The sequence below is a fragment of the Amycolatopsis sp. NPDC114505 genome (assembly GCF_055633615.1).
Window position 1 is genome coordinate 1293064 of the sequence record NZ_JBVKDV010000003.1, and the last position, 115343, is coordinate 1408406.

Sequence of the window (115343 nt, forward strand, 5' to 3'; positions counted from 1 at the left end):
CGCCGAGACCGGGGTGGTCCCGATCGACCACCGGCCGCGGTTCCTCACCGAGCTCGCCGCTCTGTACTCGGCCGAGCTGCCCGCGTACCGGCCGCTGGTCAAGCTGTTCTTCGCGATCGTCTCGGAAACCCTCATCACCGGCACTCTGACCAAGCTGCCGAAGGATCCGTCCGTGCAGCCGGCCGTGCGCGAGCTCGCGCGGGACCACGCCGCGGACGAGGGCCGGCACCACGCGTTCTTCCGCCAGCTGTTCGAACTGCTGTGGCCGCGGATGCCGCTGCCGCTGCGTCGCAAGATCGGCGAACTGCTGCCCCGGGTGATCTTCGCGTTCCTCTGGCCGGACGAACCCGCGCTGCTCGGCGTGCTCCGAAGCATGCCCGGCGAGTTCGACGACCCGGTGCGGATCGTCGCCGACCTGTCCGCGTCGCCCCGGACTCGCGACGCCGTGCTGCGCAACGCGACACCGACGCTGCGCATGCTCCGGGACAACGGGGTGTTCGAGGAACCGTCGGTGGCGAAGGCTTTTCTCGACGCGGGACTGCTCGCATGATCCGCGACTACGTGCTGGCGCTGCTGTCCGTCCCGCTGGCGGCCGAGACCGAGCTGGCCCGGTTCGCCCTCGGCTCGCGCTGGAGCGACACCCTGACGCGGTGGCTCACCAAGGCACGGGACCTGGACACGGGGCTGGACTTCGACCTTTCCCCGCATCCGGCGGGCCTGTCCCTGCGGATGCGGCTCCCGCTGGCGGCCACGGTGACGGTGGCACTGGTGACCGAGCCGGACGTCGTGCCGGAGGTCGACAGCGACCTGCTCGTCGTGCTGGCCTGCTGTCCGGAGTGGACGGTCGAGTGCGACGGCGACGTCCTGCTGGTCGAGCCGCGCTGGGCGGCGGGGCTGCTTCTCGACGACGCCACACCCCTGTTCTGGGGCGTGGCCGCCGCCGAGCGGCAACCCTCAGTCCTGGACGCTCGCTAACCGCTCCAGCTCCGCCACCACCTGCGCGGGCGCGGGGGTCTCCTCAACCTGCGCCCGCACCTTCTCCGCCGACACGGCGAACGACGGATCGTCCAGCAGCCTCAGCAACTGCGCCCGCAGCTGCTCGGCGGTGACCTGCTCGTGCTCCAGCACCAGACCGGCCCCCTGCTCCGCCAGCCGATCCGCCAGCCCGGCCTTGTCCCACATGTTGCCCGGGATCACCAGCTGCGGCACCCCGTGCGCCACGGCGTTGCCGGTCGTGCCCGCACCGCCGTGGTGGAGCACCGCCGCGCACGTCGGCAGCAGCGCGTCCAGCGGGACGAAGTCGAACAGCTTCACGTTGTCCGGGACCGCCGTGGCCGTCGAAGCCTGCTGGGCGGTCAGCGTCGCGACCACCTCGATGTCCAGGCCGGCCACCGCGGCGAACAGGTCGTCGACCGAGAAGCGGTCCTCGCCCCACAGGTCGCGCCGGGACATGCCGAGGGTGACGCAGACCCGGGGCCGGGCGGGCGGCTCGGACAGCCACGACGGCACCACCGACGGGCCGTTGTACGGCACGTGGCGCACCGGGAGGTAGTCGACGCCGGTCGGGAACCGGGTCCACGGCGGCAGCGGGTCGAGCGTGCGCTGCCCGAGTACTAGGTCCTCGTCGAACGTGCAGCCGTACCGCTCCAGCTTGGCCGACAGCCACTCCGCCATCGGGTCCGCTCCCCCGGCGCCGCCCAGTCCGGTGAACAGGCCGCGCATGCGGGCCCAGTGGTCGAGCCCGAACAGCATCCGGACGTGGGCCGCGCCGCTGGCCCGCGCGGCGATCGGGCCCAGGTACGTCAGCGCGTCCCAGACGACCAGGTCCGGCTGCCAGGACCGGGCGAACCCGACGACGTCGTCGAGCACGGCGTCCTGGGCGAGCCGTTCCAGCCCGAACGAGCACCACGTCGTGAACACGCCGCGGACGTAGTCCGGGGTGAGCCGGTCCGGGCGTGTCTCGGTGACGTCGAACTCCGACCCGAAGACAGTCTTGCTGGCCGGCCGTTCTTGAGCTTTCCGGCTCAGCCCGGCCAGGTCCAGCTCCGGACCCACCGCGACCGCCGGCAGTCCCGTGTGGACGATGGCGTCGGTCAGATCCGGCTGGGCGGCGATCCGGACGTCATGCCCGGCCGCGCGCAGCGCCCACGCCATCGGCACCAGGTTGTACAGGTGCGCGTTCGCCGCCAGCGTCGTGAACAGAACCTTCATCGAACTCTCCCAACCATTCCTCGATCGCGTTCGCGGTGTCGCCGGCGTGCTCCCGCACCATCGTGAAGTGGTCACCGGGCACGTCCAGCACCGTGGGCCAGCCCGGCCGCAGACCGGCCGAGCCCTCGGGCCGCACGAAGAGCACGGGCGCGGTGGTCTCCGGCGCGGGGTGGCCGCCGAGCAGCCGGAGGTACTGGCCCATCGCCGACAGCCGGGTGCCGGTGAACGGGCCGAACAGGGTTTCTCGTTCCAGCAGTCCGTGCAGCACGCGCTCGAAGAGCTCGTCGACCTCGCCGAGGTGCGTGTCGAGCAGGACGACGCCCGCGGGCCGGCGGCCCCGATGCTCCAGCGCCGCCGCGGTGGCCAGCGCGAGCACGCCGCCCCAGGAGTAGCCCACCAGCACCTGTCCGCCGGGATCACCCTGGCTCAGCGCGGACTCGGCGAGCACGCCGGCCAGAGCGTCCACTGTGGCCGGGAGCGGCTCGCCGTCGGCGAAGCCCGGCACCGGCACGGCCCGCACCTCGCGCACGTCACGCCAGTGCGCGGCGAGGCGGGCGTACTGCTGGACGCCGCCCATCACCATCGGGGACGGGAAGCAGAGCAGGCTGGTCGGGTTCGGCCCGGTGGACAGGGGCACCTGCCGCGGGGGCCGCGCCGCCGAGGTGAAGGTGGGCCGCAAGCCACCGGCCGCCTTGATCAGTTCGAGGCCTTCCGGGACGCGGCCGTCCGCGACGGCCCGGCGGAACAGGTCGCCGAGCAGGTCCGTCGTCGCGGGCGCTTCGGTGCCGAGCTCGGCCAGCAGGTGCCGGGCGAGCCCGGCCGGGGTGTGGTGGTCGAACACCGCGCTGGCGGGCAGCCGCAGGCCGGTCGCCGCGTTGAGGCTGTTGCGCAGCTCCATCGCGGTCAGCGAGTCGAACCCGACTTCCAGGAACGCCTGCTCCGGCGCCACGGCCTCGGGCCCGGCGTGGCCGAGCACGGCGGCCGCGTGGCCGCGCACCAGCTCCACCAGGGTCTTCTCCCGCTCGGCCGCGGGCAGGGCGGCGAGCCGGCGGGTGAGACCGTCCACATCGGACCGGACGGTCGGACGTGGAGCCCGGGCCCGCCGCTCCAGCTTCGCGGGGACCACCATCGGCAGCCCGGCCGCCAGTGCGGCGTCGAACAGCGCCAGCCCTTCCGCGGTGGACAGGCCCTTGAGCCCGGAGCGGGACAGCCGCGCGGTGTCGGCGGTGGCGGTCATCCCGCTTTCGTCCGCCCAGAGGCCCCAGGCCAGCGAGACGGCGGGCAGTCCGCGCGCCTGCCGGTGCGCCGCGAGCGCGTCGAGGGCGGTGTTCGCCGCGGCGTAGTTGCCTTGGCCGGCGGAGCCGAGGACGCCGGCGCTGGAGGAGAACAGCACGAACGCGGCCAGGTCCAGGTCGCGGGTGAGCTCGTGCAGGTGCCAGGCCGCGTCGGCTTTCGGCCGGGAGACCCGGTCCAGCCGGCTCGGCGTCAGCGACTCGATGACGCCGTCGTCGAGCACTCCGGCGGCGTGCACGATCGCGGTCAGCGGACGCTCGGCGGGGATCCGCGCCAGCAGCCGCTCGACGTCGGCTCGGTCGCCGACGTCGCAGACGACGACTTCGGCGTCCACGTCGACCGGCGGGTGGTCCTCGCGGCGCGCGGTCAGCAGCAGGTGCCGCACACCGTGTTCGGCCACCAGGTGCTCGGCGATCCGGCGTCCGAGGGTGCCGGTGCCGCCGGTGATCAGCACCGTGCCCTTCGGGTCGAGCGGCGGCGGCACGGTCAGCACGACCTTGCCCACGTGCCGGGCCTGGGCCATGAACCGGAACGCCTCCCGCGCCTGGCGGACGTCCCACAGCTTGGTGGGCAACGGACGCAGCCGGCCCGCCGCGAACATCGCCAGCACGTCGGTGAGCATCCGGCCGATCCGCTCCGGCCCGGCTTCGGCCAGGTCGAACGCCCGGTAGGCGACGCCGGCGGGTTCGCGGATGTCGGTCTTGCCCATCTCGAGGAACCGGCCGCCCGGGCGCAGCAGCCGGAGTGACGCGTCGACGAACTCGTTCGCCAGCGAGTTGAGCACGACGTCAACCTGGGCGAACCGGGTTTCGAACTCGAGGTCCCGGGACGAGGCGATGTGGTCGTCCGGCAGTCCCAGCGCCCGCAGGGTGTCCCACTTGGCCGGGCTCGCCGTCGCGTACACCTCCGCGCCCAGCTGCTTGGCGATCTGCACGGCGGCCATGCCGACACCGCCCGCCGCGGCGTGCACCAGCACCGACTGTCCGGATTGGACATCGGCCAGGTCGGTGAGCGCGTAGCAGGCGGTCAGGAACGCGACCGGGGTCGCGGCGGCGTCGGTGTAGGACCAGCCGTGCGGCATCCGCGCCAGCATCCGGTGGTCGGTGACCGCCACCGGGCCGAACGCGCCGGAGAACAGGCCCAGGACGGCGTCGCCCGGTGCGAGACCCGCGACGTCCGGGCCGATCTCGACGACCACGCCCGCGGCTTCCGCGCCGATCGCCCGGTCGCCCTCGGGCACGAGGCCCAGCGAGACCATGACGTCCCGGAAGTTCACCCCGGCGGCCCGGACCGCGACCCGCACCTGGCCAGTGGTCAGCGGCCGGTCGGCCTCGGGCGCGGGGGCCAACGCCAGGTCTCGCAGGGCTCCGCCGCCGCTGTGCAACCGCCAGGAGCCGTCCGGTGGGCGCACCTCGTCGACGAGCCGTTCCAGCCGGGGTGCCAGCAGGTCGCCGCCCCGGACCGCCAGCTGCGTCTCGCCGGCCCCGAAGGCCGCGGCGACGGCGCGTTCCGGCAGCTCCCCGTCCACATCCAGGAGGCCGAACCGGTCCGGGTGCTCCGACTGCGCGGACCTGACCAGCCCCCAGACGCCGGCCCTCGCCAAGTCGGTCACGTCGTCGCCCGGCCGGGCCGCCACCGCCGACCTGGTGACGAACACCAGCCGGTCGGCGGTGTCCCGGGTCAGCCAGTCCTGCATCAGGCCGAGCGCGTCCGCAGTCCCGGCGAAGTGCTCGGCGAACACGACTTCGGCCGCCGGCCCGGTGGCCCGCACCGGTGCCCAGTCGAGCCGGTACAGCGAGTCCGGTCGCACACCGGTGGCCGGCCGGAACGACAGCGACTCGACCGACGCCACCGGCGAGCCCGTGGCATCGGCCAGTTCGATCGAGAACGCGTCGGTGCCCGCCGGTGCCAGTCGCACCCGGAGCGTCGACGCGCCGGTGGCGTGCCACGACACGCCCGACCACTCGAACGGCAGCAGCATGCCCCGGCCGGCGATGCCCAGGACGTGCAGTGCGGCGTCCAAGACCGCCGGGTGCAGGCCGTAGCGGCCGGCGTCGCGGATCTCCGCGGGCAGGGACACCTCGGCGAACAGCTCGTCGCCGCGCTGCCAGGCCGCGCTCAGGCCCTGGAACGCGGGGCCGTACACCAGGCCGGCCTCGGCCAGCCGCTCGTAGAGCCCGGCCAGGTCCAGCGCGACCGCGCCGGCGGGCGGCCACCGGGTCAGCTCGAAGGACCGCGACGGCTCGGACGTCACCAGGCCGGTGGCGTGCCGGGTCCAGGAGCCGTCGTCCGACCGTCGCGAGTGGACGGTCACCGGCCGGGCCCCGGACGGGTCCGGGGCGCTCACCGTGACCTGCACCTGCGCGCTTTCCTCAGCGGACAAGGCGAGTGGGGTGGTCAGGGTCAGCTGGTCGAGCGTGCCGCAGCCGGCCTGGTCGCCCGCGTGCCGGGCCAGCTCGACGAAACCCGTGCCGGGGAACAGCACCGTGCCGTTCACCCCGTGGTCGGCCAGCCACGGCTGGGTTCCCGGGGACAGCCGTCCGGTGCACACCACGCTGTCGGACTCCGCCAGGGTCACGGTCGCGCCGAGCAAGGGGTGGTCCGCGGCGTCGAGGCCGGCCGACCGCACGTCGGCGGACCGGGCGCCGTCCGGCCAGTACCGGTCACGCTGGAAGGGGTACGTCGGCAGGTCGACGAGGTGCGCGTCGGCCGGGAACTCCCAGCCGACGTCGACGCCGTGGACGTGGGCCTCGGCCAGCGAGGTCAGGAACCGCCGCAGGTGCCCCTCGCCGCGGCGGAGCGACCCGATGGCGACGGCGCCGATGTCGGCGACGCTCATCGTGAGCACCGGGTGCGCGCTGGACTCGACGAACACGGCGTGCCCGTCGGCCATGGCCGCCCGGACGGCGCCTTCGAAGTCGACCGGCTCGCGGACGTTGCGGTACCAGTATCCGGCGTCCAGGACCATCGGGTCGAGCAGGGACGCCGTGACCGTCGAGTAGAACGGCACCTCGCCGGCTCGGGGCGTCACCTCGGCCAACCCGGCCAGCAGCCGGTCGCGGATCCCGTCCACCTGGGCCGAATGGGACGCGATCGTGCCCGGCACCAGCCGGGTCCGCACCCCGGTCGCCGCGCATTCCGCGGCGAACTCGGCCAACGCGTCGAGGTCACCGGCCACGGTCGAGGACGCGGGCCCGTTCCTCCCGGCCACCGACAGGCGGCCGTCCCACCGGGCCAGCGCGACCTGCTCGGCCGGCCGGGCCACCGCGAGCACGGCTCCCCTGCCCGCCATGGTCTCCGCGAACAACCGGCTGCGCGTCACGACGACCCGGGCGGCGTCGGCGAGCGACAAGGCACCGGCGACGCAGGCGGCCGCGACCTCGCCTTGGGAGTGGCCGATCACCGCGGCCGGCCGCACGCCGTAGGACTGCCACAGCGCGGCCAGCGACACCATGACCGCGAACAGGGTGGGCTGCACGACTTCGACGCGCTCCAGCGCCGATGCGTCCCGCAGCGCGGCGAGGACATCGACGTCCGAAAGGGACCCGATGGCCGTCGCGCACTCCCGCATCCGCTCGGCGAACACGGGCGAGGACTCCAGCAGCTCGGTCGCCATCCCGGTCCACTGCGAACCCTGTCCCGGGAACACGAAGACCGCCCCGGGGGACGTCGGCGCGTCGCCGGTCACCGCGCCGAGGTGTGCGAGCAGCTCCTCGCGGGTCTCGCCGATCGCCACCGACCGGTACCGCATCAGCGACCGGCCGGTCGCCAGGCTGAAGCCGACGTCGGCGGGACTCAGCTCGGGGTGCGCCAGCACGTGCGACCGCAGGTCGTCCAGCCGGGCCGTCAGCGCCCGCGCGCTGCGGGCCGACACCACCCACGGCACCAACGCGTCCGAAGTGGACGGTAACGCCGAGTCGGCCGGCGCCTGCTCCACCACGAGGTGCGCGTTGGTGCCGCTGATCCCGAAGGACGACACCCCGGCCCGGCGCGGCCGGCCGGTCTCCGGCCAGTCCTCCGCCTCGCTCAGCAGCCGCAGCTCCGCCAGCTCCGGCAGCGGCGTCTCGACGTGCAGGGTCTTCGGCAGCACGCCCGCGCGCAGCGCCTGCACCATCTTGATCAGCCCGGCCACGCCCGCGGCCGCCTGGGCGTGCCCGATGTTGGACTTGACCGAACCCACCCGGACCGGCCCGTAGGCGGCCGACAGGGCCTGCGCCTCGATCAGGTCACCGAGGCGGGTGCCCGTCCCGTGCGCCTCGACGACGTCCACATCGGACGGTCGCAGGCCCGCGTTCGCCAGCGCCTGGCCGATCACCCGCTGCTGGGCCGGCCCGCTCGGCGCGGTCAGCCCGTTGGAAGCGCCGTCCTGGTTGACGGCCGAGCCGCGCACCACGGCCAGCACCCGGTGGCCGTGGCGCCGGGCGTCGGAGAGCCGTTCGAGCAGCACCAGGCCGAGGCCGTCGGCCACCCCGAACCCGTCGGCGGCCGCCGAAAACGCCTTGCAGCGGCCGTCCGCGGACAGCGCCTGCTGCTTGCCGAACTCGACGAAGATGTCCGGGTTCGCCGAGATGGTCACGCCACCGGCCACGGCCAGCGAACACTCGCCCTGGCGGAGTGCCTGGGCCGCCAGGTGGACCGCCACCAGGGACGACGAGCACGCGGTGTCGACGGTGATCGCCGGGCCCTCGAACCCGTACGTGTAGGCCAGCCGGCCCGAGGCGACGCTGTTCATCGTGCCGGTCACCAGGTAGCCCTCGACGCTGTCGCGGGCGCTGCCCATGCTTTCGGCGTAGGCGTTGTTGATCGCACCGACGTAGACGCCGACCGGCGCACCGCGCAGCGACGCGGGGTCCAGCCCGGCCCGCTCGAACAGCGTCCACGACCCTTCCAGCAGCATCCGCTGCTGCGGGTCCATCGCGAGTGCCTCGCGCGGGGAGATCCCGAAGAAGCCCGCGTCGAACTCGGCGGCGTCGTACCGGAACCCGCCGCCGGCGGGGCCCAGCCCGCCGATGTCCCAGCCGCGGTCGGCGGGGAACGCCCCGATGGCGTCCCGGCCGGCGGCGACCAGGTTCCACAGGTCCTCGGGAGAGTCCGCCCCGCCGGGCAACCGGCAGCTCATCGACACGATGGCGATCGGCTCGTCGGCGGCCGCGGCCCGGACGGCGGGCGCGGTCTCCACCGGCCCGCCGGCCAGTTCCCGGTGCAGCAGGGCGGCCAGCGCGACCGGGGTCGGCTGGTCGAACACCAGCGTGGACGGCAGCCGCAGCCCGCTGGCGGCGCCCAGCCGGTTGCGCAGCTCGACCGAGGTGAGCGAGTCGAAGCCCAGCTCCCGGAAGGCCAGGCCGCGGTCGATCTCCGCCGCCGAGCCGAACCCGAGCACCATCGCCGCGTGCTCGCACACGAGGTCCAGCAGCGCGGGTTCCGAAGTGTCCACAGTGGATATAACGGCAGCTTCGGCCACCCGGCGGGTCCGGCCGCGCACCAGGCGTCGCAGCAACGGCGACTCCGAGCGCAGCGCGGCCGGGTCGAACCGGACCGGGACCAGCACCGCCTCCTCCGCGCCGAGCGCGGCGTCGAACAGCGCCAGCCCCTCCTCGTCGGACAGGGCCGCGATGCCCGACCCGGTGATGCGGGCGCGGTCTCGTTCGTCCAGCTGACCGGCCATACCGTGGTCCCAAGCGCCCCAGGCCAGGGAGACGCCGGGCAGGCCGTTCGCGCGGCGGTGCTGGGCGAGGGCGTCGAGGAAGGCGTTGCCGGCCGCGTAGTTGGCCTGGCCCGGCCCGCCGAGGATCCCGGCCGCCGACGAGAACAGCACGAACGCCGAGAGGTCCGCGGTCAGCTCGTGCAGGTGCCACGCGGCGTCCAGCTTGGGCCGCAGCACCTCGTCGAGCCGGTCCGGCGTCAAGGCGGAGACGGTGGCGTCGGCGACCACGCCGGCCGCGTGCACCACCGCCGTCAACCGGTGCGGGATCGCGGCCAGCATCCGCGCGACGGCCGCGCGGTCGGCCAGATCGCAGGCGACCGCGGTGACATCGGCGCCGAGGGCGGTCAGTTCCGCGCACAGCTCGGGGGCTTCGCCGCGACGGCTCGCGAGCACCAGGTGCCGGATGCCGTGCCGGGTCACCAGGTGCCGGGCGAGGAGGCCGCCCAGCGCGCCGGTGCCGCCGGTGATGAGGACCGTGCCGTCGGGGTCGAGGGGTTTCGGCACGGTCAGGACGACCTTGCCGACGTGCTTGGCCTGGACGAGGTGCCGGAACGCCTGTTCGGCCCGGCCGAGCGGCCAGGTGGTCACGGGCAGGTGGCCGAGCACGCCCCGCTCGAACAGGGTGACGATCTCGCTGAGCATCTCCCCGAGCCGGTCGGTACCGGCTTCGAACAGGTCGAACGCCCGATAGCCGACGTCGACAGGTTCGCGGATGTCGGTCTTGCCCATCTCGAGGAACCGGCCGCCGGATGCCAGCAGCCGCAGCGACGCGTCCACGAACTCCCGGGCCAGCGAGTTGAGCACGACGTCGACCTGCGGGAACTTCTCCTCGAAGCCCAGTTCCCGCGACGAGGCGAAGTGGTCGTCGTCCAAAGTGGACGCTGCCTGTTTGCCAGGGCCGGCGGTGCCGAACACCTCGGCACCGAAGTGCCGGGCCAGCTGAACCGCCGCCATCCCGACCCCGCCGGCCGCCGCGTGCACGAGCACCCGCTCGCCGGCCCGGACTCCGGCGAGGTCGTGCAGCCCGTAGTAGGCGGTGAGGAACACGAGCGGCACGGCTGCGGCCTGCTCGGCGGTCCAGCCGGCCGGGGTCGGCGCCAGCAGCCGCTGATCGGTCACGGTGAGCGTGCCGAACGCACTCCCGAACAGGCCGAACACCCGGTCACCGGGCCGGAACCGGGTCACGCCCGGACCGGCTTCGGTGACCACACCGGCCCCTTCGCAGCCGATCGCCGCCTTTCCGGGGTACAGGCCGAGGGTGACCATCACATCGCGGAAGTTCACCCCGGCGGCGCGCATTTCGACCCGCACCTCGCCGGGACCGAGGGGTCGTTCCGCCTCCGGCGCCGGGACCCACGCGAGGCCGTCGAGGGTGCCCGGCGTGGACACGTCCAGGCGCTTGCTGCCTGTGGTGAACCGGGTGAGCCGGGGTGCGTAGCCGATCCCGGCGCGGATCGCCAGCTGGGGTTCACCGGCGCCGAGCAGGTCCGGCAGGAGCCGCTCCGACTCCGGGTCATCGTCGAGGTCCACGAGCAGGAACCGGTCCGGGTGCTCGTTCTGCGCGGACCTCAGCAGGCCCCACACGGGGGCGTTCGCCAGGTCCGTGACGTCCTCGGCGCCGACGGTCACGGCACCCCGGGTGACGAAGGCGAGCCGTTCCGGTCGCTCTTCGGCGAGCCACCGCTGGACCTGCTCCAGGGCGCGGCGGGCCGCCTGCCCACCGCCTTCGGGGAGGTCAGCTGCGGTATCGAACCTGGCCAGGACCACGTCGTCGGCACCGACGGCCCCTGCGACGACCGCCAGCCGTCCCGGCCGCCCGTCCGCGAGCCACCCCCGCACCTCCTCCAGCGCACTGCGGGCCGCCTGCCCGCCGCCCTCGGGGAGGTCGGCCCCGGCGTCGAACCTGGCCAGCACCACGTCCCCAGCGGGCGAACCGCCTGGCACCGGGACCCACTCGACGCGGTACATGCTGTCGTGCTTCGAGTCCTTCGTAGCCGGTCGCAGCGTCAGCGAGCCGATCGAGGCGACCGGCAGCCCGGTGCCGTCGGCGATCTCGAGGGCGACGGCGGCAGGACCGGCCGGGGTGATCCGGACCCGGATCGTCGACGCGCCGGTGGCGTACAACTCGACGTCGTGCCAGGCGAACGGCAGCTGCGCGAGACCCGAGTCGCCGAGGGGTCCCAGCCCGATCGCGTGCAGGGCCGCGTCGAGCACCGCCGGGAGGTGGGCGTCCTGCAGCGCGACTTCGGCGAACACCTCGTCGCCGCGCCGCCAGGCTGCCCGCAACCCACGGAACGCCGGCCCGTAGCGGAGCCCCGCGTCGGCGAGCCGTTCGTAGTGATCGGCCACCTCGACGGCGACGGCCTCGGCCGGCGGCCACTCGGTGAGCCGGAAGGTCTCGGGCGCGCCCTCGGACAGCAGGCCGCTCGCGTTGTGCACCCACTCGCCGCCGTCGCGGGAGTGGATGGTCAGTGCCCGCTGCTCGTCCACCCGCAGCTGCAGGTCGATCTCGCCGGTGGCGGGCAGGACGATCGGGGCGTGCAGGGTGAGTTCGGAGACCCGGCCGCAGCCCACGCGGTCACCGGCCTGCACCGCCAGCTCCAGCAGCGCCGTGCCCGGCAGGAGCACCGAGCCCAGCACGGCGTGGTCGGCCAGCCAGGGGTGCGACCGCAGCGACAGCTTCTTGGTGAGCAGCAGGCCGTCGACTCCGGCCAGCTCGACCGACGTGACGTCGTCCGCCTCGCGGGGTGCGTCGAGCCAGAACCGCTTGCGCTGGAACGCATAGGTGGGCAGCTCCACCGCGCGCGCCCCGGTGTCCGCGAAGTACTTCGTCCAGTCGACCGGGACGCCCCGCCCGTGCAGCCGGGCCACCGCGGTGACGACCGAGTGCGGCTCCGGACGGTCCCGGCGCAAGGCGGGCACCAGGGCCGCGTCCGTCTCCCCCACGCAGTCCTGGCCCATCGCCGACAGCACGCCGTCCGGCCCGACCTCCACAAAGGACCGGACGCCGAGGTCGAGCAGCGTCCGCATCCCGTCGGCGAACCGGACCGGCTCCCGGACCTGGCGCATCCAGTACTCCGGGTCCGTGACGTCACCGGCCACGATCCGGGTTTCGGGCGGCCGAAAGGAGAGGCGCGAGACGACGCGGCGGAAGTCCGCGAGCATCGGCTCCATCCGCGCCGAGTGGAACGCGTGGCTCACCCGCAGCCGCTTCGACTCCTCGAACCGCGCGGCCACGGCCAGCACGGCGTCCTCGTCACCGGAGAGCACCACCGACGACGGGCCGTTGACCGCCGCGAGGTCGACGCCCGCGCCCAGCAACGGCCGGATCGCCTCCTCGGTGGCCCGGACCGCCACCATCGCGCCGCCCGCGGGGAGCTCCTGCATCAGACGTCCCCGCGCGGACACCAGCGTGCAAGCGTCCACAAGGGACAGCACGCCGGCCACGTGCGCCGCCGCGACCTCGCCGATCGAATGGCCCAACACCGCGTCCGGGCGCAGCCCCCAGGACTCCAGCAACCGGAACAGGGCGACTTCGAGCGCGAACAGGGCGGGCTGGGCGAACCCGGTCCGCTCCAGCGCCTCGGCGTCCGTCCGGAGGTCGAGGTGGGTGCCGATCTCGTCCCACGCGCGGGCGAATGCCGGGAAGGTCGCGGCCAGCTCACGCCCCATGCCCGCCCGCTGGGAACCCTGACCGGAGAACAGGAACGCGACACGTCCGTCCGCCGCCGCTTCGCTCCCGAGCCGGCCGAGGGCGGTGATCAAGGTGTCCCGGTCGTCGGCGACGACGAAGGCCCGCTCGCCGAGCATCGCCCGGCCGGCCAGGGTGTGCGCCACGTCCAGCACGTCGACGTCGGTCCCGGCCAGGTGCGCCGAGAGCCGTTCGGCCTGGGCGCGCAACGCCGTCGCGCTGTGGGCGGACAGCAGGCACGGCACCGGCCCGGCGAACCGCTCACCGGCTTCTTCTTCCAGTGCGGGTGCCTGTTCCAGGATCGCGTGCGCGTTGGTCCCGCTGGCGCCGAACGACGAGACAGCGGCCCGCCGGATCGGATCCGGCCACGGGCGCTGGTCGGTCAGCAGCTCCACCGCACCCGCCGACCAGTCGATCTGCGTCGACGGCGAGTCCACGTGCAGGGTCTTCGGCAGCGTGCCGTGCCGCATGGCCAGGACCATCTTGATCACGCCCGCCACCCCGGCGGCGGCCTGTGTGTGCCCGATGTTGGACTTGACCGAGCCCAGCCACAGCGGCTCGGCCCGGTCCTGCCCGTAGGTCGCCAGCAGGGCGTGCGCCTCGATGGGGTCGCCGAGGGTGGTGCCGGTCCCGTGCGCCTCGACGGCGTGGACGTCGGCGGGCGTGAGCCGCGCGTCGGCCAGGGCCTGCCGGATCACGCGTTGCTGCGCCGGCCCGCTCGGCGCGGTCAGCCGGCTGCTCGCGCCGTCCTGGTTGACGGCGCTCCCGCGCACCAGCGCGAGCACCGGGTGGCCGTGGCGCCGGGCGTCGGCCAGCCGTTCGAGCACCAGTACGCCGGCGCCTTCGGCGAACCCGGCGCCGTCGGCCGCGGCCGCGAACGCCTTGCACCGGCCGTCCGGGGCCAGCCCGCCCTGCCGGCTGAAGTCGATGAACGTGCCCGGCGTGGCCATCACCGCGACGCCCCCGGTCAGGGCCAGCGAGCACTCCCGGCGGCGCAGCGACTGGCTCGCCAGGTGCAGGGCGACCAGGGACGACGAGCACGCGGTGTCCACGGTGACCGCCGGGCCTTCGAGGCCGAACGTGTAGGACACCCGGCCGGAGACGACACTCGGCGAGCTGCCGATGCTGAGCTGTCCCTCGAACCCGTCCGGGATCCGGTGCAGGCGGCTGGCGTAGTCCTGGTACATCACGCCGGTGAAGACGCCGGTGTCGCTGCCCCGCACCGAAAGCGGGTCGATCCCGGCGTTTTCCAGGGCCTCCCAGGTGGTCTCCAGCATGATCCGCTGCTGCGGGTCCATCGCCAGCGCCTCGCGCGGGGACACGCCGAACAGGCCGGGGTCGAACAGTGCGGCGTCGTGCAGGAAGCCGCCGTGACGCGTGTAGCTCGTGCCGGTGCGACGGGGATCGGCGTCGTACAGGGCGTCGAGGTCCCAGCCGCGGTCAGCGGGGAACTCCGAGACGGCGTCCACGCCCTGGGAGACCAGCCTCCACAGGTCGGCCGGGCTCATCACCCCGCCGGGCAACCGGCAGCCCATGCCGACGATCGCGATCGGCTCGGCCGCCTCCGACCGGGCCTCGCGCAGCTGGCTCCGGGTCTGCTGCAGGTCGGCGATGGTCCGCTTGAGGTAGTCGCGCAGTTTCTGTTCGTTGTCCATCTAGAGGATCCCCAGATCGTCGTCGACCAGCTCGAACAGTTCGTCGTCGGTGGCGGAGTCGAGGCTCGTGGTGTCCGCGCCGCCGCCGAGGCCCGCCAGCAGCGACCGCAGGCGGCCCGCCACCGCCAGGCGCGTGTCGTCGTCGGCCGACTCCCGCAACCGGGCCTCCAAGCGGTCCAGTTCGTCGAGCGGCGACCACGGGCCGCCCACCAGCTCGCCGTGCAGGCACCGGGCCAGCGCGACCGGCGTCGGGTGGTCGAACAGCGCCGTGGTGGGCAGCCGCACGCCGGTCACCGCCGCCAGCCGGTTGCGCAGTTCCAACGCGGTCAGCGAGTCGAAACCCGCGTCCATGAACCCGCGGGTCGGCTCGACCAGGTCCGGCGCGGGATGGCCGAGCACCGCCGCCGCGTGTCCCCGCACCAGGTCCAGCAGCGCGCGGTGCTGACCGGCTTCCGGCAGCGACGCCAGACGCTGGGCGAGCCCGGCCTCGACCTGGACCGGTGCCTTCGCGGCGACCAGTCCCCGCAGCAGGCCGGGCACCTCCCCGACCGCGGTGACGTCCAGCCGGACCGGGACCAGCACCGGCTCGTCCCGGGCGCAGGCGGCGTCGAACAACGCGAGCCCTTCGGTCGCCGGCAGCGGGCGCACGCCCCACTGGGCCATGCGTGCCACGTCGGTGTCACCCAGCCCGCCGGTCAGCCCGCTGCGCTGCTCCCACATGCCCCACGCGAGGGACACCGCGGGCAGTCCGGCGGCCCGGCGGTGGCGCGCGAGCGCGTCCAGGAACCCGTTCGCCGCCGCGTAGTTGCCCTGCCCCGGCGTGCCGAACACGCCGGCCGCGGAGGAGAACAGCACGAACTGCGAGAGGTCCTTCGTCAGCTCGTGCAGGTGCCACGCGGCGTCGGCCTTGGGCGCCAGGACGGCGTCCATCCGTTGCGGGGTCAGGGAATCGATGATCCCGTCGGCCACGACGCCGGCGGCGTGCACCACCCCGCGCAGCGGGAACCCGGCCGGGACGTCGTCGAGGACGCGGGCGAGCGCGTCCCGGTCGGACACGTCGCAGGCGGCCACCGTCACCAGGGCACCGGCGGCTTCGAGGTCCGCCACCAGGCCGGGGGCGTGCCCCTGCCGGCTGACCAGGACCAGGCTGCGGACGCCGTGCTCGGCGACGAGGTGCCGGGCCACCAGCCCGCCCAGCACGCCGGTGCCGCCGGTGATCAGCACCGTGCCCGTGGTGTCCCAGACCGGGGTCCCGGGCTCGCCGGTCACCCGGGTCAGCCGCGGAACGCGGACGCTCCCGTCCCGGACGCCGCACTCCGTCTCCCCGGCGGCCAGCGCCGCCAGGACCGCGTGCACCGGGAGGTCGCCGTCGGGCAGGTCGACGAGGGCGAACCGGTCCGGGTTCTCCGAGCAGGCCGACCGCACCAGGCCCTGGACCGCCCCGCGGGCGAGGTCCGCGCCCTGGGTCACGACCGCCAGCCGCGACGCGCTGAACCGGCCGTCGTCCAGCCACTCCTGCACCACCGCGAGCATCCCGACGGTGGCTTCCCGCACGGTTTCGCCGGTGTACCGGGCGTTCAGGAAGACGGTCGCGGGGACGTCCCGCAGTTCGGCGAGGTCCGTGACGACCGTGTACGACCCCTCCGGCGCTCCTTCGGGGGCCGGGCTCCAGTCCACCCGGAACAGCCGGTCGTGCGGGGTGGCCGAGCGGAACGCCAGCGCGTCCACCGTCGCGATCTCGGTGCCGTGGTCGTCGGAGAGCCGCATCGAGACGACGTCGTGGTCGCGCAGGGAGATCCGGACCCGGAGCGCGGACGCCCCGGGCGCGGTGAGCGAGACCCCGCTCCACGAGAACGGCAGGGCGGGCTTGGTCCGGTCGGCCCCGATGACGTGCAGGGCCGCGTCGAGCAGCGCGGGGTGCAGCCGGAACCGGCGCGCCTCCGGCCGAAGCCGCTCGGGAAGCGCCACTTCGGCGTAGAGGTCCGTCCCCGCGCGGAACGCCGACCGCAGGCCGCCGAACGCGGGCCCGTAGCGGTAGCCGAGGTCGGCCAGCTTGTCGTAGAGGGCGGGCACGTCGATGGGTTCCGCGTCCGCGGGCGGCCACGGCACCGGTTCGCCGGACGTGTAGACGTCGGCGGCGAGGACGCCGGACGCGTGCCTGGTCCAGGACGCGTCCGCCGCCTGGGAGTACACCCGCACCGGCCGGTGGCCGGACTGGTCCGGGGCGTCGACCGTGAGCTGGACTGTGACCGGACCCGGCAGCGCCAACGGGGATTCGAGCGTCAGCTCGGCCACCCTCGGGGAGCCGACCTGGTCGCCGGCCCACAGCGCGAGGTCGAGGAAGGCCGTGCCGGGCAACAACACCGTGTCCCCGACGGCGTGTTCGGCGAGCCAGGGCATCCGGTCCGGGTCGAGCCGGCCGGTGAACACCGTCGTGGCCGAGTCCGCCAGTGTGGTCACCGTGGTGATGAACGGGTGGTCGTGCAGGGTCGCGTCCGTGTCGTCGGCGTTCAGCCAGTAACGCTGGCGCTGGAAGGGGTAGGTGGGCAGGTCCACCGACCGGCCGCCCTCGACCAGGGGCGTCCAGTCGACCTCGACGCCCTGGACGTACGCCTCGGCCAGCGACGTCAGGAACCGCTCGAGTCCGCCGTCCCCGCGACGCAGCGAGCCGATGGCGGTGCCCTCGATGTGCATGGTCAGCACGGGGTGCGGGCTCATCTCCAGGAAGACCGCATCGCCCAGGGACTGGACGGCCTTCTCGAACTGCACGGTCTGACGGAGGTTCTGGTACCAGTACTCCGCGTCGAAGGTCGCCTCGTCGGACACTGTCGAGCAGAACGGGATCGTCGGCGGTTTCGGGGTGATCTCACCCAGCGACGCCAGCAGTTCATCCCGCACCGACTCCACGTGCACCGAATGCGACGCGTAGTCCACCGCGATCCGCTTGCCCGGAACAGTCAGCAGAAGCTCATCGATTGCCTCGGGATCCCCGGACACCACCACAGAGTTCGGCCCGTTCACCACAGCTACTGACAGCCGGTCGTCTAACACGTGGCCTTCCGGAAGCGTCACCGACGCCATCGCGCCCAGGCCCGCCAGCCTCTCCGCGATGAGCCGGCTGCGCTCCACCACAACCTTCGCGCCGTCCTGAAGCGACAGTGCGCCCGCGACGCACGCCGCGGCTATCTCGCCCTGCGAATGCCCCACCACCGCATCGGGCTCGACACCGAACGACCGCCACAACCCGGCCAGCGACACCATCACCGCCCACAAAGCGGGCTGAACCACCTCAACCCGGTCGCTATTCAGAGCGTCCCGCAGGTCGAGAGGCGCCAGTGCGGCCGCACAGCGATCCATCCACTCCGCGAACACCGGCGACGACTCCCACAACTCCGTCGCCATTCCCATCCACTGCGAACCCTGGCCTGGGAAAACGAACACCGTCTTGGCCACCGGTCCGGCGACACCGTCGACCGTCCGATCCCCCAGGACCACCGCGCGATGGTCGAAGGCGGCACGACCGGTCACCAGCGAGTAGCCGACGTCGATCGCCGCCTCCGGGCACTCGGGCAGCCGTCGGACCTGCTCCCGCAACGCGTTCGCCGACTGAGCGGACACCACCCAAGGCACCAGACCGTCGTCCGGCCGGTCGGCGACCTCCGCCACCGGGACCTGCTCGATGATCACGTGCGCGTTGGTGCCGCCGACCCCGAACGACGAGACGCCGGCCCGTCGCGGCCGGTCGGCCTCGGGCCACCCCACCGACTCCTTGGCGAGCGCCACCGAGCCGGCCGTCCAGTCCACAAAGGACGACGGCTCGTCGATGTGCAGGCTCGCCGGCACCACGCCGTGCCGCATCGCCAGCACCATCTTCAGCACGCCGGCCACCCCCGCGGCCGCCTGTGTGTGCCCGATGTTGGACTTCACCGACCCCAGCAACACCGGCTCGGTCCGGTCCTGGCCGTAGGTCGCCAGCACCGCCTGCGCCTCGATCGGGTCACCCAGCCGCGTCCCGGTTCCGTGCGCCTCCACGACGTCCACATCGGACGGCGCCAGGCCCGCGTTGGCCAGGCTCTGCCGGATCACGCGCTGCTGCGCGGACCCGCTCGGCGCGGTCAGGCCGTTCGACGCACCGTCCTGGTTGACCGCGCTGCCGCGGATCACCGCGAGTACCGGGTGGCCGTTGCGGCGAGCCTCGGACAGCGGCTCGACGAGCAGCATGCCCGCGCCTTCGCTCCAGCCGGTGCCGTCGGCGGCGTCCGCGAACGGCTTGCAGCGGCCGTCGGCGGCGATCCCGCCCAGCCGTTCGAACTCCGCGAACGCACCGGGGCTGGACATCACGGTGACGCCGCCGACCAGCGCCATCGAGCACTCGCCCTGCCGCAGCGACTGGCACGCGTTGTGCAACGCCACCAGGGCCGACGAGCAGCCGGTGTCGATGGTGACGGCCTGGCCCTCCAGCCCGAAGGTGTAGGCGATCCGGCCCGAGAGCACGCTGCCGGTGCTGCCGGTGGCCAGGTAGCCCGCGAAGTCCGCCGGCGCCTGGTGCATCCGGGGGCCGTAGTCCTGGGCCAGCGCGCCGACGAACACGCCGGTCCGGCTGCCGCGCAGCGACGTGGGATCGATGCCCGCGCGTTCGAAGGCCTCCCACGAGCACTCCAGCATCAGCCGTTGCTGCGGGTCCATCGCGGTCGCCTCGCGCGGGGAGATCCCGAAGAAGCCCGCGTCGAACTCGGCGGCGTCGTAGAGGAACCCGCCGCTGCCGGAGACGGTCCAGCCGCGGTCGGCCGGGAACCCGGAGATGGCGTCGGCCTCGGCGGCGACCAGCCGCCACAGGTCCTCGGGCGAGGTGACCCCGCCGGGGAACCGGCAGCTCATCGCGACGATCGCGATCGGCTCGCCGACCGGCGTGGCGGCCACCACCGGCTCCGGCGCGGGCCCGGTCAGGGAGGCGGCGAGCGCGGCGCAGTTCGGGTGGTCGAACACGACGGTCGGCGGCAGGTTCGCGCCGGTGGCGCGGTTCAGCCGGTTGCGCAGTTCGACGGCGGTGACCGAGTCGAAGCCCAGCTCCCGGAACGCCCGCCGGACGTCGACGGCGTCCCCGGAGTCCATCCCCAGCACCGCGGCCACCTGCGCACGGACCAGCGGGAGGGCATCGCCGACGACCGGGCGCGGCCGTTCGGGCTCGTCGATGCCGGCGACGACCAGGCCGGGCTCGTCGAACACCTCGGCCAGCAACGGCCGCTCGCGCGCGACGGAGTAGGCGGGTCCGAACACCGTCCAGTCGATGTCGGCGACGACCAGGCCGGGCTCGTCCAGCTCCTGGAGCGCGCGCACCGCCAGCTGGGGGTCCATTTCGCGCAGTCCGAGCCGCCGGAACCGCTCGCCGACGCCGCCGCGTGCCATGCCGTCGCCCGCCCAGGTGCCCCAGGCGATCGAGGTCGCGTTGCCGCCCGCGGCGCGGCGTTGCTGGGCGAGCGCGTCCAGGTAGGCGTTCGCCGCCGCGTAGGCGCCTTGCCCGCCGCCGCCCCACACCCCCGCGCCGGACGAGAACAGTACGAACGCGTCCAAGGTGTCGTGGTCGAGCAGGGCGTCGAGGTTCGCCGCCCCGGCGACCTTCGCCCGCATCACCTCGGCGGCGTCGACGATCTCGGTCACCGGCGTGCTGTGCTGGCCTGCGCCGGCGGCGTGCACCACGGCCGTGAGATCCGGCAGCGACACGAGCAGCTCCCGGACCGCCTCGCGGTCGGCGACGTCGCAGGCGGCGAAGGTGACCTGGTCACCCAGCTCGGCCGCGAGTTCGGCCGCGCCGGGGGTGTCGGGCCCCCGGCGTCCGGCCAGTACCACGCGCTCGGCGTCGTTCCGGAGCAGCCACCGGGCGACGTGCGCGCCGAGTCCGCCGGTTCCCCCGGTGACCAGGACGGTTCCCCGCGGCCGCCAGACGCGCCCCGGCCGGGTTCGTGGTGCGCGCACGAGACGTCGCGCGTAGGTCCCGTCGGCCCGCACCGCGACCTGGTCTTCGTCGCCGGCGAGCGCGGCGGCCAGCCTGCCGAGCACCTGGTCGTCCACGTTCTCGGGCAGGTCGACCAGGCCACCCCAGCGTCGGGGGTGTTCGAGCCCGACGGTCAGTCCGAGGCCCCAGATCTGGGCCTGGTCCGGCCGGCGCACGACGTCCCCAGGAGCCGCCGCGACGGCGCCGGACGTCACCAGCCACAACGGCGCGTCACTCCCCGCGTCCTCCAACAGCCGGACCAGCGTCAGGGTGTCGTCCACCGCGAGCAACGACAGCACGCCGACGGCCTCGCCCAGACGCTCGGAAAGCCGGCTCAACGCGACGACTTCCACATTCGGGCCCAGGTCTGCGGCGCCGCCGTCGGGTACCACGGCGAGCCAGTGTCCGGTCAGCGCCTGCCGCGTCTCGGGCAGCTGCCGCCAGGCGATCCGGTACCGCCAGTCGTCCATTGTAGACGCTTCCGTACGGTGCCAGTACCGCTTGTGCTGGAAGGCGTAGGCGGGCAGGTCCACGAGACGTCCGCCAGCCATCAGAGGCATCCAGTCGACCTCGACGCCCTGCACGTACGCCTCGGCGAGAGAGGTCAGGAAACGCTCGAGCCCACCGTCGCCGCGACGCAGTGACCCGACGGCGATCCCCGGCAGGTGCATGGTCAGCACCGGATGCGGGCTCATTTCGAGGAACACCGCATCTCCCAGGGACTGAACGGCTTTCTCGAACTGCACGGTCTGACGGAGGTTCTGATACCAATACTCCGCATCGAAAGTCGCGTCATCGAACACCGTCGAGCAGAACGGAATGCTCGGCCGACTCGGCGTGATCTCACCCAACGCCGCCAGCAGCTCATCCCGCACCGACTCCACGTGCACCGAGTGCGACGCATAATCCACCGCTATCCGCTTCCCCGGAACAGTCAGCTCGTCGATGGCCTCGGGATCCCCGGACACCACCACGGACGTCGGGCTGTTCACCACAGCCACCGACAAGCGGTCATCCAGCACGTGGCCTTCGGGAAGCGTCACCGACGCCATCGCACCCCGACCGGACAGCTTCTCCGCGATCACTCGACTCCGGGCCACCACGACCCGAGCACCGTCCTCAAGCGACAGCGCACCCGCCACACAAGCAGCAGCGATCTCACCCTGCGAATGACCCACCACCGCGTCCGGCTCCACACCGAAAGACCGCCACAACCCAGCCAGCGACACCATCACCGCCCACAAAGCAGGCTGAACAACCTCAACCCGGTCACTGTCCAGCGCAGCCCGCAAATCGAGAGGCGCCAAGGCGGCAGCACACCGATCCATCCACTCCGCGAACACCGGCGACGACTCCCACAACTCCGCCGCCATACCGACCCACTGCGAACCCTGCCCCGGAAAGACGAACACCGTCTTCCCCAAGGGCCGAACAGCACCCTCGACGATCCGATCCCCCAGCAGCACCGCTCGATGCTCCAGAGCGGCACGACCACGCACCAGCGAATACCCGACATCGACGGCCGACCCGGGATGCATCCGCACCCGCGAAACCTGCTCCCGCAAAGCAACTTCCGACCGAGCGGACACCACCCACGGCACCAGGCCACCATCCGGCCGATCGACGACTTCGGGAGAAGGACCCTGCTCGATGATCACGTGCGCGTTCGTCCCACTGATCCCGAAGGACGACACCCCCGCGCGTCGCGGCCGGTCGGTCTCGGGCCACGCCACCGCCTCCCGCGCCAGCGAGACCGCACCCGACTCCCAGTCGACCACGGGCGACGGCTCGTCCACGTGCAAGGTCGACGGGACGACTCCGTGCCGCATCGCCAGCACCATCTTCATCAAGCCGGCCATCCCGGACGCGGCCTGCGTGTGCCCGATGTTGGACTTCACCGACCCCAGCCACAGCGGCTCGGTCCGGTCCTGGCCGTACGTCGCCAGCACCGCCTGCGCCTCGATCGGGTCACCCAGCCGCGTCCCGGTGCCGTGGCCTTCGACGACGTCCACGTCGGCCGGCCGGAGACCGGCGTCGGCCAGGGCCCGCCGGATCACCCACTGCTGGCTCGGTCCGTGCGGTGCCGTGAGCCCGTTGGACGCGCCGTCCTGGTTGACCGCGCTGCCGCGCAGGACCGCCAGCACGCGGTGCCCGTGGCGGGTGGCGTCCGACAGCCGTTCCACCACCACCAGGCCCACGCCCTCGGCCCACCCGGTGCCGTCGGCGGCCCCGGCGAACGACTTGCAGCGCCCGTCCGCGGCCAGGCCGCCCTGCCGGGCGAACTCCTCGAACAGCACCGGCGACGCCATCGCGGTCACCCCGCCGGCCAGCGCCATCGTGCTTTCGCCCCGCCGGACCGACTCGGCCGCCAGGTGCAGGGCCACCAGCGACGACGAGCACGCCGTGTCGACCGAGATCGCCGGGCCCTCGGTCCCGAGCGCGTACGCCACCCGGCCGGACACGACGCTCCCGGCGCCGCCGGTCAAGCCGTAGTCGCCGTCTATCCGGTAGTCGCCCCGCATCACGCCGATGAAGACGCCGAGATCGCTGCCCCGCACCGTCGACGGGTCGACCCCGGCCCGTTCCAGCGCCTCCCAGGAGCACTCCAGGACCAGCCGCTGCTGAGGATCCATGCCCAGTGCTTCCCGCGGCGAGATCCCGAAGAACTCCGCGTCGAACCCCGCCACGTCGTCGACGAACCCGCCGAAGCCGGTCCCCCAGCCGCGGTCCACCGGGAACGACGACACCGCGTCCCGCCCGCCGGCCACGACGTCCCACAGGTCCTCCGGCGAAGCCACGCCACCCGGGAACCGGCACGCCATCCCCACCAGCACCACCGGGTCCTCATCGGACACGCGGCGGACCGCGGGCTTCTCGGCCGGCGCCCGTTCCAGCAGCCGGTCGGCGATCGCCTCGGGCGTCGGGCAGTCGAAGACCAGCGTGCTGGGCAGCGCGACGCCGCAGGCCGCCGCGATGCGGTTCCGCAGCTCGACCGCGGTCAGCGAGTCGAAGCCCAGCTCCCGGAACGGACGTCCGGGCGCCAGCGCCGCCGCCGACGCGTGCCCGAGGACCGCGGCCGCGTGGGTGCGGACCAGGTCGAGCGCGGCCGGGTACCGGTCGGCCTCGGGGAGGTCCGCGAGCGCCCGGCGGCGGTCCACCGTCGCGGGCTGAGCCAGATCGCGCAGCAGGGTGGAGTCGGCCCGCACGGCGCGCGGATCGATCCTGGTCGCGACCACCACGGCCCGGTCGGCGCCCAGTGCGGCGTCGAACAGCTCCAGCGCCTGCGCGGTGGGCAGCGGCGCCATCCCGTCGCGCGCCAGCCTCCGGCGTTCGATGTCGCCGACGCCGCTGGTCATGTCGCTCCGCTCGTCCCACAGGCCCCACGCCATCGACACCGCGGGCAGGCCACGGGCCCGCCGGTGGGCCGCCAGTGCGTCGAGGAACGCGTTCGCCGCCGCGTAGTTGCCCTGTCCCGCCGTGCCGACGACGCCGGCCATCGACGAGAACAGCACGAACTGCGCCACGTCCTTCGTCAGGTCGTGCAGGTGCCAGGCGGCGTCGACCTTCGGTGCCAGCACCGCGTCCAGCCGCTCCGGCGTCATCGCCTCGACCAGGCCGTCGTCGAGGACGCCCGCCGCGTGGACGACGGCGTCGACCGGATGGTCCGCGAGCAACCGGCGCACCTGGTCGCGATCGGTGAGGTCGCAGGCGACTGCCTCGACCGTCGCCTCGAGTTCGGCGCCCAGCTCGGCCGTCGCGGTCCGGCTCACCAGCAGCAACCGCTTGACGCCGTGCGTGGTGACGAGGTGCCGGGCCAGCAGGCGACCCAGCGTCCCGGTCGTGCCGGTCACCAGCACCGTCCCGTGCAGCGACGGACCGGGCTCGGCGGTCAGCTTGCGGAGCCGCGGGACCAGGACTGCGCCCTCTCGGACGGCCAGCTGGGGTTCGTCCAGTCCCACGACGTCCGGCAGGGAGCCGTCCTCGTCCAGGTCGACGAGGACGAACCGGCCGGGGTGCTCGGCCTGCGCCGAGCGGACCAGCCCCCACACCGGGGCGTGGGCCAAGTTGGGGTCGGTGCCCGTCGCGTTCCGGGTCACCAGGACCAGCCGCTCGTCCGGCGCGTGCTCGTTCGCCAGCCAGTCCCGGGTCACGTCGAGGACCTGCGTCAGCACCTCGCGGACCGCCGAGCCGACGGCCTTGTCCGGTTGCGGGCAAACGAAAACGGTGGCCGTCGCCGGTTTCCCGGCCGGAGGGACGGGCTTCCAGTCCACTTCGTACAGAGTCCGGCGGACCTGGCCCACCGGGCGGAGCGTCAAGGATTCGATCGTGGCCACGGGCTTGCCGTCGACATCAGTCGCGGCCACGGCGAAGGCGCCTTCACCCGTCGGCGTCAGGCGGACCCGCAAGGTAGTCGCATCCGTTGGTGCGTAACGCACTCCGGCCCACGCGAACGGCACCCGCAGGCCGCCGCCGTCGAGCAGCAGCGGGTGGAGCGCCGCGTCGAGCAACGCCGGATGCAGGGCGAACCCGTCCGGCTCGGGGAGGAGGTCGACCTCGGCGAACAGCTCCTCACCGCGCCGCCAGGCCGAACGCAGGCTCTGGAACGCGGGCCCGTATTCGAAGCCGGCCTCGGCCAGCACGTCGTACCGGACGTCCAGCGGGACCGCGTCTGCCGGCGGCCACACCGCCTGGTCGAACCCGGTCGGCGGCTCGGTCGCGGCCAGCGATCCGCTGGCGTGCCTGCACCACTCGGAGCCGGCCGACCGTGCGTGCACGCTCACCGGCCGGCACCCCGTGTCGTCGACCGCGCCCACCAGCACCTGCACGTCCACGACGTCCTGAGTGGACAGTTCGAGCGGCGTCTCGACCGTGAGCTCCCGAACGAGCCCGGTGCTCGCGTGACCCACCAGTTCTAGGAAGCCGGTGCCGGGGAACAGGACCTTGCCCGCCACGACGTGGTCGGCGAGCCAGGGTTGCGCGCGCAGCGAGATCCGGCCGGTGGACAGCGATCCGGCGCCGTCGGCCCGCTCGACCGTGGCCGCCAGGATCGGGTGTGCCGAACCGGTCGTCGGCCGGGCATCGAGCCAGTACTGGCGGTGCTGGAAGGGGTAGGTCGGCAGATCCACCAGCCGTCCGCCGGCCACGAGGGGCATCCAGTCGACGTCGACGCCCTGCACGTACGCCTCGGCCAGCGAGGTCAGGAACCGCTCGAGTCCACCATCGTCGCGGCGCAGTGACCCGATGGCGGTGCCCGGGATGTGCATCGTGAGTACCGGATGCGGACTCATCTCCAGGAACACGCCGTCACCGAGCGACTCGACGGCCCGCTCGAACTGCACGGTCTGACGGAGGTTCTGGTACCAGTACTCAGCATCGAAGGTCGCTTCATCGAACACCGTCGAGCAGAACGGGATCGTCGGCCGACTCGGCGTGATCCCTTCCAGCGCCGCCAGCAACTCGTCCCGCAACGACTCGACGTGCACCGAATGCGACGCATAATCCACCGCGATGCGCTTACCGGGAACGATCCGCAGAAGCTCGTCGATGGCCTCGGGATCCCCGGACACCACCACCGACGTCGGGCTGTTCACCACTGCCACGGACAGCCGGTCGTCCAGCACATGGCCCTCGGGAAGCGTCACCGACGCCATCGCACCCCGGCCCGACAGCCTCTCCGCGATGATGCGGCTCCGAGCCATTACAATTCGAGCACCGTCCTCAAGCGACAGTGCACCCGCCACACAAGCCGCGGCGATCTCGCCCTGCGAGTGGCCCACCACCGCATCGGGCTCGACTCCGAACGACCGCCACAACCCGGCCAGCGAGACCATCACCGCCCACAACGCGGGCTGAACCACCTCAACCCGGTCGCTATTCAGAGCGTCACGCAAATCGAGGGGTGACAGCGCGGCCGCACACCGATCCATCCACCCTGCGAACACCGGCGACGACTCCCACAACTCCGCCGCCATCCCCACCCACTGCGAACCCTGCCCCGGGAAAACGAACACCGTCTTCCCCGAAGGCCGCACGACACCCTCGACGATCCGATCCCCCAGCACCACCGCGCGATGGTCGAAGGCAGCACGACCGGTCACCAGCGAGTAGCCGACATCGATCGCCGTCTCCGGACACTCGGGCAGCCGCCGGAGCTGGTCCCGCAAAGCGACATCCGACCGAGCGGACACCACCCACGGCACCAGACCACCCTCCGGCCGATCGCTCAACTCGGGAGAAGGACCCTGCTCGATGATCACATGCGCGTTCGTCCCGCTGATCCCGAAGGACGACACCCCCGCGCGTCGCGGCCGGCCCGCCTCGGGCCACGAACGCGACTCCCGCGCCAGCGACACCGCGCCCGACTCCCAGTCCACAAAGGACGACGGCTGGTCGACGTGCAGGCTCGCCGGCACCACACCGTGCCGCATGGCCAAGATCATCTTCACCACACCGGCCACCCCCGCGGCCGCCTGCGTGTGCCCGATGTTCGACTTCACCGACCCCAACAGCACCGGCTGGACGCGGTCCTGGCCGTAGGTCGCCAGCACCGCCTGCGCCTCGATCGGATCACCGAGGCGGGTCCCGGTCCCGTGCGCCTCCACGACATCCACATCGGCGGGCTGCAGACCGGCGTTGGCCAGCGCCTGCCGGATCACCCGCCGCTGCGCCCGACCACTCGGCGCGGTCAGCCCGTTCGACGCGCCGTCCTGGTTGACCGCGCTCCCCCGGAGCACCGCCAGCACCCGATGCCCCTGGCGGCGGGCATCGGACAGCCGCTCCACCACCACCAGACCCACGCCTTCGGCCCACCCGGTGCCGTTGGCGGCGTCCGCGAACGACTTGCACCGGCCGTCGGCCGCCAAGCCGCCGTTGCGCTCGAACTCCTCGAACACCTCCGGCGACGACACCACGGTCACCCCGCCGGCCAGCGCCATCGCACACTCGCCGTCGCGCACGGACCGGGCCGCGAGGTGCAGCGCCACCAGCGAGGACGAGCAGGCCGTGTCCACCGACAGCGCCGGGCCTTCGGACCCGAGCACGTACGCGACCCGCCCGGACACGACGCTCGCGGCCCGGCCGGTGACCCCGGTGCCCTCGCCGCCCATCACGCCGACGAAGACGCCGAGATCGCTGCCGCGCACCGTCGACGGGTCGACCCCGGCCCGTTCCAGCGCCTCCCAAGAGCACTCCAGGACCAGCCGCTGCTGCGGATCCATGCCCAGTGCCTCGCGCGGCGAAATCCCGAAGAAGTCCGCGTCGAACCCGGCGACGTCGTCGAGGAACCCGCCGGAGCCCGTGCCCCAGCCCCGGTCCGCCGGGAACGAGGACACCACGTCCCGGCCTTCCGCCACGACGTCCCACAGGTCCTCCGGCGAAGCGACGCCACCCGGGAAGCGGCACGCCATTCCCACCACGACCACCGGGTCGTCGTCCGACGCCGACCGGATCGCGGGCGCGTTGTCGCCGCGGACGCCGGTCAGGTGGGCCGCCAGATCGGCGCAGGTGGGGTGGTCGAACAGGATCGTGGCGGACAGGTCCTCGCCGGTGTCCGCGGCGAGCCGGTTGCGCAGCTCGACCGCGAGGTGGGAGTCGATCCCCAGGTCCCGGAACGCCGCGTCGGCCGCGACGGCGTCCGGCGTCGGGTGTCCCAGCACCGCCGCGGTGTGCGCCCGCACGAGCCCCAGGACGTCCCGCGGCGCCTCGCGCACCTCGGGTTCGGGCGCGGTCTCGCCGAACCAGTACCGCGCACGCTGGAACGGGTAGGTGGGCAGCCGGACCCGGCCGCCGTCGAACGCCCGTCCCCAGTCCGGGGCCCGCCCGCGCACGTGGAGCTGCGCGGCCGACGCCAGGACCTCCTCCAGCCCGCCCGCCTTCCGGCGAAGCGAGCCGACCACCAGCGCGCCCTCGGCGACCTGCTGGACCGGGGCGGTGAGCACGGGGTGCGGGCTGGATTCGACGAAGATGTCGCAGCCCAGCGCGGTCAGCGAGCGGGTCGCCCGCTCGAACTCGACGCGCTGCGAGAGGTTCCGGTACCAGTACGACGCGTCCAGCTCCGAGCCGGCCAGCACGCCGCCGGTCACCGTCGAGACGAACGTGACGTCCGTGGCCACCGGCCGGATGTCGTGCAGGGCCGTGAGCAGCGGTTCGCGCAGGGGCGCCATCATCGGTGAGTGCGACGCGTGCCGGACGTTCACCCGGCGGACCCGGACCCCGTCGCGTTCGCAGGCGGCGACGAACTCCGCCACCGCCGCGACGTCGCCGCCGACCACGGTCGAGTCCGGCCCGTTCACCGCGGAGATCCACACGCCCTCGGGCAACCGGGGTGTCACCTCCCGCTCCGGGAGGGTCACCGAGGCCATCGCCCCCTCGCCGAGCAGGTCGCGGAAGGCCTGGCTGCGCAGGGCCACGGTCTTCGCCGCGTCCTCGAGCGACAACGCGCCCGCCACGCACGCGGCCGCGATCTCCCCCTGGGAATGGCCCACGACGGCGTCCGGCTCGATGCCGAGGGACCGCCACAGCGCGGCCAGCGAGACCATCATGGCGAACAGCGTCGGCTGGATGACCTCGATGTCGTGCACTTCCCCGCGCACCGCGTCGAGGAGCGAGAAGTCCACGTGCGGCGCCAGCGCGTCGGCGCATTCGCGCATCCGGCCGGCGAAAACCGGCGACGACTCCAGCAACGCCGCGGCCATTCCGGGCCATTGCGTGCCTTGCCCGGGGAAGACGAAGGCGACCTTGCCCGTGCGCCGCGCAATTCCCGTGGTCAGACCGGGAAACGGCAGGCCGTCGGCCAGCGCGGTCAGCCCAGGCAGGACGCGTTCGCGGTCCGGCGCGATCAGCACCGCGCGGTGGTCGAAGGCCGACCGGGTCGTGGCCGAGGACCGCGCCGCGGCCGCCAGGTCCAGTTCCGGGTGCGTCTCGAGGTGCTCCCGCAGCCGCGAAGCCTGCTCCCGCAACGCCGGGCCGGTCTTGGCCGAAAGCACCCACGGCGCCACCCGCGACCCATGCGGCGCCGCGTCGCCGGTCCAACTCGCCAGCACGACGTGACAGTTGGTGCCACCCATGCCGAACGAGCTGACGCCGGCGAGCCCGTCCCCCGGCCAGGCACCGGTGTGGTCCTGGACGCGGATCTTCAGCGCGTCCAACGGGATTTCCGGGTTCGGGGTGCTGAAGTGCAGGCTCGCAGGCAGCTCGCCGTGCTTGAGGCTGAGGACGGTCTTGAGCAGACCGGCCACGCCCGCGGCGCCTTCCAGGTGGCCGATGTTGGTCTTGACCGAGCCCACCAGCAGCGGCCGGCCGACGTCGCGGCCTTCGCCGAGCACCGCGCCGAGGGCGGCGGCCTCGATCGGATCGCCGAGCTTGGTGCCGGTGCCGTGCAGCTCGACGTACCGCACGGCGGCCGGGTCGACGCCGGCTCGTTCGTAGGCCAGCCGCAGGCATTCCTCCTGCGCGGCCCGCTCCGGCGCGGTCAGGGTCTTGCCGCCGCCGTCGTTGGTCACGGCGCTGCCGCGGATCACGCAGTGGATCAGGTCGCCGTCGGCGATCGCATCGGCCAGCCGCTTGAGGACGACCAGCCCGCCGCCCTCACCGCGGACGTAACCGTTGGCGCGCGCGTCGAACACCTGACACCGGCCGTCCGGCGAAAGCCCCCCGAACCGCACGGCGGTCAGGGCGCTGTCCGCGCTCAGGTTGAGGGTGACGCCGCCCGCGAGAGCCACCGTGCACTCGCCCGCCAGCAGGTTCGCGCAGGCCGTGTGCACGGCGACCAGCGAGGAGGACTGAGCCGCGTCGATCACGAAGCTGGGCCCGCGCAGCCTCAAGGCGTAGGAGACGCGGTTGGCGATCATCCCGCGTTGCACGCCGGTCATCGAATGCGCGCTGATGTCCGGCGTTCGGCGTAGATCCGTGTAGTCCTCACGGATCGCGCCGACGAAGACGCCCACGTTCCCGCCCGGCGGCAGGCCCGCGTCTTCCAAGGCTTCCCAGCCGAGCTCCAGCATCAGCCGCTGCTGCGGGTCCATCGCCGCCGCCTCGCGGGGCGAGATGCCGAAGAACGCCGGATCGAAGTCCCCGACGCGGTCCAGGAACCCACCGCGGCCCAGGCCCGGATCCACCCGATCGGCGGGTACCGCGGTCACCGCGTCGGTGCCGGTCCGCAGCAACCGCCAGAACGCGTCCGGATCGGGCGCCCCCGGAAACCGGCAGGACATCCCGACCACCGCGACACCATCGGAAATCCCCATGCCCATACCCCCGGGTGGTGTAGTCCGAATCCGCCGGAAACATACCGATCGGTACGGTAAGAACTCCACCCCTAGCCGTCTCCTTAGGGGCGAGCACGGGCCCGGCGGCCGTCCGTCAGGGCGTGACGTCGAGCAGCGCGGCCTCGAGCGCGACCAGGATCTCCGCGGTGGCCTTCGGGTCGCCGAGGGAGCGGCCGGTGGCCGACTCGATCCGGCGCAGGCGGTGGCGAACCGTGTTGGGGTGGCAGAACAACACGCCCGCCGCGTCCGCCGCCGACCCGCCGCTGTCCCGCCACGCCGCCAGGGTCTCGAGCAGGATCTTGGACTGCTCGGCGGGCAGGTCGAGGATCGGCCCGAGGACGGCCTGCCGGACCCGCCGCATCGCGTCGGGCGCGCTGACCGCCGCGACGGCGAGGGGAAAGTCGTCGAACATCGTGACGTGCGGGACGCCGGCGACGGTGCTCGCCATGGCGATGCGCGCGAAACGCAGCGCGGCCGCCGTCTCCGTCAGCGCGGCGTACGGCGGGCTGATGCCGATCCGGCTGCGCGCCGACGCCGTCAGAGTCGACGTGAGCGGACCCAGGTCGGCGTCGTTCTCGAAGCGCACGATCCCGATCTGGGCGTCCGGCAGCAGCCGCCAGGCCGAGCCGATGCGGTGCACCCGCAAGCGGTTTTCGATACCGGGCAACGCTTCCTGGGCCAGCTGCACCGATTCGGCCGCGATCACGACGAAGGGCCCGCGCTTGGGCAGGCGCAGCACGTCCGCGACGTCCCAGACGGACGTCTCGTGCAGCGGCCGTCCCTCCAGGAGCGCACCGACCAGGGCCGACCGCTCACCCTCGTTCCGCAGCACCAGCGCCATGGTCGCCTCGCGGTGCGCGGCGGCCATCTCCTCGGCGAAGGTGTCGTGGGCGGACCAGAGGTCGGAGGCCGCGTCCACCAGCGCCTGGTCGGAAACCTGTTCCCGCGCACGGGAATGCAGCACGAGGCTGTGCCAGATCCGGCTGAACAGGACGCGGAACGCCGCCATGACGACCGACAGCGGCACCCCCTGCTCGGCCCGCAGGGCGCCGGTCGTCCGGGCGGCGGCGACGTCGGCGAACCGGTCGTCGCGCAACGACCGGAGGACGTACTCGAGGTTGCCGCGCACGGACAGCCTCAGGTCGTCGGCCGGCACGACGTCGTGGGTGGCGTAGAACGCGACGCGCGCCTCGATCGCGGACGCGATTTCGTCGGCGAACTCGTCGAGGGTGCCCAGCAGCCGCCCGGCGAGGGCCACGAGCTCCGGATCCGGCCCGCCCGTGGCCCCGCGTCGCGTCACCCGGACACCTTAGACCGCGTCAGCCACCCGCCGCGGCGACGATCAGCTCGATCGTCTCCGCCGGCTTGCTGATCATCGCGACGTGCGAGCCGGCGACCTCGACCGTGTGCGCCCCGGCGCGCTTCGCCATGGCCCGCTCCGCTTCCGGCGGGATCGTGGCGTCGTCGGCCGCCACGAGGTACCAGCTCGGGATGGCACGCCAGCCGGGCACCCCGGACGGCGTCGACAGGCAAGAGAGGGCGAACCCACGCTGGGCGACCGCCATGAAGGCGGCGAGCTCGGCGTCCAGGTCGGCGCAGAACAACCGGTGGAAGAACTCCAGGTCCAGGTAGCCGTCGAAGTCACCGTCGGGCGCGCCCGGATACGGACGCCGGACCAGGCGCTGGCCGAGTTCGGTCGTCCCGTCGCCGAGCGCGATGGACTCGAGCAACGTCTCGCCCTCGTCCGGTGCGAACGCGGCGACGTAGACCAGCGCCCGCACGTTCGGGGTGCCCGTGCTCGCGTTGGTGATCACGCAGCCGCCGTACGAGTGGCCGACGAGCACGACGTCGCCCTCGATCGTCGACACGAAGTCCCTGAGGTAGCCGGCGTCGGCGGCGACCCCGCGCAGCGGGTTGGCCGGGGCCAGGACCGGATATCCGCGGTCACGCAGGCCGGCGGCCACGGCCTGCCAGCCGGAGGCGTCGGCGAACGCGCCGTGGACCAGGACGACGGTGGGAGCGGTCATGACTGCCTCGTTTCCGTTGGGGGAGTTGCCGTCTCACGGTGCTGCAGGGTGCGCGCTCGCGCGATGTTCCCGGTCACCCGGAACGCGGCCTCGCGTTGTCCGCCCGGACAACAGCACCGTTCGCGAGACCCGTGGCCCTTTCCCGATTCAGTCCGCCCGGCTACAGTGCTGAACCATTGGGAGCGCTCCCAGCACTTTCGGTTCGGCGATGTTCGAAGGAGAAGGTGCATGCGAAGCAGGACAATGGCAGCCGGAGCGCTCGCCGCGCTGGCCGTGAGCGGGGTCGTCGCCGCGACCACGTGGACGGGCGCGCAGGCCGCGGAATCGGCGTTCTACACCGATCCCGGCACCAACGCGGCCAAGTGGGTCGCGGCGAACCCCGGCGACTCGCGCGCCGCGGTCATCCGCGACCGCGTCGCCGCGGTACCGCAGGCGAGGTGGTTCACCACCACGAACACCTCCACCGTGCGCGGCGAAGTGGACGCCTACACCGGGGCCGCAGCGGCCGCGGGGAAGATCCCGATCCTGGTCGTCTACGACATCCCCAACCGCGACTGCGGCGGCGCGAGCAGCGGCGGCGCGCCGTCCCACGACGCCTACCGGGCGTGGATCGACCAGGTGGCGGCCGGTCTGGCCGGCCGGCCCGCGGCCATCGTGCTCGAGCCCGACGTCCTCGCGCTCATGACCAACTGCCAGAGCGGCGACCAGCAGGGGCAGACCACCGCGTCGATCGCGTACGCGGGCAAACGGCTCAGGGCCGCCTCGTCCCAGGCGAAGGTGTACTTCGACATCGGCCACTCCGCGTGGCTCTCCCCCGGCGACGCCGCCTCGCGGCTACGGGCGGCGGACGTCTCGAACAGCGCCGACGGCATCTCCACCAACGTGTCCAACTACCGCGCGACCGGCGACGAAGTCGCCTACGACAAAGCGGTCCTCGGCCAGCTCGGCGACTCGCGGCTGAAGGCCGTGGTCGACACCAGCCGCAACGGCAACGGCCCGCAGGGCAGCGAGTGGTGCGATCCCGCCGGCCGCGCGATCGGCACCCCGAGCACCGACCAGACCGGGGACGACCGGATCGCCGCCTTCCTCTGGGTCAAACCGCCGGGCGAGGCGGACGGCTGCATCGCCGGCGCCGGCCAGTTCGTGCCGCAACGGGCCTACGACCTCGCCGTCGCGGCGGGCCCGGTGCCGACCACCACTCCGACGACGCCCACCACCAGCACGACCACGCAGCCCTCCGGCGGCTGCAAGGTCACGCACCGCGTGGTCAGCACCTGGTCGACCGGGTACACCGGCGAAGTCGTCATCGAGAACCGCGGAGCGCCGGTCGACCACTGGACGCTCGCCTTCTCGGCCCCCGGCGTGACCGTCACCCAGGGCTGGAACGGAAGCTGGACCGACACCGGTGACGTCGTCGAAGTCGGCAACGCGGCGTGGAACGGCACCCTCGGCACCGGCGCCACCGCCACGATCGGCTACAACGCGAACTACACCGGCGGCACACCACCCTTCCGGTCGGCGACCCTGAACGGAGCTTCCTGCGCCTGACCGACGCCGTATCGATCCGGGGCTGGACCGTGTCACGGCCGTGATCACCGCACCCCAGGCTGTACCGCATGCGAACTGGGGTGTTCCTGCGCTGGCTTGCGCATCCGCTGACCGTCGGGGCCACGGCGGTGCTGCTGCTCAACGACCACGTCCTCAAGCAGGCGTGGCCGGGACTCGTCACCGGCAAGCTCAGTGACGTGGCCGGCCTGGTGGCAGCCCCGCCGGCGCTCGGGCTGCTGCTCGGCCTGGTCCTGACCGGCCGGGTCGCCGCCGCGGCCGCGGTGGTGCTGACCGGCGCCGGGTTCGCGGTGGTCAAGCTGACCTCCGCGGGCGCCGGCATCGCGTCGTCCGCGTGGTCGGTGGTCAACGGGCCGTCGGTCATCCTGGCCGATCCGAGCGACCTGGTCGCCCTGCCCGCGCTGGGTCTCGCCTGGTGGACCTGGCGCCGGGTGGCGACGGCACCGCCGCTGCCGGACGGCCTGGCGTTCCGGCTGCGGGCGCTGGTGACGGTGCCGTTCGTGGTACTGGCGATCACCGCGACATCGGCGCCCGACGACAGCGTCCCGTCGGTCGACTCCGTGCGCGGCCCGGACGAGGGCGAGACCGGCGCGCAGGTGGTGATCGAGGTGGGCGGGCGGCTTTACGGCTCGCCGTCGGGCGTCGACGACTGGAAGATCCTGGCGGAGGTCCCGCAGTCCGGGCCGCTACCGGAGCGCCGGACCGAAGCCTGCGAGCCCGGCGCCGCCGCGCACTGCTACAAGGTGCGCGGCGGTGGTGCGCTCGACCCGGTCGAGACGCTGCCGCGCGGTGGCCGCCTGCTCGGCGTCGACGAAACGACCGACGCCGGCCGGACCTGGCGCACCGCTTGGGAAGTGCCGGCCGCCCGGTGGCCGTTCGTGGTGCGCCAGCACCCGTTCCCCGGCGGGGTGAAGCGCCTGTCCAAGGTGGCCAGTGTGGCGGTCCTGGTCCGCGCCGTCCCGGGTGGACACGAGGTGATCGTGGCCAACGGCGTGGAGGGGCTGGCGATCCGCGGTGCCGACGGGACGTGGCGGCGGGTGCCGGTCGTGGTCACCGCGACCGGGCTGGACATCCGGCCGGTCCCGCTCACCGGGTTCGGCCGGGCGATCGGCGACGACATCACCGACGCCACCCTGATCACCCTGTTCGCGCTGCTGATCGGGATGTCGGTGGCGGCGGGCCGGGCCCGCGTCCGGCGCGGGAACGGGCTCACGGCGGTGGCGCTGCTGGCCCTTCTCGTCGTGGTGGCCTTGCCGGTCATCGGCGTGGCGGCCTTCTTGTCGGACAGCTCGGGGTCGACCGGGCTCTGGCTGGCGATCGCGGTGTCCCTCGTCGGCACCGGTGCCGGTCTCGCGTTCACCCAGCAGGTACTGCGCCCGGCGCGCACGGCGGTGGTCGTGGCCGCGGCCGTGCTGGCCGGACTGGCGTTCGCCGGCCCCGTGCTGGGCTGGACGGTGGGCTATCCGCAGGACCGCGACTCTGCCGTCGACCTCGGCCTGATCCTCGCGGCCGGAAGCCTGCTGGCGGTCGTCGCGGCCGGCTGGTGGGCCGGCCGCGACCCGATCCCGCGGTTCGATCCCGCGGCGGAGCGCTGGCCGGGTGGGATTCCGGGACACTGGCGTTGAGTGCGGGGCGAGACCGTCCACCCGGGAGCCGCGCGCTCCCGGGTGGACGGAGCTCAGCCCACCTGCAGGTCGATGCAGGAGTAGAACGCGTTCGCCGTGTCGGCGATGTTCCACACCGCCAGCACCGTCTGGCGTCCGGTGTGGCCGCTCAGGTTCACCTGGTGTGAAACGGTTTCCGGCGGCTGCTCGTTGTTGCCGCCGATGTCCGCGACCTTGTCGCCGCCGATCCAGTACTCGTAGTTCGTCGTGCGGTGGCGGGCGGTGAAGGTCCACGTGAACGTCGCCGTCGTGCCGACCGGGGACGCCTGCCAGCCCTTGCCGTTGTCGTCGAGCTCGGCGTACTTCGCGTTGCCGCCGTCGCAGGACTTCAGGCCCTTCGGCCCCTCGACGCTCTGCGGTTCGTACTTGATGTCGCCGCAGGACACCGTGCCCTGCGCGCACTGCGCCTGGCGGCTCGCCGGGGCGTTGACGTAACCGTGCGCGCTCGCGATGCCGGCGGGGCTCACCACCACCAGGACCGGGGCCAGGAGTGCACCCGCCGCGGCCGCGGCCAGTTTGCGGTTCATACCAGCTCCTTCGGGGACAGGCTCGCTTCCCGCCGCCGGGTACGGCGAAGTCGCGGCGGGCACGCCCACCGCGTCGGGAAGGGGTTCGAGCGAAGGAAAATTGTGGTCTAGACCATACGTCGGCTTAGGACACAGGTCAAGAGATGGCAAACTCGGAACGCATGTTGGTAAGACGCCAACCGCCACCCGATGTTCCGGTCAGCGGGACCCGCCGGGGCGACCAGGACGCGCCCCGCGCGGCGCCTGCCTCTAGGATTCCGTCGGTGACCACCTACGACGACACGTTCGAGCACCTCGACGCCTCGGCCCTGCCGGAGCGGCAGCAGAAGATCCTGGTCGCGATCCGCGACTCGGTGGTCCGCCACGGCTACTCCCCCAGCACCCGCGAGATCGGCGAGGCCGTCGGCCTGCAGTCGACGTCGTCGGTGTCGAAGCACCTGGCGAGCCTGGAGGACAAGGGTTTCCTGCGCCGCGGCACCACTGTGTCGCGCCCGATGGACGTGCGCGCGTTCCTGCAGGGCGGCGAAGCGCGGGAGGACGCCGACTCGGTCCCGGTGCCGGTCGTCGGCGACATCGCCGCCGGCACGCCGATCTCGGCCGTGGAGCACGTCGACGACGTCCTCAAGCTGCCGCGCGACCTCACCGGGCGGGGCACGGTCTTCGGCCTGCGCGTGCGCGGTGACTCCATGATCGACGCCGCCATCTGCGACGGCGACATCGTCGTGGTCAAGCAGCAGACCGAGGCGCACTCGGGCCAGATCGTCGCGGCGATGATCGACGAGGAGGCGACGGTCAAGGTCTACCGCCGCCGCGACGGCCACGTCTACCTCGAGCCCCGCAACCCGGCCTACGCCGTCATCGACGGCGACCGGGCGGCGATCCTGGGCGTGGTCGTGTCGGTGCTGCGGAGCGTCTGACGCGCTTCACCAGGTGACCGGCAGCTCGTACACGCCGTACACCGACCCGTCGTGCTTGAACGGGATCTTCCCGACGTCGGTCGCGAGCGCCAGCGTCGGGATCCGCCGGTACAGCGTGCTGTAGACGACCTGCAGCTCGAGCCGGGCCAGCGGCTGCCCGAGGCACTGGTGGACGCCGAAGCCGAACGCGACCTGCCGGTGCGCGTCGCGGGTGAGGTCGAGCCGGTCGCCGTCCGGGAAGATCGCCGGATCGCGGTTGGCGATGTCGCTCGCCATGATCAGGCCCTCGCCCGCGCGGATCGTCTCCCCGGCGATTTCGATGTCCTCCAGCGCGACGCGCCGGCGCCCGTTGTGGGTGATGTTCAAGTAGCGCAACAGCTCTTCGACCGCCGACGCGGCCAGCGCCGGATCGTCGCCCTCGCGCAGCAGCGCCAGCTGGTCCGGGTGCTCCAGCAGGGCCAGCGTGCCGAGCGCGATCATGTTCGCCGTCGTCTCGTGGCCGGCGACGAGCAGCAGGAAGCCCATCTGCGCCGCTTCGACCCGGGTCAGCTCGCCCGCCGCGACCCGGGCGGCGAGCCCGGAAAGCAGGTCGCCGGCCGGATTGTCGAGCTTCGCCGCCACCAGCCGGTCGAGGTAGCCGATCAGCGCCTGCAGCCCGGCCGTCCGCTCCTCGGGATTCGCGTCGCGGCGGACGATGACCTTGCTGTTCTCCTGGAAGAAGCCGTGGTCGGCGTACGGGACGCCGAGCAGCTCGCAGATCACCAGTGACGGCACCGGCAGCGCGAACGCCTCGACGAGGTCCACCGGCTTCGGGCCGGCCAGCAGCTCGTCGATCAGGTCGTCGACGATCCGCTGCACGGCCGGGCGCATGGCGGCGACCCGGCGGATCGTGAACGGCGCCGTCACCATCTTGCGCAGCCGCGCGTGCTCCGGGTTGTCCATGAGGATGAAGCCGAATCCGGTGCCGTTCTTCGGCAACGGCGCGGGGCTCGGGTACCCGGGCCGGGTGATGTCGGCGCTGACCCGGGGATCCGCCAGCAGCGCCCGCTGGTCGGCGTAGCGGGTCACCAGCCACGGCGTGCTGCCGTCCCACAGCCGGACCCGGGCGAGCGGGGTCTCCTCCTGCAGTGCGCGGGCGGCGGGCGGCGGGTCGAACGGGCAGCCCGCGGCCCGGGGCATCGGGAACTCGGGAATCTCGGTGGCCGTCATCGTTCCTCCACGGTGGCCGTCGGTTCGTCGGCAGTCAACCGAAGACTGCTACGCTAAGTCAAGCGACTGATTTAATTCGGACCTCCGGAGGACCGCCCCGTGCTCGACCCAGCCACCCCCGCCAGAGAGGCCTCGCCACGCGCGAACCTCGTCGTCGCGGTCCTCGCCCTCGCGGGGATCACCGTCTCGCTGATGCAGACGCTGATCATCCCGCTGATCCCCGCCCTGCCCGGACTGCTGAACGCCTCCGCGGCCGACGCCACCTGGGCCATCACCGCCACCCTGCTCGCGGCCGCGGTGGCGACGCCGACCATGGGCCGCCTCGGCGACATGTACGGCAAGCGGCGGATGCTGCTGGTCAGCCTCGGCGCACTCGTCGTCGGCTCGGCGATCGGCGCGCTCTCCGACTCCCTCGTGCCGATGGTCGCCGGGCGGACGCTGCAGGGCCTGGCCGCCGGCGTGATCCCGCTCGGGATCAGCATCATGCGCGACGAGCTCCCCGCCGAACGGCTCGGCTCGGCGACGGCGCTGATGAGCGCGTCCCTCGGCGTCGGTGGCGCGCTCGGTCTGCCCGCGGCGGCGCTGCTGGCCGAAAACGCCGACTGGCACGTGCTCTTCTGGACCTCGGCCGGCCTCGGCCTGGTGGTCACCGCGCTGGTCGTCGCGCTCGTGCCGGAGTCTCCGGTGCGCACCGGCGGCCGGTTCGACGTCCTCGGCGCGGCCGGGCTTTCGATCGCCCTGGTCTGCCTGCTGCTGGCGATCTCGAAGGGCGCCGACTGGGGCTGGGGCAGCGCGGCCACGCTCGGCCTGCTCGCCGCGGCGGTGCTGGTCCTGCTGCTGTGGGGCCGGTGGGAGCTGCGCACCTCACGGCCGCTGGTCGACCTGCGGACGAGCGTGCGGCGCCAGGTGCTGCTGACGAACATCGCGTCGGCGGTCTTCGGCTTTGCGATGTTCGCGATGTCGCTGGTGCTGCCCCAGCTGCTGCAGCTGCCGGCCGCCACCGGGTACGGCCTCGGGAAGTCGATGCTGGTGGTGGGCCTGGTGATGGCGCCGTCGGGGCTGGTCATGATGGCGCTGGCGCCGGTGTCCGCGCGCATCACGGCCACCCGCGGCCCGAAGACGACGCTGATGCTCGGCGCGGTCGTCGTCGCGGCCGGGTACGCGCTCGGCATCGTCCTGATGAGCGCGACCTGGCACCTCGTGCTGGTGTCGAGCATCATCGGCGGCGGGATCGGGCTGGCGTACGGCGCGATGCCGTCGCTCGTGATGGGCGCGGTGCCGGTGTCGGAGACCGCGGCCGCGAACAGCCTCAACACGCTGATGCGCTCGATCGGGACGTCGGTGTCGAGCGCGACCGCCGGGCTGATCCTCGCCCGGCTGACCGTCCGGTTCGGACCGGTGGAACTGCCTTCGCAGAACGGTTTCCGGCTCGTGCTGGGCATGGGGGCGGCCGCGGCGCTCATCGCACTGGCGGTCGCGGCGTTCCTGCCGCGGCACGTAGCGGCCTCGCCGGCGCCCGCGAGCCCGGAGCCCGCGGCGGTGGGCCGCTGACCGACGGCGGTTCGCACGCCTCGGCGGCCGGCCAGGCCGGAGAACGCTGGGGCGACCGGGGCTTCGCGAGGAATCGGCAGGCGGCCGGCCACGCCGGTGTCTCCGGCGACACCTCGGCTCGATCGTCCGAGCCGGCACCGGCCGCCCAGGTTCAGGCCCGGGCGGCCGCGCCGTCGAGGTGGAGCACGCCGTCGGTGTGGTGCGCCGCGACGAACTCGGGACCCTTGGTGACGAGCCGCGCGATCGCCGTCGCGTGGCCGTGACCGAGGCCGTGCTCGGTCTTCAGCCACGTGACGATCTCGCCGTGCTTCGTGAGGTTCTTCCCGGCGGCCAGGTCGAGAAAACCGCGCGGGGTGATGCCGGTCTGCTTCTCCGCGTTGTCGAGGTAAGCCTGAAAAGACATGAGGACTCCTGGTTCGGGCCGAAGATTCTTCGGTCGGTCTCGCTTGTCCCCAAGCTCTCACCGACAACTTTTTTTGTCAAGACCGCCGAGCGACCACCGCCAGCGTCGTGTACGGCAACGTGAAGCCACCGCCGAGCGCGTCGATGGCCGCACCCACGTCGCCGAGCACGTCCGCCAGCGCGTCCGGCTCGAGCCGGGTCAGGCCGCCGGTCGTCGGCAGGAGATCCAGCCATTCGTCGCGGGTGTAGGCCCGCTCCCAGGCGAACCGCCACCGCTCGGGCGCGCCGAAGCGGCCCGACTCCCGGATGCCGTCGGCGAACTTGGTGAACATGATTTCGTAGAGCTCGGCCGGACTCCTCGGCTCCGCCGGGAGCTGCCACTCGGGCTGGACGCGCCGGATGCCCCGGGCGACGGCGTCGGCCACCGGCGCCGGCGGCTGGAACACGTGCGCGAAGAGGGCGAGCAGCCCATCGGGGCGCAGGACGTCGGCCGCCTTGCCGGCACCGGCGACGGGATCGACCCAGTGCCAGGACTGCCCGGCGACGACCGCGTCGAAGGTCCGTCCGGCGGCGTCCCAGTCTTCGAACGTCGCGACTTCGACGTCGAGACCGCTGTCGCGCGCGAAGGCCGCCATCCGCGGATCGGGGTCGACCCCGAGCACCCGTCGGCCGGCGGCGCGGAACTGCCGCGCCGCGATCCCGGTGCCGCAGCCGACATCGAGGAAGTCGGGACCGGGACTGGCGGCGACGACGCGGGTGACGAGTTCGGCGGGATACTCGGGCCGGGCCCGGTCGTAGCGTCCGGCGTCGATCCCGAAGGATTCGGCGAAGGCACGGGCTTCATGAGGTTGAGTGGGCATGCGCCCACTTTAATGGGCACGTGCCCACTCGGGCAACCGCGTGGGCGTTCGCGGCGGGCGTAACGGAGAATGGGGTCATGCCGACCGGGGTCCACCTGCGCGACGTGCGCCAGCAGCTGTTCCACGCGGCCGAGCGGGTCTTGCTCCGCGACGGCCCGAACGCGCTGACCAGCCGCGCGGTGACGGCCGAGGCCGACGTCGCGAAGGGCGTCCTGCACCGTCACTTCACGGACTTCGACGCGTTCCTGGCCGAGCTGGTGCGAGACCGCATCGCCCGCCTGACGGACCAGGCGGCGATCCTCCAGGCCTCAGCCGGAACCCGCACGGTGGCGGCCAACCTGGTGGACGCGGTGACCGAGCTGTTCGACCCGGTCTCGATAGCGCTGACGAGCTTGATATTCATCCGCGACGAGCTGCGCGCCCGCCTGCGTCCCCCGGGCGACGGTCTCCCCTTCTTGGCGGAGGCGCGGGAAATGCTGTCGGCCTACCTGTCGGCGGAGCGAGCGCAGGGCCGCATCGCGGCGGACGCGAACGTGGATTCCCTGGCCCTGTCGTTGATCGGGGCGAGCCACCTGCTCTTCGCCGGCCGCCAACCCCACACCCTGCCGGACCCGTCGGAGCTGGAGAAGCTGGTTGAGACGGTAATGGCGGACGCACTCCAGCGAAGGCTGCTGTAAGGGAAAAGTCCACCGAGGAAAACAAAGAGAGGGTCGAGTTCGCGCTTTCCGCGAACACGACCCTCTCAACCATCTCGTGGGCGATACTGGGATCGAACCAGTGACCTCTTCGGTGTGAACGAAGCGCTCTCCCCCTGAGCTAATCGCCCGCGGTACGGACTTCCACGAGTTCCCGGGGGTGGGCTCGTGGTGCGCGATACTGGGATTGAACCAGTGACCTCTTCCGTGTCAGGGAAGCGCTCTCCCGCTGAGCTAATCGCGCGCTGCGGAACTCCGTACTCAAGAAAGCATATCGGACGGCTGCGGAGCGTCAGCAGGGGGTCCGGTGTGACGGGCCGCACGGCGGAAACCGCCGTGACACGACGGCGTCGAAACGGGCACACTGCGAGAAGACAGCACGTCCGGTACCCCGGCTGTCGCCGGGGCCGGGCGCCGAGATCAGGAGAGTTTCCGCCCCGATGACCGACACCGTGTCCACTCCGCCCGCCGACCTGGATCGTGCCCCGGTGCGTCCGGGGCTCCTCATCGGCGTTCTCGTGCTGTCCGCGTTCGTGATGATCCTCAACGAGACGATCCTGAGCGTCGCGTTGCGTGACCTGACCGTCGACCTGCACGTGCCGACGACGACCGTGCAGTGGCTGACCAGCGGGTTCCTGCTGACGATGGCCGTCGTCATCCCCACGACCGGGTTCCTGCTGGAGCGGTTCACGCCGCGGCAGGTCTTCCTCTTCTCGCTGGCGGCGTTCAGCCTCGGCACGTTGCTGTGCGCGCTCGCGCCCGGGTTCGGGATGCTGATGGCGGGGCGCGTGGTGCAGGCGTGCGGCACGGCGGTGATGCTGCCGCTGCTGATGACGACGGTGATGCGGCTGGTGCCGCCGGAGCGGCGTGGCGCGACGATGGGCACGATCACGATCGTCATCGCGGTGGCGCCGGCGATCGGGCCGACGATCGGTGGCGCGGTGCTGTCGTCGCTGGGCTGGCGCTGGATGTTCTGGATCGTGCTGCCGCTGTCGATCGCGGCGCTGGTGACCGGCGCGCTGCAGCTGCGACTGAACAGCGAGACGCGGCGGGTGCCGCTGGACGTGCCGTCGGTGCTGCTGTCGGCGATCGGGTTCGGCGGCGTGCTGTACGGGCTGTCGGCGACCGGCGAGCAGGGTGGCGCGGAGCCGCTGGTGCCGGCGTGGGTGCCGATCGTCGTGGGCGTCGTCGCGCTGGTGGTGTTCACGTGGCGGCAGCTGCGGCTGCAGCGGCGCGACCGGGCGCTGCTGGACCTGCGGCCGTTCACGCACCGGAGTTTCGTGGTGGCGCTGGTGCTGACGTCGCTGCTGTTCGTGTGCCTGATCGGCGCGGCGGCGATCCTGCTGCCGCTGTACCTGCAGACGGTGCTGCACACGAGCACGTTCGTGAGCGGGCTGGCGGTGCTGCCCGGCGGCCTGGTGCTGGGCCTGCTGGGCCGCCCGGTGGGAGCGCTGTTCGACAAGGTCGGCGCGCGCCCGCTGGTGATCCCGGGCGCGGCGGCGATGGCGGTGTCGCTGTGGCTGTTCACGACGCTGGGGGCGGACTCGCCGCTGATCGCGGTGATCGGGATCCACGTGCTGCTGATGGCCGGGCTCGGGCTGATGATGACGCCGCTGTTCACCGAGTCGCTGGGATCGCTGCCGGAGCACCTCTACTCGCACGGGAGCGCGATCCTGTCGACGCTGCAGCAGGTGGCGGGGGCGCTGGGGACGGCGTTGTTCGTGAGCGTGGCGACGCTGTGGAGCGAGGACGGCGCGGCGGCGGGGCCGGACGCTTCGGGGCTGCGGGCCGCGTTCGTGGTGGCCGGGGTGATCGGAGTGCTGGCGTTCGCGGCGACGTGGACGATCCGGAAGTCCACGCCGGGAGCGTCGAGCGCGCCGAAGCACTGACGCGACTGTCCACTGAGGACGAATAAGGTCCCGCTTCCGCTCAGCGAAGGCTGGGGGGAGACCTGCGAGCGAAAGCGGGAGTTCGGGGCCGGTACGGGGGTCGCCTCGCGGCGAGTGGCGCTACACGGCTCCAGCCGGACTGGCACTCCGTGAAGGCAGTGGGTGAGGCCCGGGGACTCCTCCGTACCGACACCCCTTACAACGTCCTACGCCCGCTGGTGTTCCTCGACGTGACCGGGCTCATGCCAGCATCCGGCTCAGGAGGACGCCCAGCCGGTTGCGGTCCGAGGCGCCCAGTTCTGACGTCAGCGGAGCCAGCCCCCTCGCCACCTCCGCCGTCAGTTCCGCGGCCAGCGAGTGGCCCGCCGGGGTCAGGCTGACGCGCACCGAGCGTCCGTCGTCCTCGCTCGCCTGGCGCGCGACCAGGCCACGGCGGACCGCCCGGTCGACCAGCCCGCTCACCGACGACCGGTCCAGTCCCAGGTGCGTCGCCAGCTCCGCCATCTTCGGGGTGCGGTCGCGCAGGATGCCCAGAACCCGCAGCTGCGTCAGGGAAAGCTCGTGCGCCGCCGCCACCTGGCTCAGGTGCGCCATCACCACGAAGGACACCTGGGCCAGGTTGTCCAGCACCTCGTCCGGTTCGGCCATGCCACCGACTCTACCTTGAACTAGTTGGCGATGCCATCTAAAGTAGTGGGCATTACCAACTAAAAGGAGCCGTCATGCGCGCCGCTGTCGTCACCGGGTTCGGGTCTCCGCCCTCCTGCCGGGAGTTCGCCGAACCGCAGCCCACCAGTCCGGACGAGGTCCTCGTCGACGTCGTCGCCGCGGGTCTGCACCCCCGCGTCCGCTCCCAGGCCGATGGTTCGCACTACACCGAATCGGGTGAACTTCCGCTCGTCCCCGGCATCGACGGCGTCGGCCGCGCCCCCGATGGCACGCTGCGGTACTTCGTCCTGCCCGACACCTCGATGGGCTCGATGGCCGAACGGACCCTCGTGGACACCAGACGCAGCGTCGTCCTGCCCGAAGACGCCGACCCGGTGCTCGTCGCCGCCGGGATGAACCCCGCGATGTCGGCGTGGGTCGCGCTGCGCCGGCGGATCGAGTTCGCCGCCGGGCAGGACGTCCTCGTACTGGGCGCCACCGGGAACGCCGGCCGGCTCGCCGTCCAGGTCGCGAAGCACCTCGGCGCGGGCCGGGTGGTCGCCGCCGGCCGCGACGCCGGGCGCCTCGCCACCGTGGACGCGGACGAGACCCTCACCTTCGACGAGCTCGGCAAGGCCGCCGACGTCGACGTCGTCCTCGACTACGTCTGGGGCCCGCCGACGGCCGACGCGCTGCGCACCATCGTCACCGAACGCGCCGACCGGGGCCGCCCGCTGACCTGGGTCGAGGTCGGCTCGGTGGCCGGGCGGACCACCGAGCTCCCCTCGGCCGCGCTCCGGGCGGCCCGGCTGCAGCTCGTCGGCAGCGGCCAGGGTTCGGTGCCGACCCGGGACATCGTCGCGGAGCTGCACGCGCTCGTGAAGGAGATCGGCCGCTTCCGGATCGACGCGCGCGCGGTGCCCCTCCAGGACGTCGGAACGGCCTGGAGGAACACCGGCGAGACTCAGCGCGTCGTCATCACTCCGTGAGGTCCTTGACCTTCGGCGTCGCCCGCACGCCGGAGTGCACGTACCGCTCCCCCGTCGGCAGCGTGTAGAACGTCACCGACACCCAGCCCCGCATCCCCGCGGGGCTGTGGGCGAAGTGGCCCGGCCCGATCGGCACCAGCTCGTCCTCGGTCGTCGTCTCCGGGACCAGCTCGGCGAGCGGGCCGGTGACGGTCTGGCGCATCCACAGCTTCTGGTCGCGGGTGAGGACGTCGATCCGGACCGACTCCCGCTCGTAGACACCGAGGAACTCGGTGGCGTCGACCGCGGGCGGCACCGCGGCCGGCTCGAGCGGGCGCGGCATCGCCACGGCCGCCAGCTCGGCGAAGATCTCGCCGTAGAGCTCCTCGTAGAGGTCGTGGGTGCTGCCGCCGTTGGCGAGCAGCGTGACCGCCAGCCCCTGCTCCGGCAGGATCCGCAGGAACGCCGACTGCCCGATCGTGTTGCCGTCGTGGCCGTACACGCGCCGGCCGTCCCAGCCGAAGCGGATCCAGCCGAGGCCCCACGAGTCGCCGAGCGTGTCCTTGTCGGGCATCTCGAACTGCTCCTGGGTCATCGCCTCGGCCGACTCCGCCGAGAGCAGGCGCGAGCCGTCCGGGCCGAGGCCGCCGGTCAGGTGCAGGCGGGCGAACGCCAGGACGTCGTCGGTCGAGGCCGAGATGAGCCCGGCCGGGCCCGCCGAGCGCGGCAGCCCCCACACCGGCGCCGGCTGCGGCTCGGCGTCGCCCGCGGCGACGTGGCCCACCGCCGCGCGGTGCAGCATCGCTTCTTCTGGCAGGGTGCCCGTGCGCTTCAGGCCCAGCGGCGTGAACAGCCGCTCGCGCAGGGCCGCGTCCCAGGTCTTGCCGGTCAGCCGCTCGATCACCCGGCCGACGAGGACGAACCCCGAGTTGCAGTAGGACAGGGTCGCGCCGAGCGGATGGGACTGCGCGGCTTGGTCGAGCACCGCCACGTACTTCTCGAGGCAGTCGTCGCCGCGGCCGGTGTCGGTGAAGACGTCGCCGTCGATGCCGCTGGTGTGCGTCAGCAGGTGCCGCAGCGTCACCTTCTTCGTGACGTCGGGGTCGGCGAGCCGCAGCTCGGGCAGGACGTCGGCGATCGGCGCGTCGAGCTTCAGCAGCCCTTCGTCGACGAGCTGCATCGCGACGGTCGCCGTCCACACCTTGGTGATCGAGCCGATCTGGAACACCGAGTCGTCGGTGACCTCGACCCCGGTCGCCTTGTTCAGCACGCCGTGGCTCACCTGGACGACCTCGTCGCCGTCGAGCCGCAGGATGCCCAGCGCCGCACCGGGGACGCGGTGCTTGCGCGCGAGCTCGGCGAGGCGGCGGCGCCAGTGCGCCGCGTCGATCGGCACCCGCACCGGCTTGCCCGGCTCGCCCGCGTACTGCTCGACCCAGTCGGCGATGCGGCGGTTGAAGTCGGCGCGGTGCGACGGGCGGCCCTCGAGGATGAACAGGTGGGACGCGCCCGGGTACTGCACCATCCGGGTGGGCACGCCCTGTTCGCGCAGGGCGGTGAACCACTGCTCGGCCTGCCCGGCCGGGCACCGGTCGTCGGCGGCGCCGTGCACGACCAGCGTCGGCGTCCGCACCTTTTCCACCTGAGCCAGCGGGGAAAGCGCCGCGTAGTGCGCGCGGTTCTCCGCCGGGATCGCCCCGAGCTCGGCGACCCCGAGATAGTGGCCGGCGTCGGACGTGCCGGCCATGCTGACGACGTCGCTGACGACCCCGCCCGCGACCGCGGCGGCGAACCGGTCGTCGCGGCTGGTCAGGTAGCAGGTCATGAAGCCGCCGTAGCTGTAGCCGGACACCGCGAGCCGCTTCGCGTCCGCCACCCCCTCGGCGACGAGGTCGTCCAGCGGCTCCAGGAAGTCCTTGGCGTCGGCCACGCCCCAGGCGCCGACCGCGGCGGTGAAGAACGCTTCGCCGTAGCCGTCGCTGCCGCGCGGGTTGAGCAGCAGGACCGCCCAGCCGCGGGCGGCGAGCCGCTGGTGGTAGAGGTGCACGGCGTCGGCGGTGCCGCTCCACGCGTTGTGCGGGCCGCCGTGGATGTCCAGCAGCAGCGGCAGCGGGCCGGTGCGGGCGGGGTCGCGCAGCAGCCAGCCGTGCACGACCGTGCCGTCGGAGACGGTGAACTCCCGCTCCTCGTGGGTGAACAGCTCGACGTCGTCGGGGCCGTGCGCGGTGTGCACCGTCGCCGCTCCCCCGGTGACGTCGACCGTCGCGATCTCGCCGTAAGAGGTCGGCGTGGTGAGCAAAACCGCCGCGGTGCTCCCGGCGACGCTCAACGCGGCCACCGTCGTCCCGTTCTCGCCGAGGACCCGCCGCGGCTCGCCAACGGTCACGTTGACGGCGTACAGGTGCGTGTAGCCGCGGTCGCGGACGCAGAACAGGACCGTGGAACCGTCGCCGGCGAGCTGCGGGAGCGCGCCCGGGTAGCCCGGGCCGCCCGGCATCACGTTGCGGTCGAGCGGCGCGGCCAGGTCGACGGTTTCCCCGCCGTCCACGGGGATCCGCAGCAGCCCGAGGTGCCCGGACGCGGTGTCGCGGCGGCCGACGACGAGCAGGGACTCGCCGTCCGCGGTCCACGTGACCGTCCCGCACATGCCCTCGCCCGAGCCGGCCAGGCGGGGCTCGGCGGTGCGATCGGCGGCGTCGAGGACGTAGGCGCCCGACCGGAACGTCAGGTCGGGGTCGGCGTCGAGAGCCGCGGCGAAGGCCAGCCGCCCGCCGTCCGGCGACCAGGCGGGGTCGCCCGCGTGCCAGTCCCCCGACGTCACGCGCCGGACCTCGCCGGTGGCGACGTCGAGGACGTGGAGGTGCTTGCGCAGGGTCCGCAGCAGCCCGGCGCCGTCGGCCTTGAAGTCCAGCCGGTCGGCGACCACCGGCGCGTTCGCGCGACGCCCCTGCGCGCCGTCGTCCTCGCCTTCCTCGGCGTCGAGGTCGATCGGGGCGCTGAAGGCGATTTCGGCGCCGTCCGGGCGCCACACCGGCGTTCCCGCACCCAGCGGGAGCGTGGTGACCTGCTCGGGCTCACCGCCGCCGGTGGGCAGCAGCCACAGCTGGGCCGGGCCGTCCTGGGCGCGCAGGAACGCGATCCGCGTCCCGTCCGGCGACCACGCCGGGGCCACGTCGCGGCGGCCGCGGGTCAGCCGGCGCGCCTCGCCGCCGCTCGTGGCGACCTGCCAGAGCGACGAGGTGTCCTCGTCCTTCTCGCGATCGGCGGTGCGCAGCACGTAGACGATCCGGGCGCCGTCGGGCGAGAGCGCCGGTTGCTCGGGGAACTCAAGGACGTACAGGTCGTCGGTGCCGATACGGCGGGTCATGCGGATCTCCTTGTGGGATGACGGCTTCACGCGGCGAAGTGGCAGGCCGCGTGGTGCGGCCGGTGGGCGGCGTCGTCGGCCGGGTCGGCGCTGACGCACAGCGTGCGGTCGGTGTGCACGAGCGGGCCGATCGGGCACCGCGGGTGGTAGCGGCACCCGGGCGGCGGGTGGTGCGGGTCGGCGGGTTCGGTGTCGGCCAACGGGTCATCGGTATCCGCGAGCAGGTTTCGGTGCGCCGAGGGCGCGGCGGCCAGCAGGTCCCGCGTGTACGGGTGCTGCGGATCGGTGAGCACCTGCTCGGCGGGGCCGGCCTCGACGATCCGGCCGAGGTACATCACGGCGACGACGTCGCTGACGTACCGCACGACGGCGAGGTTGTGCGAGATGAACAGCATCGACAGCGACAGCCGCCGCTGTACGTCGCGGACCAGGTTGAGCACCGCGCCCTGCACCGAGACGTCGAGCGCCGAGGTGATCTCGTCGGCGATCAGCACCTTCGGCTGCCCGGCCAGTGCCCGGGCGAGCGCGACGCGCTGGCGTTGCCCGCCGGACAGCTGCCCGGGTAGCGTCGCGGCGCGGTCCGGGTCGAGCTGGACCAGCTCGAGCAGCCGCGCGACTTCGGCCCGGCGGGCACCGCGGGAGGTGCCCTTCGGCATCGCCTCGGTGATCGACTCGCCGATCGCCATCCGCGGGTCCAGCGAGGAGTACGGGTCCTGGAACACCATCTGCAGCGGACGGCGCCGCGGCAACCGCCGGACGTCGACGCCGTCGAGGCGCACCTGGCCCGCGCTGACCGGCGCGAGGCCGACCGCCGCCCGGGCGAGCGTCGACTTGCCCGAGCCGGACTCGCCGACCAGGCCGACGACCTTCCCGGACGGGACGGTCAGGCTGACGCCGTCGACGGCAGTCAACTTGCCGTACCGGACGCTCACCGCGTCGAACTCCAGCGTGCTCACGCTGCACCCTCCTCCTGCGACTGTCCGGAAAGGACACTGACCTGCGGGTGCCAGCACGCGACCCGGTGCGCGTCCGCGGTCGGTTCCAGCACCGGGTCCTCGTCCCGGCAGCGGTCGGTCGCCAGCGGGCAGCGGGCGGCGAAGGCGCAACCCTCCGGCACCTGGTCCGGCTCCGGCGGCCGGCCGGGGATCACGGCCAGTGGCTCGCCGCGGTCGGTTTCGAGGTCCACGGTCGTGGCCAGCAGCGCCCGCGTGTACGGGTGCTGGGCCGGGCTCCCGGTCGGCAGGTCCTCCACCACGCGCCCGGCGTACATCACCAGCATCCGTTCGCACGTCTGGGAAACGACGGCGATGTCGTGGCTGATGAGCAGGATCGCCGCGCCCTCGGCTTCACGCGTGCGGGCGAGCAGGCGCAGCACCTGCCGCTGCACGGTGACGTCGAGCGCGGTGGTCGGCTCGTCGGCGATGACGAGCTTCGGCTGCCCCATCAGGCCCATGCCGATCATCGCCCGCTGCCGCATGCCGCCGGAGAACTCGTGCGGGTACTGCCGGGCGCGCCGGGCCGCGGCCGGGACGCGCACCGCGGCCAGCCGGTCGATCGCGCGGGCGAACGCCGCCCGCCGCGACAGGCCGTGGTGCTGCTCGGACACCTCGGCGAGCTGCCCGCCGACCCGGCGGGCCGGGTTGAACGACGTCATCGGGTCCTGGAACACCATGGCGAGCGACGTGCCGAGCTCGCGGTCCGAGGCGGTCGCGAGCGGCGTCCCGGCGAACTCGAGCCGGTCGGCGGTCACCACGCCGGGCGCTTCGATCAGGCGGGACACGGCCAGCGCGGTCAGGCTCTTGCCGGAGCCCGACTCGCCGACGACGCCGATCGCCTCACCCGGGCGGATGCTGAAGCTCACGCCGCGCACCGGCACGGTCCACCCGGCCGGGCCCGGGAACGCGACCCGGAGGTTCTCGACGACGAGCACCGCGTCGGCGGCGGGCTCGGCCACGGCCGATTCCGGGGACGTGGCCGGCGGCGGGAGCGCCCCGCGTCGCGTCGCCCGCGTCCGGACCCCGATCACCCCGGCGACCGTCTCGCCGACCAGGTTGAACGCCAGCCCGGCCAGGACCACCGCCGCGCAGGGCGCGAGCGCGGCCACCGGGTTCACGTAGATGCCGTCGAGGCCTTCGCGCAGCAGCCGGCCCCAGTCGTACTCCGGGGCCTGCACGCCGATCCCGAGGAAGGACAGCCCGGCGAAGGCCAGCAGTGCCGAGCCGGCCCCGATGGTCGCGTTGACGACGAGGGGCTCCCCGATGTTGGGCAGCACGTGCCGGGCCAGCAGCCGGATCCGGCCGACGCCGGACACCCGGGCCGCGGCGATGTAGTCCCGCCCGGCCACCGACGCGGACAGCGTCTGCACCAGCCGGGCGAACGCCGGCGCCACCGCGAACGCGATCGCCAGCACCGCACCCTGCGTGCCCACGCCGAAGATCACCGCGAGGAACAGCGCCAGCAGCAGCCCCGGGAACGCGACCGCGACGTTGACCGCCGCGGTGAGCAGCCGGCCCGCCCAGCGCGGCAGCACCGAGGGCAGCGTCCCGAGGACCACCCCGGCGGTGACGCCGATCGCCGTGGCCAGCACCGCGAGCCCGACCGACAGCCGGGTCGCGACCAGCGTGCGGAAGAAGAGGTCGCGGCCGAGGGAGTCGGTGCCGAACCAGTGCGCCGCGGACGGGCTCTGGCCGATCGCGTCCGTGTCGATCGCGGCGGCGGAGTCACCCCACAGCAGCGGGGCCAGCACCGCCAGCAGCACGACCCCCGCCAGCAGGACCGCCGAGCACGCGCCGACCGGCGTGCGCACGGCCGCCGCCCAGACCGAACCGCGTCGCGCCATCTCACGCCTCCCGGATGGCCGAGCGCGGGTCGAGCACCCCGAGCACGACGTCGACGAGCAGGTTCACCAGGAGCACGCCGACGCCGTAGACCAGCACGATCCCCTGCACCAGCGGGTAGTCCTTCTGCAGGATCGACGCGACGATCGTCGAGCCGAGGCCGGGCCAGGCGAAGACGTTCTCCACCAGTACCGTGCCCGCGACCATCCCGGTCAGCATCAGCCCGCCCAGGGTGAGCGTCGCGGTCAGCGCGTTCGGCAGCGCGTGCCGGACGTACACCAGCCGCGCGGGCAGCCGCTTGGCCCGCGCGGTGCGGACGAAGTCGGCGCCCAGCACCGAAAGCAGCTCCACCCGGACCATCCGCGCGAGCACCGCCGCCGGCCCGGCCGCCAGGGCCGCCACCGGCAGGACGTACGCGCTCACGTCGTCGCTGCCCGCCACCGGGAACCAGCCGAGGCCGACGGCGAGCAGCGCCACCAGCCCGACCGCGACCAGGAACTCCGGGATGGCGGCGAGGAACACGCTCACCGACGTGAAGCCCAGCTCCGCGCCCCGGCGACGCCCGCCGCGGGTCAGCACCGCGAAGCAGACGCCGACCGGGATCGCGACGACGACCACGACGGCGAAGGCCAGCACCGCCAGCTGCAGGGTCGAGGGCAGCCGGTCGCCGATCACCTGCGCCACCGGCTGCCCGCTCGCCATCGACGTCCCGAAGTCGCCGGACAGCAGGTTGCGCACGTAGTGCCCGTACTGCACCCACAGCGGGTCGTCCAGGCCGAGCTCCGCCCGCTTGGCCGCCACCAGCTCGGCGGGCGCGGTCAGGCCGAGCGCGGCCCGCACCGGGTCGCCGGGAACGAGGTGGATCATCAGGAACGCCGCGGTGAGCAGCGCCCACAGGGACACGGCGAACCGGGCCAGCCGCCGCGCGGCGAACGCCGGCCACGGGCTGCCCCGCAGGCCGGCGGGCGCCGCCGCGGTCGTCACTTGGCCAGCATCCGGATCGAGGACGGCGTCAGGCTGCCCTGGCTGAGGGCGAACTTCGCGCCGCTGGCGTAGGTCGGCACGACGGAGTCGAAGTACGGCACCGCGTCCACCCGCTTGATCAGCGCGGTCTCCGCCGCGTTCCAGTCCGCGCAGCTGGCTTCGCCGGGCTTCGTGGCCGCCTGCTGCGCCGCCTGGTCGTACCCGGGGTTGGCGACGTGGGCGAAGTTGGTGCCGTCGGGCGCGGCCGGGCCGGAGACGAACGGGACCAGCTGGCTCGGCAGCGAGAACCCGACCGGGCCGAGGGAGACCTCCCACTCGCCGGTGCCGAACAGGGCCTGGCTGAGGCCGGGGCTGTCGACCGCCTTGAGCGTCACGTCGGCGCCGAGCGACTTCCACGTCTGCTGCGCGAGCTCCGCGGTCGGTGCCATCGTCGGGCCGAGCTGGGTGCCGTAGAGGACCGTGAGCGAGAGCTTCTTGCCGTCCTTGGCACGCACGCCGTCCGCGCCCTTCGTCCAGCCCGCGGCGTCCAAAGAGGACGCCGCCGCGGCCGGGTCGTGGGCCGGCAGGTTGCCGGTGACGGTGTCGCCGGGACACACCGCGGGCTCGTTCGTGATCATGCCCTTCGACGGCTTGCCGGCGCCGCTGGTGAGCACCTTGCCGAGCTGGGGCAGGTCGAGCGCCTGGGTGAGCGCCTTGCGGACGGCTTCGTCCTGTCCGGGCCGCCCGGCCGCCTGGTTGTAGAACACCTCGCCCATGGGTGCGGTGAAGTCGGTGTGGAAGAGCTTGCGCGCCTCCAGCCGCTGCCGGTCCGGCCCGTTGATCTGGGCCGCGTTCAGCTCACCCGAGAGCAGCAGGTTCGTCGCGGTCGTCGTGTTGGGGATGACGCGGATGGTGACCTTGTCCGGCAAGCCGGTCTCGGCCTTCCAGTCGCCGGGGCCCCACGTGTAGTCCTTGCGGCGGGTGAACGTGTAGTGGTCGCTGGGCACGGACTCGGTGACGGCGAACATCCCGGTGCCCGCGTCGCCCTTGGCGAGCAGCTTGCGGTCCGCGAGCCCCTTGGCGCAGGCGATCGGCACGCCGCCGACGTTGCGGGCCAGGAACGCGTCCGGCTTGCCGCTGGTGACGCTGATCGTGCCGGCCGCGTCCGCGGTCGCCTTGGTGCCGGGGGCGACGTAGAGGCCGGCGATCGGCGACTTGTTCGCGGGGTCGCCGACGAAGTTGAGGTTGGCCGCGACGTCGGCGGCGGTCAGCGGGCTGCCGTCCGCGCAGGTGAGGCCCGGGCGCAGGGTGAAGGACGCGGTCGTCGTCGTCGCCTCCCACTTGGCGGCGAGCCCCGGGACGAGCTTGCCGCCGTCGTCGAGGTTCAGCAGCGAGTCGTAGAGAAACCGGTCGACCTGGATGGCCACCGACAGCACGGTCATGTGCGGGTCGAGGCTGCCCGGGTCGGAGCCGACGCCGAGGCTGAACGTCTTGCCGTCCACCGGGGTGCCGTCGCCGGAGCCGGCGGTGCCGCCCGATCCCCCGCAGGCGGTCGCGGCCAGGGCGAGCACCCCGAGCAGGACCACCGCGGTCCGTGTCTTGGTCATGGGGTTTCCTTCCGCAGGTGGGCCACGGCGAGGCGGGCGGCCTCGCCGATCGCGGCGTCGACGGCGGGTTGCCGCTCGGCGAGGGAGTCCGCGCGGGTGAAGACGGCGACGGCGAACCGCCGACCGTCCGGGTAGGACACGACGCCCGCTTCGTTGCGCACCGCGGGCAGGGTGCCGGTCTTGGCCGCGACGGCGACGTCGGAGGGGAAGCCGGCGGAGATCCGGTGGGGCCAGATCTGCTTCGCCATGATGTCCCGGACCCGTTCGCACGCGGCCGGTTCCGCGGCACGGTCGGTCCAGATCGCGTCGAGCAGCGTGGTGATCTCCCGGGGCGTGGAGGCCGAGGTGCGCTCCGGGTCGAGCACCGCGAGCTTCCACGTCCGCTCCGGCGTCGCACCGGCGAACACGGCGTCGAGGTCGGCGTCTTCGTCCGCGCCGAGGTCCGCCAGCACCGACGCGAAGAGGTCTTCGCAGCAGCCGATCAGCCGGGTGCGGCGCAGGTCCAGGTCGGTCAGGACGCGGTCGACGGCGTCCCGGCCGACGCGGTGGTAGAGGACGTCGGTCGCCGCGTTGTCGCTCATGGTCAGCATGAACAGCGCGAGGTCGCGCCAGCTCATCTCGACGTCGTCGGCGCAGCCCGCGGTGCCGATGCCGCCGATGCGGTAGCGCGTCCCGACACGCGTCCGCTCGGTCTCGTCCAGCCGGCCCGCGACGACCTCACGGGCGTAGGCGACGGCGACCGGGATCTTGAACACCGACGCGAGCACCACCGGGTCGTCCGCGCCGACGGCCACCTCCGGCCCGCCGCCGATCTCCCGCGCGTGCACGAAGCCTCGCGCGCCGGCCGCGGCGAAGACGTCGGCGATCTCCGTTTCGACCGGGCTCACACGCTCACCCGCCGATCGGCCCGGCCGGTGTGCAGGTACAGCGCGCGGCCGGTGCCATCGTCCCCGACGAAGGCGTGCGGCAGGTACATGCCCTGCGTCGGCTCGGCCAGGATCAGCGTGTCGCCGGTCATAGCGACCAGCTCGACCCTGTCGGGCTTGGCCAGCTCCGCGAAGATCCCCTTCGGGACGCGCTCGACCCAGACGCGGCCGTCGTCGTCCTGGCTGACCGTGATGTCCGCGACCGACGACGCGTACTCGCCGACGTACCGGGTGGCGTCGATGCGGGGCGCGGCCGAATCCGGCACGGCCGGCACCGGCGGCACGGCGAGCTCGATGCCGGTCAGCTCCTTCAGGAGGTGGCCGACGACCTCGGTGTAGACGGCGACCGGGTCGCCGCCGTTCGTCAGCAGGGCGATGGCGACGTCGTGCCCGGGCGCGAGGCGCAGGAACGACGACTGGCCGATCGTGCCGCCGTCGTGGCCGGCGACCGCGCCGCCGTCCCAGTCGAAGAGCGACCAGCCGAGGCCCCACGCCCGGCCCATCAGGCCGAGGTCGGGCAGCTCCACCTGGCGTTCCCGCATGGCGCGGGCGCTTTCCGCGCTCAGCACGCGGGTGCCGTCGAGGCCTTCGCCGTCGCGCAGGTGCATGGCCGCGAACGTCACGAGGTCGCGTGGCCGCATCGCGAGCATCGAGCCGGCCGGGGCGTTGGACGGCGTCAGCGCCCAGGTGCCGGCGGGCACGGGGTCGGCACCCGGCTCGGGCGTGAGGTGTCCCAGCGCGGCCCGGAAGCGGATCGCCTCGTACGGGCTGGCGGCGGCGTGCGTCAGTCCCAAGGGGACGAACAGGTGCTCGGCCAGGCAGTCGTTGTAGGGCTTGCCGCGCAGCACTTCCACGACGCGCCCGAGCACGCAGAACGCGGCGTTGTTGTAGGAGAACATCTCGCCGGGGGCGAACAGCTGGGGCACGTCGCCCAGGGTGGCGATCAGCTTCCCGACGCAGTCGTCGCCGCGGCCGGTGTCGGTGAAGATGTCGCCCTCGAAGCCGGAGGTGTGGCACATGAGCTGCCGGACGGTGATCCGCGCGGCCGCGTCCTCGTCGGCGAGCGTGAACTCCGGCAGGTACTTCCGCACGGGTGCGTCGAGGTCGAGCGCGCCCTCGTCGACGAGCTGCATCGCCAGGGTCGTCGTCCAGATCTTGGTGATCGACCCGATCTGGAACAGCGACTCGGTGTCGGCCTCGACGCCGGTGCCCTTGTTGAGCACGCCGGCCGCGTGGTCGATGATCTCGCCGCCGGCGTACACGGCCACGGCCGCGCCGGGCACGCGGTGCTCGGCCAGGACGGCCGGGAGCCGGGTTTCGAGCCAGGCGGCGAGTTCGGTGAGTTTCGACATGGGTGCCTCTCGTCCGACGATGGGGAACCGGCGATGCGGGGATGCTAGGACGGGGATCGGGGCGGCCGATTCGTCGAAACCGACGAGACCCGGGGAAACTTTCATCCCCGCGGACGAATCACCCCGGGCGGATCACCGCGGTCGCAGGCGCCGCGGCAGGGCCGACCGGGCCGCCGCGTACCCCACCGCGACCCGGATCCGGACCTTCGACGTCGTGACCGCCGCCCGGACCGCGTACTGCCGGGCCCGTGCGATCACCGTGTCCACTGTGGTCATGTCGTGAGCCACTCCTTCGCGGTGGTGACCTCGGCCAGCCGCGCCGGGATCGGGGTGACGCCGAGGCCGGGCCCGGACGGCACCGGCAGCCGCCCGCCTTCGAGCACGAACGGCTCGGTGATGTCCTCGGTGTAGAACCGGTCCGACGCCGACGTGTCGCCCGGCAGGGTGAAGCCGGGCAGCGACGCCAGCGCGACGTTGGCCGCCCGGCCGAGCCCGGTCTCGATCATCCCGCCGCACCAGACCGGGACGCCGTGCGCGGCGCAGACGTCGTGCACCCGCCGCGCCTCCAGGTACCCGCCGACGCGGCTCGGCTTGATGTTGACGATCCGGCACGCGCCGAGCCTGATCGAGTCCGCGGCCGACCTCGCGGACACGACGGACTCGTCCAGGCAGATCGGCGTCCGGATGTGCTTGGCCAGCTCGGCGTGGCCGAGCACGTCCTCCTCTTCGAGGGGCTGCTCGATCAGCAGCAGCTCGAAGGGGTCGAGCCGCTGCAGCTGCGGCACGTCCGAGAGCGTGTACGCCGTGTTCGCGTCGACCTGCAGCAGGATGTCGTCACCGAAGCGCTCGCGGACCGCGCGCACCGGCTCGACGTCCCAGCCGGGCTCGATCTTCAGCTTGATCCGGACGTACCCGTCGTCGAGGTACCCGCCGACGACGTCGAGGAGCTTCGGGATCGTGTCCATGATGCCGACCGACACCCCGCACGGCACCGAGTCCCGGGTGGACCCCAGCGCCGTGCCGAAGGACACGCCGTGGGCGCGCAGCTCCGCGTCGAGCACCGCCATCTCCAGCGCGGCCTTGGCCATCCGGTGGCCCTTGAACTTCCCGAGCAGCGGGGCGACCTTGTTCGCGGTCAGGTCGCCGGCCGCGAGGAGCGTGGGCACGAGGAACGTCCGCAGCACGTGCTCGACGCCGTCGACGTACTCCGAGGAGTAGAGGGGGTCGACCATCGCCCCGCACTCGCCCCAGCCCTCGCCCTCGGACGTCACCGCGCGCAGGAGCAGCAGCTCGCGTTCGTTCTGCGTGCCGAACGACGTCCGGAACGGCGCGACCAGCGGCATCCGGACGCGCAGGAGTTCCACCCCGGTGAGTTTCACGACGACTGCTCCTTCGCGACCACGTACCAGCCGGCACGATCGAATCCGATGACCGAGGCACCGCCGGCCAGCAGGCCGCCGAGCACGTCCCGCAACGCGACCCGCCACGCCTGGCCCCGGCCGGGGTCGGTGCGCCGCAGCGCCTCGATGTCCGGCGGCACGGCGACGAGCACGACCGGTGCGTCGGCGGGCCCGGTGACCGGGCCGCCGTCGGGGCCGGCCGCCAGTGCGACCGCGGCGCCCCGGGCCCGCAGCGTGGCCGCGTCGAGCGGGGCCGGCTTGCCTTCGGCCGCCGCCCGCACGGCCGGGCTCGTCAGGTCCCAGACGGCCATGATGCGGTCGGTGTCGCCGCCGCCGTTGATGCCGTCCTCCATCGGGCCGTAGAAGTCGGGCAGGTACTGCGACGGCCGGGCGGCCAGCTTGGTCAGGTTGAAGTGGGCGTTGCGCCGCACCAGCGGGTCGAACGTCCACGAGATCACCGGGACGTCCTGGCGCAGCGCCCAGGCGCGCTGGTGCAGCTTGAGCGCGAAGCCGATGCCGCGGCCGAGCCCCGCCGTCGCGACCCCGGCGATGTGGCTGTGCAGTCCCCCTTTCGCGGGGCCGCCGAAGAACCCGAAGCAGGCACCGAGGAGATCCGGCCCGTCGAACGCGCCCCCGACGTAGTTGCCCGCCGAAACCATGGCGCGCAACAGTTCGGACGTCACGGGCTGGTTGCCCGGAGCCGGGCGCCAGATCGACTCGAAGAGCCGGGTCACGGCGGTCAGGTCGGCGACCTCGGCCAGGGTCCGGACGTGGACCCCCGAGGCCGTGGCGGCGGCGGACGCCGTGGTGGCCGCCTCGTCCCGCAGCGGCGGGGCTGTGTTCGTCACGACTTCTGTCACGCCTCCGATCTTCTCCGGGCGCGGTCTCCCCGTCACCGTTGTCCCGCACCGGATTCGCCCCGCGCGTTCGTCGCGGCGGACGAACTCCGTTGCGTCAGCACGGTTTCGGTGAGCGCCCGGAGCAGCGCGGTGCGCCGGGGCAGCTCGGCGACGAGGACGTGTTCGTGGTCGGCGTGGGCCCCGCCGCCGACCGCGCCGAGGCCGTCGAGCGTCGGAATGCCCAGTCCCGCCGTGAAGTTGCCGTCGGACGCGCCGCCGACCGCCGCCTCGGTGAGCGGTCCCGTCGCGAGCTTCCGGGCCAGTGCGAACAGGTCTGCCGACGCGGGCGCGTCCAGCGGCGGGCGGTTGATGCCGCCGGCGATGCGGATCCGCGCGTTCTCGTGCACCGGCCGCAGGGAGCGGACGGCCCGGTCGACGCGGTCCTGCTCGGCGACGTCCCACACGCGGACGTCCACGGCGACCCGGGCTTCCGCGGGCACGGTGTTGGTCGTCGTGCCCGCGGTCAGCGCGGTCGGGACGACGGTGGTGCCGCGGCCGGCGTCGGCGAGCGCGGCCACCGCGAGGATCTGGTGGGCGACCTCGATCCCCGCGTTGACACCCTTTTCGGGCTCGAGCCCGGCGTGCGCGGCGCGCCCTTCGACCTCGATCCAGTACTGCGAAACGCCTTTGCGGCGGGTCTTCAGCGCGCCGCCGTCGGCCGAGGCTTCGAGCACGAAGACCGCGTCGCAGGTCTTGGCTTCCTCCTCGATCAGGACGCGGGACCGCGGCGAGCCGATCTCCTCGTCGCCCGTGATGAGGATCGACAGGCCGTCCCGGTCGGGCAGCGCCGCGGCGGCGTGCAGGGCCATCACGACGCCGGCCTTCATGTCGAAGCAGCCGGGTCCGCGCAGGACGCCGTCGCGGACTTCGAACGGGTGCGTGCGCAGGGAACCCAGCGGCCAGACGGTGTCGTGGTGGCCGAGCAGCAGGACGCGCGGCGGGCCGTCGCCGAACCGCCAGCGCAGGTGGGTGCAGCCGTCGGTGACGAGGCGTTCGGGCTCGGCGCCGAGCAGGCGGCGCCCGATCCCGGCGACGACGTCGGCACTGCGGGCGACGGCGTCGTGGTCCTGCGACGGTGACTCGCAGCGGACGAGCGTCTCGATGTCGTCGATCACCGGGGTTCCCCTCGCAGCGGTTTGCCCGGCAGTGCGCCGGTGTCCAGGTTTCCTTCGCTGACAACGGGAACTCCGGCGACGTACAGGTGCCGGACGCCGACCGACGGGCGCGTCGGGTCGGTGTAGGTGGCGGCGTCGGTGATCTTCGCCGGGTCGAGGACGACGACGTCGGCGTCGGCGCCGGCCCCGAGGTGCCCCTTGCCGCGAGCCGCGGGTGCGACGTCGTCGAGGAGCCGCGAAGGCAGGTACGAGCAGCGGCGGAACGCTTCGAGCCAGCTCCACGCCCCGGCTTCCCGGACCATCAGGCGCAGGGTCTTGGCGAAGGTGCCGGCGGTCCGCGGGTGTGTGGTGCCGCCCGCGGGCAGCGGCCAGTCGGTGCTCTCGGTGCCGCCGTCCTTCCAGTAGACGGGCATGGCGTCGCTGGCGACGACGGCGTCGGGGAACGCGAGCGCCTGGTGCAGCAGGCCGCGGTCGCGGGGGTCCTGCTCGTCCAGGAACTCGAGGAGGCAGGGCGCGCCCGGGTCGGCTTGCCTCAGCTCGCGCAGGCGGGCTTCGTCACGGACCCGCTCCCCCGTCTCGAGGATGACGACGCTCGAGGGCTTCAACCCCTTGAGCCGCAAGCGGTCCGGGTCGATGAAGGCGGCACCGACGGCCGTGCTGCCCGCGCCGTACGGGTAGGCCTCGACGGTGACGCGCGAGCCTTCGCGGCGGGCGGTGTCGAGGGTGGCGAGGACGCGGTCGATGTGGTGCCCGGAAGTGCTGTTGACGTGGCAGTGGTGCATCGCGGCGCCGGTCTCGCCCGCGGCGGCGACGATCTCGACGGAGCCGTCGACCGGGATCGCGGGGTCGACCTCGACCAGCTCGCGGACGTGGGTGTAGGTGGGCACGCCGGCCTTCGCGGCCAGGTGCGCGACGGCCAGGAACTCGCCGGGCTCGGTCGCGGGCGCGTAGCCCATGAGGATGCCGATGCCCAGGGCGCCTTTGGCGAGTTCGGCTTCGAGCAGGGAAAGCCACGCGGCGAGTTCGGTCTTCGTGGAGCTGCGTTGCCACCGCGGGTTCCCGAGGATGGCGAGGCCGCTGTCGATGCTGGCGTCGGGCGCGATGTTCGCGAGCACCTGCGCCCGGGCGGCGCCCCAGGAGGCGGAGAACCCGTAGTGCAGCGGCCGCCCGGCCTTCGCGGCCTCGGCGTAGGCGCGGTCGACGGGCATCAGGCCGGCTTCGAGGTCGAGGGCGGTGGTGACGCCGTCCATGGCCTGCAGCCGCTGCCCGGCGATGGAGTGGACGTGGCTGTGCAGGTCGACGAACCCGGGCCCGACGACGAGTCCCGCCACGTCGACTTCGGTGGCGTCCGGCGCATGGAGGCCCGGACCGACGGCTTCGACGTGGCCGCCGTTCAGGAGGACGTCGGCGATGCCGTCGAAGCCGCTCCCCGGGTCCACGACCCGGCCGCCCCGCAAGAGTGTCCACACCTGTACGCCTCCTCGTCGTCGCTTCCCGGCGACGTTAGGAGGATTTCGGGCGGGACCGTTCGTCCGCGACGACGAATCGGAGCGGCGCGGTTGATCCGCGCGGACGAACTCCGTCAGGCCGGCGTGACCGGGGCCCGCAGCAGGCCGGTGACGGCGTCGATCAGGCCCGTCCCGGCGTCGTCCCAGGTCGCGCGCGGGGTCGGGGTCCCCTCGGCCAGCGCCCGCTCGCGTTCCGCGGTCATGTGGATCATCAGCTGCCTCGCCATGTCACCGCGCTCCGCGCGGACGTCGGCCGGCAGGCCGTCCAGACACCGGTTCAGCCCTTCCACCGCGCGCGCGAGCGCCGGGGAGGCCAGCGACTCCTCCGCGATGATCTCCCGCAACGCCGGGTCGGTCATCACCTGGGCGCTGAACCGGGCGAACCACGTCGGGGCGCCCAGGTCGCGCAGGTACGTCGTGCTCGGGCGGACCAGGCAGGCCACCCAGTCACGCAGGCCCGCGTCCCCGCCGACCCCCTCGACGAGCTCCGCGCGCAGCCGCTCCATCGGCCCGGTGTGCTTGCGGACGATCGCGCGGACCAGGTCGACCTTGGTGCCGAAGTGGTAGTTGACGGCCGCGTTGTTGCCCTGCCCGGCGGCCTCGCTGATGTGCCGGTTGGACACCACCTGCACCCCGTGCTCGGCGAACAGCCGCTCCGCCGTCACCAGGATGCTTTCCCGCGTCGCACTCGCGCGGGCCGCCTTCACGTTCATTCCGAAACCCACCTGATCATCCACTGGCCCCCCACCTTACGGAGCCCCCGCGCTGGCGAGAAATCGGCGGAGCGTGGCAGAACAGCCACTGGCTGCCCGGGCCCGCCGTTCCTAGCGTGGTCGATCATGATCGCAGTGCTCGCGCCGATCCTGATCGGCCTCCTCTACGTCGTGCTCGGCTCCCTGATCCCCGAGCCCCACCGGCGGAAGTTCAACGCCGTCATGATCGGCGGCGCCGGCGCCGCCTACCTCTCCGGTGGCGCGCTCGGGCCGTGGGAGCTGGTGTTCTGCACGGTGATGACCTACGTCGCGTTCCGCGGCCTCGACTCGTGGACGTTCATCGGCATCGGCTGGCTCCTGCACACCGGCTGGGACGTCGTCCACCACCTGAAGGGCCAGCCGATCCTGCCGTTCGCGCACGACTCGTCGTTCGGCTGCGCGCTCTGCGACCCGGTGATCGCGATCTGGTGCTTCACCGGCGGCCGGTCGGTCTTCGGGTCGTTCCGCCGGGTTGGCGCGCGGGAGCCGCGGGTACCCGGCCCGGCATGAGCACCGATGTCGAACGCGCCGCGCACGCCTTCTGCCCCCGGTGCCACCCGGACCCGCAGCCGGGCGAGGTGCTGATCGCGCTGTGCGGCGCCCGGCACCCGTACCACGGCCGCCGCGACCGGCCGGTGAACACGTGCCCCGCCTGCGTCCGGCTGGCCTCGGCGAACGTCTACGCCTGCGGCCACCCCGGGGGCTGACGGGCGGTTGTGTGAGCGCGAACAACCGGCTAACGTGAATCTCGTTCACGTCACTGCCGGCTGTTCCCGCTCCCTCGCCACGGAAGGAACACCGCCTTGCGCAGAGTGTTCACCGCCTTCGCGACGGCCGTTCTCGCCGCGTCCGGGCTCGCCGTCACCGCGCCGGCCGCCCACGCCGCCGGCGGCACCTTCAGCGTCCTGTCCTACAACATCGCCGGTCTGCCCGAAGGCATCTCCAGCGCGCCCACCCCGCGCGCGCCGAGCACGACCGCCATCGGGCAGCGCCTCGGCCCGTACGACCTGGTGCACGTCCAGGAGGACTTCAACTACCACGCCACCCTGTACGCGGCCGACACCCATCCGTACCGGACGCCGACCAGCGGCGGCGCCGGGATCGGGAGCGGCCTGAACAGCCTGTCCGCCCTGCCCGTCGACGAGCTGGAGCGCGTCCGCTGGGACTCGTGCCAGTTCGACTCGGGCGACTGCCTGACGCCGAAGGGCTTCACGTTCACCCGGCTCCGGCTCGCCGAAGGCGTCTACGTCGACGCGTACAACATCCACACCAACGCGGGCACCAACGACGGTGACCAGGTCTCGCGCGCCGCGAACCTCAAGCAGCTCACGGCGTACATCGCCACGCACTCGGCGGGCAACGCCGTCCTGGTCATGGGCGACACCAACACCCGCTACACCCGGGCCGCCGACACGATCCGGGCGTTCGCCGCCGACAACGGGCTCACCGACGCGTGGGTCCGGCTCGAACGCGGCGGCGTCCCGCCCGCGGCGGGCAGCGATCCCCTGGTGTGCGACGAATCCGCGGTCACCAACGCGTGCGAGATCGTCGACAAGGTGCTCTACCGCGGGAACAAGCTGATCTCGCTCGACGCGACGTACTACAACAACGAGCACAACGCGTTCCTCGACGCGTCCGGGGCGATGCTGTCGGACCACGACCCGGTGACCGTGCGGTTCGGCTGGACGACCGACCCGGCGTTCCGGCTGAGCGACCGGTTCGGCGGTCCGCACGGCACGCCGTTCACCGACCTCGACCGGGTCCCGCCGGCCGCGCGGGCTTCGACACTCATCCTCAGCGCGGGCAGCCGCGTCGACCGGATCGGCCTGACCCTGGCCGACGGCACGACGTTCGGCCACGGCGGAACCGGCGGCACCTCGCGGACGTATCAGCTGGCCGACGGCGAGTACGCGGTCTCCGCGGAACTGTGCCAGGGCAGCTACAACGGCCACACCCGGATCTTCTCCGCCCGCATCACGACCAACCGCGGCGGCACGCTGACCGGCGGCACGAAGACGTCGGACTGCACCACCGCGACCGCACCGGACGGCTGGCAGATCGCGGGCTTCCACGGCCGCTCGGGTGACGAGGTGGACCAGTTGGGGTTCGTCTACACGCGACGCTGACCGTCTCGGGTCCACAACGGACCGGCCAGCACCGGCAGCGCGGCCACCAGGGCGAGCCCGCGCACCGCGGCCGCGACGAGGTACGGCGCCCGCAGCCCGAGCGCGTGGGCCACCAGCCCGCCCGCCAGGGTGCCGACCGGGATCAGGCCCCAGCCGAGCAGCCGGTTCGCGCTGGTGACCCGGCCCAGCAGCGCCGACGGGACAAGGTCCTGCCGGAGGCCGACGGTGACGATGTTCCACAGCGTCGTCGCGAACCCGTTCACGGCGAGGAACGCGCCGAGCACCACGGCGTCGCGGCTCAGGCCGATGCCCGCGAACGCGCCTACGTTGACCACCAGCGCGGTCGGCAACGCCGCCCGGGACCCGATCCGGGCCACCACGCGCGCGTTGACCAGGCCGCCGAGCACGCTGCCCAGCGCGGCCCCGGCGAGCAGCAGGCCGTAGCCGCGCGCGTCGAGGTGCACGACGCGGGTGGCGAGCAGGACGAGCGTCGCGGCGGCCAGCTGGCCGCAGAAGGCGTTGACACCGACCAGGATCGCGAGCGTGCGCAGCAGCCGGTGCCGCAGCAACCACGACAGTCCCTCGCGGACGGCGGAGCGCGGGCGGGCACCGTCGGCACGCCGGGGCAGCTTCGCCACCAGGACGGCGGACGCCGCGAACGAGACGGCGTCGAGCCCGAACGGCAGCGCCGCCGTGACCCCGAACAGCAGGCTGCCCACGGGCGGCCCGGCGAACTGCTCCGCGACCGTCGTGATCGCCTGCTGCCGGCCGTTGGCCCGCGGCAGCAACGGTTTCGCGACCAGGTCCGGCAGGATCGCCTGGGCCGCGGTCCCGAAGACGACGTCGCCCGCGCCGAGCCCGAACGCCGTGACGACGAGGACCGGGACGCCGGCCGCCCCGCACGCGGCCAGGACCGCGGTCACGGAGACCAGCACGGCCTGCGCCGCCTGCGCGCGCCACATCAGGCCGGCCCGGTCGTGGCGGTCGGCCAGCGCGCCGGCGGGCAGGGACAGCAGCAGCCACGGCAGGTAGGCCGCGGCCGAGACGAGCGAAACGAGCCGCGGGTCCTGGGTGACCGTGACCGTCAACAGCGGTACCGCCGCGGTGAACGCGCCGGTGCCGAGGTTGTCGATGCCGGTCGCCCACAGGAGCCGCCGGAAGTCCCGTCCGATCATCCTCCGATCTTTTGGCCCGCCGCGATCCGCGGACAGCATTTAGCCCCGGGCTACATACTCGGCACCATGGCACTGACGATCGAGCTCGACGTCGCGCAGCTGGCGGCGACCCGCTTCGCGATCTCCCCGCTGTCGGAGACGGTCGCGTGCCTGCAGCAGCTGGGCGGGCGCGAGCGGCAGGCGACCGCGCTGCCGTGGCTGCGCTGGGCGGCGGACGAGCTCGCCCGCGCGCCGCTGGACCTGCCGTGGACGTGGCCGCTGATCGTGAGCGACCGGCCCAACTGGCCGGAGTTCCTGGTCCCCGCGCCGCGCGACTCCGGCCCGTCCATCGAAGACGATCTGGCCGCGCTGCGGCGGACGACCGCGCGCCAGGTCCGGCGCAGCCTCGGGCGCGTGTTCGGCGCCGACCTCCGCGGGACCACCGCCGAGCTGGCCGCGCGCCCGGCGGCCGGGCTGACGGCGATCGCCGCGGAGCTGCGGGAGGCGCACGACCGGCTGCTCGCCCCGCACTGGCCGAGGATCCGGGCCGTCCTCGACGCCGACGTCGCCCACCGCGCGCGGATGCTGGCCGCGGGCGGCGCGGAACGGCTGTTCGCCGGCCTGCACCCGGATTTGCTCTGGGACAACGGGAAGCTGCTGCTCGACGGCGACCGCCGGGTCGACCAGGGACCCGGCGGCCTCGTCCTGATCCCGGTCGTGCTCGGCGGCCCGCACGTCCTGATCAAAGGGCGCACGTCCACGCAGACGACGGTCCGCTACCCGGCCCGCGGCCGCGGCGCGCTGTGGACGGCGGGCACGCGCGCGCCGTCGGACGGCACGGTCCGGCTGCTCGGCCGCGCGCGGGGCGGGCTCCTCGAAGCGCTGCGCTCCCCCGCCACCACGACCGACCTGGCCCGCGCCCTCGGCGTGACGCCCAGCGCGGTGTCGCAGCACCTGGCCGTCCTGCGGGAGAACGGGCTGGTCGAGCGGGAACGCTCCGGGCGCCAGGTGCTCTACCTGATCACGGCGCTCGGAGCGGCCCTGCTCACGCGGTAGCTCAGCCCAGCGACGTCAGCGGCACCGCGAACACCGACCGCCCGCACGTCTGGCTCTGCGCCTGGCAGTCGGCCGTCGACCACTCCGACTGCGACCAGACCAGGCCCGTCGACCAGTCGTACGTCAGCGCTTCCGGGTGGACCGCCCAGCAAGCGGACGTCGAGCCGCACGTCGCCGACGTGCTCGCCGACGTCGTCTGGGCCCAGAGCTGGCCGTTGAGCGTCGCGGAGCTGTGGGCGACGTACCACTTGCCGTCGTGGGACAGGACGCCCTGCATGTTGCCGACGTAGCTGCGGAACGCCTCGGTCGCGGTCCCGGTCAGCAGGTAGTCCGTGCCCATCGGGAAGCGGTAGAGGCGGCCGTGCAGGCTCTGGTCGGAGAAGTACTCCGTCGTCACGATGCTGGCCGGGCTCGTGCTGCGGTCCAGCGAGAGCGACGAGAAGCACGGCACGCCGGTGTCGGACGCCATGCTGCACGTGCCGCCCGCGTAGGAGTAGTAGCCGACCTGCATCATCGCGTACTTGTACGTCCAGGCGGCGTACCCGCCGGAGGTCTTGCCGATCGCGTTGGACGTCGTGTCGGTCATCTGCAGGATGTGCTTGGTGCTGAACACCCGGATCGCGGTGGAGGTGTTCCCGACGGCGGTGACGTAGATCTTGTCGCCGAGCCAGGCCATCCCGCCCATGTGCGCCTGCGCGCCGGAGAAGCTGCTGCCGGTGCTGTTCGGCACGGCCAGGTACATCATCCGGTGGGCGGCCGAAGCGGGGTCGTTGTAGTTGACCGCCTGGATCCGCGCGTCGTTGTAGCGGCCGAGCGCGTCGGTGCCGTGCCAGCCGGACAGGATGATCTTGTCCGCGCCCCACATGCCGTCGTCGTCGGCGTCGCCGGAGGTCGTGATGCCCTGCGGGACCCAGGTGGTGCTGCCCGCGCGTTCGGAGTCCCAGCACAACGACTTCGTGGCGGCCGGCGCCTTGGGCAGCGCGGCCTTCTCGGCACCGGTGCAGCCGGTCATCGCGTAGCTGGGATCGTTGACGACGGTGTTGAGGCTGACGTTCGGCAGCGCGTTGTCGAGCGCCGTCAGCGCGGCGGCGGGTGTCGCGTGCCAGACCAGGTTCTGCTTGGTCGTGGTCGTCAGCGGATCGCTGTAGGCGGCGCTGGCGGTCCCGGGTAAAGCCAGTGCGCCGGCCACCACGGCCAGCGCGAGGAGGAGCGCTTTCGGAGTTCGCATGTCCGGCATTGCGCCAGAGGCGGATCCAAATTTCGTACAACGCGCGTACTAGTCGGCCAGCGACAGCACCGTCCGCGCCTGCTCCACCATGGCCACGTCGAGGAACGTCCCGTCCGGCAGCGCGATCGCGCCGACGCCGGCGGCCGTCGCGTCGGCGATCCGGGCGATGACCTCGCGCGCCCGCGAAACCTCCTCCTGCGTCGGCAGGAACGCCGTCCGGATCGTTTCGAGCTGGACCGGGTGGATCGCCGTCCGGCCGCGGAAGCCGAGCGCGCGGCCCGCCCGGCACGACGCCGCGAGCCCGGCGAGGTCGCGGACGTTCGCGTACGCCGACATCGCGGGCCGCGCGAGCCGGGCCGCCCGCGCCGCGACGATCACGCGGCTGCGCGCCCACGTCAGCCCGGCGTCGTCGGCGACTCCGAGGTCCGAGCGCAGGTCGGCCTCGCCGAGCCCGATCGACGCGATCCGCGGGGACGCCGTCGCGATGTCCAGCGCCCGCTCCACCCCGAGCGCCGACTCGATCAGCGGGTGCAGCGCCCGGCCCGGCAGCACCGCCCCGGCGGCCAGGACCTCCTCCGGCGCTTCGACCTTCGGCAGCCGCGCCCCCACCGCGAGCGGCAGCCGGGCGAGCGCGGCGAGGTCGGCCGCGTGCCACGGCGTGCTCGGGTGGTTGACGCGCACCTGCACCGGCCGGGACACCGACGCGAGCACCTCCAGGGCGTTCGCCCGGGCTTCGTCCTTGCGTGCCGGTGCGACCGCGTCCTCGAGGTCGACGAGCACGACGTCCGCCTCGGACGCCAGGGCCTTGCGCACCCGGTCCGGCCGGTCGGCCGGGGTGTAGAGGAACGTCAGCGGCGGGCTCACACCGCACCCCGCTCGCGCAGCTCGGCCACCCGCTCGGGCGAGAACCCCAGCTCCTCCAGCACCGCGTCGGTGTCGGCGCCGTGCGGACGGCCGGTGAAGCCGATGACGCCGTCGTGGCCGGACAGCCGGAACAGCGGGCCCTGCATGAGCATCGGGCCGAGCTCGGCGTCCTCGATCTCGTGGATCGTACCGAGCGCGCGGAACTGCGGGTCCGCGACGATGTCGGCGGCGTCGTAGATCGGCGCGACGGCGGCCTGTGCCTCCTCGAACGCGGCGACGACCTCGTCGCGCGTGCGCTGCCCGATCCACTTGCCGACGGCTTCGTCGAGCTCGTCGGCGTGCTGCGCCCGATCGGCGCCGGTGGCGAACCACGGCTCGTCGGCCAGGTCCGGCCGCCCGACCATCCGGATCACGCGTTCGGCGATCGACTGGGCCGAGGTGGACACCGCGACCCACTGGCCGTCGGCGGTGCGGTAGGTGTTGCGCGGCGCGTTGTTCGTCGACCGGTTGCCGGTGCGCGGCTGCACCGTGCGCAGCTGGTCCCAGCGCGTGATCTGCGGGCCGAGCATGGCCAGCATCGGCTCGATGATCGCGGTGTCGACGACCTGCCCGCGCCCGGAGTTCGCGCGCGCGGCGAGCGCGACCATGATCGCGTAGGCCGTGGCCAGCGACGCGACGCCGTCGGCGAGCCCGAACGGCGGGAGCGTCGGCGGCCCGTCCGGTTCCCCGGTCGTCGCCGCGAACCCGCTCATCGCCTCGGCGAGCGTGCCGAAGCCCGGCCGGCTGCGGTAGGGGCCGAGCTGCCCGAAGCCGGTGACGCGGGCCAGCACGAGCTTCGGGTTCCAGCTCGCCAGCTCGTCGTACCCGAGGTTCCAGCGTTCGAGGGTGCCGGGGCGGAAGTTCTCGATGACGACGTCCGCGGTGGTGGCCAGCGCGAGGAACACCTCACGGCCGCCTTCGCTGCCGAGGTCGGCGGTGACCGTGCGCTTGTTGCGCCCCAGGGTCTTCCACCACAGGTTGACGCCGTCCTTCGCGGCGCCGTGGGTGCGCGAGGGGTCGGGCTTGCGCGGGTGCTCGACCTTGATCACCTCGGCACCCATGTCCCCGAGGTGCATCGCGGCCATCGGGCCGGCGAAGAGGGTGGACGCGTCGACGACGCGCAGCCCGGCCAGCGCACCGGCCGAGGGGTCACGGGAGACGGTCACGCCGGCACCTCCCAGGCGCACCGGAAGCCGACCGTCGCGCTCCGGGCGAGGCCGAGACCGGGCAGGAGAAGTTTCACGGTGTAGTCCGGTGCTTTCACGCCGCCCTCGACGTACCACTCGGAGCCTTCGGCCGCGTAGTCGCTGCCGCCCTTGAGCATCACGAAACGCGTCCGGCCGTCGGAGTGCTCGCTCTCGGTCCAGTTCCACACGGCCGGGGTGCCACGCTTGAGACGCTCCCCCGCCAGCTGCCATTCGTCCTCGGTCGGCAGGCGCCCACCGCGCCACGCGCAGTACGCGCGGGCGTCGTCGAGGTCGACCTGGGTGACCGGCTCGTCCGGCGCGCCCGGCTGTCCCGGCTCTTGCCCGGTGGCGGCGAGGAACTCCGCGTACTGCGCGTTGGTCACCTCGGTGGCCGCTATCGCCACTGCCGTGGTGAGCTCGCCTTCGCGTTGCAGCGTGCGCGCGTCGTGCAGGCGCGGCGAGAGCGGCTTCCATTCGTCCACATAGGGCGCACCCTGGTACATGCCGGTCTCGCGGGCGCGGTACCGGACGGTGAGGACGTACGGACCTTTCGGGACCACGACAGCGTCCTCGTCGGGCTCGCCGGTGGTCCTTTGTGGACTTACCCGCTTCGCGACCCGGTGCGGGAAGCGGGCGTCCGGGTCGTGCGGCAGCGGCGGGAGTTCCGGCCGCCACCCCTCCACCGTCGCCCCGATCCCGCGAGCCGGCACGCCATCCAGGAGATCGGTGCCGGGCAGCGGGCCGTGGTAGTCGGTGTCGCCGCGGTTGACGAGGGTCCAGAGCGTCTTGCCGTCGAGCTCCCATTTCGACGCGTAGACGCCGGCGGCCTCCGCCTCGGGTGCGAGTGCGGCGAGGGGCGTCCATTCGCCGTTCAGCAGCAGGTCTTCGGCGGCGCGCTGGAGCGTGACCATCCGGCGGACGGTCGCGGCGTCGCGGGGCGACCAGCCGACCCACACGCCGAAGACGACCTCCCACACCATGACGCCGACGCCGTTGAGCCACGCCGACTGCAGCTCCTCGCTGTGGTCGCGGTGCCAGCGCCGGACGTGGTGCTGCATGTGGCGCCGCTCGTACCAGTGGGCGCGCAGGACGCCCGGGACCGGCGAGTCGGCGAAGAACTGGGCCCACGACGCCGCGTGGTCCTCGATCCGCTCGACCGGCAGCTTGGACTCGCCTTCGAGGACGATCCCGGGCCGGGCGGCTTCGAGCCGGTCGACGAAGTCCGGCTCGGCCTTCTTGAGCGTGTCGAGGAAGACGCCGTCGGCTTTCAGGTCCGCGACGAGGGCCGCCAGCTCGGTCAGGTCGTCGTCGCCGCGGCGGGTGCCGACGTCCCAGGGGTTGTAGTCGACGAAGACGTGCAGCCCCTGGTCGTGCAGGGTGCCGATCAGCTCGGTGAGCCCGGGGACATCGCGGTAGAAGTCCCACTGGTTGCGGTCGTCGAGACCGATCACCGGGTAGGCGTGCCAGAGCACGACGGCGTCGAGGCCGCCGAAGCGGTCGCGCGCGTCGGCCAGGAAGCGTTCGGGGGTGAAGCGGTGCTCGTCGAACGAGTAGAGGAGTTCGTCCCAGAGCCACACCTGGGCCACCGTGTGACAGGTCCGCGCCCAGGCCGCTCCGGGGCGTTCGTACATCCTGCCGGTGTAGCCGTGGCGGGCTCGGGCGTCGTCGCGCCAGTTCTCGAGGGCCTCGCGCCACACGGGCCGGTCGGCCGGGTCCGCGGGCGCGGCGAAGATCTTGGCCGCGTCGGGATCGGGGCCGGTGACGTCGGCGGGCCGGTCGATGGGGCGCGGGACGAGCGGGTCGAACGTGTAGGTCATGGTGTCTTTCCTGCGACCTCGTCGTGGCTGGGAACGGCGGCTTGGGCACCGGGCCGGGTGACGGCGAGCGCCCCGGCGACCGACGCGCGTTTCGCGGCCGCGGGGAGGTCTTCGCCCTGGGCCAGCGCCGCGGCGAGGACACCGCAGAACGTGTCGCCGGCGCCGGTGGTGTCGACGACGTCCACGGGGAAGCCGGGGATCCGCACGGGTTCGTGGTCTCGCCGGAGGATCACACACCCTTCGCCGCCGAGGGTGACGACGACGGCGGGCACCCGCTCGAGCAGCTTCTCGGGTTCGCCCCCGAGGTCGGCGGCCTCGTGCTCGTTGACGACGAGGATGTCGAGCACGGCCCAGAGCGACTCAGGCAGCTCGCGCGAGGGGGCGGCGTTGAGGATCATCCTCGCGTTCTTCTCCCGAGCCGCGGCGGCGGCCGCCACCACGTCGAGGGGGATCTCCAACTGGGCGAGCACCACGTCGGCTCCGGCGATCCGCTCGGCCTGGGCAGGGCCGATCACGACGTGGTCGTTGGCACCGGGCGCGACGACGATGGCGTTCTCGCCGTCCGGGGAGACGGTGATGAAGGCGGTGCCGGTGGGTGCTTCGGCGCGTTCGACGAGGTCGGTCCGGACCCCGGCGCCGCCGAGGGAGACGAGGAGCAGGTCGGCGCCTTCGTCTTCACCGAGGGCGCCGACGAAGGTGGTGCCGGCGCCGCCGGCGTAGGCGGCGGCGACGGCTTGGTTCGCACCCTTGCCCCCGGGACTCCGACGCAACCGCGCACCGAGGACGGTTTCCCCGGCTTTCGGCACCCGCGGCACATCGACGGCGAGGTCGACGTTGGCCGAACCCACGACCACGACCCGCCCGGCGGAGTACGGGTGGCCGGCCACGACCGCACCTCCGCCGGCCGAGGTCTCGGCCGCGGCGCCCGCTCCACCCCCGGTCACGACCGCACCTCCGCCAGTGCCACCGTCCGGGCCGCGAGGTCCGCGATCCGCCGTTCCCCGCCGGGCAGCGACGTCGCGATCCGGCCGTCGAGAGGCTTGCTCCAGTACTCGTCCACCCCGCTCACCGCGCCGACCACTCCCCCGACCGTCGCGGCCACCGAATCCGTGTCCCACCCGGCCGTCACCGCGATCGACACACTCGGCCCGAACTCCCCGCCGCCCGCCGCGAGCGCGTACGCGATCGTCGCCGCGTTGTTCAGCACGTGCACCCAGTGCAAGTGCCCGTACTCCGCATGGAGCCGGTCGAGTCCACTTCGGACATCGCCCTCCGACGCCGCCGAGCGGCCGAAGCGGATCGCGGACTCCAGGTCGGAGCCGGCCGGGACCACGGCGAACGCCGCGTCCAGGACCTCGTCCACCGTGTCGCACACCATCGCCGCCGAGGCGAGCCCCGCCGCCCACATCGCGCCGTACACTCCGTTGCGCGTATGACTCAGGCGCGCGTCCTCCCACGCCAGCCGCGCCGCCGAGACCACGTCGCCCGGGGAGACCCAGCCGAACACGTCCGCGCGGATCAGGGCGCCGATCCACTCGCGGAACGGGTTCCGGTACGTCGCCGTGTCCGGCCGCGCGTCCAGCAGGTTCCGGTACGCCGCGCGCTCCGCCGTGAACACCCGCCCGGCCGGCAGGTTGTCCAGCCACAGCTGCGCGACGTCCGACGTCGTGAACGACCGGCCGTGCGTCTCCAGCAGCGACAACGCGAGCATCGGGTAGTTGAGGTCGTCGTCCTCGGGCATCCCGTCGATGTTCTCCTCCAGCGACGTCGGCGCCGAACGACGGTTCCACGGCCACCGCGCCGCGACCTCGTCGGGCAGCCCCACCGCGGTGAACCAGCCGGTGAGCGGCCAGCGGCCGGTCGCGCGCAGGATCTCCTCGATGCCCTCTCGCGGGATCTTCTCCACGGGCTTCCCGAGCAGGCATCCGGCGGCCCGCCCGGTCCACGCCCCCAGCTCACGCCCACGCGACCCGCGAGGCAGCGAAGGCGCGGCAGGCAACGACAGCGACTCCCACGAAGGCGAGAAGTCCGGTGCCGCCAAGGAGTCCAGCAGCTCCCGCGCCAGAGAACGCAACGCGGGCATCGCCGGCCCGGCACCGCTGACGGCCGGCACCGGGTCACCGCCCGCCGCGACCCACCGCTCCCGCACCGCGGCGACGTCCTTGCCCTCCGCGGCCGACTGCACCAGCTCGTGCGGCAGCAGGTCCTCGGGCTGGGCCCAGGTCAGCCTCACGCCGTCTCCTCGAAGAACGCGACCCGCGCCGCAGCCCGGTCCCGGTCGGCCTTCAGGATGTCCGCGGCCGCCGACGCCAGCAGGTGCCCCGTCTCGCGGAGGTCCATCCGGCTGGCGTCGCCGATCTCGTCGACCCACTCGGCGGGCACGACGGCCGTCCCGCCGAGGCCGGCGCAGATCGCCGCCGCCATCACGGCGATCGAGTCCGCGTCGCGGCCGTAGTTCACCGAGGCCAGCACCGCGCCCCGGAAGTCGCCGCGGTGCGCCAGCACGAACGCCAGCGCGGCGGGCAGCTCCTCGATGGACTTCGTCCGCGACGGGCGCCGTGCGTCCATCGACATCTCCCGGTAGTGCGGCCCCACCGAGTCGAACGGCGCGACCGTCTCCCGGACGCGCGCGGCCAGCGCCCGCTCTTCGTCGTCGGTGGCCGGGGGGACGGTCCGGCCACCGAACTCTTCGACGACGGCCCGCAGCGCCGCCGCGGTCCCGTCGTGGGCCACGTCCAAAGCCGCCGCGACGACGTCGTCGAGCGCCGCGCCCGGGGTGACCGCGGCCGCCACCATCGCGGCCAGCACGCCCGCCGCCTCGCGGCCGTAGCTCGACTGGTGCGCGCCGGTGAGGTCGATCGCCTCGGCGTACGCCGCCCGCGGGTCACCCGCGTTGACGACGCCCACCGGGGCGACGTACATCGCCGCGCCGCAGTTGACCACGTTGCCCACGCCCGCTTCGCGCGGGTCGACGTGTCCGTAGTGGAGTCTCGCGACGATCCACTTCTCCGCCAGGAAGACCCGCTGCAGCAGCAACGCGGTCGACTCCAGCTCCGGCACCCAGCGCGGCTCGCCGATCATGAGCGGCACCAGGTCCTCGGCCATCGCGTACGCGTCGAGGTGCGCGCGGCGCTTCGCGTACACCTCGACGAGCGCCCGCGTCATGAGGGTGTCGTCGGTGATGTGCCCGTCGCCCTTGTGGTACGGCGCGATCGGGCGTGCGGTCCGCCAGTCCGGGTACCACGGCCCGACGACACCGGTCACCCGGCCGCCGTGGCGCTCCTCGATCTGTTCGGGGGTCCACCCTTCGGTGGCGCCGCCGAGGGCGTCCCCGACGGCCGCACCGGTGATCACCGCGACGGCCCGGTCTTCCAGCCAGGTCAAGAGTCCGCTCCTGTCATTTGCTGACGCTCTTCCAGCCGTCCTCGAGCTGCTTCGCGAGGCCGGCGGCGTCGATCTTCTGTCCGAGGAACTGCTGGTACGCCGGGGTCGCGACGGTGTCCTTCCACTGCGCGTACTTGCCGGCGAACAGGTAGGGGGCCGAGGTCAGGTACTCCCCCGAGGCGAGGATTTCCTTCCAGCCGTTCTTCGCGCCGAGCTTGGTCGTGAGCGCCTGCCGCGCCGAGGTCGTCGGCGGGATCAGCGCGTCGGCCTCGTTGATGGCGGCGAGGTTGTCGGTGCCGGTGAAGAAGTCGACGAACTCCGCGGCCTCCTTGACGTGACCGGAGTCCTTGTTCACCGACAGCGTCTGCGGGTTGGCGGCCTGCGCGGGCCCGGCCGAGCCGGCCAGCGGCGGCAGCACGACCCAGTCGAAGCCCTTCGGCGCGTCCTTCGCGATGTTGGCCGCCTGGTAGGAACCCTGGACGGTCATCGCGATCTGGCCGGCGTAGAACGGCGCGAGCGCCTTGGTGCCCGACTGCGTCAGCGTGACCGGCAGGATCCGAGTGGTCCTGGTGCGCCATGGCGTCCACGAGCTGCGGCAGCGCCTGCTCACCCTGGCCGACGGTCAGGTTCGCCTTGTCACCGGCGCCTTCGAAGTACTTGCCGCCGAAGCCGGGCGCCAGCGCGACGAACGCCGCCGTCGGGCTCGACAGGCCCCAGCCGAGGCCGAACTTGCCGTCCTTCGTGGTCGCCTTGGCGATGTCGCGCAGCTGGTCCCACGTCATGGTGGCGCCGGTCGGGATCGTGACGCCGGCCTGCTGCAGCCGGGTCTTGTTCGCGAAGACCACATAGGACTGCAGCTCGGTCGGGGCGGCGATCACCTTGCCGTCGACCGTCACCGAGTCCAGGACGCCCTTCGGGATGTCCGCGCGCTTCTGCTCCGGCAGGTACTGGGTCAGGTCCGCGAGGTAGCCGTCGGTGGCGAAGGGCGCGATGCCGGCCGCTTCGTAGTGCACGATGTCCGGCGCGGTGCCCGCGTTGAACTGGGTGATCAGCTTGTCGTAGACGCCGTCCCAGCCCGCCTGGACGATCTTGACCTGCACGTCCGGGTGGGCCTTGTTCCAGTCGCCGACGATCTTCTGCGTCGCGGCGATGGCGGCGGGCTGGTCGGACAGGGACTGGAAGGTGAGGGTGACCGGCCCGTCCCCGCTGTCTCCGCTGCCACCTCCTCCGCAGGCGGTGAGCAGCAGGCCGACGGCCGTCAGCGCGGTGGCGGCGATCATGCGTCGTGTCTTCATCGACCGACCTTTCGAACTCTCTTGTGGGGTAAGGAGGGTCATCCCTTCACCGCCCCGGCCATCAGGCCGCTGGTGAGCTTTCTCCGCAGGATGCTGAAGAAGACGATGCTGGGGATGGCGGCGAGCACGGCGCCCGCGGCGAGCGGGCCGAGGGCGACCTTGCCCTCCCCGCCGACGAACATGTTGAGCGTGATGGGCAGCGTGTAGTTCTCCGGCGACTGCAGGAGGACCAGCGCGAAGAAGAACTCGTTCCACGACGAGACGAAGCTGAACATCGCCGTCGCGGCGACGCCCGGGGCGAGCAGCGGGAAGACGATCGTGCGCAGCACGGTCAGCCGGGTCGCGCCGTCCACCGCCCCGGCCTCTTCCAGCTCCACCGGGATCGCGGCGACGTACCCCTGCAGCATCCAGAGCGCGAACGGCAGCATGTACGTCGTGTGCACGAGCGTCAGGCCGGCGAGGTTGTCGGCCAGGCCGAGCGTCCGCAGGATGAGGTACAGCGGCAGGATGATGAGCACGACCGGGAACACCTGGCTGACCAGGATCCAGCCGACGCCGGCCGCGCGCACCTTGCCCTTGAGCCGCGCGAGCACGTAGGACGCGGGCACGGCGATGACGACCGACAACGCGGTCGAGGAGAGCGCGACGATCAGGCTGTTGAAAGCCGACCGGACCAGGCCCTGCTTTTCCAGCGCTTCGGTGTAGTTGTCCCAATGCCATTCGCTCGGGAGCAGGCTCACCGTGAGCGAATTGAGCTCGCCCGACGACTTCACCGACGCGGAAATCAGCCACAGCAACGGGAAACCGAGGAACAGGATGTAAAGCGCGAGGGCGACGTATTGCGCCGGGCGCACCAGGCTCTTCATCAGCGCCCCTTCACGGCGCGGTCGTCGCGGAACTGCGACCGCAGGTAGACGGCGAGGATGAGCACGACCACGACGACGAGCACGAGTCCCATCGCGGCGGCGTAGCCGATCTCGCGGTTCTTGAAGGCCTCCAGGTAGATGAACAGCACCGGGACCATCGTCTTGCCGCCCGGGCCACCCGCGGTGAGCACGTAGACCAGCGAGAACGAGTTGAAGTTCCAGATGAAGTTCAGCGACGTGATCGACGTGACGATCGGGCGCAGGCTCGGCCAGGTCACCGCGGTGAACCGGCGCCACGCGCCCGCGCCGTCCATCGCGGCGGCTTCCTGCAGTTCGGCGGGGATCTGCTGCAGGCCGGCCAGCAGCGTCACCGTCGTCTGCGGCATGCCGACCCAGACACCGACGACGATCACCGCGGGCAGCGCGACCGAGAAGTCGCCGAGCCAGTTGATGTCGTCCGGGAGGCCGACGCTGCCGAGCACGGCGTTGAGCGGGCCGCCGTTGGCCGAGTAGATCATCTGCCACATGATCGCCACGACGACCGGCGGCATCGCCCACGGCACGAGCGCGAGCACCCGCGTCAGGCCCTGCAGCCGCAGGCCCGAGTCCAGCAGCAGCGCGAGGCCCATCGCGGCGGCCAGCTGGAGAACCGTGACGCCGACGGTCCAGATCATGCCGATCCGCAGCGAGTCCCAGAACAGGTCGTTGCCGACGAGCTTCGTGAAGTTGTCGACGCCGGCGAAGCCGTAGTCCGGGTGGCGGACCAGGCGCGCGTCGGTGAAGGCCAGGAAGATCCCGACGACCAGCGGCGCGACGCTCAGCACGAGGATCGGGATCAGCGACGGCAGCACCAGCGCGATCGCTTCGCGCCGCCGGGTGCGGGCCAGCACGGGCTTCTTCTTCCCGGCCGGGGGTGCCGGGCGGGTCAGCGTCGCGGTCATCGCGCACCCCCGGTCGACTCGCGCACCCTCAGTTCGGGGCCGACGGCGACCTGCTGCGCCGCGTGGTCCGGGTCGTCGGCGAGCTGGAGCATGATCCGGGCCGCCGCGCGCCCGCGTTCGGTCGAGCCGAGGGAGACGCTGGTCAGGCTCGGCTGGAAGACCCGGCCGATCTCGGTGTCGTCCATGCCGGTGACGGCGACGTCCTCCGGCACGGAGAGCCCCAGTTCCCGCACGGCCCGGATGGCACCGATGGCGAGCAGGTCGTTGGCGGCGACGAGCGCGTCGAGCCCGCCGCGGGCGAGCAGCGTCCGGGCCGCTTCCAGCCCGGCGGTGACGGTGAAGTCGCCGGCGACCTCCTGGTCGACGCGCTCCGCGGCGATTTCCCCGGCCACGGCGTCGAACCCCCGCTGGCGCGCGGCACCGGGCGTCGTGTCGAGCGGGCCGTTGAGGAACCCGATCCGGCGGCGGCCGAGGGCGTGCAGGTGGCGGACGGCGGCGCCGATCCCGCCCGCGGAGTCGGTGGAGACCGAGCTGATGCCCCGGTCGTCCAGGGCCCGCCCGATCACCACGACCGGGACGGGGGCCTGCTGGATCTCGCGGATGAGCCGGTCGTCGGTGCGCAGCGGGCTGACGATCATGCCGTCGACGAACCCGCTGTTGAGGCTGCGCACGAGCTCGGTGGTCGACGTCGCGGTGTCCCCGGTGCTCATCACGACGACCCGGTAGCCGTGCGGCGCGAGGACTTCGTGGATGGCCCGCATCATCTCGACGTAGACGGGGTTCCCGATGTCGGCGACGGCGAAGGCGACCTGGAAGGTCCGCTTCAGCCGCAGCGACCGCCCGATGGCGTCGGCGCTGTACCCGAGCTCGGCGGCGGCGGCGCGGACCCGCTCGACCATCGCCGGGCTGGCCCCGGTGCCGTGCAGCGCCCGCGAGGTCGAGGCCAGGGAAACCCCGGCGCGCTCGGCGACCTGGAGCAGCGTGGCCCGTGTTGACGTCATCGGCTACCTCGTTGTGCGTTCTTGGAAACGTTTCCAGCTGCGGAAGGCGGGGTTGGAAACGTTTCCAATTGGATTAATCCAGATACTGACACCGGTGAGCGGGGCATGTCAACACGACACGGAGAGCACCCGGGCGGTCACGTGCGGCACGACGAGGGTCGGCTCGCGTACCCGGCCGGCCGGTCACGTGCGGCGCCACCGGACCGCTCCCGCATCCTGGTACGGCTGGCCGTCCTGACCGGAATGCCCCGATAGTGGTCGCGTGCTCACTTCCCGTGCCCCGCTCACCCTCCCCCGGGCCGACCGGACCGGGGCGCGAGTGTCCTATCGGGACGCACTCGTCGCGACCCTCGCCGGCTACCGCCCGCTGCTGCTGGACCTCGTCGTCCCGGCCGGGCGCGCGCCCGGCGGTGGCCATCCGGTGGTGGTCTACCTCTACGGCGGCGCGCCGGCCGGCGGGTCGCACAAACACAGCCTGCTCGGTGACCGGGTGACGGATCGGCTGGTGACGGCCGGGTTCGCCGTCGCGCGGGCCCAGTACCGGCAGGGGCGCGAAGCGGCTTTCCCCGCGCAGGTCCACGACGTGAAGGCGGCGGTGCGCTGGGTGCGTCACCACGCCGGGGAGCTGGAGCTCGACGCCGGCCGCGTCGCGGCCTGGGGACACTCGGCGGGCGGCTACCTGGCCGCGATGCTCGCCGTCACGGCGGACGACGCCGACCTCGAAGGCGACCTCGGGATCACGGGCCCGCCGAGCCACGTCGGCGCCGCGATCGCCTGGAGCGCGCCGACGGACTTCACGCGCATCCCGCCGCCGGCGGCGGATTCCCCGTTGCACAGCGGCGGGCACGACCCGCACGACTGGCTCCCCGGGCCGACCGCGAGCCCGCTGCTCCACGCGTCCGCGGCCGCGGCCCCGCTCCTGCTGGCCCACGGCACCGACGACGCCGGAATCCCGATCGCCCACAGCGAAGCGCTGGTCGCGGCCTACTGGCGAGCCGGCGCCGACGCGGACCTCATCCGCCTCGACGGCGCCGGCCACTTCTACGGCGAGCGCAAGCTCCAGCACGTCACCGACGCCGGCATCGCCTTCCTCCGCAACCACCTCACGGCGGCAGCCTGAGCTCAGCCGACGACGTCGATCTCGAACGGCTCCGCGGAGCTGTACTCGAGGTCGGCCCACACCGCGCCCGGCAGGGCGAAGCGACGGTGGGACGTCATCCGGTCGTTGTACGCCGGGTCGGACTTGGGGTTGTGCCCGATGCCCACCTTGTCCGAGCCCCACGCGAAGATGTTGCCGACCCACATCGGCGTCGCGATGCCTTCGCCGTTGATCCGCGGGCGGACGATCACGGCGGCGCCGGCACTGCCGGACAGGTTGAGCCGGACCGCGTTCACGCCGATGTTGGGCGGGGTGACGGTGATACGTTCCATGATCTCCACTTCCGGTTCGACGGTCAGGGACGCCGGCGAATCCACGCCGGGCCAGAAGTCGGCCACGACGGAGATGTCGATGCCGGGTGCGACGTCCAGCAGGTACTGCGCGGCGATCGCGCCCGCCGGGATCTCGGCTTTGCCGGTGGCGGTGGCGATCCAGTACAACGGCGGATCGACGCGCTGGGCCGTGAACGCCGCCTTCACCTTCGGCCAGGTCGACCGGTTGCAGTAGATGACGGGGTACGCGAACCCCGACGCCCGCCGCCGCTTGGCCCACCCCGGCGCCTCCTCCGGCGCGGCGTCGCCGGGCTCGACGTCCAGCACGTGCCCGTCGTCGGTCGACGCCTTCTTGACGATCCGCACCTTCAGTGCGTCCGGGAACAGCGCCCAGTCGGCGGCGGTCCACGGCGCGAGCTTGATCCGGTCGATGTACCCGGCCACCAGCACGGGACGGCTGTCCTTCTTGAGGATGTTCCGCGCGGTGACCGCGTCGTACATGGTGCGCATCGGCGTGCCTCGAAATCGTGGGGCGGCGGATATCGACGTATTCACGATCGCGGAGAGAGGATAACGCCACAACGGCGAAAAGGGCGCCTCTTCGGGCGGAATCGGCCCACCGAAAAGACTTCACGCCCGCGGGCAGGCCCGGAAACAACCGGACCCGCCCGCTTGCCGGGTCATTCTTCGCGCAGATTCTCCAGGCTCGCCGTCCGCCACAACGCGGGCAGTGTCAAAGCGGTGACGAACAGTACCGCCGCGATCGCGGTCCCCGTCAGGGTCGCGATCGCCGGCACGTCGGCCGCCATCGGGCGGTGCACCACGAGGGTGAGCACCAGCCAGTCGAGGGCGAGCCCGGCCGGCACGGCGACGACGACCGCCACCGCCACCGGGATCACCAGCTGCCACACCAGCGACCGCGCGAGCACGCCGCGCCCGACGCCGTTCGCCAGCAGCGCGGCGAGGCTGCGCCGGCGTTCCCGCAGCTGCTCCCAGGCCGCGACCAGCAGGCTGCCCGCGACGAACAGCAGCACCAGGACCGCCCCGACCGACAGCACCCGGGTGATCAGCGCGTAGGTGCCGTCCTCCCCGGTGCCGAGCGAGTACACGGTTCCGTTCCACCCCACCACGTTCCGGACGCGCTCCACCAGGTCCGGGTCGCCGGTCGGCAGGGTCGCGGACACCGTCATCCCGACGTCGGACGCCGTCGCCAGCGCGCCCGGGGTGACGAACAGCTCCGCCGCGTCGACCCCGGACAACGGCACGCGGTGCACCGCCGGCACCGTCCACTGAGGAGTTTCGGCCCGGTGGGTCCGGCGGAGCTCGGAGGACCACAGGCGGTCGCCCGGCGCGGGCACGTAACTCGTCCGGGCCGTCCCGGCGTAGACGTCGCCGTCGCGGCAGTCCGCGACCCCGCCGGCCCGCAGCCGCGCGCAGTCCGCGACGACGATCGTGGAGCGCTGCCCCGTCGCCGTCTCGATCATCGCGCGGGTCCGCACCGGCACGCCGCCCTGCCCGGGCAGCGCGTGGAAGGCCGCGGTGAACGCCTCGCCGTCGGCGACACTCGTGGCGTAGTAGCTCGCGAGCACCCGGATCTCCTTCGGTGCGGGGCGTTCGCTCGCGACGCGGTCGTAGACCCCTTGCAGTGCAATGAATCCCGTCAGCACCACGGCGACACCGCTGACCAGGCGCGCCGCCGTCGCGCTGTCCAGCTGGAGCCGCCGCACGGCCAGCAGCCAGGCGGGCGAACCGCCACCGAGCAGGCCCGCGAGCCGCTCGACCAGCCACGGCAGCACCAGGGGCACGGCCATGAGGATCAGGACCACCCCGGTGATCACGGCGAGGTCGTCGGCGCTGTTGCCGCCCAGGCCGGTGAGCAGCAACACCCCGCCCGTGACCGCGGGGAACAGGCGCCACAGCAGCTTCCGCCGGGCCGGTGTCCCCCGCCGCACGACGCCGAGCGGCTCGATGACGACCGACCGCAGCGCGAACACGGCCGCCGCGCACGCCAGCACCGGCAGCGCCAGCAGGGCCGGGGCGCCGAGGCGCCAGTCGGGGACGAGGTCGGTGCCGAAGAGGCCGCCGCGGAAGGCGGACACGGTGATCTCCGGGACGAGCACGCGGATGAGCTGGAACAGGGCCAGGCCGGCGGCCAGGCCGGCGAACGAGCCGAGCAGCGCCTCGCCGGCCGCGATCCGGTGCACCTGGCCGCGGTCCGCGCCGACCAGGCGCAGCGCGGCGAGCCGCCGGTCCCGGGCCGCCGCCGCGAGCCGGGTGCTGGTGATGACGAAGACGAACACCGGCACCAGGCAGGTCGTCGCGCCCATCACGACCAGCAGCAGCTCGAGCGGGGACAGGCCGCGGTGGGAGGCCCCGGCCCCGAACCGGCTCACCAGTGCGGTGTCCGGCTGCCGCGCGACGGTGTCCGAGCCGACGTAGAAGAACAGCTCGTTCGGGCCGGTCAGCCCGGCGTCGCCGATGGTGCCGATCACCCGCTGCGAAAGCCGGGTGCGCAGCAGCTCGCCCTCCGGCGACCGCAGCAGCTCCGCCAGTGCCGGGGACAGCACCGCCTCCCCCGGCCCGGGCAGCCGGTCCACGCCCGGCGCGACCGGCAGGCGGGGCCCGGTGGCCTGCACGAGGTAGCCCTGCAGGCCGCGGCCGCGGAACTCGTCGTTGCGGGTGACCACGTGGACCGGGTCGACGCCCTCGGCGACCGCCCCCGCGTCGAGGAAGCGCGCGCTCGCCCGGTCGTCCCGGGCGGCGAGCATGGTCGGCATCGCCGTCGCGGTGAGCAGGACGGCCACGCCGAGGCCGACGCCGACCGCCGTCAACGCGAGCCGCACCAGCGCCGTCCGCGTCCCGCCGCCGCCGAGCGCCAGGCGCATCCCGAGCGCGAGGTCGTTCGCCCAGCGCCGGATCACCGGGTCACCTCGAGCTCCCGCGTCCGGCCGTCCCGCACGACGACCTCGCGGTCGGAGTACGCCGCGACGCGGGGTTCGTGCGTCACCAGGACCACCGCCGCGTCCCGCTCCCGGGCCACGGACGTCAGCAGCTGCATGACCTGCTCGCCGTTCAGCGAGTCCAGGGCGCCGGTCGGTTCGTCGGCGAAGACGACGCTCGGGCCGGTCACGAGCGCGCGGGCCACCGCCACCCGCTGGCCCTGCCCGCCGGACACCTCGCCCGGCCGCTTGCCGGCCACGTCGGCGAGGCCGAGCTCCGCCAGCATGTCGCAGGCCCGCCGCGCCGCCACCCGGCCGCGCTCGCCGTTCAGCCGCAGCGGCAGGGCGACGTTCTCCTGGCAGGTGAGCTCCGGGACCAGCCGGCCGAACTGGAAGACGAAGCCGAAGTCGGTGCGGCGCAACGCCGAGCGCGCGCGGTCGGTCCGCAGGGCGAGGTCGTCGCCGCGGTAGCGGACGGTGCCCTCGTCCGGCCGGACGATCCCGGCCAGGCAGTGCAGCAGCGTCGACTTGCCCGCCCCGGACGGGCCCATCAGGGCCACGACCTCCCCCGCGCGCACCCGCAGGCTCGCCGACGTCAGCGCGTCCGTGGGCCCGTACGCCTTCCGGACCTCGGCCGCTTCGAGCAGGACCTCCCCCGTGGTGCTCACGCGATCTCCTTCGCCAGCTGGTCGAGCCGGGCCGTGGTCAGCTCCAGCCAGCGGAGGTCGGCCTCCAGGTGGAACAGCGCGTGGTCGCAGACCAGCTGGTCGACGAGGTCGCCCCCGGTCTTGCGGCGGGTCAGCTCGCGCATGGCGTCGAGGTGGGCCGTGCGCTGGACGTCGAGGACGTCGACGGCCGGGCGGCCGGAGAGCAGGGCGAGCACGATCTTCGTGTAGAGCGTGTTCTGCAGGTACGCCTCCGGCTTCTCCGGGGTCGCCAGCCAGGTGCCGACGTCGGCGACCCCGGCCTCGGTGATCGCGTAGCGCTTGCGCTCGGGGCCACCGCCGGCCTCGATGCCGTCGGCCTCGACGAGGCCCTGCTTGAGCAGCCGGGCCAGGGTCGAATAGACCTGGCCGTAGTGGACGCGGCGGTCGTGCCCGAACCGGTCGTCGTAGGCGCGTTTCAGGTCGTAGCCGTGCCGGGGGCCGTTCTCCAGCAGCCCGAGCAGGGTGTGTCCGATCGACATGCGGGAGACTGTACACGGGGTGTATAGCCGGAGTTTATACACCCCGTGCATAGTGCTCAGCGGAGGATCGACCGCAGTGGCGTGGCCGGCCGTCCGAGCAGTTCTTCGAGGTCGGGACCGGTGGCGGCGAACTCGCCCCGGCGCGCGGCGCGGAACATGCCGAGCAGCATCGCGGCCTGCCCGACGGGGACACCGTGCGCGACCAGGCCCGCCGCCCACTCGTCGTCGTCGGCGACCACCCGGCGGATCGTGCGTCCGGTGAGCTCGCCGACGAGGTTCGCGACGTCCGCCAGGTCGAGCGCGACGGGAGCGGTCAGCGGCGGCGTGGGCCCGTCGAACCGGCCCTCGTCGGCGAGGACCACCGCAGCGGCCTCGGCCAGGTCGGCGTGCGCGGTCCACGACACCGGCCCGTCCGCCGGCGCGACCAGCTCGCCGGTTTCCCGCGCCTGACCGAGCAGCAGCGGGACGGTGCCGGCGTAGAAGCCGTTGCGCAGCGCGGTGAACGCCGAGCCCGCCGCGGCCAGGTGCCGCTCGGTCGCGGCGTGGTCGGGCATCGGCGCGAAGAGCGAGTCGTCGGCCGCGCCCTGGTGGCTCGTGTACAGCACGCGCTTGACCCCGGCGTCCCGCGCGGCGTCGATCGCCGCGACGTGGTGCCGCAACGCCGCCTCGCCCGTGGCGTCCGTCGAAACGACGAGAACCTGCGTCGCGCCTTCGAAGGCGTCGGCGAGCGAGTCCGGGTCGGCGAAGTCGCCGCGTCGCACGCGGACGCCGCGTTCGGCGAGGCCGCTCACCCGGCCGGGCTCGCGGACGCTGACGCCGACCTGCTCGGCCGGAACGCGCTTCAGCAGCTGCTCGACGACCCGGGAACCGAGCTTGCCGGTCCCCCCGGTGATCACGATCATGGTGCACCCCTTCGATGGATTAACGTCGATATTAACCACGTTAGCACCATCGGTAGCAAGCATGCGTTACCATCGAAACCATGCCGAAGAGCCGGAGCGAAACGCGGACGCACCTCGTCGAGACCGCCGCGCGGCTCCTCGACGCCGAGGGCGCGGCCGCGCTCACCATCCGCGCGGTCGCCGCGGCGGCCGGGGTGCAGGCGCCGGCGCTCTACCGGTTCTTCGAGGACAAGGACGCGCTGCTCGACGCCGTCGCCGAGCACGTATTCACCACCTACGTCACCGGGAAGACGGCCGCGCGGGACGGCGACCCGGTCGCGGACCTCCGCGCCGGCTGGGACGCGCACATCGCCTTCGGCCTGGCCAACGCGGCGCTGTTCGGCCTGCTCGTGACGCCGGGCCGGACGTCCCCGGCGGCCGACGCGGGGCTCGCGGTCCTGCGCGCCCGGGTGCACCGCATCGCGGAGACCGGCCGGCTGCGCGTCCCCGAACCGCTCGCGGCCGAGCTCCTGCACGCCGCCGGCACCGGCGCCCTGCTCACCCTGCTGGCCCGGCCGCCGGCGGACCGGGACCCCGGTCTCGCCGAGGTGATGTACGAAGCCGTGCTGGCCCGGATCCTCACCGACGCGCCGGCGGCGCCGGCGGTTTCCCAGGAGCTGTCGAAGCTCACCGGCGCCGAGCGCGCCCTGCTCGCGGAGTGGCTGGACCGCGACTGAGCCCGGGCGCCGGCCGGGTCATTCCGTGGGCTGCTTCGTCTTCTCGGCCTTCTTCGACTCTTTCGCCGCCTGCTTCGACTCCTTGGCGGCTTGCTTCGACTCCTGCTTCGCCTCTTTCGAGGCCTGCTTGGACTCTTTCGCCGCTTGCTTGTCCGTCGTGACCGACCCGTCGGCTCCGGTGGTCACGGCCGCCGCGCCCGCCGCGGACGACTCCGCCGCGGGCGGTGCCGACGTGAGCTGCGCGTCCGACGGGGAGCGCTGGTCGCCGCCGGGCACGCCCGCGGCGGGCCGGGTTCCCACCGGCTGCGACGTCGAGCCGTCCGCGCCGGTGGCCGGGGGCGACGGGGCCACGTCGGACGTGCTCGCGCCGATGGTCACCGTGGTGACCAGTGCCGCGCTCGCCGCGGCCACCTTCGCCGCCGTGGCCCACGAAAGCACGGAGGCCCCGGTGCTCGCGGCCGCTCCGGACGAGGCGAGGGACCCGGTGGTGGTCAGCCAGTGCGTGACGACCGGGATGCCCAGGATCAGCGGGGCGACGGCGGCGGGCAGCTCTTCGTTGAGCTCCCGCAGACCCGTGGCCAGCTTCCGGCAGTCCGCGCAGCGGTCCAGGTGGGTCGTGATCCGGTGCGCCTTGTGGTCCCCGACGCCGTCACGCACCCAGCGGGCGAGCTGCCCCGAGACGATCCGGCAGTTGCGCCGCCGGGCTTCCGGGACGTGCTGGTCGAGGTACGCCTGCCGCAGCCCTTCCCGGGCGCGGTAGGCCAGCGCGGCGACGCCGTTGGGCGTCATCCCGAAGTCTTCGGCGATCTTGGCCGGCGAGTCGCCCTCGATCTCGGTCCGCCACAGCACCGCCCGCCACCGCTCGGGCAGGCTCGCGAACGCGCCCGCGGCGACGGTGCCGTGCATCCGGTTGTCCACCGGCTCGTCGCTGCCCTCACTCGGCAGGACGTCCGGCACCTCGGCGACCAGCGAGAGCGCGGAGTCGCGCCGGCGCCAGCTGATCATCGTGTTCCGGATCGTCGTCAGCAGGTACGGCCGGAATTCCGCGTCCGGACCCTCCCCCGCGCGCAAAATCCGTAGTACCCGGGTGAATCCTTCGGCGATGAGGTCGTCCCGCTCCGCCTCGTCCGACGCGATCGCGGCCGCCACCCGGCGGGCCGCGACCAGGTGCCGGTCGTAGAGCCGGCCGTACGCGGCGTTGTCCCCGCCCCGCACCGCCTCGATCAAGACCGCGTCGCTCGGGACATCCGTCGTCCCCGCCACCGCCGGCGCCACCTCGGTCACCCGCACCTCCCCCTTTGCTCGTGCGCTTGCACGTGCAGAACGTCACGCGATAGTCGTCCAACGAGAGGCCGGGCGCAAGGTTTCGGCAAGGAAAGCCCTTATTCTTCCGCGGTGAGCCTCCCGGACCCGCGTCTTGTCAGGTAGGTGAGCACTCCGGCGCGGTTTCGTCCCGGTGCCGCGGCGCGTCGTTGCCGGGGTGTTACCGGACCGGTAGCACGAAGGGCGGCGGCCACCGTATCCGTGTCCGATGTGGACGGTCCGCGTCCCCCCGTCGGGAGGGTTCCCCCGGCGGTGCCCGCAAAGGCCGGCCGGTCAGCGGCGCCGGACGATCCGGCGCGGTTCACCGGCACCGTCGTGGTCGACTTCTCCCAGTCGTACGAGCACTTCCTGCGGGAGGGCTACGCCTACATCGGGGTGACGACACAGAAAGCGGGCGGTATTTTCGCAGGCCGCGCAGGCGATCCGGACGCCCAGTCCGCGTTCCGGCTGACCACCTATGCGAACGCTGTTCAACCAGTGCGGCGGACCGGGCCTCGGGCGCCGGCTACCTCCTGCCCGCCGACCGCGACGAGGCCGTCGCCCGCGCTCAGGCCATCGCCCGCGCTCAGGCCGCTCCCGTCCCGTGAAACCTGTTCCACCGGAGCAGGAGCCGGACACCCCTTGCCCCGTGCGGGTATAGTGCCGAAAACAGTAACGTGTTCTAGTATTTGGCCGTGGAAGGGACCGGGATGGACGAGCAGGCGATGCGGTATCCGAACCACCTCGGGCATCTGGTCGTCTCCGCCCTGAAGCGCCACCGGGACGCGCCGGTGATGGTGCTGGGCGAGACCACGATGACCGGGGGCGGGACCGCCGAGCAGGTCAGCCAGTACGCCCAGGCCTTCGAGGAACTCGGGGCCGGCACGGGCGCGGCGGTGGCGCTGCTGTCGCTGAACCGCCCCGAGGTCCTGCTGATCATCGCGGCCGGCCAGATGCAGGGGTCGCGGCGTTCGGCACTGCACCCGCTGGGCTCGCTCGACGACCACGCCTACATCCTCGGCGACGCCGGCATCACGACGCTGATCATCGACCCGGTGCCGATGTTCGTCGAACGCGCGCTCGGCCTGCTCGAGAAGGTGCCCGGACTGACCCAGGTGCTCACCATCGGGCCGGTGCCGGAGCGGCTGGCGCACGTCGGCACCGACCTGACCGCGACCGCCGCGAGGTTCGAGCCGGGCCCGCTGAAGCCCGCCGACCTGCCGCCGGACCAGGTCGTCTCGATCACCTACACCGGCGGGACGACCGGCAAGCCCAAGGGCGTCATGGGCACCGCGCAGGCGATGGCGACGATGACGCAGATCCAGCTGGCCGAGTGGGAGTGGCCCGAGGCACCGAAATTCCTGATCTGCACACCGCTTTCCCACGCCGGGGCGGCGTTCTTCGCACCGACGCTGCTGAAGGGCGGCTCGCTCGTCGTCGTGCCGAAGTTCGACCCGGCCGGCGTCCTGCGGATCATCGAGGAGGAGCGGATCACGGCCACTATGCTGGTGCCGACCATGCTCTACGCCCTGATGGACCACCCCGACTCGCGCACGCGCGACCTGTCGTCGCTGCAGACGGTCTACTACGGCGCGGCGTCGATCAACCCGGTCCGGCTGCGCGAGGCGATCGACCGGTTCGGCCCGATCTTCGCGCAGTACTACGGCCAGTCCGAGGCCCCGATGGCGATCAGCTACCTCGCCAAGGGCGACCACGACGACGCGCGGCTGTCTTCGTGCGGGCGGCCGTCGGCGTTCCTGCGCACGGCGTTGCTCGACGCCGACGGCAACCCGGTCGCCCCCGGCGAACCCGGCGAGATCTGCGTGGCGGGCCCGCTGCTGGCGGCCGGCTACTGGAACCTGCCGGAGGTGACGGCGGAGACGTTCCGCGACGGCTGGCTCCACACCGGCGACGTCGCCCGCGAGGACGAGGACGGCTTCTGGTTCATCGTCGACCGCGTCAAGGACATGATCGTCACGGGCGGGTTCAACGTGTTCCCCCGCGAGGTCGAGGACGTCGTGGCCGAGCACCCGGCGATCGCCCAGGTGGGCGTGATCGGCACCCCGGACGACAAGTGGGGCGAAGCGGTGACGGCGGTGGTGGTCCTGCGTTCCGACGCGGCCACCGACGCCGCGGCGGTCGAGAAGCTGACGGCCGAGATCCAGGCGTCGGTGCGGGAGAAGAAGGGCCCGGTGCACGTACCGAAGCAGGTGATCGTGGCGGCGTCCCTGCCGATGACGGGGCTGGGCAAGCCGGACAAGAAGGCGTTGCGGGCCCAGTACCAGCCCAAGGGAGCGAGCGTGTAGGGCGTTATACGGCGGAGACCGCCTTGAGCTTGCCGGGGTTCATCATCCACAGCACCTGGTCGATGCCCTCGGCCGAGGCGGTCACCGTCAGCACCGTGAACACCTCGCCGTCGCGGGACAGCAGCATCGCGTGGGCGCCGTTCACGAGCGACGGGGTCACCGTCACGCCCTCCCAGAAGCGGTCCTTGAACGCTCGGACGTACTTCGCCACCGTCACGGCTCCGCACACTGGGATGCGCGAGGCGCGGGCCGCGCCGCCGCCGTCGGAGTAGCTGATCACGTCGGCCGCGAACAGCTCCTCCAATGTCGACAAGTCGCCTTCCTGGGCCGCGGTCACGAACGCCGTCAGCAACCGCCGCTGCTCGGGCAGCGCGGCCGGCGTGCGCCGTTCCGCCGCGAGGTGCTTGCGCGCGCGGCTGACGAGCTGGCGGGCCGCCACCTCCGTCGTCTGCACGATCTCGGCGATCTGGACGTACGGGTAGTCGAACGCCTCGCGCAGCACGTACGCCGCGCGCTCGGTCGGGGTCAGCTTCTCCAGCAGGAGCAGGACCGCCAGCTCCAGCGCGGCACCCCGCTCGGCCCCCAGCTGCGGGTCGGCCGAGGTGTCCACCGGCTCCGGCAGCCACGGCCCGACGTAGGTCTCGTGCCGCGCGTACGCCGTCTTGGTCGCGTTGATCGCCAGCCGGGTGGTCGTCGTCGCGAGGTAGGCCGCCGGGGTGCGCACCGCGGCCCGGTCGCTGGCCTGCCAGCGCAGCCACACCTCCTGGAGCAGGTCCTCGGCGTCGGCGGCGCTGCCCAGCATGCGGTACGCGATGCCGAAGAGCCTCGGCCGCACCTGCGCGAAGACGGTGGTCGCGTCCTCGATGCCGGTGTCCTCCATGCGTGCGGATCCCTTTCGACGGACGGTCCGGGCGGCAGCGTACCGGCCGCCGCCCGAACACCCGGTCACGGTCGCGGTGCCCGCCGGTCGCGCCGTTCCGCCAGCTCTTCCGCGCTCACCGGCTCCAGCATCGGCCGCCCGGGCACGCAGAACATCGTGACGACGAACGCGGACTCCGCGTCGGACAGGTGGTTTCCGTCCTGGTAGTGGATGACGTCGCCGCCCGGCTCCCAGAACGCCTCGCCCGCCTTGACGACCCGCTCGGGCTCGCCTTCCAGCTCGAAGACGATCTCGCCCTTGAGCACATAACCGTAGGCCGGTCCGGAGTGCCGGTGCGGCGGCGCGCCCGGGCTGCCCGGCGGCAGCGTGACGAGGATCGTCATGGCTTCGGCGTTTTCGTGGATCTGCGGCGCGCCCGGCACGGTCGCGACGACGTCCAGCTTCGGGGGCGGCCCCGGGATGTGGGTGGTCATGCCAGTGAGGACAAGACAGCCCCCGCCGCTGTGACACGTCACGTTCCGGCGCGCCGTCTTGTCGAACGGACATGGTCGATCCCGCGCTGGCCGAGCTGCTCGCCGAACGCCGTCACCTGCAGGACGTCGCCACCTGGCTCACCGGGTCCGGCGACGTCGCCGACGAGGCCTACCGGGCCTGGTACGCGCTCGGCGCCGCCGAACGGGCGGCCGTCGCGTCGCCGGCGGACTGGCTGACCCGGGCGGTCGGCCGCCACTGCCTGCGCCGGCTCGCCGCTCCCCCGCGGCCCGCGCCGGCCGACGACCGCGCACGGCGGTTCCGCGCCGCCTGCGCCGAGGAGTCGGTGCCGGCACTGGGCGCCCTGCTGGCCGATGACGTCACCGCCTGGTTCGACGGCGGCGGGAAGCTGCGCACCGCGGACCGGCCGGTGCGGGGCCGCGCCGAGGTGACGCGGGCCGTCCTCGCCCTGCTGGCGCCCCGCCCCGGCACGCGGGTGGCCGAGCACTCGGTCAACGGGACCACCGGCCTGGTCGTGCGGGTGGACGACCGCGTCGCGGCGGTCGTCCTCTGGCAGGCCCGCGACCGGGTGATCACCGAGCTCTGGCTGGTCCTCAACCCCGCCAAGCTGCGAGGCTGGTCCGTTGTCACGAACGCGCGCGCTGTCTTGTCCTAGTGGGTTGTGCAGCCGTCCCGGGTCCGCCGGGACGGCGCCGAGCGGAAGGAACGGACATGAAGGTCGTCGTCATCGGCGGAACCGGCCTGATCGGCACGAACGTGGTCGCGCGGCTGGCCGAGCACGGCCACGAGGCGGTCGCCGCCGCCCCCAGCACCGGCGTGAACACCCTCACCGGCGAAGGGCTGAAGGAGGTGCTGCTGGGCGCCGACGTCCTGATCGACGTCTCGAACTCGCCGTCGTTCGCCGACGACGACGTGATGCACTTCTTCCGCACCTCGACCGGGAACCTCGTCGCGGCGGCGAAGGAAGCAGGCGTCTCGCACTACGTCGCGCTGTCGGTGGTGGGCACCGACCGGCAGCCGGACGTCGGCTACTTCCGCGCCAAGGTCGCGCAGGAGAAGCTGATCACCGAGTCGGGCCTGCCGTTCTCGATCGTGCGGGCGACGCAGTTCTTCGAGTTCGCCGGCGGGATCGCCGACACCTCGACCACCGACGGCGTCGTGCGGCTGCCGGGCGCCGGCGTCCAGCCGATGGCCGCGGCCGAGGTGTCCGCGGCCGTCGCGCGGACCGCGGCCGGGCAGCCGGTCGGCGGCCTCACCGAGATCGCGGGCCCCGAGGTCTTCGGGCTCGACGAGTGGGTGCGCACGGTGCTGACCGCGCGCAACGACGCTCGCGAGGTCGTCACCGACCCGAAGGCGCCGTACTTCGGCGCGGTGCCGGGACCGGAGGAGCTCCTGCCCGGGCCGGGCGCGAAGCTCGCCGAGACCAAGCTCGCCGACTGGCTGGCCCGCGATTCCCGCGCCTGACGGGTTCACCGCCTTCCACACCACCACGGTCACGGTGGACGGCGGGCGGCTCGCGCACGGCCGGGCTTCCGGCCGTGCGCGATCCACCGACGGCACGCTCCGGCTGGACCTCCGGCTCCCCGCCGAACTCGGCGGGGAAGGCGGCGGCACCAACCCGGAGCAGCTGTTCGCGGCCGGGTACGCCGCTTCCTTCCACGCGACGCTGAGCGTGCTCGCGAGGGAGACCGGCGCCGACCCGGCCGCGCTGACCGTCGCGGTGACGGTGGCCGTCGGCCGTGACCCGGCCGGCGCCGGTTCCCTGCTGCGCAGCGAAGTCGCCGTCACGTGGCCGGGCACGGACGGCGTGCGGGAGCTGGTCGAACGGGCGAAAACGCTGTGCCCGTACGCGAAACTGAGCTAGCTGCCGTCGTGGTCCGGGTCGGCGTTGAGCACGATGCAGCCGACGTACCCGTCACGGGCCTTGGTGACCTTCAGCAGCATGCTCGGCCGGTAGATCGAATCGCCGTCGTTGAAGGTGTCCCGGCCCGTGCGCTGCGCGTAGGGCTCGGTCGCCATCACCGCGGTGTTCAGGGTTTCGTCGAACATCAGCTGCGTGGTGAGGGTCTTTTCGTTGCCCACGTGCACCATCACGTGGACGTGGATCGTCCGGCCGCGGTACCAGCCCGGCCAGATCGTGGTGAACTCGACGGTCCCGCGCTGGTTGGTGACCTGGGCGCCGCGCAGGTACCGCTTGTCATCGGTCGGCTCGAGGTCGGCGTCCCCGCCGGGCGGCGGGCCGCCGGTGGGCGGGGTCCCGGTCGGCGGCGGCCCGGTCGGCGGGGTGCCGCCCCCGCCGCCGGACGCCGCTTCCGCGCCGGAGTAGAGGCCGCCGGCGTCGCAGTGCCAGATCTCGACCACCGCGTGCGGGATCGGCTTGCACGTCTCGCTGTCCTGCACCTGCAGGGCGAGCCGCAGCTTCGCGCCCTGCTTGTCCTCGCGGACGTCGCTGCGGATCTTGTCGGCGTCGAAGTAGTAGGGACCCTGGGTGGTGGACGCGGTGAGGGTGCAGGTCCGCGCGCCGGCGAACAGCGCGGTGAGGTCCGCGTCGGTCACCGCCTGCAGGGCGACGGTCTCGCCGGTGGACGTCGTGACCGGGCTCTTGCCCGCGCACGCCGTGACGAGCGCGCCCAGGCCGACCGAGCTCACCCCGGCGAGCATCCGGCGCCTGCTGACCCGTTGTCCTTCATGGTCGTGGTCCATGCGTGTCCTTTCGCGGTCAGGTTCGGGAGTAAAGGCCGGTTGACGGTCGCCTGATCCGGCCTTGAACCAAGGTGGCGGCCGGGCCTGTGGCGGAGCTGTGGTGACGCTGTGGGTCGCCGAGCGGTACACTCATACTCAACAAGTTGACTAGGTGAGGTGAGGCATGACCAGCTTCCGCAAGGCCGTCGAGGCCCGTGATCCCGACGCCATGGCCGCGACGCTGGCGGAGAACGTGGTGTTCCGGAGCCCGGTGGCGTTCAAGCCGTACCCGGGCAAGGCGATCACGTCCGCCATCCTGCGTGGCGTGCTGCGAGTGTTCGAGGACTTCCGTTACGTGCGCGAGCTGAGCGGCGGCGAAGGACGTGACCACGCACTCGTGTTCGAGGCCCGGATCGGCGACGCGCGCGTCGAGGGCTGCGACTTCCTGCACTTCGACGACGACGGCCTGATCGACGAGTTCACCGTGATGGTCCGCCCGCTGTCGGCCGCGCAGGCGCTGTCGGAAGCGATGGCGGCCCAGTTCGACCAGATCCAGCGCGAAGCACTCAACTAGTTCACTATGGCTCTGCGTGATGCGCTGATGGCGGCGCTGCTGGAGGGCGAGGCGTCGGGCTACGACCTGGCGAAGGGGTTCGACGCGTCGGTGGCCAACTTCTGGCCGGCGACGCCCCAGCAGCTCTACCGCGAACTGGACCGGATGGAGTCCGAAGGGCTGGTCCGCGCCCGCTTGGTCCACCAGGAGAAGCGGCCGGACAAGCGACTGTTCTCCTTGACGAAGGCGGGCACCCGGGCCCTCCACGACTTCACGGCGCGCCCGCCCCGCCCGGGCGTGATCCGCGACGAGCTGCTGATCCAGGTCCAGGCGGTCGACACCGGCGACGAAGCGGCGGTCCGCCAGGCGCTTGCGGAGCGGATGACCCGCGCGGAGGCGAAGATCGACCGGTACGAGCGCCTCCGGGCGAAGCTGCTCGACGGCCGCTTCGAGGACGACTACCTCGCCGACGCCGAGCGGGTGGGGCCGTACCTGACGCTGATGCGCGGGCTGTCGTTCGAGCGGGAGAACCTCCGCTGGTGCGAACAGTCACTGAAGATCCTCGAACGCCGGGCGGCGCGCTAGCTCAGCCCGGCGTCGTGGACGAGGATCGCCACCTGGGTGCGGTTCGCCGCCTCCAGCTTGGCCATGATGTGTCCGATGTGGACCTTCACGGTCGACTCGCTCACCACCAGCGCCCGGGCGATCTCGGCGTTGCTCAGCCCGCGTCCGATGTGGACGGCCACGTCGTGCTCGCGCGGCGTCAGCTCCGAAAGCCGCGTCCGGGCCCGCGCGTTCCCTCCTCCGGACGCGAAGTCCGTCAACAGCCGCTTGGTGATCTTCGGCGACAGCATCGCCTCGCCGCGCGCCGCCACCCGGACCGCGTTGACCAGCTCGCGCGGCGGCGTGTCCTTCAGCAGGAAGCCCGCCGCGCCGTGGCGCAGGGCCGCGTACACGTACTCGTCGACGTCGAACGTCGTCAGCACCACCACCGCCGGTGCCGCCGGGTGCGACGCCAGCCGCCGGACCACCTCGATGCCGTCCACCTTCGGCATCTGAACGTCGGTCAGCACCACGTCCGGCCGGTAGCGGTCGGTCAACTCGACCACCCGCGCGCCGTTCGTGTCCTCCGCGACCACCTCGACGTCGTCGGCCGACTCGAGGATCATCCGGATGCCGCTGCGGACGAGCTCCTCGTCCTCCAGCAGCACGACCTTGACCGTCACACGCCCTCCCCCACCCGAAACGCCGCCAGCACCCGGAACCGCCCGTCACCCGTCGGGCCGGTGCGCAGGTCACCGCCGGCCAACTCGACGCGTTCGCGCATGCCCACCAGGCCGTAGCCGGACCCCGGGACGGCGCTGCCGTGCGGGGTCAGCCGGTTCGTCACCTCGACCGCCAGCCGCTCCCCGGTGACGGCGAGCCGGACGTCGACGGCCGCGTGCGGCGCGTGCTTCCCCGCGTTGGTCAGCGACTCCTGCACGACCCGGTAGACGGCCCGGCCGACCTGGTCGGGTACCGCGGGCAGCGGGTCCGGCAGGGTCAGCTCGACCCGCGCGCCGGTCGCCGAGACCTCCGCGACCAGGTCCTCCAGCGACGCGAGCACGCCCGGGCCCGGGTCCGGGGCGTCGTCACGCAGCACCTGCAGGATGCCGCGCAGCTCGTCGAGCGCCGTCGCGCTGGTGGCCCGGATCGTCTCGGCGGCCTGCTCGGTCTTCTCGTCCGGCGCCCGCAGCGACAGCGCGCCCGCCTGCAGCGCGACGGCGGTCACGCGGTGGGCGACGACGTCGTGCATCTCGCGCGCGATCCGCCGCCGTTCGGCGAAGACGGCCTGGTCGGCCAGCAGCGTCCGGGCCCGCTCGGCCTCCTCGGCGCGATCCCGCAGCACGGCCAGCAACGTCGCGCGCTGGTGCATCCACAGCCCGCCCAGCACCGGGCCGAGCACGAAGAACCCCAGCCCGATCACGACCATCATGAGGTCCCCCGGCTGCCGCAGCAGGCCGAACGCGTTGCCGGTCGCGCCGGCGACGACGACCGCGGCCCCGGTCTGCCAGCCGACGCCGTGCCGGGCCGCGACCGAGTACGTCGCGATGGTCACCGGCAGCAGTGTCACGCCCGCCGGCAAGCACAGCGCGGCGACCCCCAGCACGAGGAGCGGCCACCGGCGCCGCGCGAGCAGCGCGAGCCCGGAGACGACCACCGCGGGCACGTAGAGCGCCGGGTGCTGGTCGCGCGGGTCGCCGCCGAGCAGGCTGAACGCGATCGTGGCCGCCGCCACCGCGACGTCGAGCGCCAGCAGGACGACGCGGCCGTCCCACCAGCTCAGCCAGCGCTTCACCGTGCCCAGGTTAGGGCGCGCCGGATCAGCCGTCACGGCGAGCCAGGGTGAACGTCGTCGCGCCCAGTGCGAGGACGACCAGGACGGCGAACACCGCCGTCCCCGGCAGCGCGAACAGCGCCGTGCCGCTGAAGGGCAGCGCCCTCACCGGCACGTCGGCGACCGTGGCCAGCGTCGTCTCCGCGACGAACGTCCACACCGCGAACACCCCGACGGCGAGCCCGGTGTGCCGCAGCAGCCCGCCGAGCGCCACCCCGGCGAGTCCGGACAGGACGGTCAGCGCGAGCACCCCGCCCGCCGCCCTGCCTGCCGCCCCCGCGCCGGCAGGCAGGGCGCCCCCGCCGGTCAGCACCCCGGCGGCGGTCAGCACCACCATCAGCACCCCGCCCAGCAGCCCGAGCCCGGCGGTGACCAGCGCCCGCGCCGCGACGATCCGCGCCGGCGAGCGCAGCACCAGCCGGGTGGTCGCGAGGGTGCCGTGCTGGTGGTCGAGCCCGAACGCGGCGACGCCGATCGCGGCGACCAGCAGCGCCCCCAGCCGGTCGACGAGGCCGAACGCCGAGGTGACCGCGTCGAGGTCGCCGAGGTCGCGTTTGAGGCCCCAGTACAGGCCGGACGCGAACTGCAGCACTCCGGCGGCGGCCAGCAGCAGCCACGTCGAACGCAGCGAGCGGGCCCGCGTCCACTCGTAGGCCAGTGCGTTCTTCACGGCAGCTCCCCGCGGTGCCGGACGGCGGCCGCGGTCGCGGCGAGGAACGCGTCCTCCAGCCCGTTCCGCCGCACGAACAGCTCCCGCACGCCGACGCCCGCCCGGCCGGCGATCGCCGCGACCCGTTCGGTGTCGTCGGTGTCGACGACCAGTTCGGCGGCTTCCTGGCGCACCCGCAGGCCGTCGCGGGCCAGCGCGACCATCAGCACGCTGGGGTGCTCGACGCGGACCACGACGGCGGCCCGCGCGTGCCGGCCGACGAACTCGCTCAGCGGCCCGGCCGAGACCAGCCGGCCGGCGCCGATGACGATCAGGTCCTCGGCGAGCAGCGACATCTCGGCCAGCAGGTGCGAGGACGCGAGGATCGTGCGTCCCTCCCCCGCCAGCCGGCGCAGGAGGTCGCGGATCCACCGCACGCCCTCGGGGTCGAGCCCGGTGGCCGGCTCGTCGAGGATCAGGTACTCGGGGTCGCCGAGCAGCGCCGTGGCCAGGCCGAGCCGTTGCTTCATGCCGAGGCTGAACCGGCCGGCGGGCCGCTGCGCGACGGACTCGAGGCCGACGGTGTCCAGGACCTCCCGGACACGGCGGGCCGGCAGGCCCCCGCCCGCGGCGACCATCCTCAGGTGCGCCGCGGCCGGGCGCGCGGGGTGCACCGCCGCGGCGTCGGTCAGCACCCCGACCGTCCGCAGTGGACCGGGGACCTCCGCGTACGGCCGGCCGCCGAACGTGGTCCGGCCGCGGCCGCGCGTGAGGCCGAGCATCAGCCGGATGGTCGTGGACTTGCCGGCACCGTTGGGCCCCAGGAAGCCGGTCACCACCCCGGGCCGCACGGTGAAGGACAGGTCGTCGACGCCGGCACCGCCGTGGTAGGTCTTCGCGAGCCCTTCCGCGACGATCATCGGCGCGCCGGCTCGTAGGCGTCCCGCCGGCCGACCACGAACCACAGCAGGCTGCCCAGGAACGGCGCGCAGAAGGCGAAGATCACCCAGACGAGCTTCATGCCGCCGGTCAGCCGCGAGCCGAGGATGCTGATCAGGGCGGCGAAGAACAGCACGACGAAGGCCAGCAGGACGGCGCCGGTCAGGCCGAGCACGAGCCACGACCAGGTCTGTTCGTGGCCTTCGATCAGGGCGGCCGGATGCATGGGCTTTCTCCTCACGTCGGTCTGTCGGACCCACGATCGCCGACCCGCCCGTGCGCGCGCATCCGATCTTCGGCGACTCCGGGATAGGCGGAAAGTACTAGGCGCCCCGCCGGGCTTGTACGGCTCTTGTACGGCGTCCGCCGACGATTCGCCCCACATCCCCGATGGAGGAAACGTGAGAACCACACTCAAGGCGGCGGTCGCCACGATCGGCCTCGGCGTCGCACTGACCGGGCTGGCCGCACCCGCCGCCCAGGCCGCGTCGGCCTACCCCGTCACGACCACAGTGGACGGTCGCACCGTCAAGGACCCGGACGTCGCGGTCGGCAAGCAGCGCATCGCGAACATGTACACCGCGGGCACGTCGGTGACCCTGGCGTGCCAGGACAGCGGCCCGGAGTACGGCGGCAGCAGCATCTGGGACCTGACCACCGACGGTCTCTGGATCCCGGACGCCTACGTCAAGACCGGCTCGACGTCGATGGTCGCGCCGCAGTGCACCACCCCGCACGCGTACCCGGCGAAGGCGGACATCAACGGCCGCGCGAAGAAGGGCGACGCGGCGGACGCGACCGGCAGCGTGGCGGACAAGTACCTGACCGGCGCGTCGGTGCCGGTGGTCTGCCAGGCCACCGCGTCGGACGAGATCTGGGACTTCACCAGCGACAACCTGTGGGTGCCGGACGCACTGATCAAGACCGGGACCGACGGGTTCGTCAGCGGTGTCCCGCACTGCGACACCGACGGCCTCAAGGCGGGCGGCTCGGCGTACCCGGCGGACTCCCGCGCCGACAGCGCGATCGCGTTCGCCAAGGCGCGCCTGGGTCACACGGACTGGAACAACCAGTGCGAGCTGTTCGTCGAGCGCTCCTTCGGCACCAGCGGCCGGTTCGCCTCGGCCACCACGCACTACCAGTGGCAGAAGGCCAACGGCCGCATCCACACGGGCTCGGTCGCCCCGGCCGGCACCGCGGTGTTCTTCACCAGCACGACCAGCAACGGGCACATCATGCTCGCGCTCGGCGGCGGCGTCGCGATCAGCACCGGCCCGTCGGTGTACCAGACGAGCACGTACGCGCAGCGCTCCGACTACCTCGGCTGGGCGTACGTCCCGTCGAGCTGGTAGCCCCGGCGGCGTCGTCGAAATCGATCTGCCACCCGGCGGGCACCAGTGCGCGCTCGAAGCACACCCGGTGCTCGTCGGGTTCGGGTTCGGACTCCATGTCTGTGATCACAGCACGTGACCCCGGCGTCGCAGGTCTCAATCTGAGACGCGGCGGAAAAGATCTTCCCCTTTTCATCGAGAAGTTGTTGCCCATTCACCCCGCCCGGTTCTAGCGTGTACCGGGCATTGATCGGACTACTGGGGGTCTCATGTCATTGCGCCACCGACTAGGCAAAGCCGCCCTCGCGGCGGGCATCCTCGCCGGCCTGGTCGCCGCTCCGCCGACGGCGCTCGCCGCGGCCGGGCCGACGACCTTGCCCGCCTCGCAGTACACCCTGGCCGCGAACTACAACCAGTTCGACGCGGTCAACTCCGCGCTGGTCTCGACGCTGGGGACCGCGGCCGTCCACACGGTCATGGACAACGCGAACCACGACCGCACCGCGCTGCCGTCGTCGTTCTCCGTCGCCGGGCTGTCGACGGGTTTCCGGTTCGACAGCGGGGACAACTCCGACTGCGCGAACTACCCGCAGGGCATCACGACCAGCCGCGACGCGGTCGGCACGGCCAACAGCGGCAACTATGACGGGCACCAGCTCGTCCTGGTCAGCTGGTACACGAAGGACGGCTGCGACGGCGGTCAGACCCGCAGCCGGATCACGCTGGTCGACTGGGACGCCACCTACCCGAACAAGTACCGCAAGGTGCTGCTGGTCGAGCCGACCGGCACGGCGGCGGCACCGGACTTCAAGGACATCCCGGTCCACGCCGGCGGCGTTTCCTGGTACGGCGACTACCTTTACGTCGCCGACACCGGCAAGGGCATGCGGGTCTTCGACATGCGGAAGATCCTCAAGACCGACTCCGGTGGCACGGCCGACCAGATCGGGCACCAGAGCGGCAGCACGTACTACGCCCACAACTACGCGTACGTCCTGCCGCAGGTGGGCACGATCACGTCGAAGACGACGTCCGGCACGAACCTCGCGTGGTCGTCGATCTCCCTCGACCGGGTGAGCAAGTCGATCGTCATGACGGAGTACACGTGCCCGTCCGGCTGCACGGACTACCCGAACCGCGCCCCGCGGGCGATCCGGTACCCGTTCGCCTCTTCCGGCACTTTCGCCGCCACGACGACGGCGAGCCAGGCCCTGCAACTGCCCTGGTACAAGCTCAACGGCGTGGCGTCCCACAACGGACGCTGGTGGTTCAACTCGTCCGGCTCGAAGCAGCTGTACTACTGGACGCCGACCGCGGGCGCGTCGACGTTCGCCTGGGTGGGCAGCGGGGAAAGCCTCTCGTACTGGGAGGACGACACCGCCGCGGATCTGCTGTGGTCACTGCAGGAGGGTGCGGGCAACCGCAACGTCTTCGCGGTCACCCAGGCCACCTACGGCGGTGGCTGAGGTAGCCTGACCCCATCGGACCTTTACGACAGCAGCGCGACCCGAGGCGGAAGCACCGCCTCGGGTTGCTGCTTGCTGCCTTGCTGTTCCTGGCCGGTGCGCCCGTCGTCCATCGGGTTTCTGCCGCGTACGACGGTCCCGCGGTGGCCACGACGCAGTCACAGTCCTTTGTGTCCGGTCGGCATGCGGTGCCGCGGGTTCCCGCTTCGATCCCCTTCGCCGTTGGTCCGTCTTCGGCCTCCTCTGGTCCTCCGTCGCTCTCGGCTCTGCTCGAGCGGACCGGTGAGGCTTCTTCCGTTGGTGCTCCTCCTCTTGCGCAGTCCAGTCGTGGGCCTCCGTTCTTCGTGAGCTGACCCCCTTCTCCGGCGCCGGTTTTCCGGCGCCGTGCTCACTGCTGCCCTCTCGGAGGACTTCCCTTTCATGTCTGCTGTCGTGTTGAGCCTTCTTGTTGTCACTGTTGTCTTTGCCGTCGGGCTGCTGGTCAGGATGTTCCGGCAGGACGAGCCTCTCTTCGGGGGACTGGGGATCTGCCTGCTTGTCGGACCTGGTGCTCTGCTTGCCTTTGTGCATGTAGGTCTTACGGAGTTCTAGGGATGTCGATTCCCTGGCCGAGCGGCCGGGGATCTGGCCGGATGGCCAGCCAGCCATCGGATGTCTACACTTGACCAGATGGCAACGGATGGCGTTAACGAGCCACAGAACCGACTTTCGGAGGAGATTGATCCGATGGGTCAAGGGGAAGCGTCCGGTCGGGTAGCCTGATGTCCGTGTTCACGAAGTGAACATCGATTCCAGACTTCGGCGGAGGCTCCCCGTGACCAAACCGACCCGGTCCCCGGACGCCCGCGCCGACCAGGCCGACATCCAGGCGGTGAGCCGGGTCAGCCAGATCCTCTCGCTGTTCGACCCGGCGACGCCGGAGCTGACCGCCGGCGAGGTGGCCGAGCGGCTCGGGCTGAACCGCACGACGGCGTACCGGTACTGCACGTCGCTCGTCGCGGCCGGCCTGCTGGAACGCAGTGCCGAAGGCAGCTACGTGCCCGGTGGCCTGCTGCTGCAGCTCGGCGCGTTCGCGATCGGCCACCGCCGCGTCGTCAACCTCGCGCCGCGGCACATGCAGGCGCTCTCGCGCGCCACGCAGACCAGCGTCGTGCTCAGCCTCTGGGGACTCACCGGACCGGTGGTCTCGCGGGTCGAGGAGAACCCCTCGACCATCGTCATCGTGTCCGTGCGGGTCGGCAGCCACCTGCCGCTGGACACCGCGCAGAGCAAGGTCTTCCTCGCCTACCACGCCGACCAGCTGTCGATGGAACGCCTGATCGGCAACCTGTCCGGCACGGCCCGCGACGAGCTGCGCGCCGACGTCGACCGGGTGCGCGCGGCCGGCTACTGCTCGGCCATGAGCACGCCCGGCATCGTCGCGGTGGCCGCGCCGGTCTTCGACGAGTACGGCATCTGCGCCACGATCGCGATCGTGGGCCCGGACAACACCCTGTCGATGGGCGACGACACGCCCGAGCTGCGGGTCGTGGCCGACACCGCGCGCGAGCTCACCCACGAGCTGGGCGGGCACTACCGGCCCGACGACGTCCAGCGGGCGGTGTAGGGCAGCCACGCCGGCGACGGCGGGGCCGGGACGTCCGCGTACTCGCGCGTCCCGGCCAGGGCACTGCCGACGAAGTCGTCCCGGATCCCGGCGACGCCGTCGACCAGCTCCCGCAGCACGGCCGGACCGCCGATCCACAACGCCGTGACGACCTCGACGGCCCGCGCGCCCGACGCGAGGAACCGCAGCACGTCCGACGTGGTGCGGGCGCCGTTCGTGCCGACGATGGGCACGTCCAACGCCTGGAAAGCTTTGCTCACCCAGTAAAGGCTCATCGGGAGGCACCCCGGTGAGCTCCACGCGCCCCACGACCCGAGTACCGAACCGCCGTCGAGGTCGGGCAGGAAGCCCGGGTAGCGGCCGACCAGGCCGACGGCGTCCGCGCCCGCCGACCGGGCCGCGCGGGCCAGCGCGACGACGTCCGACGCCTGGCCCGGCAGCTTCACGAACAGGGGGACGCCGACGGCGGCCCGCACGGTCCGGACCGCCGCCGTCACACCGTCCACTTCGGTCAGCTGCCGCACCGCGCGCGCCTCACGTCCGTGGGGCGCACCGATGTTCAGCTCGACCGCCGGGACCACCGAACCCAGCGCCCGCCCGATCCGCGCGGCCGCGACCGGGTCGCCGAGGGTGATGCTGCCGATCACCGGGCAGCCGCGCGCCGCGCCGTGGGCCACGCCCGCGGCCAGGATGCCGAGCCAGTCGTCGAGGTCCACCTGCGCGAGCCCGGACCGGTTCAGCAGGCCGTCGCCCAGGAACGCGGCCCCCGGCTCTCGCACCTGTCCGTCGCCGGCGACGAAGGCGTAGTCCGCGATGTCCAGCTGGCGCCGGGCGGCGGCGCTTTCGTTCACCGACTTGGCCACCACCGCCCCGGCGCCCGCGTCGACGCACGCGGTGATGCCGTCCAGGGTCATGGTCAGCTCCGAAGAGCCGACCCACACCGGGTTGGCGGCGACCAGTCCTCCGAGATCCACTTAGGACAGTGCCGGAATGGTGCTGTCGTCGGCCATGTCGACGTCCTTGGTCTCCGGGCCCAGGAAGCCGCCGAGGCTGATCAGCAGGCCGGCCAGGACGATGAGGACGCCGGGGGCGAGGTGCGCGGGCATGAAGCCGTCGAACCGCTGCAGGTAGAACTGGTAGAACGCGGGGGCGATGAGCGCGAGGCTGTAGCCGACGCCGTAGCCGGTCGAGCGGATGCTCGCCGGGAACCGCTCGGTCAGGTACGCCGCGATCGGGCCGAACGTGCCGACGGTGAACACGCCGATGAGCACGCCGAAGCCGAGCGCCGCGCCGAAGCCGCCGTTCGAGGCCATCAGCAGCGTGTAGGAGCCCGCGCCGACCACGACCATCGAGAAGCCGTAGCCGATGTAGAACCGCCGTCGGCCGATGCGCTGGGACAGCACCCCGAACACCGGGTAGGACAGCGCGGCGGCCGCGTTGATGACCAGCATGGTCAGCGTGACCTCCTTGCTGGAGAGCATGAGGTGCGCTTTCAGCTGCGCGGGCGTCACGGCGGCTTCCATGTTGGTCGCGAGCCACGTGCCGGTCATCAGGATGAACACCTGGCCCAGCGCCCGCGGGTACTTCTTCACCAGCCGGACGAACGGCAGCTTGTGCTTCTCGCCGGTCAGCTCGGACGGCGGCTCGTGGACCTGCTTCTGGTAGTAGCGGAACAGCACCGCCGCCAGCAGCGCGCCGACGAAGAACGGGATCCGCCAGCCCCACTGGACGTACGCGCTGTGCAGGCCGGCGGCCGGCAGCAGCTGCAGCATCAGCAGCGTGATCGCGGCGATCACGGCGTACGCGGCGGGCGAGGTCGACGTGATGATCGAGGCGTAGAGACCGCGTTTGTGCTTCGGGCTCCACTCCATCGCCAGCGGCACCGCGGTCGTGTACTCGCCGCCGAGGAAGATGCCGTCGACGAACCTCAGTGCGATGAGGATGCCGACCGACCACATCCCGATCGTCTCGTGCCCGGGCAGGCACGCGGTCAGCAGCGTGATGATGCCGAAGCCGCCGACCGCGACGAGCGTCGTGCGCTTGCGCCCGACCGTGTCGGCGAAGTGGCCGAAGATGATCGCGCCGAGCGGACGGCCGATCAGCGTGGACGCGAACACCAGGGACGCCAGCAGCGCCGTCGTGCTCGCGCTGAGGTTGGCCGCCTGGAAGTACGCCGTCGCCGGGGCCAGCACGACGATCGGCAGGTAGATGTCGAACTGGTCGACGAAGTAGGCGAGCGTCCCGCCGCGGACCGCGGCGCGCACCTTGGCCGCGTCCGGGCCGTGCGGGGTACCGGGACGGGCGGCCGCCTCTGCGGCGCTGGGCGGTGTGGACATCAGCGTCCTCCGTTGCTCCGAACTGAATGTTCACCAAGTGAACGTCAGACACTCTAAATATGCGTCCGTCGATACACAAGAGCGGTCACAGGGTTGACAGCCGGTCTTATAGTGAACTTTGACTTCATAATGTGAACCGAAAGGCCGCTCATGAGCTCGCGTCCCGCCATCGCCTCCGTCCTGGACGGCTTGGTCGACATGCACGTCCACTCCGGCCCCAGCCCGTTCCCCCGCCGCTTCGACCACGTCGAGGCCGCGCAGGACGGCGCGCGCATCGGGATGCGCGCCATGGTCGCGAAGTCCCACCACCACAACACCCAGATGGACGTCCTCGCGATGAAGGGCCGGCTCGAGGGCGTCAAGGCGCAGGCCTTCGGCGGCATCGCGCTCAACAGCACGGTCGGCGGGCTCAACGTCCACGCTGTGCGGATGACCCTGCGCATGGGCGGCAAGGTCGTCTGGTTCCCGACCATCTCCTCCGGCCGGCACATCGACTGCCACCCCGAGGACGGCGCCTTCCCGACCACCACCGTCCCGCTGACGCTGGAGCGCATCGACATCGTCGACGGCGACGGCGCCCTCAAGCCCGAGGCGCTCGAGATCCTCGACGAGATCAAGGAGCAGCAGGCGGTCCTCAACGGCGGCCACATGTACCCCGAGTACATCAAGACGCTGTTCCAGGAGGCGCACGAGCGCGGCATGAAGCGGATGGTCGTCAGCCACCCGGACTTCGTCATCGGCGCCGACCCGGCCCTGTGCCGCGAGCTGATCGAGCTGGGCGCGTTCATCGAGCACGAGGTCGGCATGTACGACCCCGAGGGCACCCAGAAGTGGGACCCGAAGAACCTGCTGACCTGGATCGAGGCGCTCGGCCCGGAGCACACGGTGCTGGCGTCGGACTTCGGCCAGAAGGCCAACCCGAAGCCGGTCGACGCGTGGTTACGCGTCGGCGAGGCGCTGCTCGACCTGGGCTTGCCGGAGAAGGACCTGCGGCGGATGGTCCGGGACAACCCGACGTACCTGCTGAACCTCGACGCCTGAAAGGACCTCCCCGTGTACGAAAAGGACGATCCCCGTTCGGCACTGGCCACCGCCGCCCGGCCCGACAGCGGCGCCCGGATCACCGCCGCGCAGTACCTCGACCTGCGCACGAGCCCGGTGGTCCGCGCGCAGAACGTCATCCTCATCCACACCGACGCCCGCGACGGCGACGACCTCGACAACGGCACCCTGGACGGTGAGCTGGCGATCGTCGTCACCGACGCCTCCCCCGCCTTCACCGTGCTGACCGGCGACGGCGCGACCAAGGTGGACTCCCCCGGGCTCGTCGTGGTCCCGCCGGGCGCGTCGCGGATCAGCGTCCACGGCGACGGGCCACTGGTCCGGCTGGTCGAAGCGACCGAACCGGCGTGGCGCGACAAGCCGGCCAACGCGGACGCCTACGCCGAGGACCACCCGCGCGTCACGCTGCTGGAACGCTGGCCTGCGCCCGCCGAGGCGCGCGTCCGCTTCTACCCGCTGTCCGAAGTGCCGAACGACCCGAAGCGGTTCGGGCGGATCTTCCGCACCCGCTCGTTCATGGTGAACTTCCTGCCCCTGCAGGACGGCCCGCGCGACCCGCACAAGCTGTCTCCGCACCACCACGACGACTTCGAGCAGCTCTCGCTGGCCGTGCAGGGCGAGTACGTCCACCACATCCGGACGCCGTGGCTGCCCGACAGCAGCACCTGGCGCGAGGACGAGCACGTCCGGATCGGGAGCCCGTCGGTGACGGTCATCCCGCCGCCGACCGTGCACACGTCCGAAGCGAGCGACCCGGGCGTGAACCAGCTGATCGACATCTTCAGCCCGCCGCGCGTGGACTTCTCGGAGAAGCCGGGCTGGGTCCTGAACGCCGACGACTACCCGATGCCGTGAGCGCCCGTACTGGTGGCGGGCTGTTCACCCGCGACGCCACGCCCGTCGGCACCTGGCTGAAGATCGCCTCGACCGAGCCCGCCGAGATCATGGCGTTCGCCGGGTTCGACTTCGTGGTCGTCGACCTGGAGCACGCACCGCTGGACCTGGTGACGGCGTACCGGCTGATCAACACCGCGGCCGCGCTCGGCATGACGCCGATCGTGCGGGTGCCGGACAAGACGCCGTCGACGATCCAGAAGATCCTCGACGCGGGCGCGAGGGGCATCCTCGTCCCGCACGTCGACACGGTCGAGGAGGCGGCGGCCGTCGGGCGGGCGTGCCGGTTCCCGCCGCACGGCGTCCGCGGCGCCGGCGGCACCAGCCGGGCCGGGGCGTGGGGGCTGAAGCCGACCGCCGAGTACCTCGCCGTCGGCAACGACGACGTGCTGTGCATCCCGCAGCTGGAGAGCGTCGAGGCGATCAAGGCCGCACCCGAGATGCTCGCGCTGGACACGGTGGACGCCGTGTTCGTCGGCGCGGCGGACCTGTCGATGTCGATGGGGTCGACGCCGGCGTCACCGGACGTGCTCGACCTGATCGCCTCGGCGATCGCGGCCGCGCACGCCGCCGGGAAGAAGTGCGGGCTGGCGTTCGGCGGGGTGCCGGAGAAGGCCGCGCAGGCGGTCCGCGACGGCTGCGACTTCGTCCTGCTCAGCAACGACACGACCATGCTGGCCGACGCCGCGCGAACCCTCGTCACGGCGTTCCGGGACGCGACCGCATGACGCTGTCCCTGCCGCGCACGGCGTTGTCGATCGCCGAGCTGGACGACCTCGACCACGACGGAGTGGTGCGGTTCGTGCGAGCACTCGAGGAGTACGGCCACCGGATGGTCTGGATTCCCGAAGTCAACGGGCGGGAGGCGTTCACGACGGCGTCCCTGGTGCTCGCGTCGACGTCGACGTTGATCGTCGGCAACGGCGTCGCGCGGGCCCTCGAGCGGGTGCCGAAGTCGGCGGGGTCGGCGGCCCGGGACCTCGCGGCCGGCTACCCCGGGCGCTACGTGCTGGGGCTCGGCGTGAGCGGCGCGGTCCGTGAACGCGGGGTCGGACCGCTCCCGTTCCTGCGCGAGTACCTCGACGGCGTCGACAAGGTGGCGCACGGGGTACCGCGGGTCCTCGGCGCCTACTCGGCGGGGATCACGCGGCTCGCGGCCGAGCGCGCCGACGGGCTGATCACGTTCCTCGTCACGCCGGAGCACACCCGCTGGGCGCGCGAAACGATCGGAGACCTCTTCCTGTCGGTCGTCCAGTGGGCGGTGGTCGGCCGCTCCCGGGCGGCGGCGCGGGAGGTCGCGCGCGACCGGCTCGCCTACTACCTGACGCTCCCCCACCAGATCGCGAAGCTGAAGCGGCTCGGGTTCACCGACGCCGACCTCGCGCCGCCGGGGTCCGACCGCCTGCTCGACGCGCTCGTCGCCTACGGCACCCCGGACCAGGTGCGCGAGGCGGTGCGGGCGCAGTACGACGCGGGCGCCACCCAGGTCGCGTTGAGCCTGGTCGGCCCGCTGGACGACGCGAAGCTGGACGCCTACCGGGCGCTCGCACCCGAGGAGGATTGATGCGCACGGCCGAGAAAGTCATCATCACCACCGCGATCACGGGCTCGGTGAACATCCCGTCGCAGAGCCCGCACCTGCCCCTGTCCGCCGACGAGGTCGCCGACGCGGCTTTGGAAGCCATCGAGGCCGGGTCGGCCATCGTGCACCTGCACGCCCGGGAACCGGACGGGCGGCCGACGCCCGATCCCGACGTGTTCGAGAAGATCGTCGCGCGGATCACCGCGGAGACGGACGCGGTCATCAACATCACCACCGGCGGCGCGTCGTCGATGACGATGGACGAACGGCTCGCGGCCGCCTACCGGCTGCGGCCGGAGCTCGCGTCGATGAACATGGGGTCGATGAACTTCGTCTACTCCGGCATCGCCGACAAGGTGACGGAGTGGAAGCACGACTGGGAAAAGCCGTACGTGCTCAACACCTACTCGAAGCCGTTCGTGAACACCTTCGACAAGATCGAGCACACACTGCGGACGCTCGGCGAGTCCGGGACGCGGTTCGAGTACGAGTGCTACGATATCGGGCACCTGTACTCGCTGGCGTACTTCGTCGAGCTCGGCCTGGCGAAACCGCCGCTGCTGATCCAGGGCGTGTTCGGCGTCCTCGGCGGGATCGGCGCCGACCACGCGAACCTGGAGCACATGGTCCGGATCGCGGACAAGCTCTTCGGCGACGACTACGCGTTTTCGGCGTTCGCCGCCGGGCGCGACCAGATCGGCTTCGGCACGCACAGCGCGTGGCTCGGCGGGCACGTGCGGGTGGGCCTGGAGGACAGCCTGTGGATCGGCAAGGGGAAGCTCGCGGAGAGCAACGCCCAGCAGGTCCGGAAGATCCGGGCGGTGGTGGAGGACATCGGCAAGCCCATCGCCACCCCGGCCGACGCCCGCGCGATGCTGGCACTGCGAGGAGGAGCGGTATGAGCTTGCTGACCGGCAAGGTGGTCCTGGTCGTCGGGGCCAGTTCGGGCATCGGCGCCGACGCGGCGCGGGTGTTCGCGTCCGACGGCGCGTCGGTGATGCTGGTGGCCCGGAACGAGGAACCGTTGGCCAAGCTGGCCGCCGAGCTGGCCGACTACGACGTCGCGTACACGACCGGTGACGTGGCTTCGGCGTCCGATGTGGACGCGTTCGTGGCGGCGACGGTGACGCGGTTCGGCCGCCTCGACGGCGCGTTCAACAACGCGGCGATGGGCGGCGGCGGACGGCTCGACTCGGTGTCCGAAGCGGACTTCGACCGGATCATGGCGGTGAACGTCAAGGGCACGTGGCTGTGCCTGCGTGCGGAGGTCGCGGTGATGGAGCGCCAGGGCTCCGGCTCGATCGTCAACGTGAGCAGCATCGGCGGCCTGCGCGGGAGTTCGGGCATGGGCGCGTACCAGGCGACGAAGCACGCGGTGATCGGCCTGACCCGCACCGCGGCGCACGACTTCGGGCCGCTGGGCATCCGCGTCAACGTGATCGCCCCGGGCCCGACGGAGACCCCGATGCTGGACGAGCTGCGCCGCACGATCCCGGGCGGCGTGGAGGCCCGGATCGCGGCGACGCCGTTGCGCAAGGCGGGCACGGGCGCGGAGGTCGGCTCGACGGCGGCGTTCCTGCTGAGCGACCGGGCCAGCCACCTGAGCGGAGTGGTCCTCCCGGTGGACGGCGGCTTCACGGCCTGAGCGGGTGGGGCGGCCGCGGCCGCCCCACCTCGTCGTCACGGATGGTCGCCCGTGGCGAGCGGCTTGGTCACCGACCGTCCACGTGGCACGCTTCCGGTGGAGGAGGCGGTGCCCATGGCCGTCCAGCCGAGCGGGCCGCGGCGGGCCGAGGTGCTCGCCGCGTTGTCGCTCGCCATCGATCTCGGGCTCGGGCAGCCCATGGAGCACATGCTGCGCTCCGCGCTGATCGCGACCCGGCTCGCCGAACGGCTCGGCCTGGACGAAGAGCAGCGCGGCACGACGTTCTACGCCACCCTCGTCGCCTGGATCGGCTGCCACGCCGACTCCCACGAGCTCGCCGGCTGGTTCGGCGACGACATCGCCTTCCGCTCGGCCACCTACCGCGTGAACTGGGCCGGCCTTCCGTTCCTGCGGCTGCTCGCGACGCACGCCGGGCGGGACCGCGCTCCGGTCGCGCGGGCCGTGGTGGCCGCCGCGTTCGTCGCCAGGGCGCGCGGCCGCCTCGCCGGGCTGATCCACTCCCACTGCACCTCCGCCGGACGCCTCGCCGACCGGCTGGGGCTGGGCGCGGACGTCGGCGCCGCGCTGGCCGGCACCTTCGAACGCTGGGACGGCAGCGGCCTGCCCACCGGCGCCCGCGGCGACGAGCTCCCGATCGAGGTGCGCGTCGTGCACCTCGCCGAGGTCGCCGAGGTGTACCTGCGCCGGGGCGGGGTCCCCGCCGCCGTCGCGATGGCCGAAGCGCGCGGCGGCAGCCAGTTCGACCCGGCCGTCGTGACGGCGTTCACCGGCGCCGCAGGCGACATCCTCGGCGGCCTGCTCGACGACGACGTCTGGACGGCCGCCCTCGAGCAGGCGCCCGACCGCGACCGGACGCTCACCGACACCGAACTGGACGACCTGCTGACCGCGATCGGCGACTTCGCCGACCTCAAGTGCCCGTTCGCCCTCGGCCACTCGCGCGGTGTCGCCGCCCTCGCCGCCGAGGCCGCCCGCGGCAGCGGCCTGCCCGAAGCGGACGTCCGGCTCGTCCGGCGCGCCGGGCTGGTGCACGACCTCGGCCGGATGGGCGTGCCCACCAGCATCTGGGAGAAGCGGGGCCCGCTGTCGGAGGCCGAGTGGGAGCGGGTCCGGCTGCACCCGTACCTGACCGGCCGGATCCTGCGCCGCGTAAGGGGTCTGGAGCAGGTCGCCGTCATCGCCGCGGCGCACCACGAGCGGCTCGACGGCTCCGGCTACCCGCTCGGCGCGGCCGGCGCGGCACTGGCGCCGCATGCGCGGCTGCTCGCCGCCGCCGACGTCTACCACGCGCTGCGCGAACCGCGGCCGCACCGCCCGGCGCGCGACGCCGTCGACGCGGCCGAGATCCTGCGGCAGCAGGCGCGGGAGTCCCGGTTGGACGCGCACGCCGTCGACGCCGTCCTGCGGGCCGCCGGGCACGCGCGACGACGGCCGTCCCACCCCGCCGGGCTGACCGGCCGCGAGGTGGAGGTGCTGCGCCTGCTCGCCGGCGGCGGCTCGAACCGGGAGATCGCGCGGACGCTGTCGATCAGCGAGAAGACCGTCCGCAACCACGTCGAGCACATCTACGCCAAGGCCGGGGTGTCCAACCGGACCGGCGCCGGGCTGTTCGCGCTCGAGCACGGGATCAGCGGCCTCCCCGGAAGATGAGGCATCCGCCCCATGCGGCGACGGCCGGGCGCGAACGAGGCTGAGTCTCTCAAAAGCAGAGCCCCTCGAAAGGAGCTCATCATGCCCACCCGTGCCGTCATCAGCCTCACCACCGGACTCGAAGACCCCGAGAAGGTCACCGTCGCGTTCCTCGTCGCGGTCGGCGCCGCCGAACAGCACCGCGCGACCCTGATGTTCCTCACGAAGGAGGCGGTCCGGCTCGCGCTCGACGGCTTCGCCCAGGCCACGGCGTGCGAAGGCTGCCCACCGCTGGCCGACCTGGTCAAGCGCTACGAAGCCGCCGGCGGCCGCTTCCTGGTCTGTCCCATCTGCTTCACCGCCCGCCACCTCACCGACGACGGTCTCGTCGCCAACGCGTCCCTCGGCGGCACGGTGCCGATGTGGGAGTGGATCGGCGACGAGCCCGTCACGACGTTCAGCTACTGAAGCCATGACCACCGAAGGCGAACGGTTCGCCCGTGCTCTCGCGGCCCGCGACTCCGCCGCGCTGCGGGCCGTGCTGGCCGGCGAGGTCGACTTCGCCGCACTCACCCCGGGCCGCCACTGGACGGCCTCGGACCCGGCGGAGATCGTCGACGACGTGATCTTCGGCCACTGGTTCGGTCCCGGCCGGACGATCCTCGAGCTGTGCTCGGTGACCACCGGCCGGGTCGCGGACCGCGGGCACGTCACCTACCGGCTGCGGGTCGAGCGCGACGGCGCCGACCACCTCGTCGAACAGCAGGCCTACTACACGGCGCGCGACGGCGAGATCGGCTGGCTGCGCGTCCTGTGCTCCGGGTACCGGCCGCTCGCCGGCTGAGACGCCCGTCACGTCGGCGTGGCTCACCGCGCCGGGGTGCCGTCCGCCTGCCATCCTGTGCCGTCAGGAAGACAGGCGGACGGAGGCACCCGTGGGCGTCATCAGCTGGATCGTGCTCGGACTGATCGCGGGTGTGATCGCGAAGGTCCTCATGCCGGGCAAGGACCCCGGCGGCTGCATCATCACGATCCTGCTCGGCATCGGCGGCGCCTTCGTCGGCGGCTGGGTCGGCAAGACCCTGTTCCACACCGACCTCGGCACCTTCTTCGACCTGCGCACGTGGGGCCTCGCGGTCCTCGGTGCGCTGATCATCCTGGTGATCTACCGGATGGCGTTCGGCCGGAGCCGCCGCGACTAGCCGCTAGTTCAGCGCCACGCCGTACGCGCTCAGCGCCTCGCCGACCGGCTGGAAGAACGACGTCCCGGAACCCTTGCCGGACGTGATGCCCAGGCCGACGCTGCCGGCGAACAGGCAGCCGCCCGAGTCGCCCGGGTTGACCAGCGCGTTGGTCTGGATCAGCTGGGACACCGAGCCTTCGGCGTAGTTCACGGTCACGTTCGTCCGCGTGACCGAGCCCGACGTCAGGTGCGTGGTGCTGCCGCTCTTGCTGATCCGCTGGCCCACCGTCGCGGTGCCGGCCGAGCTGATCCGCTGCGTCGAGCCGTTCCACAGGGTGACCGCGCCGGGTGCGCTGCCCGTGTTGTTGCGGATCAGCCCGTAGTCGTTGCCCGGGAAGCTCGAACCCTGCGACGGCCCGACGTTCCACGTCGCCACCGCGCGCGTGCAGTGGCCGGCGTCGACGATGTAGTTCACGCCGCCGCGGTTGGTGTTGAAGCCGGCCGAACAGCGGGTGCCGCCGCCGGTGATGGCTTCGCCGTTGTAGATCGCGGCGTGCAGCTCGCCCGCGATCCGCTCGACCCGGACGCGGTCGCCGAGCGCCGAAGCGGCTTTCAGCAAGGCGTCGGTGCCGCGGGCCGCGTCCGCCACGGTCAGCACGACCTGGTTGGTCTTCGGGTCGAGACCGACCGACGTGTGCGCGACCGCGGGCAGCGCCTGCAGGGTCTCCTGGGCGCCGGCCAGTGCGGCACTCGAGTGCTTGACCACCCGGGCCTGCGCGCCGGCCGCGGTGACTCGGTCGGCGGCGGCCTGGTCGAGCACGTTCACGACGGGCTTCGCGGCCGCGTCGAGGTAACCGTCGGCGGCGCGGGCGCCGAGCGCGGCGGTGACCTGGTGCAGGGTCTCGACGCTCGCCGCCTGCGTCCGCAGGACCGCGACGGCGGCGGACTCGCTGATCCCGGCGTCCGCCGCGAGGGAGGCGACCGCGTCGCGCTGCACGTCGGGGGCGTAGCCGTCGATGGTGACGGCGGTGGCCGGGCTCGTCAGGAAGCCGGCGACCGCGGCGGCGGCCACCAGGGTCGTGGCGGAGCGGGCGAGCAAGTGTCTTGTGCGCATGCCGGTACTCGCTTTCACGGGGCTCGTTTTCACGACAGAGCCGGCGCGAGGGATGGCCGCGCCGGTCGCGGTGGGTGTTCCGGTGCGCCCGAGCGTGACCCGCGGCCGGGGCCGGGGGTACCGACTTTCGTCGTACAGGACAAAAGATAGGTATCGGACAATTCGCCCCGCGCACAGTAACCGGACAGCACCGTGACGGACCGCGATTCCTCAGGCGAACACCGGCGCGAGGTCCGCGTAGACGCGGAAGTCGGCGATCAGACCGTCGGCGCCCACGCGCCAGATGGAGAGCGCCGCCAGCGTCACGCGCTGGTCGTCGAGCCGGGTGCAGGTCACGTCGGTGACCGCGATGGCGGTGTCACCGACCGTCCACTCGCGACGGACGTGGTGGCTCAACCCCTTGACGGTGGCGAAGAAAGCCGCGTTGCCCGCCTCGATCGCGGCCCGGCCGTACATCGGGGCGCCGTCGCCGAACACCATCGTGGCGTCCTCGGCGAACCTCGCCCCGACCGCCTGCCGGTCGGCCATGGGGAACAGTTCCGACGCGCTGACCACCGCGGGTTCCCTCCCTCGTCCTCCCGCCGAAGCTACGGACCGCCGGAACCGGTGCCCATACCGAAAACAGGGGGTATCGCCGTCACGCGCGGGTGGCCGGCCACGCCCGGTCGTCGATGGTCAGGAACGGTTCGCCCGCCACCGCCG

At 72.8% G+C, this 115343-nt stretch carries 87 protein-coding genes, 2 tRNA genes and 1 pseudogene (2 of these 90 only partly in view); 34 read left to right on the forward strand and 56 right to left on the reverse strand.

Features of this window, described 5'->3' with window-relative positions:
* A protein-coding gene (locus ACZ7OU_RS35315) for a diiron oxygenase (protein ID WP_470258552.1) crosses the window boundary here: on the forward strand, positions 1–550 show its 3' portion. The gene continues 377 nt to the left of window position 1, outside the view; only the last 550 of its 927 coding nucleotides appear in the window; its start codon lies off the left edge, out of view; its stop codon occupies positions 548–550.
* Positions 547–975, forward strand: coding sequence for a hypothetical protein (locus ACZ7OU_RS35320; RefSeq protein WP_470258553.1), 429 nt, complete (start codon positions 547–549; stop codon positions 973–975). The genes ACZ7OU_RS35315 and ACZ7OU_RS35320 overlap by 4 nt, the downstream gene beginning before the upstream one ends.
* Here the strand turns inward: ACZ7OU_RS35320 and ACZ7OU_RS35325 are convergent.
* The 5 genes from ACZ7OU_RS35325 to ACZ7OU_RS35345 all read right to left on the reverse strand — a co-directional run bounded on the left by ACZ7OU_RS35325 (position 955) and on the right by ACZ7OU_RS35345 (position 32838).
* On the reverse strand, positions 955–2211 hold the full coding sequence (locus ACZ7OU_RS35325; protein ID WP_470258554.1) for an activator-dependent family glycosyltransferase: 1257 nt from the start codon (positions 2209–2211) through the stop codon (positions 955–957). The two genes, ACZ7OU_RS35320 and ACZ7OU_RS35325, sit on opposite strands and share 21 nt — an antisense overlap.
* Complete coding sequence (locus ACZ7OU_RS35330) at positions 2123–14554, reverse strand: SDR family NAD(P)-dependent oxidoreductase (RefSeq protein ID WP_470258555.1); 12432 nt, start codon at positions 14552–14554, stop codon at positions 2123–2125. The genes ACZ7OU_RS35325 and ACZ7OU_RS35330 overlap by 89 nt, the downstream gene beginning before the upstream one ends.
* A complete protein-coding gene (locus ACZ7OU_RS35335) occupies positions 14555–30790 on the reverse strand; it encodes an SDR family NAD(P)-dependent oxidoreductase (protein WP_470258556.1) in 16236 nt (5411 codons plus the stop codon).
* Positions 30791–30905: 115 nt separating this feature from the next.
* Entirely contained in the window at positions 30906–32111 is a 1206-nt protein-coding gene (locus ACZ7OU_RS35340) for a PucR family transcriptional regulator (protein WP_470258557.1), read from the reverse strand.
* 19 nt (positions 32112–32130) lie between these two features.
* On the reverse strand, positions 32131–32838 hold the full coding sequence (locus ACZ7OU_RS35345; protein ID WP_470258558.1) for an alpha/beta fold hydrolase: 708 nt from the start codon (positions 32836–32838) through the stop codon (positions 32131–32133).
* 243 nt (positions 32839–33081) lie between these two features.
* Here ACZ7OU_RS35345 and ACZ7OU_RS35350 point away from each other — a divergent pair, with 243 nt between their 5' ends.
* Entirely contained in the window at positions 33082–34386 is a 1305-nt protein-coding gene (locus ACZ7OU_RS35350) for a glycoside hydrolase family 6 protein (RefSeq protein ID WP_470259029.1), read from the forward strand.
* Between the two features lie 68 nt (positions 34387–34454).
* Positions 34455–36029, forward strand: coding sequence for a hypothetical protein (locus tag ACZ7OU_RS35355; protein ID WP_470258559.1), 1575 nt, complete (start codon positions 34455–34457; stop codon positions 36027–36029).
* A 53-nt stretch (positions 36030–36082) separates the two neighbouring features.
* Here ACZ7OU_RS35355 and ACZ7OU_RS35360 read toward each other — a convergent pair whose 3' ends face one another.
* The gene (locus ACZ7OU_RS35360; protein ID WP_470258560.1) at positions 36083–36595 is read right to left on the reverse strand and encodes a lytic polysaccharide monooxygenase auxiliary activity family 9 protein; all 513 of its coding nucleotides are present in this window, start codon (positions 36593–36595) and stop codon (positions 36083–36085) included.
* Positions 36596–36858: 263 nt separating this feature from the next.
* Here ACZ7OU_RS35360 and lexA point away from each other — a divergent pair, with 263 nt between their 5' ends.
* Complete coding sequence (lexA, locus tag ACZ7OU_RS35365) at positions 36859–37512, forward strand: transcriptional repressor LexA (RefSeq protein ID WP_470258561.1); 654 nt, start codon at positions 36859–36861, stop codon at positions 37510–37512.
* Positions 37513–37518: 6 nt separating this feature from the next.
* Here lexA and ACZ7OU_RS35370 read toward each other — a convergent pair whose 3' ends face one another.
* Positions 37519–38721, reverse strand: a complete 1203-nt coding sequence (locus tag ACZ7OU_RS35370; RefSeq protein WP_470258562.1) for a cytochrome P450 — start codon at positions 38719–38721, stop codon at positions 37519–37521.
* 99 nt (positions 38722–38820) lie between these two features.
* Here ACZ7OU_RS35370 and ACZ7OU_RS35375 point away from each other — a divergent pair, with 99 nt between their 5' ends.
* Positions 38821–40272 carry an MFS transporter gene (locus ACZ7OU_RS35375; RefSeq protein WP_470258563.1) on the forward strand — a complete coding sequence of 484 codons (1452 nt, stop codon included), beginning with the start codon at positions 38821–38823 and terminating at the stop codon, positions 40270–40272.
* A 151-nt stretch (positions 40273–40423) separates the two neighbouring features.
* On the opposite strand, the gene ACZ7OU_RS35380 is transcribed toward ACZ7OU_RS35375, so the two are convergent.
* Entirely contained in the window at positions 40424–40675 is a 252-nt protein-coding gene (locus ACZ7OU_RS35380) for a DUF4287 domain-containing protein (RefSeq protein ID WP_470242676.1), read from the reverse strand.
* A 76-nt stretch (positions 40676–40751) separates the two neighbouring features.
* The gene (locus ACZ7OU_RS35385) at positions 40752–41534 is read right to left on the reverse strand and encodes a class I SAM-dependent methyltransferase (protein ID WP_470258564.1); all 783 of its coding nucleotides are present in this window, start codon (positions 41532–41534) and stop codon (positions 40752–40754) included.
* Positions 41535–41611: 77 nt separating this feature from the next.
* Between ACZ7OU_RS35385 and ACZ7OU_RS35390 the strand changes: the two genes are divergently transcribed.
* A complete protein-coding gene (locus ACZ7OU_RS35390) occupies positions 41612–42211 on the forward strand; it encodes a TetR/AcrR family transcriptional regulator (RefSeq protein WP_470258565.1) in 600 nt (199 codons plus the stop codon).
* A 77-nt stretch (positions 42212–42288) separates the two neighbouring features.
* Here the strand turns inward: ACZ7OU_RS35390 and ACZ7OU_RS35395 are convergent.
* Positions 42289–42360: transfer RNA gene (locus tag ACZ7OU_RS35395), tRNA-Val, on the reverse strand.
* 38 nt (positions 42361–42398) lie between these two features.
* A tRNA-Val gene (locus ACZ7OU_RS35400) sits at positions 42399–42473 on the reverse strand.
* 196 nt (positions 42474–42669) lie between these two features.
* Between ACZ7OU_RS35400 and ACZ7OU_RS35405 the strand changes: the two genes are divergently transcribed.
* The gene (locus ACZ7OU_RS35405; protein WP_470258566.1) at positions 42670–44118 is read left to right on the forward strand and encodes a DHA2 family efflux MFS transporter permease subunit; all 1449 of its coding nucleotides are present in this window, start codon (positions 42670–42672) and stop codon (positions 44116–44118) included.
* 240 nt (positions 44119–44358) lie between these two features.
* On the opposite strand, the gene ACZ7OU_RS35410 is transcribed toward ACZ7OU_RS35405, so the two are convergent.
* Complete coding sequence (locus ACZ7OU_RS35410; RefSeq protein ID WP_470258567.1) at positions 44359–44766, reverse strand: MarR family winged helix-turn-helix transcriptional regulator; 408 nt, start codon at positions 44764–44766, stop codon at positions 44359–44361.
* Between the two features lie 74 nt (positions 44767–44840).
* Here ACZ7OU_RS35410 and ACZ7OU_RS35415 point away from each other — a divergent pair, with 74 nt between their 5' ends.
* A complete protein-coding gene (locus tag ACZ7OU_RS35415) occupies positions 44841–45755 on the forward strand; it encodes a quinone oxidoreductase family protein (protein ID WP_470258568.1) in 915 nt (304 codons plus the stop codon).
* Here the strand turns inward: ACZ7OU_RS35415 and ACZ7OU_RS35420 are convergent.
* The 13 genes from ACZ7OU_RS35420 to ACZ7OU_RS35480 form a co-directional block, all read right to left on the reverse strand.
* Complete coding sequence (locus tag ACZ7OU_RS35420; RefSeq protein ID WP_470258569.1) at positions 45745–49101, reverse strand: serine hydrolase; 3357 nt, start codon at positions 49099–49101, stop codon at positions 45745–45747. The genes ACZ7OU_RS35415 and ACZ7OU_RS35420 overlap by 11 nt on opposite strands.
* A 26-nt stretch (positions 49102–49127) precedes the next feature.
* Positions 49128–50057, reverse strand: coding sequence for an ABC transporter ATP-binding protein (locus tag ACZ7OU_RS35425; RefSeq protein ID WP_470258570.1), 930 nt, complete (start codon positions 50055–50057; stop codon positions 49128–49130).
* On the reverse strand, positions 50054–51940 hold the full coding sequence (locus tag ACZ7OU_RS35430) for a dipeptide/oligopeptide/nickel ABC transporter permease/ATP-binding protein (protein WP_470258571.1): 1887 nt from the start codon (positions 51938–51940) through the stop codon (positions 50054–50056). The genes ACZ7OU_RS35425 and ACZ7OU_RS35430 overlap by 4 nt, the downstream gene beginning before the upstream one ends.
* Before the next feature lies 1 nt (position 51941).
* On the reverse strand, positions 51942–52922 hold the full coding sequence (locus tag ACZ7OU_RS35435; protein ID WP_470258572.1) for an ABC transporter permease: 981 nt from the start codon (positions 52920–52922) through the stop codon (positions 51942–51944).
* Positions 52919–54508 (reverse strand): ABC transporter substrate-binding protein, encoded by a 1590-nt coding sequence (locus tag ACZ7OU_RS35440; protein ID WP_470258573.1) that lies wholly within the window; start codon positions 54506–54508, stop codon positions 52919–52921. The genes ACZ7OU_RS35435 and ACZ7OU_RS35440 overlap by 4 nt, the downstream gene beginning before the upstream one ends.
* The gene (locus ACZ7OU_RS35445) at positions 54505–55395 is read right to left on the reverse strand and encodes a serine hydrolase (RefSeq protein ID WP_470258574.1); all 891 of its coding nucleotides are present in this window, start codon (positions 55393–55395) and stop codon (positions 54505–54507) included. The genes ACZ7OU_RS35440 and ACZ7OU_RS35445 overlap by 4 nt, the downstream gene beginning before the upstream one ends.
* Positions 55392–56786 (reverse strand): serine hydrolase domain-containing protein, encoded by a 1395-nt coding sequence (locus ACZ7OU_RS35450; RefSeq protein WP_470258575.1) that lies wholly within the window; start codon positions 56784–56786, stop codon positions 55392–55394. Before ACZ7OU_RS35450 ends, ACZ7OU_RS35445 begins: the two co-directional genes overlap by 4 nt.
* 132 nt (positions 56787–56918) lie before the next feature.
* On the reverse strand, positions 56919–57062 hold the full coding sequence (locus ACZ7OU_RS35455; protein WP_470242689.1) for a hypothetical protein: 144 nt from the start codon (positions 57060–57062) through the stop codon (positions 56919–56921).
* Complete coding sequence (gene menC, locus ACZ7OU_RS35460) at positions 57059–58165, reverse strand: o-succinylbenzoate synthase (RefSeq protein ID WP_470258576.1); 1107 nt, start codon at positions 58163–58165, stop codon at positions 57059–57061. Before menC ends, ACZ7OU_RS35455 begins: the two co-directional genes overlap by 4 nt.
* Positions 58162–59046 carry a GNAT family N-acetyltransferase gene (locus ACZ7OU_RS35465; protein WP_470258577.1) on the reverse strand — a complete coding sequence of 295 codons (885 nt, stop codon included), beginning with the start codon at positions 59044–59046 and terminating at the stop codon, positions 58162–58164. The genes menC and ACZ7OU_RS35465 overlap by 4 nt, the downstream gene beginning before the upstream one ends.
* A 32-nt stretch (positions 59047–59078) precedes the next feature.
* On the reverse strand, positions 59079–60200 hold the full coding sequence (locus ACZ7OU_RS35470) for a M20 family metallopeptidase (protein WP_470258578.1): 1122 nt from the start codon (positions 60198–60200) through the stop codon (positions 59079–59081).
* Positions 60197–61669 (reverse strand): amidohydrolase family protein, encoded by a 1473-nt coding sequence (locus tag ACZ7OU_RS35475; RefSeq protein WP_470258579.1) that lies wholly within the window; start codon positions 61667–61669, stop codon positions 60197–60199. The genes ACZ7OU_RS35470 and ACZ7OU_RS35475 overlap by 4 nt, the downstream gene beginning before the upstream one ends.
* 113 nt (positions 61670–61782) lie before the next feature.
* Positions 61783–62421 (reverse strand): TetR/AcrR family transcriptional regulator, encoded by a 639-nt coding sequence (locus ACZ7OU_RS35480; RefSeq protein ID WP_470242694.1) that lies wholly within the window; start codon positions 62419–62421, stop codon positions 61783–61785.
* Positions 62422–62547: 126 nt separating this feature from the next.
* Between ACZ7OU_RS35480 and ACZ7OU_RS35485 the strand changes: the two genes are divergently transcribed.
* The 3 genes from ACZ7OU_RS35485 (at position 62548) to ACZ7OU_RS35495 (ending at position 64586) form a co-directional block, all read left to right on the forward strand.
* Positions 62548–62970, forward strand: a complete 423-nt coding sequence (locus tag ACZ7OU_RS35485) for a DUF6010 family protein (protein ID WP_470258580.1) — start codon at positions 62548–62550, stop codon at positions 62968–62970.
* On the forward strand, positions 62967–63167 hold the full coding sequence (locus ACZ7OU_RS35490; protein WP_470242696.1) for a hypothetical protein: 201 nt from the start codon (positions 62967–62969) through the stop codon (positions 63165–63167). The genes ACZ7OU_RS35485 and ACZ7OU_RS35490 overlap by 4 nt, the downstream gene beginning before the upstream one ends.
* A 105-nt stretch (positions 63168–63272) precedes the next feature.
* Positions 63273–64586: a jacalin-like lectin gene (locus ACZ7OU_RS35495; protein ID WP_470259030.1), complete on the forward strand. Its 1314-nt coding sequence runs from the start codon at positions 63273–63275 to the stop codon at positions 64584–64586.
* Here ACZ7OU_RS35495 and ACZ7OU_RS35500 read toward each other — a convergent pair.
* On the reverse strand, positions 64571–65761 hold the full coding sequence (locus tag ACZ7OU_RS35500; protein WP_470258581.1) for an MFS transporter: 1191 nt from the start codon (positions 65759–65761) through the stop codon (positions 64571–64573). The genes ACZ7OU_RS35495 and ACZ7OU_RS35500 overlap by 16 nt on opposite strands.
* A gap of 66 nt (positions 65762–65827) precedes the next feature.
* Between ACZ7OU_RS35500 and ACZ7OU_RS35505 the strand changes: the two genes are divergently transcribed.
* Positions 65828–66796 carry an ArsR/SmtB family transcription factor gene (locus ACZ7OU_RS35505; protein ID WP_470258582.1) on the forward strand — a complete coding sequence of 323 codons (969 nt, stop codon included), beginning with the start codon at positions 65828–65830 and terminating at the stop codon, positions 66794–66796.
* 1 nt (position 66797) lies between these two features.
* On the opposite strand, the gene ACZ7OU_RS35510 is transcribed toward ACZ7OU_RS35505, so the two are convergent.
* The 11 genes and pseudogenes from ACZ7OU_RS35510 to ACZ7OU_RS35560 form a co-directional block, all read right to left on the reverse strand.
* Entirely contained in the window at positions 66798–68024 is a 1227-nt protein-coding gene (locus ACZ7OU_RS35510) for a hypothetical protein (protein ID WP_470258583.1), read from the reverse strand.
* A gap of 48 nt (positions 68025–68072) precedes the next feature.
* Entirely contained in the window at positions 68073–68888 is an 816-nt protein-coding gene (locus ACZ7OU_RS35515) for an HpcH/HpaI aldolase/citrate lyase family protein (protein ID WP_470258584.1), read from the reverse strand.
* Complete coding sequence (locus ACZ7OU_RS35520; RefSeq protein WP_470258585.1) at positions 68885–70093, reverse strand: CaiB/BaiF CoA transferase family protein; 1209 nt, start codon at positions 70091–70093, stop codon at positions 68885–68887. Before ACZ7OU_RS35520 ends, ACZ7OU_RS35515 begins: the two co-directional genes overlap by 4 nt.
* A complete protein-coding gene (locus ACZ7OU_RS35525; protein ID WP_470258586.1) occupies positions 70090–71931 on the reverse strand; it encodes a formylglycine-generating enzyme family protein in 1842 nt (613 codons plus the stop codon). Before ACZ7OU_RS35525 ends, ACZ7OU_RS35520 begins: the two co-directional genes overlap by 4 nt.
* Complete coding sequence (locus tag ACZ7OU_RS35530) at positions 71928–72818, reverse strand: ribokinase (RefSeq protein WP_470259031.1); 891 nt, start codon at positions 72816–72818, stop codon at positions 71928–71930. Before ACZ7OU_RS35530 ends, ACZ7OU_RS35525 begins: the two co-directional genes overlap by 4 nt.
* A gap of 53 nt (positions 72819–72871) precedes the next feature.
* Positions 72872–74164 carry an ADP-ribosylglycohydrolase family protein gene (locus ACZ7OU_RS35535; RefSeq protein ID WP_470258587.1) on the reverse strand — a complete coding sequence of 431 codons (1293 nt, stop codon included), beginning with the start codon at positions 74162–74164 and terminating at the stop codon, positions 72872–72874.
* The gene (locus ACZ7OU_RS35540; protein WP_470258588.1) at positions 74161–75315 is read right to left on the reverse strand and encodes an ADP-ribosylglycohydrolase family protein; all 1155 of its coding nucleotides are present in this window, start codon (positions 75313–75315) and stop codon (positions 74161–74163) included. Before ACZ7OU_RS35540 ends, ACZ7OU_RS35535 begins: the two co-directional genes overlap by 4 nt.
* A 13-nt stretch (positions 75316–75328) precedes the next feature.
* Positions 75329–76652, reverse strand: a pseudogene (locus tag ACZ7OU_RS35545) (ABC transporter substrate-binding protein).
* Positions 76649–77476: a carbohydrate ABC transporter permease gene (locus tag ACZ7OU_RS35550; protein WP_470258589.1), complete on the reverse strand. Its 828-nt coding sequence runs from the start codon at positions 77474–77476 to the stop codon at positions 76649–76651. Before ACZ7OU_RS35550 ends, ACZ7OU_RS35545 begins: the two are co-directional and overlap by 4 nt.
* Complete coding sequence (locus tag ACZ7OU_RS35555; protein WP_470258590.1) at positions 77476–78417, reverse strand: carbohydrate ABC transporter permease; 942 nt, start codon at positions 78415–78417, stop codon at positions 77476–77478. The genes ACZ7OU_RS35550 and ACZ7OU_RS35555 overlap by 1 nt, the downstream gene beginning before the upstream one ends.
* Positions 78414–79418 carry a LacI family DNA-binding transcriptional regulator gene (locus ACZ7OU_RS35560; protein ID WP_470258591.1) on the reverse strand — a complete coding sequence of 335 codons (1005 nt, stop codon included), beginning with the start codon at positions 79416–79418 and terminating at the stop codon, positions 78414–78416. Before ACZ7OU_RS35560 ends, ACZ7OU_RS35555 begins: the two co-directional genes overlap by 4 nt.
* A gap of 262 nt (positions 79419–79680) precedes the next feature.
* Here ACZ7OU_RS35560 and ACZ7OU_RS35565 point away from each other — a divergent pair, with 262 nt between their 5' ends.
* Positions 79681–80538, forward strand: a complete 858-nt coding sequence (locus ACZ7OU_RS35565; RefSeq protein ID WP_470258592.1) for an alpha/beta hydrolase fold domain-containing protein — start codon at positions 79681–79683, stop codon at positions 80536–80538.
* 2 nt (positions 80539–80540) lie between these two features.
* On the opposite strand, the gene ACZ7OU_RS35570 is transcribed toward ACZ7OU_RS35565, so the two are convergent.
* From ACZ7OU_RS35570 to ACZ7OU_RS35590, 5 genes are all read right to left on the reverse strand, one after another.
* Positions 80541–81359, reverse strand: coding sequence for a hypothetical protein (locus ACZ7OU_RS35570; RefSeq protein ID WP_470258593.1), 819 nt, complete (start codon positions 81357–81359; stop codon positions 80541–80543).
* Positions 81360–81529: 170 nt separating this feature from the next.
* A complete protein-coding gene (locus ACZ7OU_RS35575) occupies positions 81530–83770 on the reverse strand; it encodes an FtsX-like permease family protein (RefSeq protein WP_470258594.1) in 2241 nt (746 codons plus the stop codon).
* Positions 83767–84456 carry an ABC transporter ATP-binding protein gene (locus tag ACZ7OU_RS35580; protein WP_470258595.1) on the reverse strand — a complete coding sequence of 230 codons (690 nt, stop codon included), beginning with the start codon at positions 84454–84456 and terminating at the stop codon, positions 83767–83769. The genes ACZ7OU_RS35575 and ACZ7OU_RS35580 overlap by 4 nt, the downstream gene beginning before the upstream one ends.
* Positions 84453–84974, reverse strand: coding sequence for a PadR family transcriptional regulator (locus ACZ7OU_RS35585; protein ID WP_470258596.1), 522 nt, complete (start codon positions 84972–84974; stop codon positions 84453–84455). Before ACZ7OU_RS35585 ends, ACZ7OU_RS35580 begins: the two co-directional genes overlap by 4 nt.
* A gap of 56 nt (positions 84975–85030) precedes the next feature.
* A complete protein-coding gene (locus tag ACZ7OU_RS35590; protein ID WP_470258597.1) occupies positions 85031–85876 on the reverse strand; it encodes an NAD(P)H-binding protein in 846 nt (281 codons plus the stop codon).
* 80 nt (positions 85877–85956) lie between these two features.
* On the opposite strand from ACZ7OU_RS35590, the gene ACZ7OU_RS35595 reads away from it, so the two are divergent.
* Positions 85957–86592 (forward strand): TetR/AcrR family transcriptional regulator, encoded by a 636-nt coding sequence (locus ACZ7OU_RS35595; protein WP_470258598.1) that lies wholly within the window; start codon positions 85957–85959, stop codon positions 86590–86592.
* Positions 86593–86610: 18 nt separating this feature from the next.
* Here the strand turns inward: ACZ7OU_RS35595 and ACZ7OU_RS35600 are convergent, their stop codons facing one another.
* Positions 86611–87876, reverse strand: coding sequence for an RNA polymerase sigma factor (locus tag ACZ7OU_RS35600; RefSeq protein WP_470258599.1), 1266 nt, complete (start codon positions 87874–87876; stop codon positions 86611–86613).
* Positions 87877–88589: 713 nt separating this feature from the next.
* Here ACZ7OU_RS35600 and fadD8 point away from each other — a divergent pair.
* On the forward strand, positions 88590–90200 hold the full coding sequence (fadD8, locus tag ACZ7OU_RS35605) for a fatty-acid--CoA ligase FadD8 (protein WP_470258600.1): 1611 nt from the start codon (positions 88590–88592) through the stop codon (positions 90198–90200).
* Positions 90201–90204: 4 nt separating this feature from the next.
* Here fadD8 and ACZ7OU_RS35610 read toward each other — a convergent pair whose 3' ends face one another.
* A complete protein-coding gene (locus ACZ7OU_RS35610; RefSeq protein ID WP_470258601.1) occupies positions 90205–91080 on the reverse strand; it encodes an RNA polymerase sigma-70 factor in 876 nt (291 codons plus the stop codon).
* Between the two features lie 65 nt (positions 91081–91145).
* On the reverse strand, positions 91146–91553 hold the full coding sequence (locus ACZ7OU_RS35615) for a cupin domain-containing protein (protein WP_470242720.1): 408 nt from the start codon (positions 91551–91553) through the stop codon (positions 91146–91148).
* 71 nt (positions 91554–91624) lie between these two features.
* On the opposite strand from ACZ7OU_RS35615, the gene ACZ7OU_RS35620 reads away from it, so the two are divergent.
* Genes ACZ7OU_RS35620 through ACZ7OU_RS35630 form a run of 3 tightly spaced genes read left to right on the forward strand, consistent with a single transcriptional unit; the run spans position 91625 to position 93436 of the window.
* Positions 91625–92227 carry a hypothetical protein gene (locus tag ACZ7OU_RS35620; protein WP_470258602.1) on the forward strand — a complete coding sequence of 201 codons (603 nt, stop codon included), beginning with the start codon at positions 91625–91627 and terminating at the stop codon, positions 92225–92227.
* Between the two features lie 56 nt (positions 92228–92283).
* The gene (locus tag ACZ7OU_RS35625; protein WP_470258603.1) at positions 92284–93036 is read left to right on the forward strand and encodes an SDR family oxidoreductase; all 753 of its coding nucleotides are present in this window, start codon (positions 92284–92286) and stop codon (positions 93034–93036) included.
* 34 nt (positions 93037–93070) lie between these two features.
* Complete coding sequence (locus ACZ7OU_RS35630; protein ID WP_470258604.1) at positions 93071–93436, forward strand: Ohr family peroxiredoxin; 366 nt, start codon at positions 93071–93073, stop codon at positions 93434–93436.
* On the opposite strand, the gene ACZ7OU_RS35635 is transcribed toward ACZ7OU_RS35630, so the two are convergent.
* Positions 93433–94275, reverse strand: coding sequence for an intradiol ring-cleavage dioxygenase (locus ACZ7OU_RS35635; protein ID WP_470258605.1), 843 nt, complete (start codon positions 94273–94275; stop codon positions 93433–93435). The genes ACZ7OU_RS35630 and ACZ7OU_RS35635 overlap by 4 nt on opposite strands.
* Before the next feature lie 163 nt (positions 94276–94438).
* Between ACZ7OU_RS35635 and ACZ7OU_RS35640 the strand changes: the two genes are divergently transcribed.
* On the forward strand, positions 94439–94828 hold the full coding sequence (locus tag ACZ7OU_RS35640) for a nuclear transport factor 2 family protein (protein WP_470242725.1): 390 nt from the start codon (positions 94439–94441) through the stop codon (positions 94826–94828).
* 6 nt (positions 94829–94834) lie between these two features.
* Positions 94835–95392 (forward strand): PadR family transcriptional regulator, encoded by a 558-nt coding sequence (locus ACZ7OU_RS35645; protein WP_470258606.1) that lies wholly within the window; start codon positions 94835–94837, stop codon positions 95390–95392.
* Here the strand turns inward: ACZ7OU_RS35645 and ACZ7OU_RS35650 are convergent.
* From ACZ7OU_RS35650 to ACZ7OU_RS35670, 5 genes are read right to left on the reverse strand one after another with little or no spacing between them, the layout of a single operon-like run.
* Complete coding sequence (locus ACZ7OU_RS35650; RefSeq protein ID WP_470258607.1) at positions 95389–96033, reverse strand: response regulator; 645 nt, start codon at positions 96031–96033, stop codon at positions 95389–95391. The genes ACZ7OU_RS35645 and ACZ7OU_RS35650 overlap by 4 nt on opposite strands.
* Complete coding sequence (locus ACZ7OU_RS35655) at positions 96030–97145, reverse strand: sensor histidine kinase (RefSeq protein WP_470258608.1); 1116 nt, start codon at positions 97143–97145, stop codon at positions 96030–96032. Before ACZ7OU_RS35655 ends, ACZ7OU_RS35650 begins: the two co-directional genes overlap by 4 nt.
* 25 nt (positions 97146–97170) lie before the next feature.
* Positions 97171–97854, reverse strand: coding sequence for a hypothetical protein (locus ACZ7OU_RS35660; protein ID WP_470258609.1), 684 nt, complete (start codon positions 97852–97854; stop codon positions 97171–97173).
* A complete protein-coding gene (locus ACZ7OU_RS35665) occupies positions 97851–98753 on the reverse strand; it encodes an ATP-binding cassette domain-containing protein (protein ID WP_470258610.1) in 903 nt (300 codons plus the stop codon). The genes ACZ7OU_RS35660 and ACZ7OU_RS35665 overlap by 4 nt, the downstream gene beginning before the upstream one ends.
* On the reverse strand, positions 98750–98998 hold the full coding sequence (locus ACZ7OU_RS35670) for a PLD nuclease N-terminal domain-containing protein (protein WP_470242731.1): 249 nt from the start codon (positions 98996–98998) through the stop codon (positions 98750–98752). The genes ACZ7OU_RS35665 and ACZ7OU_RS35670 overlap by 4 nt, the downstream gene beginning before the upstream one ends.
* Before the next feature lie 175 nt (positions 98999–99173).
* On the opposite strand from ACZ7OU_RS35670, the gene ACZ7OU_RS35675 reads away from it, so the two are divergent.
* The 3 genes from ACZ7OU_RS35675 to ACZ7OU_RS35685 all read left to right on the forward strand — a co-directional run bounded on the left by ACZ7OU_RS35675 (position 99174) and on the right by ACZ7OU_RS35685 (position 103175).
* Positions 99174–100124 (forward strand): hypothetical protein, encoded by a 951-nt coding sequence (locus ACZ7OU_RS35675; protein ID WP_470242732.1) that lies wholly within the window; start codon positions 99174–99176, stop codon positions 100122–100124.
* A 248-nt stretch (positions 100125–100372) separates the two neighbouring features.
* On the forward strand, positions 100373–101569 hold the full coding sequence (locus tag ACZ7OU_RS35680) for a hypothetical protein (protein WP_470258611.1): 1197 nt from the start codon (positions 100373–100375) through the stop codon (positions 101567–101569).
* Between the two features lie 814 nt (positions 101570–102383).
* Positions 102384–103175 carry an IclR family transcriptional regulator gene (locus ACZ7OU_RS35685; RefSeq protein ID WP_470242734.1) on the forward strand — a complete coding sequence of 264 codons (792 nt, stop codon included), beginning with the start codon at positions 102384–102386 and terminating at the stop codon, positions 103173–103175.
* Here ACZ7OU_RS35685 and ACZ7OU_RS35690 read toward each other — a convergent pair.
* The gene (locus ACZ7OU_RS35690; protein WP_470258612.1) at positions 103142–104149 is read right to left on the reverse strand and encodes a hypothetical protein; all 1008 of its coding nucleotides are present in this window, start codon (positions 104147–104149) and stop codon (positions 103142–103144) included. The two genes, ACZ7OU_RS35685 and ACZ7OU_RS35690, sit on opposite strands and share 34 nt — an antisense overlap.
* On the reverse strand, positions 104150–105511 hold the full coding sequence (locus tag ACZ7OU_RS35695) for an MFS transporter (RefSeq protein ID WP_470258613.1): 1362 nt from the start codon (positions 105509–105511) through the stop codon (positions 104150–104152). It abuts the gene before it with no gap.
* A 150-nt stretch (positions 105512–105661) separates the two neighbouring features.
* On the opposite strand from ACZ7OU_RS35695, the gene ACZ7OU_RS35700 reads away from it, so the two are divergent.
* The 10 genes from ACZ7OU_RS35700 to ACZ7OU_RS35745 all read left to right on the forward strand — a co-directional run bounded on the left by ACZ7OU_RS35700 (position 105662) and on the right by ACZ7OU_RS35745 (position 113546).
* Entirely contained in the window at positions 105662–106552 is an 891-nt protein-coding gene (locus tag ACZ7OU_RS35700; protein ID WP_470258614.1) for a DUF6282 family protein, read from the forward strand.
* Between the two features lie 12 nt (positions 106553–106564).
* A complete protein-coding gene (locus ACZ7OU_RS35705; protein ID WP_470258615.1) occupies positions 106565–107428 on the forward strand; it encodes a cupin domain-containing protein in 864 nt (287 codons plus the stop codon).
* Positions 107425–108195, forward strand: a complete 771-nt coding sequence (locus ACZ7OU_RS35710) for an HpcH/HpaI aldolase family protein (protein ID WP_470258616.1) — start codon at positions 107425–107427, stop codon at positions 108193–108195. The genes ACZ7OU_RS35705 and ACZ7OU_RS35710 overlap by 4 nt, the downstream gene beginning before the upstream one ends.
* Entirely contained in the window at positions 108192–109031 is an 840-nt protein-coding gene (locus tag ACZ7OU_RS35715) for an LLM class flavin-dependent oxidoreductase (protein ID WP_470258617.1), read from the forward strand. Before ACZ7OU_RS35710 ends, ACZ7OU_RS35715 begins: the two co-directional genes overlap by 4 nt.
* Positions 109031–109951, forward strand: coding sequence for a 3,5-dioxohexanoate:acetyl-CoA acetone transferase (kce, locus tag ACZ7OU_RS35720; protein WP_470258618.1), 921 nt, complete (start codon positions 109031–109033; stop codon positions 109949–109951). The genes ACZ7OU_RS35715 and kce overlap by 1 nt, the downstream gene beginning before the upstream one ends.
* Positions 109948–110694: an SDR family NAD(P)-dependent oxidoreductase gene (locus ACZ7OU_RS35725; protein WP_470258619.1), complete on the forward strand. Its 747-nt coding sequence runs from the start codon at positions 109948–109950 to the stop codon at positions 110692–110694. The genes kce and ACZ7OU_RS35725 overlap by 4 nt, the downstream gene beginning before the upstream one ends.
* A 114-nt stretch (positions 110695–110808) precedes the next feature.
* Positions 110809–112365 carry an HD domain-containing phosphohydrolase gene (locus tag ACZ7OU_RS35730; protein WP_470258620.1) on the forward strand — a complete coding sequence of 519 codons (1557 nt, stop codon included), beginning with the start codon at positions 110809–110811 and terminating at the stop codon, positions 112363–112365.
* A gap of 81 nt (positions 112366–112446) precedes the next feature.
* Positions 112447–112812, forward strand: coding sequence for a DsrE family protein (locus ACZ7OU_RS35735; RefSeq protein ID WP_470242744.1), 366 nt, complete (start codon positions 112447–112449; stop codon positions 112810–112812).
* Positions 112813–112816: 4 nt separating this feature from the next.
* The gene (locus tag ACZ7OU_RS35740) at positions 112817–113188 is read left to right on the forward strand and encodes a hypothetical protein (protein ID WP_470258621.1); all 372 of its coding nucleotides are present in this window, start codon (positions 112817–112819) and stop codon (positions 113186–113188) included.
* 91 nt (positions 113189–113279) lie between these two features.
* Entirely contained in the window at positions 113280–113546 is a 267-nt protein-coding gene (locus ACZ7OU_RS35745) for a GlsB/YeaQ/YmgE family stress response membrane protein (protein ID WP_155547145.1), read from the forward strand.
* Between the two features lie 3 nt (positions 113547–113549).
* On the opposite strand, the gene ACZ7OU_RS35750 is transcribed toward ACZ7OU_RS35745, so the two are convergent.
* From ACZ7OU_RS35750 to ACZ7OU_RS35760, 3 genes are all read right to left on the reverse strand, one after another.
* Positions 113550–114641, reverse strand: coding sequence for a S1 family peptidase (locus tag ACZ7OU_RS35750; RefSeq protein WP_470258622.1), 1092 nt, complete (start codon positions 114639–114641; stop codon positions 113550–113552).
* 210 nt (positions 114642–114851) lie between these two features.
* Positions 114852–115196, reverse strand: a complete 345-nt coding sequence (locus ACZ7OU_RS35755) for a nuclear transport factor 2 family protein (RefSeq protein ID WP_470258623.1) — start codon at positions 115194–115196, stop codon at positions 114852–114854.
* A gap of 82 nt (positions 115197–115278) precedes the next feature.
* Positions 115279–115343: the end of a helix-turn-helix domain-containing protein gene (locus tag ACZ7OU_RS35760; RefSeq protein ID WP_470258624.1), read on the reverse strand. Its footprint extends 757 nt past the window's final position; only the last 65 of its 822 coding nucleotides appear in the window; its start codon lies beyond the right edge, outside the window; the stop codon is at positions 115279–115281.

Excerpts from the sequence above, each read along its gene's own strand:
- ACZ7OU_RS35500 (WP_470258581.1), bottom strand. The coding sequence starts at position 65,761 with ATGATCGGACGGGACTTCCGGCGGCTCCTGTGGGCGACCGGCATCGAC.
- ACZ7OU_RS35645 (WP_470258606.1), top strand. The coding sequence starts at position 94,835 with ATGGCTCTGCGTGATGCGCTGATGGCGGCGCTGCTGGAGGGCGAGGCG.
- ACZ7OU_RS35360 (WP_470258560.1), bottom strand. The coding sequence starts at position 36,595 with ATGAACCGCAAACTGGCCGCGGCCGCGGCGGGTGCACTCCTGGCCCCG.
- ACZ7OU_RS35670 (WP_470242731.1), bottom strand. The coding sequence starts at position 98,998 with ATGCATCCGGCCGCCCTGATCGAAGGCCACGAACAGACCTGGTCGTGG.
- ACZ7OU_RS35625 (WP_470258603.1), top strand. The coding sequence starts at position 92,284 with ATGAAGGTCGTCGTCATCGGCGGAACCGGCCTGATCGGCACGAACGTG.
- ACZ7OU_RS35420 (WP_470258569.1), bottom strand. The coding sequence starts at position 49,101 with ATGACCCGCCGTATCGGCACCGACGACCTGTACGTCCTTGAGTTCCCC.
- ACZ7OU_RS35735 (WP_470242744.1), top strand. The coding sequence starts at position 112,447 with ATGCCCACCCGTGCCGTCATCAGCCTCACCACCGGACTCGAAGACCCC.
- ACZ7OU_RS35440 (WP_470258573.1), bottom strand. The coding sequence starts at position 54,508 with ATGACCAAGACACGGACCGCGGTGGTCCTGCTCGGGGTGCTCGCCCTG.
- ACZ7OU_RS35725 (WP_470258619.1), top strand. The coding sequence starts at position 109,948 with ATGAGCTTGCTGACCGGCAAGGTGGTCCTGGTCGTCGGGGCCAGTTCG.
- ACZ7OU_RS35430 (WP_470258571.1), bottom strand. The coding sequence starts at position 51,940 with ATGGCGCGACGCGGTTCGGTCTGGGCGGCGGCCGTGCGCACGCCGGTC.
- ACZ7OU_RS35615 (WP_470242720.1), bottom strand. The coding sequence starts at position 91,553 with ATGACCACCCACATCCCGGGGCCGCCCCCGAAGCTGGACGTCGTCGCG.
- ACZ7OU_RS35700 (WP_470258614.1), top strand. The coding sequence starts at position 105,662 with ATGAGCTCGCGTCCCGCCATCGCCTCCGTCCTGGACGGCTTGGTCGAC.
- ACZ7OU_RS35555 (WP_470258590.1), bottom strand. The coding sequence starts at position 78,417 with ATGACCGCGACGCTGACCCGCCCGGCACCCCCGGCCGGGAAGAAGAAG.
- ACZ7OU_RS35335 (WP_470258556.1), bottom strand. The coding sequence starts at position 30,790 with ATGGGGATTTCCGATGGTGTCGCGGTGGTCGGGATGTCCTGCCGGTTT.
- ACZ7OU_RS35320 (WP_470258553.1), top strand. The coding sequence starts at position 547 with ATGATCCGCGACTACGTGCTGGCGCTGCTGTCCGTCCCGCTGGCGGCC.
- ACZ7OU_RS35550 (WP_470258589.1), bottom strand. The coding sequence starts at position 77,476 with ATGAAGAGCCTGGTGCGCCCGGCGCAATACGTCGCCCTCGCGCTTTAC.
- ACZ7OU_RS35585 (WP_470258596.1), bottom strand. The coding sequence starts at position 84,974 with ATGTCGATCGGACACACCCTGCTCGGGCTGCTGGAGAACGGCCCCCGG.
- ACZ7OU_RS35350 (WP_470259029.1), top strand. The coding sequence starts at position 33,082 with ATGGCAGCCGGAGCGCTCGCCGCGCTGGCCGTGAGCGGGGTCGTCGCC.
- ACZ7OU_RS35525 (WP_470258586.1), bottom strand. The coding sequence starts at position 71,931 with ATGACCTACACGTTCGACCCGCTCGTCCCGCGCCCCATCGACCGGCCC.
- kce (WP_470258618.1), top strand. The coding sequence starts at position 109,031 with ATGCGCACGGCCGAGAAAGTCATCATCACCACCGCGATCACGGGCTCG.
- ACZ7OU_RS35450 (WP_470258575.1), bottom strand. The coding sequence starts at position 56,786 with ATGTCGAAACTCACCGAACTCGCCGCCTGGCTCGAAACCCGGCTCCCG.
- ACZ7OU_RS35480 (WP_470242694.1), bottom strand. The coding sequence starts at position 62,421 with ATGAACGTGAAGGCGGCCCGCGCGAGTGCGACGCGGGAAAGCATCCTG.
- ACZ7OU_RS35680 (WP_470258611.1), top strand. The coding sequence starts at position 100,373 with ATGTCATTGCGCCACCGACTAGGCAAAGCCGCCCTCGCGGCGGGCATC.
- ACZ7OU_RS35405 (WP_470258566.1), top strand. The coding sequence starts at position 42,670 with ATGACCGACACCGTGTCCACTCCGCCCGCCGACCTGGATCGTGCCCCG.
- ACZ7OU_RS35570 (WP_470258593.1), bottom strand. The coding sequence starts at position 81,359 with ATGCGCACCATGTACGACGCGGTCACCGCGCGGAACATCCTCAAGAAG.
- ACZ7OU_RS35505 (WP_470258582.1), top strand. The coding sequence starts at position 65,828 with ATGGCACTGACGATCGAGCTCGACGTCGCGCAGCTGGCGGCGACCCGC.
- ACZ7OU_RS35345 (WP_470258558.1), bottom strand. The coding sequence starts at position 32,838 with ATGACCGCTCCCACCGTCGTCCTGGTCCACGGCGCGTTCGCCGACGCC.
- ACZ7OU_RS35455 (WP_470242689.1), bottom strand. The coding sequence starts at position 57,062 with ATGACCACAGTGGACACGGTGATCGCACGGGCCCGGCAGTACGCGGTC.
- ACZ7OU_RS35595 (WP_470258598.1), top strand. The coding sequence starts at position 85,957 with ATGCCGAAGAGCCGGAGCGAAACGCGGACGCACCTCGTCGAGACCGCC.
- ACZ7OU_RS35590 (WP_470258597.1), bottom strand. The coding sequence starts at position 85,876 with ATGATCGTGATCACCGGGGGGACCGGCAAGCTCGGTTCCCGGGTCGTC.
- ACZ7OU_RS35390 (WP_470258565.1), top strand. The coding sequence starts at position 41,612 with ATGCCGACCGGGGTCCACCTGCGCGACGTGCGCCAGCAGCTGTTCCAC.
- ACZ7OU_RS35750 (WP_470258622.1), bottom strand. The coding sequence starts at position 114,641 with ATGCGCACAAGACACTTGCTCGCCCGCTCCGCCACGACCCTGGTGGCC.
- ACZ7OU_RS35640 (WP_470242725.1), top strand. The coding sequence starts at position 94,439 with ATGACCAGCTTCCGCAAGGCCGTCGAGGCCCGTGATCCCGACGCCATG.
- ACZ7OU_RS35355 (WP_470258559.1), top strand. The coding sequence starts at position 34,455 with ATGCGAACTGGGGTGTTCCTGCGCTGGCTTGCGCATCCGCTGACCGTC.
- ACZ7OU_RS35730 (WP_470258620.1), top strand. The coding sequence starts at position 110,809 with ATGGCCGTCCAGCCGAGCGGGCCGCGGCGGGCCGAGGTGCTCGCCGCG.
- ACZ7OU_RS35510 (WP_470258583.1), bottom strand. The coding sequence starts at position 68,024 with ATGCGAACTCCGAAAGCGCTCCTCCTCGCGCTGGCCGTGGTGGCCGGC.
- ACZ7OU_RS35665 (WP_470258610.1), bottom strand. The coding sequence starts at position 98,753 with ATGATCGTCGCGGAAGGGCTCGCGAAGACCTACCACGGCGGTGCCGGC.
- ACZ7OU_RS35490 (WP_470242696.1), top strand. The coding sequence starts at position 62,967 with ATGAGCACCGATGTCGAACGCGCCGCGCACGCCTTCTGCCCCCGGTGC.
- ACZ7OU_RS35715 (WP_470258617.1), top strand. The coding sequence starts at position 108,192 with ATGACGCTGTCCCTGCCGCGCACGGCGTTGTCGATCGCCGAGCTGGAC.
- ACZ7OU_RS35325 (WP_470258554.1), bottom strand. The coding sequence starts at position 2,211 with ATGAAGGTTCTGTTCACGACGCTGGCGGCGAACGCGCACCTGTACAAC.
- ACZ7OU_RS35635 (WP_470258605.1), bottom strand. The coding sequence starts at position 94,275 with ATGGACCACGACCATGAAGGACAACGGGTCAGCAGGCGCCGGATGCTC.
- ACZ7OU_RS35695 (WP_470258613.1), bottom strand. The coding sequence starts at position 105,511 with ATGTCCACACCGCCCAGCGCCGCAGAGGCGGCCGCCCGTCCCGGTACC.
- ACZ7OU_RS35415 (WP_470258568.1), top strand. The coding sequence starts at position 44,841 with ATGCGCGCCGCTGTCGTCACCGGGTTCGGGTCTCCGCCCTCCTGCCGG.
- ACZ7OU_RS35610 (WP_470258601.1), bottom strand. The coding sequence starts at position 91,080 with ATGGAGGACACCGGCATCGAGGACGCGACCACCGTCTTCGCGCAGGTG.
- ACZ7OU_RS35410 (WP_470258567.1), bottom strand. The coding sequence starts at position 44,766 with ATGGCCGAACCGGACGAGGTGCTGGACAACCTGGCCCAGGTGTCCTTC.
- ACZ7OU_RS35620 (WP_470258602.1), top strand. The coding sequence starts at position 91,625 with ATGGTCGATCCCGCGCTGGCCGAGCTGCTCGCCGAACGCCGTCACCTG.
- ACZ7OU_RS35560 (WP_470258591.1), bottom strand. The coding sequence starts at position 79,418 with ATGACGTCAACACGGGCCACGCTGCTCCAGGTCGCCGAGCGCGCCGGG.
- ACZ7OU_RS35330 (WP_470258555.1), bottom strand. The coding sequence starts at position 14,554 with ATGGACAACGAACAGAAACTGCGCGACTACCTCAAGCGGACCATCGCC.
- ACZ7OU_RS35485 (WP_470258580.1), top strand. The coding sequence starts at position 62,548 with ATGATCGCAGTGCTCGCGCCGATCCTGATCGGCCTCCTCTACGTCGTG.
- ACZ7OU_RS35380 (WP_470242676.1), bottom strand. The coding sequence starts at position 40,675 with ATGTCTTTTCAGGCTTACCTCGACAACGCGGAGAAGCAGACCGGCATC.
- ACZ7OU_RS35385 (WP_470258564.1), bottom strand. The coding sequence starts at position 41,534 with ATGCCCACTCAACCTCATGAAGCCCGTGCCTTCGCCGAATCCTTCGGG.
- ACZ7OU_RS35740 (WP_470258621.1), top strand. The coding sequence starts at position 112,817 with ATGACCACCGAAGGCGAACGGTTCGCCCGTGCTCTCGCGGCCCGCGAC.
- ACZ7OU_RS35370 (WP_470258562.1), bottom strand. The coding sequence starts at position 38,721 with ATGACGGCCACCGAGATTCCCGAGTTCCCGATGCCCCGGGCCGCGGGC.